The sequence below is a fragment of the Pseudomonas sp. ANT_H4 genome, from assembly GCF_008369295.1.
GTDB lineage: Bacteria > Pseudomonadota > Gammaproteobacteria > Pseudomonadales > Pseudomonadaceae > Aquipseudomonas.
Map to the genome: position 1 here is coordinate 57,672 of NZ_VOBG01000006.1, position 112,825 is coordinate 170,496.

Genomic DNA, 112,825 nt, shown 5'->3' on the forward strand with positions numbered 1-112,825 from the left:
TATGTCGGTTTCTCTGTGGCCTTCGCCTTCGCCATTGCCGCACTCTTGGGCGGGCGTCTCGATGCAGCCTGGGCGCGCTGGTCGCGGCCATGGACCATCGTCGCCTGGGCCTTCCTCGGCATCGGCATTACGCTGGGCTCCTGGTGGGCCTACTACGAACTCGGCTGGGGCGGCTGGTGGTTCTGGGACCCGGTGGAAAACGCGTCCTTCATGCCCTGGCTGGTGGGCACGGCGCTGATTCACTCGTTGGCCGTCACTGAAAAACGTGGCGTATTCAAGAGCTGGACCGTGTTGCTGGCCATTGCCGCGTTCTCCCTGAGCTTGCTGGGGACTTTCCTGGTGCGTTCCGGTGTGCTGACCTCCGTCCACGCTTTCGCATCCGATCCCGAGCGCGGCGTGTTCATCTTGATCTTCCTGCTGTTCGTGGTCGGCGGCTCATTGACCCTGTTTGCCCTGCGCGCGCCGGTGGTCAAGAGCCACGTTGGCTTCAACCTCTGGTCGCGGGAAACCCTATTGCTAGGCAACAACCTGGTGCTGGTGGTAGCAGCATCGATGATCCTGCTGGGCACCCTGTACCCGCTGGTGCTCGACGCCCTGACCGGCGCCAAGCTGTCCGTCGGCCCGCCGTACTTCAACGCGTTGTTCATCCCGTTGATGGGCCTGCTGATGGTGGTGATGGCGGTCGGCATGCTGGTGCGCTGGAAAGACACCCCAGTGAAATGGCTGGTGGGCATGTTGACCCCGGTGCTGCTGGGCAGCGCCGCGCTGGCAGTGGTGGCCGGGATTGCCTACGGCGACTTCAACTGGGCGGTACTGGCGACCTTCATGCTCGCCGCCTGGGTATTGCTGGCCGGCGTACGCGACATTTTCGACAAGACCCGCCACAAAGGCCTGATCAAAGGCTTGCCAAGCTTGACCCGCAGCTACTGGGGCATGCAGGTCGCGCACATTGGCATCGCCGTTTGCGCCCTGGGCGTGGTGTTGTCCAGCCAGAACAGTGCCGAGCGCGACCTGCGCCTGGCGCCGGGCGAATCCATGGACCTGGGCGGTTACCAGTTTGTCTTCGAGGGTGCCAAGCACTTCGAAGGGCCAAACTTCACCTCCGATAAGGGCACCGTGCGCGTCATTCGCAACGGCAAGGAAATTTCGGTACTGCACCCGGAAAAACGCTTGTACACCGTGCAAAATTCGGTGATGACCGAGGCAGGGATCGACGTCGGATTCACCCGTGACCTCTACGTCGCCCTGGGCGAGCCGTTGGGCGATGGCGCCTGGGCCGTGCGGGTCCACGTCAAACCGTTCGTGCGCTGGATCTGGTTCGGCGCCCTGCTCACCGGGATCGGTGGCTTGCTGGCAGCGATGGACCGGCGTTACCGAGTCAAGGTCAAGAGCCAGGTGCGTGAAGCTCTTGGTATGCAGGGAGCAGCAGTATGAAGCGTTGGTTGATGGTGTTGCCGCTGGCAGTGTTCCTGCTGGTGGCGGTGTTCCTGTATCGCGGGCTGTATCTGGACCCGACCGAGTTGCCTTCGGCGATGATCGGCAAGCCGTTCCCGGTGTTCTCGTTGCCTACGGTGCAGGGCGACAAAACCCTGACCCAGGCCGACCTGGTCGGCAAGCCGGCGCTGGTCAATGTCTGGGCCACCTGGTGCATTTCCTGTCGTGTCGAGCACCCGGTGCTGAACAAACTGGCCGAGCAGGGCGTGGTGATCTACGGCGTCAACTACAAGGATGACAACGCGGCGGCCCTGAAGTGGTTGGCAGAGTTCCACAATCCGTACCAGATGGATATACGCGACGAAGATGGCAATCTCGGCTTGAACCTCGGCGTCTACGGTGCCCCGGAAACCTTCTTCATCGACGCCAAGGGCGTGATCCGTGACAAGTTCGTCGGCGTGATCGACGAAGTGGTCTGGCGCGAACAACTGGCCGCCAAATACCAGGCGCTGGTGGATGAGGCTAAGCCATGAAGCGTTGGTTAGCCGCTGCTGTATTGGGCTTGAGCATGGCCGGCGTGGCCCACGCAGCCATCGATACCTACGAATTTGCCAAGGACGGCGACCGCGAGCGCTTTCGCGAACTGACCAAGGAACTGCGCTGCCCCAAGTGCCAGAACCAGGACATCGCCGACTCCAACGCGCCAATCGCTGCCGACCTGCGCAAAGAGATCTTCCGCATGCTCGGCGAGGGCAAGGACAATCAGCAGATCATCGACTTCATGGTCGACCGCTACGGTGAGTTCGTGCGTTACAGGCCGGCCCTCACCGGCAAGACCGCGCTGCTCTGGTTCGGCCCTGCCGGGCTGTTGCTGGGCGGGCTGGTGATCATTGCCGTGATCATCCGCCGCCGTCGCGCCGCCCCGGCCAAAGGGTCGGACACGCTTTCCGTCGATGAGCGTCAACGCCTCGACCAACTGCTGGACAAAAAAACTGATGATTGATTTCTGGCTCGCAGCAGGTCTGTTGCTTTTGGTTGCCTTGAGCTTCCTGTTGATCCCGGTTTTGCGCGGCCGCCGTGCCCAGCGTGAAGAGGACCGTACTGCGCTGAACGTGGCGCTCTATCAGGAACGCGTAGCGGAACTGCAAACTCAGCAGGACGAAGGTGTGCTCAATGCGGCGCAACTGGATACCGGTCGCGCTGAAGCTGCCCGTGAGTTGCTGGCGGATACCGAGGGCGTGGAAAAGCCTCGGGAATCGCGTCTGGGCAAGCCGTTGCCGTTGTTGGCCGCTTTTCTCGTGCCGGTGTTGGGCGTTGCGCTGTACTTGCATTACGGCGCCAGCGACAAGGTGGAACTGACCCGCGAATTTTCCCAGCCACCGGTGTCCATGGAAGACATGATCCAGCGCCTGGAGCGGGCTGCCGAAGCGCAGCCGGATTCGCCGGAAGGCTTGTACTTCCTCGGCCGCGCCTACATGGCCCAGGACCGTTCGGCAGATGCCGCGAAAGTCTTCGAACGTACCGTCGCATTGGCGGGCCGTCAGCCGGAATTGCTGGGGCAATGGGCTCAGGCGCAGTACTTTGCCGACAACAAACAATGGTCGCCCAAGATTCAGGCCTTGACCGATGAAGCGTTGAAGCTGGATCCGAAGGAAGTCACCAGCCTCGGCCTGCTCGGTATCGCCGCCTTTGAAGGCCAGCGTTATCAGGAGGCGATGGATTACTGGAACCGCCTGCTGGCCCAACTGCCACCGCAAGACAACTCCCGTGCGGCGCTGCAAGGTGGGATTGATCGCGCGGCGCAGAAGTTGAAAGAGGGCGGCGGGGCCGTGGCACCGGTCAAGGTTGGCGCGGTGCTCAAGGTTCGCGTCGATCTATCTGCTGATGTGAAGGCCAAGGCCTTGCCGGGCGACAGCGTGTTCATCTTCGCCCGCGCCGTCAAAGGCCCGCCTGCGCCATTGGCCGCCAAGCGTGTCACCGTGGCCGACCTGCCGATCACCGTCGAACTGGGCGACGCCGACGCGATGATGCCGCAGTTGAAACTGTCCAACTTTCCCGAAGTCCAACTGGTTGCGCGCATCTCCCGGGCCGGTCAACCGACTGCCGGCGAGTGGATCGGCCGCAGCCAACCCTTGGCCAGCAGCACCACGGCGACGCAGCAGTTGACCATCGACAGTCCGGATAAGTAATTTCGAGGAAACGCCCATGACCGCCATCGCTCGTATCACCCTGCTCAGCCTGGTTCTGGGGTTGAGCGCTTGCGCGGTTCATCGGCCTCCCGCGCCTACCGGCCCGACCATCCCGCCGTCGGGGCCGTCGACCCAGCCGGGCACTAAATCTGGTACCAAACCTTCCGGGCCAGTAATTGCACCGCCCAAGGCGCCGCCGAGCACGTCCGCGACCTTCGCGCCGCCGCCTGGGGCTGCGAGCCATTGGGACGGGAAGATGCAGGTATATGTGCTGGAAGAGCAGTCAGATACGTTCTACCGCCAGCGCACCTACTACCGCTGGAGCAACGGCTGGAGCCGCTCTATCAGCCCGAACGGGCCTTGGGAAGAGACCGATATCCACGGCGTGCCGCCGGGGTTGAGCAAGCAATACGCACAATGAAAAAAGGCGACCTTCGGGTCGCCTTTTTCATTACTGGCTGGAGTGCAACCTGATGATGGGCAAATCCCTCGCCACACGTTCCTGGCTCCCCATCCCAACCTTTCATCAAACCTTAACCAAACCGTTTCACCCCCGTCATGTGCAAGTCATAGGCCTGACACACCCCGCGCTTACTGTCGTTTGAACTCAAATACAGCCACGGATGGCTGTTCAACCAGACAGAGAAGCCCATGACTACAGCTATCCATGTCGATCATCTGAACAAGACCTTTGCGAAGAAGTCCGCATTGGTCGACCTCGAACTCACCATCGCATCCGGTGAGATGGTCGCGCTGATTGGCGCTTCCGGTTCCGGCAAGTCCACGTTGTTGCGCCACCTCGCGGGCCTGGCCTGTTGCGACAAGAGCAACGGCGGCAGCATCAAGGTGCTGGGCCGGGAAGTGCAGGCCAGCGGGCGATTGAATGGCAAGGTGCGGCGGTTGCGGGCTGATATCGGCTATATCTTCCAGCAGTTCAACCTGGTCAACCGCCTGAGCGTGCTGGACAACGTGCTGCTCGGTTGCCTGGGCCGCATGCCGCGCTGGCGAGGCAACCTCGGCTTGTTCAATGCCGAGGAAAAACAGTTCGCCATGGAATCCCTGGCCCGCGTCGGCCTGGCCGACCTGGCCGCTCAGCGCGCCTCCACCCTGTCCGGCGGCCAGCAGCAGCGTGTGGCGATTGCCCGTGCATTGACCCAGCGTGCCGAAGTGATCCTCGCCGACGAACCCATCGCCTCTCTCGACCCGGAGTCAGCGCGTAAGGTCATGGAGATTCTCGCCGATATCAACCGCCGCGACGGCAAGACCGTAGTGGTGACCCTGCATCAAGTCGATTACGCCATGCGTTATTGCCCGCGAGCCGTGGCGCTCAAGGGCGGGCGGGTTCATTTCGATGGGCAAGCCTCGCAGATGAGCAGCCAGTTCCTCAATGATTTGTACGGTGCCGACGTCGACACCAGCCTGATGTTTTCCGACCAGTCCCGCCGCACCGAGATCACGCCTCGGCTGGCGCTGGCGCGCGCTTGAAAGCCCATCCACGACCCACAGGAATCCCTTCCATGTTGAACCGCATCGGCCACGTGTTTCTGTCCGCCGTCTTGTTGGCAAGTGTCGCGATGGGCAATGCCCAGGCGGCCGACAAAGCCATCAACTTCGGCATCATGTCCACTGAGTCTTCGCAAAACCTCAAGAGCATCTGGCAGCCGTTTCTGGATGACATGCACAAGAAGACCGGCCTGACCATCAACGCCACCTTCGCCTCCGACTACGCCGGCCTGATCCAGGGCATGCGCTTCAACAAGGTCGACGTCGCCTGGCTGGGCAACAAGGCCGCCATGGAAGCGGTGGACCGCTCCAACGGCGAGATCTTCGCCCAGACCGCCGCCGCCGACGGTGCCGCCGGTTACTGGAGTGTGCTGATCGTGCGCAAGGACAGCCCGATCAACTCTGTGGAAGACATGCTCAAGAATGCGAAGAACCTGACCTTCGGCAACGGTGATCCGAACTCCACCTCGGGCTATCTGGTGCCGGGCTACTACGTGTTCGCCAAGAACCACGTCGACGCCGCTACTGCCTTCAAACGCACCCTCAACTCCAGCCATGAGGTCAACGCCTTGAGCGTTGCCAAGGGGCAGTTGGACGTTGCCACCTTCAACACCGAGAGCTGGGGCCGCCTGGAAGCAACCCAGCCGGACAAGGCCGCGCTGCTCAAGGTGATCTGGAAGTCGCCGCTGATCCCTGCCGACCCGCTGGTGTGGAGCAAGGCGTTGACCGACAGCGAGAGAACCAAGATCCGCGACTTCATCTTCAACTACGGCGACACCGATGAAGAGAAGGTCGTGCTGAAGAATATGCAACTGGGCAAGTTTCTTGCCTCCAGCGATGACCAACTGTTGCCGATCCGCCAGCTGGAACTGTTCAAACAACGCACCACCATCACCGCCGATACCAAGCTGGAAGCCGCCGACAAGGCCAAGAAACTCGCCGATATCGACGCCGACCTTGCCAAGTTGCAGCAGCGCATTACCGAGTTGGACAAGAAGACCGCAGCCAACGGCTGATCCCCTGGCGCGGCGCAAAAAAAAACGCCGCGCCTCCTTCTGAGAGAGACCCATGACCACTCTGCACGCTGAAGCTGTCGGCAAGCGCACCTGGCCCCAGTACCTCGGTTGGGGCTTGTTCCTGATCGTGCTGGCCTGGGCCTGGCGCGGCGCCGAAATGAACCCGCTGGCGCTGTACCGCGATTCCGGAAACATGGCGACCTTCGCCTCCGACTTCTTTCCGCCGGACTTCCATGAATGGCGCTCCTACCTCAAGGAGATGATTGTCACCGTGCAAATTGCCCTCTGGGGCACGGTGCTGGCGATTGTCTGCTCGGTGCCGCTGGGCATTCTCTGCGCCGACAACATCACGCCATGGTGGATTCACCAGCCGCTGCGCCGGGTGATGGACGCCTTCCGCTCGATCAATGAAATGGTCTTCGCCATGTTGTTCGTGGTGGCGGTCGGCCTCGGTCCTTTTGCCGGTGTTCTGGCCTTGTGGATCAGCACCACCGGCGTTCTCGCCAAGCTGTTTGCCGAAGCCGTCGAAGCCATCGACCCAGGTCCGGTGGAAGGCGTTCGGGCTACCGGTGCCAGTGCCTTGCAAGAGGTGATCTACGGCGTGATCCCGCAAGTGATGCCGCTGTGGGTGTCCTACGCGCTCTACCGCTTTGAAGCCAACGTGCGCTCGGCGACGGTGGTGGGGATGGTCGGTGCTGGCGGGATCGGCGTGATCCTCTGGGAAAATATCCGCGCCTTCCAGTTCGTGCAGACCTGCGCGGTGCTGCTGGTGATCATCGTGGTGGTGAGCATGATCGACGTCCTTTCCCAACGCCTGCGCAAGCGGTTCATCTGACTCCGGAGGGGTGCCCTTGGGCGCTTTTTTTAACCATGCAGTTGTCTAGACAAGATGAACCGGTGTACCGCGAACTCGCAGACATCCTGCGCCGCGAGCTGAGTGACTACCTGGCCGGCGACTTCCTGCCCGCCGAGGTGCAGTTGGCCGAACGCTTCGGCGTCAACCGTCACACCCTGCGCCGCGCCATTGATGAACTGGTGTTCGAAGGCAGCCTGTTGCGCCGCCAAGGCAAAGGCACCCAGGTGCTGGAGCGGCCGCTGATTTACCCGATGGGCGCCGACACCGCTTACAGCCAGTCACTGTCGGCCCAAGGCTTGGGCGTGGAAGCGGTGCTGCTCAAGCGTCGCTATTGCTTCGCCAGCCGCGAAGAAGCCGAGCATCTGGGCATCGCCGAGATGGCGCCGATGATCGAGTTGCAAACCCTGCGCAAGCTCGATCACCAGCCCGTCAGCCTGATCCGCCATCGCTACTGCGCCAGCCGCGCACCGCTGCTGGCGGACTACGTCGGCGGCTCCCTGCGCCATTACTTGCGTGAACGCGACCTGCCGCTGACCCGCACCCTGAGTCTGATCGGTGCCCGTTTGCCCAGCCGCGACGAAGCCGCGCTGCTGATGATGCCTCGGCATTTACCCGCGCTGAGTGTGTTCACCCTTTCCCGCGATCGCGACGGCCACCCGGTGGAGCTTGCGCAGTCCACCAGCCGTTCGGATCGCTTCCAGTACCAGGTAGTGACCTGATGGAGACCCAGATGAACCCGTCCAAGCGACAATACTGGATCGGCGTGCTCGCCCGCGCGCGCCTCTGTGAACTGCAACCTCACGAAGACGCCTTGCGTGATGTGGACTACCAACTGATCCGCGCTCCCGAAGTCGGCATGACCCTGGTGCGTGGCCGCATGGGTGGCAATGGCGCGCCATTCAACGTCGGCGAAATGAGCGTGACCCGCTGCGTGGTGCGCCTGGCCGATGGCCGTACCGGCTACAGCTATCTGGCGGGGCGCGACAAGCTCCACGCCGAGTTGGCGGCCCTGGCCGACGCGCATTTGCAGGGTGCGCAGCCGAGCCTTTGGCTCAGTGAATTGATCACCTCTTTAGCCAATGCCCAGGCCACACGTCGGGCGCAGAAAGAGGCAGAAACCGCTGCCACCAAGGTGGAGTTCTTCACCCTGGTCCGAGGAGAAAGCTGATGAATGCCCAACTGTTGCAACCGGCGTTTGTTGATCCTGTGTTGGATGCCCAGCAGGGTTTTCGTGGGGCGCTCAAGGCCCTGGCCGAACCGGGCATGATCCAGGCCTTATCCACCGCACCGAGCCTCGACGGCCTGGCGCCCGCTACTTACGCCTTGTGCCTGGCTTTATTGGATGTGGACACGCCGCTGTGGCTGGCGCCGTCCTTCGACACGCCGCTGATTCGCGCCAACCTGGCGTTCCATTGCGGTTGCCCGCTGACTGCGCGCCGGGAAGAAGCATCGTTTGCCTTGCTCGATGCCCAGGAGCTGCTGGACCTGAGCGGTTTTGATCACGGTAATGATCGCTACCCCGACCAGTCCTGCACGCTGCTGGTCCAGTTGCCCGAACTGGAGGCCGGTCGCCCGCTGAATTGGCGCGGTCCGGGGATCAAGAGCCAGCGCCGGGTCAGCCTGCCGCTGCCCCACGGCTTCTGGCTGGAACGCCAGCGTCGCGAGGCCTTCCCCCGTGGCCTGGACGTGCTGTTCGCCGCCGGTCACCACCTGATCGGCCTGCCCCGCAGCACCCGAATCGTAGAGGAGCTTGCCTGATGTACGTAGCCGTCAAAGGTGGCGAACAGGCCATCGACAATGCCCACCGCCTGCTGGCGAAAAAACGCCGGGGCGATACCACTATTACCGAACTTGGCGTCGAGCAGATCCGCCAGCAACTGCCCCTGGCCGTGGCTCGGGTGATGAGCGAAGGCTCACTGTACGACGAAGAACTGGCCGCGCTGGCGATCAAGCAAGCGGCGGGGGATCTGGTGGAAGCGATCTTCCTGCTGCGGGCCTACCGCACCACGTTGCCACGCTTCAGCCCGAGCCTGGCGATTGATACCTCGGCGATGCAACTCAGTCGGCGCTTGTCGGCGACGTTCAAGGATGTGCCCGGCGGTCAATTATTGGGTCCGACGTTTGACTACACCCATCGCCTGCTGGACTTCGCATTGCTGGCCGAAGGTGAGTATCCGGGGCCGCAGACCACTCCTGGCGCGAGCCTGGAACCTTGCCCGCGAGTGCTGGGATTGTTGGTGAAAGAAGGCCTGATCAAAAACGAGTCCGACAACGAAGGCACCGTCGCCGACATCACCCGCGACCCGCTGGAGTACCCGGCCAATCGGGCCCAACGCCTGCAGGCCCTGGCCCGTGGCGACGAAGGTTTTCTGCTGGCCCTGGGTTACTCGACCCAACGCGGTTACGGCCGTAATCACCCGTTTGCCGGGGAAATTCGCATCGGCGACGTGGAGGTGTGGATCGAGCCCGAAGAGCTGGGTTTCGCCATCTGCCTGGGCAGCATCGAAGTGACCGAGTGCGAGATGGTCAATCAGTTCGTTGGCTCGGCCACGGAGCTGGCGCAGTTCACCCGCGGCTACGGTTTGGCTTTCGGTCACGCCGAGCGCAAGGCCATGGGCATGGCGCTGGTGGACCGCTCGTTGCGGGCCGAGGAGTTCAACGAAGAAATCGTCTCACCGGCGCAGCGCGAAGAGTTTGTGCTGGCCCACTGCGACAACGTCGAGGCCGCAGGTTTTGTCTCGCACCTCAAATTGCCTCACTACGTGGACTTCCAGTCCGAGCTGGAGCTGATCCGCAAACTGCGCCAACCGGCCGAGGGCACCCGCCATGAATGACCTGACCCAGACACCCGCGCGTGACCCGGCGTACAACTTCGCCTACCTCGACGAACAGACCAAACGCATGATCCGCCGCGCCTTGCTCAAGGCCGTGGCGATCCCCGGTTACCAGGTGCCATTCGGCGGGCGCGAGATGCCGTTACCTTATGGCTGGGGCACCGGCGGCATGCAATTGACCGCCGCGATTTTGGGTGCTGACGACGTGCTTAAGGTCATCGACCAAGGCGCCGATGACACCACCAACGCGGTCTCCATTCGCCGCTTCTTCGCCCGCACCGCTGGCGTCGCCACCACCGAAAGCACGCCGGACGCGACGGTGATCCAGACCCGCCACCGCATCCCGGAAACCCCGTTGCAGGCCGATCAGATCATGGTTTATCAGGTGCCGATTCCGGAGCCGCTGCGCTTTATCGAACCCTCGGAAACCGAGACCCGCACCATGCACGCCCTCAACGATTACGGGGTGATGCACGTAAAACTCTACGAGGACATCGCCACCTTCGGCCATATCGCCACCAGCTACGCCTACCCGGTGATGGTCGACGAACGCTACGTGATGGACCCGTCTCCGATCCCCAAATTCGACAACCCGAAACTCGACATGAGCCCGGCGCTGATGCTGTTTGGCGCAGGTCGGGAAAAGCGTTTGTACGCGGTGCCGCCGTACACCCAAGTCACCAGCCTCGACTTTGAGGATCACCCGTTTGAGGTGCAGAAGTGGGAGCAGTGCTGCGCCATTTGCGCCAGCCGCGATTCCTTCCTCGATGAGCTGATTCTCGACGACGCCGGTACCCAGAGTTTTGTCTGTTCCGACACCTGGTACTGCGCCCAACGGGTCAAGGAGAGCAACCAATGAATCAACCCATGATGAAACCACAACCTGTCGAACCCCTGTTGCAAGTGCGCGATTTGTCGCTGCTGTATGGCCCGCAAAAGGGCTGCCAGGGCGTGAGCTTCGACCTGTATCCCGGCGAAGTGCTGGGGATTGTCGGCGAGTCCGGCTCGGGGAAATCCACCTTGCTCTCGCTGCTCAGCGGGCGCTTGCCGCCGCAGGCCGGGAGCATTGCCTATCGCTTAAAAGAGAGCCGCGGCAAGGGCGGCGAATGGCTCGACTTGTACAGCGCCAGTGAAGCTGAGCGGCGTACTTTGCTGCGTACCGAATGGGGCTTCGTCGAACAAAATCCACGGGACGGCCTGCGCATGGGCGTCTCGGCTGGCGCCAACATCGGCGAGCGCCTGATGGCACAAGGCGTGCGCAATTACCAGCAACTGCGGGGCGCCGGCCTCGACTGGCTGAGCCAGGTTGAAATCGACCCGCTGCGCATCGACGACTTGCCCCGGACATTCTCCGGCGGTATGCAACAACGCCTGCAAATCGCCCGCAACCTCGTTTCGAGCCCGCGCCTGGTGTTTATGGACGAACCCACCGGCGGCCTCGACGTTTCTGTGCAGGCGCGCTTGCTCGACCTGCTGCGTGGCCTGGTGCGCGAGCTGGACCTGGCGGTGGTGATTGTCACCCACGACCTGGCGGTGGCGCGTCTGCTGGCCGACCGCTTGATGGTGATGCGCCGCTCACGGGTGGTGGAAACCGGGCTGACGGACCAGATCCTTGATGATCCGCAGCACCCTTACTCTCAACTGCTGGTGTCTTCGGTACTGCAGCCATGATGAACGCCTTGATCGAGGTCCGTGACCTCTCGAAAACCTTCACTTTGCACCAGCAAAACGGCGTGGTCCTCAACGTGCTGCGCGGGGTGAATTTCAGCGTAAAGAGTGGCGAATGCCTGGTGCTGCACGGCCAGTCCGGCGCCGGTAAAAGCACCTTGCTGCGCACCTTGTACGGCAACTACCTGCCGGCTGGCGGCAGCATCCGTGTGCAGCATGCCGGTGCGTGGCTGGAGCTGGTGGGCGCCGCACCTCGGGACATTCTCCAGGTGCGCCAGCAGACCCTCGGCTACGTCAGCCAGTTCTTGCGGGTGATCCCTCGGGTGGCGTGCCTGGATGTGGTGATGGAGCCAGCCCTGGCCCGTGGCTGGTCCACGTCGTTGGCGCGCTCGCGTGCCGAGTTATTGCTCACTCGCCTGAACATCCCCGAGCGCCTGTGGCAGCTGGCACCAGGCACCTTCTCCGGTGGCGAGCAGCAGCGGGTCAACATAGCTCGCGGCTTCATGGTGGAGTGGCCAGTGATGCTGCTGGACGAACCCACCGCGTCCCTGGACGACAGCAATCGCCAGGTGGTGCTGGAACTGATGAATGAAGCCAAGGCTGGCGGCGCTGCGCTGATCGGCATCTTCCATGACCGCGCCGCCCGTGAAGCAGTGGCCGACCGTCATTTAGATATGACCCCCACCGCCGTCGCCGAAGAGGAATACGCCCATGCTCGCTGAACAGATCCTCAGCAATGCTCGCTTGGTCAGCGCTGACCGGGTGTTCCTCGGCTCCCTGGTGCTGCGTGACGGGGTGATTGTCGACATCGCCGAAGGCCGCAGCCAGTTGCCTCAGGCCCAGGATTTGAATGGCGATTTCCTGTTGCCGGGGCTGGTGGAATTGCACACCGATAACCTGGAAAAACACATGACCCCGCGTCCCGGCGTGGACTGGCCATCCACCTCGGCGGTGCTCAGCCACGACGCGCAGATCATCGCCGCCGGCATCACCACGGTATTCGACGCGGTGTCCATCGGCGACGTCAATCCCAAGGGCAACCGCATGCAGAAACTGCCGGCGATGCTCGACGCCATTGCCTCGGCTGAAAGCGCCGGCCTGACCCGCGCCGAACACCGGCTGCACCTGCGCTGCGAGCTGTGCCATCCCGATACGTTGAGTGTGTTCCGCGACCTGGTGGAAAACCCGCTGGTGCAACTGGTGTCGGTGATGGACCACTCGCCGGGCCAGCGCCAGTTCGTGCTGCAATCCAAGTACCGTGAGTACTACATGGGCAAGTACCATTTGAACGACGAGACGATGGACGCCTTCATCATCCTGCAAATGGCCAACTCACGGGAGTACAGCGACCGCTACCGCGCCGCCATCGTCGAGCATTGCCTGGCTCGCGGCCTGTCGGTGGCCAGCCATGACGACGCCACGCTGGCCCATGTCGAGGAATCGGCACGCTACGGCATGACCATCGCTGAATTCCCCACCACCCTCGAAGCGGCCCGTGGCTGCCAGCAAGTGGGCATGAAGGTGCTGATGGGCGCACCGAACATTGTGCGCGGCGGTTCCCACTCGGGTAATGTGGCCGCCGCTGGCCTGGCCGCCGAGGGATTGCTGGATATACTTTCCAGTGACTACTACCCGGCCAGTCTGCTGCAAGCGGCCTTTGCACTGGCCGCGCTGGACAACGACTGCGATCTGCCCCAGGCGGTCAAGATGATCAGCCTGGCGCCTGCACGAGCGGCAGGCTTGAGCGATCGCGGCGAAATTGCCATTGGCCTGCGGGCAGACCTGGTGCAAGCCAGGACGCAAGACGGGCTGCCAGTGGTCCAACAAGTCTGGCGACAAGCGAAGAGGGTGTTTTGATGGCAGGCAGGTTGATCTATCTCATCGGACCATCGGGTTCGGGCAAGGACAGCCTGCTGGATGCCGCGCGAACGCGGTTGGCCGAACGCGGCTGCCGCATCGTGCGCCGCGTCATCACCCGCTCGGCAGAAGCCGTGGGTGAAGCCGCCCAAGGCGTCAGCCCTGAACAGTTCACTGCCCTTGAAGCCGAGGGCGCGTTTGCCCTCAGTTGGCACGCCAACGGTTTGTCTTACGGCATCCCACGGGAGATCGACGATTGGCTGACGGCGGGGGAGGACGTGCTGGTCAACGGCTCTCGTGCTCATCTGGCGCAAACCCGGCTACGTTATCCGACGCTGCTGGTGGTGTTGCTGACGGTTGATCAAGCGGTATTGCGCCAGCGTTTGCTGGCGCGGGGGCGCGAATCCCTGGCCGACATTGACGAGCGGCTGGCGCGTAATACCCGATTCAGTGAGGGCTTGATCGCTGCACCGGGGGTGTTCCTGCTCGATAATTCCGGCCAGTTGGACCACACGGTCGAGCGCCTGCTGGGCTGCCTCGACGGACAGCCCGCATGCGCCTGACCCTGCTGGGCACCGGCGACGCCCGCCAAGTCCCGGTTTATGGCTGCGAATGCGCCGCCTGCGGTCTTGCCGGCAGCGATGAAAGCCTGCGTCGCCGGCCGTGCAGCGCGCTGATCGAATGCGGTGACCAGCGTTGGCTGATCGACAGCGGTTTGCCCGACCTCACCGAACGCTTCCCGCCACGCAGCTTCAACGGGATTTTCCAGACGCATTACCATGCCGATCACGCCCAAGGCCTGCTGCATCTGCGCTGGGGCCACGGGCTGGTGATTCCGGTGCATGGGCCGATGGATTCGCAAGGCCTGTCCGATCTCTACAAACACCCCGGCATCCTCGATTTCAGCCAGCCGTTTGCCGAATTTGAAGCCCGCCAGTTTGGTGAGCTGACCGTCACCGCGTTGCCGCTGCAACACTCCAAACCGACCCTTGGTTATCTGCTTGAAGGGGAAGGCCGCCGCATCGCCTATCTGACCGACACTGTTGGCTTGCCACCCGCCACTAGCGCCTGGCTACAGCGTGCGCCCCTGGATGTGCTGGTGCTCGACTGCTCCATGCCGCCGCAACCCCTGGCGCCGCGTAATCACAATGATCTGACGCTGGCGTTGCAGTGCGTTGATGAAGTGGGTGCGCAACTGGGGGTATTGACCCATGTGGGGCATACCCTGGATGCCTGGTTGTTGCAGCATCGAAGTGAGTTGCCGCGCCACGTGACGGTCGGGTGGGATGGACGGGTGGTTTAGCCGCACGCCTCAACTCCAAACCTGCCGGCCAACTCCAGTTTTAAATAAATCGTCCCTCCTTTATCAGCGCCATTTTAACAATCAGTAAAACAGCCGCCAGTCGGTCTGATGATTTCTGTGCTTGAGTAAAGGTAACTCTAGGGTTGCTTTTATTCGGCCGGAAGCAAGGAGGCTGTGGTGCAAAGCAGGCTATTGATAAAGGAGTTGCAAGAGGCAGGCTGGGTGCTGGATCGGGTCACGGGCAGTCATCATGTTTTCACCCGCCGCTATAGCCCGTACACGATACCGGTGCCCCATCCCAAGAAGGATCTTCCCTTGGGTACCGTCAGGAGTATCAGGAAGCACGCCGGGTTGTTTTCGTTTTAGGTCGGTTTTTCAGGAGGTTTTTCATGCAATACCCAATCTGTATCGAATGGGGCGACGATCATATCGCCACCGGTATTCAGATCCCCGATATCCCAGGTGCGGTAACGGCCGGGGACAGTTTTGAAGAGGCTTACAACGCCGCAATTGAAGTGGCGCACATCATGCTGCAAGAGATCGCCGCAGAAGGCCGGGCCATTCCCATGCCGACGTCGGTTGCCGCGCACCACAGCAATGAGCAATACGCGGGGATGGGCTGGGGGATGCTGGAGTTGGATATCACGCCTTATCTGGGCAAGACCGAAAAGGTCAACGTGACCTTGCCCGGTTATGTCATCCAGCGCATTGACCGGTATGTGCGTGAGCATAAGGTCAAAAGCCGCTCGTCATTTCTGGCGGATGCGGCGTTGGAGAAGTTGGTTCGGTTGTAAGGGCTTACGCCGCCGCTACAACCCCTTGCCTGGAGGCACTCAAAAACCGCAACAGCGCTACCAGCGGGAACGCACTGCCCACCAGCACCACCCCCAGCCAGCCGCCATGTTCATACACGCTGCTGGCAATCGCCGAGCCGAAGGCGCCGCCGATGAAGATGCTGGTCATGTACAGCGCATTCAGGCGGCTGCGGCTGTTGGCGTCGAGGGCGTAGATGGCGCGTTGGCCGAGGACCATGTTCATCTGCACGCAGAAGTCCAGGACCACACCCGTCACCGCCAAGCCAATCACGCTGTAGATCGGGTGTACGAAGGCTGGCAGGAAGCTCAACGCGGCAAACACCATCGCCAGCAGCGAGGCCCGGTGGGTGTGGCCGGCATCCGCCAGGCGGCCGCTGATGGGGGCGGCGATGGCGCCCAGGGCACCGACCAGGGCGAACAGGGCGATCTGGCTTTGGGTCAGGCCGTGGTTGCGTGAGAGTTCCAGGGGCACTGCGGTCCAGAACAGGCTGAACGTGGCAAACATGCACCCCTGGTAGAACGCCCGCTGACGTAGCAGCGGTTGCTGGCGCAGCAAGGTGCCCAGGGAGCGCAGCAACTGGCCATAGCTGGCAGAGTGATCCGGTTGGCGCTTGGGCACGGTCAACAGCAGCACGACGCTGATGGCGGCCATCAGTGCGGCGGCCACGATGAACATCGCGCGCCAGCCGAAGTGATCGGCCACCACGCTGGACACCGGCCGTGCCAGCAAAATGCCCAACAGCAGGCCGCCCATAATGCTACCGACTACCCGGCCACGGGACTCGGCCGGCGCCAGGTGTGCGGCCAATGGAATCAGGATTTGCACCGACACGGAGCTGAAGCCGATCAGCAGCGACACCAGCAGGAACAGGTTCGGCTGTTCGGTGAACGCCGCGCCCAGCAGGCTGGCAATGGCCACCACGGTGGTGATGATCATCAGCCGGCGGTTTTCCAGCAGGTCGCCCAGGGGAACCAGAAAGAACAGGCCCAAGGCGTAACCGACTTGGGTCAGGGACACGATCAGGCTGGCCATGGCCGGCGTCAGGCCGATGTCCGGGGCGATCAGCTCGATGATCGGTTGTGCGTAGTAGATGTTGGCGACGATGGCGCCGCAACAGAACGCAAACAGCATCACCATGCCTCGGGTCATGGTGTTTGTACTTTGCGAAGTAGCGTTCATGGCGTTCTCATAAAAGCGAAGGAAAGTGGCGTGCGAGAATAAAGACAAGGATCAGGCGGGAGTAGGCTGTTTACGGTGATAACACTCATGCCGGGTATTAATGACTGAAACGTTAACTTTCGGGCCGAATGTCAATGATACATTTAGTTGCAACTGCAAAAACAGGAAGTCGACGGCCATGAAGGCCGGACGTTGACCGTCAAATACAAGGGCAGTGAGCAGAAGATCGTCGTGCCGGATGATGTGCCGACCGTCAACCTGGAACCGGGTGATCGGAGTTTGTTGAAGGCGGGGGTCAAGGTGGTGTTGTTTGCGTCACAGGGGGTAGACGCAACCATTACCGCGCAGGCTGTTTTGGCAGGCAAGGATGGCGTGACGCCGCCGATGTAACTGCCTGGCGCAGAAGAAGTGTGGGAGCTGGCAAGCCAGCCCCCACACTTGTCTGTATTTCTTCAGTTAGAGCGGATTACTGCCCGGTGTAGATCTGATCAAACACCCCACCATCATTGAAGTGGGTTTTCTGCACATCGCGCCAGTTGCCGAAGGTCTTCTCAACCGACAAAAAGTCGACTTTCGGGAAGCGGTCGGTGTACTTGGCCAGCACTGCCGGGTCACGTGGACGCAGGTAGTTGTTGGCGGCGATTTCCTGGCCTTCTGGCGACCACAGGTACTTCAGGTATTCCTCGGCAGCGGCGCGAGTGCCTTTCTTGTCGACGACTTTGTCGACCACCGACACTGGCGGCTCGGCTTCGGCGGAGACGCTTGGGTAGATCACTTCGAACTGATCACGGCCGAATTCACGGGCGATCATTTCCGCTTCGTTTTCAAAGGTCACCAGCACGTCGCCGATCTGGTTGGTCATGAAGGTGGTGGTGGCTGCACGGCCGCCGGTGTCGAGCACTGGCGCTTGTTTGAACAGCTTGCCGACAAAGGCCTTGGCCTTGTTCTCGTCACCGCCGTTTTTCAGCACGTAACCCCAGGCCGACAGGTAGGTGTAGCGGCCGTTGCCGGAGGTTTTCGGGTTGGGCACGATCACTTGCACGCCATCCTTGAGCAGGTCCGGCCAATCTTTCAGGGCCTTGGGGTTGCCCTTGCGCACGATAAACACGGTGGCGGAGGTGAACGGCGCGCTGTTGTTCGGCAGGCGGGTGACCCAGTTGTCCGGCACCAGTTTGCCGTGGTCTGCGAGGGCGTTGATGTCGGTGGCCATATTCATGGTGATGACGTCAGCCGGCAGGCCGTCGATCACTGAGCGCGCCTGTTTGCTGGAGCCGCCGAAGGACATCTGCAGGGTAATCTTTTCCTTGTGCTCGGCTTCCCAATGTTTCTGGAAGGCGGCGTTGTAGTCCTTGTAGAAATCGCGCATCACGTCGTAGGAGACGTTGAGCAGGGTGGTCGGTGCAGCCTGGACGACGCCAGCCAGTGCGAGGCCGGCGGCCAGAAGGGAGGCGCTAACGAGTTTTTTCACTGCTCATTCCTTGTTGTAGGGTGAAGTCGACTTGTTAAGTAAGGGCAATATGCCAGCGACTATAGCCGGGGCGGCATAGACGCTTAAAGATTAAAAAGAACTTTGCTTATTCCATTTTTTTGAAAAGGCTATTGCCGCAGCGTGAGCAAAACGCCGCGTTGGGTTCATGGCTGCTTTTCTTGCACACCGGGCAGTCCTGTTGCAGCTGTTCGCCGCGCATGGCGTTGGCAAGTTCCGCGGTGAAAATCCCGGTGGGCACGGCGATGATCGAATAACCGGTGATCATTACCAGCGACGAAATCACCTGGCCCAACGGCGTCTTGGGCACGATGTCGCCAAAGCCCACGGTGGTCAGGGTGACGATCGCCCAATAGATGCCCTTGGGGATGCTGGTAAAACCATGCTCTGGCCCTTCGATCACGTACATCAAGGTGCCAAATACTGTCACCAGGGTGCAGACGCTGAGCAGAAACACCACGATTTTCTGCTTGCTGCCGCGCAGCGCCGACATCAGGTAATTGGCTTGCATGAGGTAGGGGCTGAGCTTGAGCACCCGGAAGATGCGCAGCATGCGGATGATGCGGATGATCAGCAGGAACTGGGCGTCGCTGTAATACAGGGCGAGGATGCCGGGGACGATGGCCAGCAAGTCCACCAGCCCGTAGAGGCTGAAGGCATAGCGCAACGGCTTGGGGGAGCAATACAGCCGCAACACATACTCGATGGCGAAGATGATGGTGAAGCCCCATTCAATGTAGGCCAGCACGCTCGCGTAGTTTTGGTGCACCTCGTCGATGCTGTCGAGGATTATGACCACCAGGCTTGCCAGGATGATCAGCAGCAGGATGCTGTCGAAACGGCGCCCGGCTGCGGTGTCGCTTTGGAAAACCATGACGTAGAGCCGCTGACGCCAGTTGTTGTTGCTGTCCATGGAGGTCGCCTGAATCAATATTCAGCGAAGCCTAGGGGGATTCGAACGGGCTGTCCACGCTGGCCCTTTGTATAACCCTGCGACTGGCGTGCACCAGCCAGCAGGCGAGGATAAATGGCGCGGTCAGGGGGGGCAGATTCAGGGCCGCAAAGCCTGGGGTGAGGACGATTGCCAGGAGGATACCCATCAGTGGCAGCCAGGGTTGGCGACGCTGCTGGCTCAATGCTAAAGCCGCTAGCGCCGGGTTATAGCTGTGCAGGCCAAGCAGGGCGCTGGCGGATTCGTCCAGCAACAGGGCGAGTACCACGCCAGCGCTGGCGCCGATCAATGCCCACAGCGCGACGCGACGATTGGCGAGCAATAGACCGAGCAGGATTAACAGACCAGCCAGGGGTTGATCCAGCAGGATAATTTGCGCAAGTCCTGTAAACGGTGCACTGAGCAATGCCCAAGTGTCGGGTTCACTCCATGCAACAGTCGTTGGCGCAGTAGTGCCTAGCAACAGCCAGCCCAGCCCAACAAAGGGTGCGGTGTAGGCCGGCAGGTCATCGGGATTCGCCGCGCGCTTGAGCCATTGCCGGGTGAGGATCGCACTGAGGCCGCCACAGGCCAGAATCAACGGCGGCAACAGGGCTGACCAGACGAAATGCTGGCTGATCAGTAAACCCAGCAGCACGCCGTTATAGCTGTAGAGTCCGGCTTGGCGTTCGGCCTTGGGATAGCCCCGGCGCTGGGCCGTCAGCAGGCCCGCGACACCGCCCAGCAACGCGCCGCCGAGTAGGCTCGGGGCGCCCGACAGGATCGCCAGCAGGCACAGCAAGCCACATAGAGGATGGCGCTGGAGGAAGATTTGGCTGAAGCCGTTGAGCAGGGCTTCGGCCCAGTCGGGGCAGTGTTGAGGATGGTTGGACATCAGTATTAATCTGGAAAAGGGTGCTGAACCTGTGGCGAGCGGGCTTATTGTGGCGAGCGGGCTTGCCCGCGTTGGGTTGCGTAGCAACCCCAAAGAATTCGCTGGGTTCTTTCAGGCAGAACTCAGTGTCAGGTTCTTGGGCCGCTGCGCACCCCAGCGCGGGCAAGCCCGCTCGCCACAGGGAAAGCCTCTCCACAGGGTGATTAGATCAACGTCTCTATACGCAGCGAGTTGGTCGACCCCGGCTGCCCAAACGGCACCCCCGCGGTAATCACCAACGTATCCCCACGCTTCGCCATCCCTTGTGCCTGGGCAATCTCCAGTGCCGTGGAACACACCTCATCCACCTGCCGCAGCCGATCGTTGACCACCGAATGCACGCCCCAGGCCAGGCTCAAGCGCCGCGCCGTTGACAGGTTTGGTGTCAGGTTGAGGATGGGTACCGATGGCCGCTCCCGAGCCGCCCGCAGGCTGGAGGTGCCGGACTCGCTGTAGTTCACCAGCACCGCCACCGGCAGGATGCTGCTGATACGGCGGATCGCGCAGCTGATGGCGTCCGATACCGTGGCGTCGGCCTTGGGCCGGCTGACGTCCAGTTGCGTCTGGTAATCCGGGCCGTTTTCCACCTGGCGGATGATCTTGCTCATCATCTGCACCGCTTCCAGCGGGTATTCACCGGAGGCGGTTTCTGCCGACAACATCACCGCATCAGCGCCCTCGGCCACGGCGTTGGCCACGTCGGTGACTTCGGCGCGGGTCGGCGCTGGTGAGAAACGCATGGATTCGAGCATCTGCGTGGCCACCACCACGGGCTTACCCAGTTGGCGGCAGGTGGTGATGATGTCTTTCTGGATCTGCGGCACACTCTCAGCCGGCACCTCCACCCCCAGATCCCCTCTGGCGACCATGATCGCGTCGCTCAGTTCGGCGATTTCCTGCAAGCGCTGCACTGCCGAGGGCTTCTCGATCTTGGCCATCAGGAAGGCCTTGTCGCCGATCAGTTCACGGGCTTCGCGGATGTCTTCCGGACGCTGCACAAAGGACAGCGCCACCCAGTCCACCCCCAACTCCAGGCCGAAGCTCAAGTCGCGGCGGTCCTTGGCGGTCAGCGGGCTCAGTTCCAGCAAGGCTTGTGGCACGTTCACGCCTTTGCGGTCCGACAGTTCGCCACCGTTGAGCACGGTGGTGTCGATGGCATCGGCGTACTTGGTGATCACCCGTAAACGCAGCTTGCCGTCATCCAGCAACAGGTCCATGCCGGGCTCCAGGGCCGCGATGATTTCCGGGTGGGGCAGGTTGACCCGACGTTGATCGCCGGGAGTACTGTCCAGATCAAGGCGCAGGGCCTGGCCACGAATCAACTGCACCTTGCCCTCGGCAAAACGCCCGACTCGCAGCTTCGGTCCTTGCAGGTCCATGAGGATGCCGAGGGGATAGTTGAGTTGTTTCTCCACCTCGCGAATCCACTGGTAGCGCAGGGCATGATCGGCGTGATCGCCGTGGCTGAAGTTCAGGCGAAAGATGTTGACCCCAGCTTCCACCAACTCGCGGATGTCATCGATGCCGTGGGTAGCCGGCCCCAGGGTGGCGAGGATTTTGACCTTCTTGTCAGGCGTCATGGTCAGGAGACTCTCTGTCAGGGCTTTCAAGGATCACAATGGCGCGAAAATCGTTGACGTTGGTGCGGGTCGGCTCGGTGATGATCAGCCCGTCGAGCGCGGCGAAGTAACCGTAGCCATTGTTGTTGTCCAGCTCATCGCTGGCGCTCAGGCCCAGGGCTTCGGCACGGGCGTAGCTGCAGGGGGTCATGATCGCCCCGGCATTGTCTTCGGAACCGTCGATGCCATCGGTGTCACCGGCCAGGGCGTAGACACCGGGCAGGCCCTTGAGGCTGTCGGTCAGGCTCAGGAGGAATTCGGCGTTGCGCCCGCCACGGCCATTGCCGCGCACGGTGACGGTGGTTTCGCCGCCGGAAAGAATCACGCACGGCGCCGCCAGCGGCTGGCCGTGCTGGACGATTTGCCGGGCGATACCGGCGTGGACTTTGGCCACGTCCCGCGCTTCGCCTTCCAGGTCGCCGAGGATCAGTGGGCTGAACCCGGCCTGGCGTACTTTTACCGCCACCGCCTCCAGGGATTGTTGCGGGCGGGCGATCAGTTGGAAATGGCTGCGGGCCAGACACGGATCGCCGGGTTTGACGGTTTCCGACTCGGGGTTTTGCAGCCAACTGCGCACCGAGACGGGGGCTTCAATCTGGTAGCGCTTGAGGATCGCCAGGGCCTGTTGCGAGGTGCTTGGGTCGCCGACTGTGGGGCCGGAAGCAATGACCGTGGCCTGGTCGCCCGGCACATCGGAAATCGCGTAGGTATAGATCGTCGCCGGCCAGCATGCCTTGGCCAGGCGCCCGCCCTTGATCGCCGAGAGGTGCTTGCGCACGCAATTCATCTCGCCAATGGTGGCGCCGGATTTGAGCAGGGCCTTGTTGATCGATTGCTTGTCGGCCAGGGTGATACCCGCGGCGGGCAGGGCCAGCAAAGCAGAGCCTCCGCCGGACAACAGAAAGATGACGCGGTCGTCTTCCTCCAGGTTGCTGATCAGTTCCAGCACGCGCTTGGCGACGGCTTGGCCGGCGGCGTCCGGCACTGGGTGGGCGGCTTCGACTACTTCGATTTTTTTGCAGGGTGCGCCGTGGCCGTAGCGGGTGACCACCAGGCCTGAGACTTCACCTTGCCAGCAATTTTCGACAACCTGGGCCATGGCGGCGGCAGCCTTGCCCGCGCCGATGACAATGATGCGGCCGGTGCGGTCGGCGGGCAGATGAGGTTCGAGGACTTGCTGGGGGTGGGCAGCGTCGATGGCTGTGGCAAACAGCTCGCGAAGCAGGTGTTGCGGATCGACCGACATAAGCGGGCTCCCGGGAATTTTTGTTATTAGGGGTGCACAAACTTCAGGCGCAAACACGACCACCTGTAGGCGCGAGGGGGACGCCTAGTTCTTGCTCGCGAAAAACCTGAGGACGCCGGGTTTATTCAGGCACCCAGCGTCATCGTTGACGGCCATCGCGAGCAAGCTAGCGCCTACTCACGAATCGAAAAATTCGCCATATGCTCCAGCCCCTTGATCAGCGCCGAATGGTCCCAGTTGCTACCGCCAATGGCCGCGCAGGTGCTGAACACTTGCTGGGTGCCAGCGGTGTTGGGCAGGTTGATCCCCAACTCTTTCGCACCGGCCAGGGCCAGGTTCAGATCCTTCTGGTGCAGGCTGATGCGAAAGCCCGGATCAAAGGTGCCCTTGATCATCCGCTCGCCATGCACTTCCAGAATCTTCGAGGAGGCAAACCCGCCCATCAGCGCTTCACGCACCTTGGCCGGGTCGGCGCCGTTTTTCGAGGCGAACAACAACGCTTCGGCCACCGCCTGGATGTTCAGGGCAACGATGATCTGGTTGGCCACCTTAGCGGTCTGGCCGTCGCCATTGCTGCCTACCAAGGTGATGTTCTTGCCCATGCTCTGGAACAGCGCCAAGGCCCGTTCAAAGGTTTGTGGCTCGCCACCGACCATGATGCTCAAGGTGCCGGCCTTGGCACCGACTTCACCGCCGGACACTGGGGCGTCGAGGTATTGCGCGCCGGTCTCGTTGATTTTTGCGGCGAAGGCCTTGGTGGCCGTTGGCGAAATCGAGCTCATGTCGATGACGACTTTGTTCGGCCCCAAACCTGCGGCCACCCCGTCGGCGCGGAACAACACGTCGTCGACCTGCGGGGTGTCGGGCACCATGACGATGATGAATTCAGCTTCCTGGGCCACTTGCTGCGGGTTGGCCAGGGCCACGGCACCCGCGGCGATCAGTTCTTCTGGCGCTTTGCCGAAGTGCTCGGAAAGGAACAGTTGATGACCTGCCTTTTGCAGGTTTGCGGCCATGGGCTGGCCCATGATGCCGGTGCCGATAAATCCGATTTTAGCCATGAAGAAATCCTCTTTTTATTCGATGTTGATTGTTCCCATGCGGAGGGCGGGAACGATCAGTTAGATGGCATTGTGGCTTTTCAGCCAACCCAAACCCGCTTCGGTAGTGGTCAACGGCTTGTACTCACAGCCCACCCACCCCTGATAACCAATGCGATCCAAATGTTCAAACAGGAACCGGTAGTTGATCTCACCGGTGCCCGGTTCATTGCGCCCAGGGTTGTCTGCCAGCTGGATATGGTTGATTTCGCCCAGGTGCGCGGTCATGGTCCGGGCCAGGTCGCCTTCCATGATTTGCATGTGATAGATGTCGTATTGCAGGAACAGGTTGGCGCTGCCCACCTGCTCGCGAATCGACAAGGCTTGCGCCGTGTTGTTGAGGTAGAAGCCGGGAATATCGCGAGTGTTGATGGCTTCCATCACCAGCTTGATGCCCACCGCTTGCAGCCTGTCGGCGGCGTATTTGAGGTTGGCGACGAAGGTTGTTTCCAGCGAGACCTCATCGACACCTTGTGGACGAATCCCCGCCAGGCAGTTGATCTGGGTGTTGCCCAGCACTTGGGCGTAGGCGATGGCCAGCCTCACACCGGCGCGGAATTCCTCGACCCGACCCGGATCGCAGGCAATGCCCCGATCGCCCTTGGCCCAGTCACCGGCCGGCAGATTGAACAGCACTTGGGTCAGGCCATTGGCATCCAGTTGCGCCTTGATTTCGGCAGAGCTGAATTCGTAGGGGAACAAGTACTCCACGCCACTGAAGCCGGCGTCGGCAGCCGCTTTGAAGCGGGCAAGGAAGTCCTGTTCAGTGAACAGCATGGACAGGTTGGCAGCAAAACGCGGCATGGCGGTTTCCTCAAAAGCGTCATCGTTCCCGCGGATTACGCGGGAACGAACAATCATTAATCGAGCAGCGAAATCGCGGTGGGTGCGTCATTGCCCACCAGCGCCAGGTCTTCGAATTCATTGACGGCGTTGATCTCGGTGCCCATGGAAATATTGGTCACCCGCTCCAGAATAATCTCAACGATCACCGGCACCTTGAATTCTTCGAGCATTTCCTGGGCGCGGCGCAAGGCCGGCTGGATCTGATCTGGCTCGAATACCCGCAGGGCCTTGCAACCCAGACCTTCGGCGACAGCCACGTGGTCGACGCCATAACCGTTGAGTTCCGGTGCGTTGAGGTTGTCGAAGGACAGCTGCACGCAGTAGTCCATTTCGAAACCGCGCTGGGCCTGGCGAATCAGACCCAGGTAGGAGTTGTTCACGACTACGTGGATATACGGCAGCTTGAACTGCGCGCCCACCGCCAGCTCCTCGATCATGAACTGGAAATCATAGTCGCCGGACAGTGCCACGACCTTGCGGGTCGGGTCAGCCTTGACCACGCCGAGCGCTGCCGGAATGGTCCAGCCCAACGGGCCTGCCTGGCCACAGTTGATCCAGTGCCGAGGCTTGTAGACATGCAGGAACTGCGCGCCGGCAATCTGCGACAGGCCGATGGTGCTGACGTAGCAAGTGTCTTTGCCGAACACCTGGTTCATTTCTTCGTACACCCGTTGCGGCTTGACTGGCACGTTGTCGAAGTGAGTCTTGCGGTGCAGGGTGGCTTTGCGCTGCTGGCAATCGTGGAGCCAGGCGCTGCGGTCCTTGAGCTTGCCGGCGGCTTTCCACTCGCGGGCCACTTCAATAAATAGGGTCAGGGCGCAGCCGGCGTCGGAAACGATGCCCAGGTCCGGGGTGAATACACGGCCGATTTGCATGGGCTCGATATCGACGTGAATGAATTTGCGGCTCTCGGTGTACACCTCCACCGAACCGGTGTGGCGGTTGGCCCAGCGGTTGCCGATGCCCAGCACCACGTCCGATTTCAACATCGTTGCGTTGCCGTAGCGGTGGGAAGTTTGCAGCCCGACCATGCCGACCATCAGCGGGTGGTCGTCGGGGATGGTGCCCCAGCCCATCAGGGTTGGGATCACCGGGATGCCGGTCAATTCGGCGAACTCCACCAGCAGGTCGCTGGCGTCGGCGTTGATCACGCCGCCACCGCTGACCAGCAATGGGCGCTCAGCCTGATCCAGCAGGGCCAAGGCTTTTTCCACCTGGATGCGGGTCGCCAATGGCTTGGTCAGGGGCAGCGGTTGATAGGCGTCGATGTCGAATTCGATCTCGGCCATCTGCACGTCGAACGGCAAGTCGATCAACACCGGGCCGGGGCGGCCGGAGCGCATTTCATGGAACGCTTTCTGGAAGGCATAGGGCACCTGGCCAGGTTCCAGGACAGTGGTCGCCCATTTGGTCACCGGCTTGACGATGCTGGTGATGTCCACGGCCTGGAAGTCTTCCTTGTGCATCCGCGCCCGTGGTGCCTGCCCGGTAATGCACAGGATCGGGATCGAATCGGCTGAGGCGCTGTACAACCCAGTGACCATATCAGTACCGGCTGGCCCCGAAGTGCCGATGCACACACCGATGTTGCCCGCCTTGGTGCGGGTGTAACCCTCGGCCATGTGCGAGGCGCCTTCAACGTGGCGAGCAAGGACGTGATCGATGCCGCCGAGCTTCTGCAAGGCCGAATACAGCGGGTTGATCGCGGCGCCCGGGATGCCAAAGGCCGTGTCGACCCCTTCGCGACGCATCACCAGAACGGCGGCTTCGATTGCTCTCATTTTGCTCATGGTTTTGATGCCTCTTGTGTTTTGTAATTGTATACAAGTGGTATTGAGTCAAAGTGTATTCACGGCGAGCGGCGCAGGTCAATCCATTTTATTCGTTGACCTTTACGTTCGTCGGAAGCCTTTTAGACGGGGTTATTTCGACGCGTGGTGCGTATGTTTGTAAATATTGTATACAAAAAACTAATATATTGTGTTCTATTTGTTTTGTCCGGCTTCTGATCATTCAGAGCCCCACGGCTTTCCCAATAACAAGATAAGGACGGCACCCATGAGCGCTTTAACCTTGAAAGTCGCAGTCAACCTGGCCAGCCAGGCCATCGCCGCAGGCCGCACCATTGCCGCTGCACCACTGACCATCGCGGTGCTCGACAGCGGCGGGCACTTGATCACCCTGCAGCGCGAAGACGGTGCGAGCCTGCTGCGCCCACAGATCGCCATCGGCAAGGCCTGGGGGGCGATTGCCCTGGGCAAGGGCTCGCGGTTGTTGGCGTTGGATGCGCAGCAGCGGCCAGCGTTTATTGCAGCGTTGAACAGCCTGGGGCAGGGCAGCGTGGTGCCGGCGCCGGGAGGGGTGTTGATCAAGGATCGGGATGGGGTGGTGCTGGGGGCGATTGGGATCAGCGGGGATACTTCGGACATCGATGAGCAGTGTGCAATCAGTGCGATCGAGGGGGTAGGATTGCTGGCGGATGCGGGGGTGTCAGCCTGACTTGAGGTGACTGGAAGGGCCCCATCGCGAGCAAGTCGCACCGCCGCTCCCACATGTTGAATGTGTTCACAGATCAAAAATGTGGGAGCGGCGGTGCGACGATTCGACTTGCTCGCGACTGGCGCAGGCGCTGCGGTCCATCAGTCGGGCTCACAGCCCTTGAGCACCAACCGAATAATCGTCTGGGCTGCCGCTTCATAGTCGGCTTCGTCCAGCTTTTCTTTTCCGGTCACCACCGAGATTTGCCAGTCGAAGTCGGCATACGTCTGCGTCGCGGCCCAGATGCTGAACATCAGGTGGTTGGGGTCGATGGCGGCGATCTGTCCGCGATCTACCCAGGTCTGGATGCACGCGATGTTGTGTTTGGCCTGGGCGTTGAGCTGTTCCACCAGGTCGGGGCTCAGGTGTGGCGCGCCGTGCATGATTTCGCTGGCGAAGACCTTGGAGGCGAAGGGCAGGTCGCGCGAGATACAGATTTTCGAGCGGATGTACGCCGTCAACACTTCCTTGGGATCGCAGTCGGGATTGAATGGCGTGGAGGCGGCAAGGATCGGCTCGATGATGCTTTCGAGCACCTCGCGGTAGAGGTTGTCCTTGGACTTGAAGTAGTAATAGACGTTGGGTTTGGGCAGCCCGGCTTTGGCGGCTATGTCACTGGTTTTGGTTGCGGCGAACCCCTTGTCGGCAAACTCCTCGCTGGCAGCCCGCAGGATCAGTTCTTTGTTGCGCTCGCGAATGGTGCTCATAGACCAGGAGTTTCCTTGCCAAGACAGGCGGTTGCGCATGGTAGCACCGGCTATCCGCGAGCCTCAAGAATGTGCCCGCAATGCCTTGCGCCGCGCTATGCTCGCCACTATCCCACATTAAGGACGCCTGATTCATGGCAGGAAGCAGCTTACTAGTACTGATAGACGACATCGCCGCCGTTCTCGACGACGTCGCGCTGATGACAAAAATGGCCGCCAAGAAAACTGCTGGCGTATTGGGCGATGACTTGGCCCTTAACGCCCAGCAAGTTTCCGGTGTACGCGCCGAGCGCGAAATTCCGGTGGTATGGGCGGTAGCCAAGGGCTCGTTTGTCAACAAACTGATCCTGGTGCCTACTGCGTTGCTCATCAGCGCCTTCGTGCCTTGGGCCGTCACGCCGCTATTGATGCTCGGTGGCGCTTACCTGTGTTTCGAAGGCTTTGAGAAACTGGCCCACAAGTTCCTCCACAGCAAGGCTGAAGACCACGCCGAACATGCGCAACTGGTGCAGGCCGTCGCCGATCCGGCCACTGATCTGGTGGCCTTTGAGAAGGACAAGATCAAGGGCGCAATCCGCACTGACTTTATCCTCTCGGCAGAAATCATTGCCATCACCCTGGGCACCGTGGCCGATGCGCCGCTGATGCAGCAAGTCATCGTCTTGTCGGGCATCGCCCTCGTCATGACTGTCGGCGTGTATGGGCTGGTAGCCGGCATCGTCAAGCTCGACGACCTAGGCCTGTGGCTCACCCAAAAGCCCGGCCAGGTGGCCCGCAGTATTGGCGGGGCAATTTTGCGCGCCGCGCCCTACATGATGAAAAGCCTGTCGGTGATCGGCACGGCTGCAATGTTCATGGTCGGCGGCGGCATCCTCACCCATGGTGTGCCGGTGGTGCATCACTGGATTGAAACCGTCAGCCAGAGCACCGGCGGTTTGGCCTGGTTGATGCCGACCTTGCTCAATGCGGTGGCGGGGATTATTGCCGGGGCGGTGGTGTTGGGTGTTGTCAGCGTTGTCGGCAAGACCTGGAAAGCAGTGAAAGCCTAGGACTTCGCCGCAATAAAAAAGGCCATTCAATCGAATGGCCTTTTTTGTGCGCGCTTGCCGTTACTCGGCAATCTGCAACTTGCGCGACTCGGTGTACACGTAGCGCACCTTCTCATACTCAAACGGCGAGTTCATCTGACCGTAGCGGAAGCTGGTCTGGTAGCGCTTGTCGACGGCGCGCAGGGCCCAGATTTCCGGATGGTTTTCGCTGACCTTGGACACATTGAGGAAGTTGATCTGGGATTCGGCGCTGTAGTCCACCAGCAGACCGCCGGTGTCCCGCAGGTTCGACGGGCCGAAAATTGGCAGCACCACATAGGCACCGCCCGGCACGCCATAGAAACCCAGGGTCTGGCCGAAGTCTTCGCTCTGGCGCGGCAGGCCCATGGCGGTGGCAGGGTCCCACAGGCCGGCGATGCCGAGGGTGGTGTTGAGCAGCAGGCGCCCGGTGGTCTCCAGGGAGCGATGGCCCTTGAGCTGCAGCAGGCTGTTCATCAGGTTGGGTACGTCACCCAGGTTGTTGAAGAAATTGCTGACGCCAGTACGCAGGAAACTTGGGGTGACATAGCGGTAACCGTCGACCACCGGCAGGAACACCCATTGGTCGAAGCGGTAGTTGAAGTGGTACACCCGACGGTTCCACGACTCCATCGGGTCGTAGACGTTGAGGGCGTTCAGCGTCGAGCGTTCGAATTCACGCTGGTCCAGGCCAGGGTTGAACTTGAGCTTGCTCAGCGGTTCCTTGAAGCCGTCTTCATCGACCATGGTGGGTGTGTGGGCCTTGCTGTTATCGGCATTGGCGGCGCCTGTGCAGAGTAACGCAGCAATAAGCAGGAGATATTTAGCCACGGAAGAACTCCAGCATAGCGTCGGCGTTGACGCGGTAATTGAGGTTGCCGCAGTGGCCGCCCAGTGGGTAGACGGTCAAGCGATCGCCGAAGGTTTTACGCAGGAAGCCGAGGTCGCCAGGGCCGAGGATTACATCATCGGCGTTGTGCATGACCGCAATTTTCGGGCTGTCGCGCAGGTAATCCTTGAGGGCGTAGAGGCTGACCTGGTCGATCAACTGCAACAGGCTGCCGCCATCGGAACGGGCGCGCCACATCGGGATCACTTGTTCGGTCAGGTAGCAGTCGAAGTCGCATTGCAGCGCACGCTTGAGGAACGGCGTGAGGCTGGTGCCTTCGGTGATTGGGTATTTCGGTGGGATGATCAGGCCGCGGCGGTTGATCAGGTCTGAGGTAAAGGCAATGTCGGCCGCCGAAAAGCGGAACGTGGTGCCGATCAGCATCGCCATTTGTTCGTTGGACAGGTGCTGCTTGGAGTTCTGGAAGTCGTAAAGCAGGGCGTCGTTGAGGTCAATGTAGCCCTTTTGCTGGAAGTAGCGGGTCAGCTTGTTCAGCACCAGTTCATAGAACGTGGTGCTGTTGTTGATGCCCTTGACCTCGGTTTGCACCAGCTTGTCGAGGTTGGTGACCGAGGTGTAGAGGTTGACCGGAGGGTTGAGCAGCAGCACTTTCTTGAAATTGAAGCTGCGCCGGGTCTCGTCCAGCTTACTGACGAATGCTGCGTCCAGGGCCCCCAGGCTGTAGCCGGTGAGGTAGTACTCGGTGACCGGCAGGCGCGGGTGTTGCGCGCGCACGGCTTGCATTACCCGGTACATGTCCTCAGCGTCTTCACTGGTGATGCCCGGTGTGGCGAAGCGCGACGCAGCGCTGATGAAGTCGAAGCTGGTGGGCGACGACAACTGGACCACATGGTAACCGGCCTTGTAATAGAGCTTTTTCAGGTATTCGTTGATGGTGCTGTCGTAGCGCGCACCAGTGCCGGAGATCAGGAAAATCAGCGGCGCGGCATGGTCTTGCTTGGCCATGCGGTAGGTGAGTTTCTTTACCGCCCAGAAGTTGTCGGGCAGGCTGAATTCACGTTCCGGGCGCATCGTCAGGCTGTAGTCAGACTGATCGATCTCGTCATCGGTCGGCAGTTCAGGTCGAAGATGAGGGGGCGTGGTGGCGATGGTCGCTTCGAACGGGTTGGTCAAAGGGTAGCCATAGCTGGCGGGGTCGACATCGACCGCCAGTGCTGACGCACTTAAAAAAAGGCCGCCCAACAGGGCCGCACAGCGTAAGGAACGGAGCATGACTTAATCCCTAAGAGGAAACGTGCTGAATGAAGTTCGCAGGCTATGACCACGGCGTTGCCACCGAAGTGCCAGCCGTCGGCACAAAAAGTCGGTAAAAACAGCGAGAGTCAGAATAATAGTAGCTAGACGATACACTTTGGCACGTTTTGTTGAACACTTATCTGCGTACAAGCCTTGCCAACCGCTACCGGGCGATTAAGCTGGGCGCCGTTTTCGCCTATCGGAGTGCCCCATGTCCCGCCGCTTGCCGCTGATTCTGCTGCTTATTGCCCTACCGTTATGGCTGGCCGCCTGTTATGGGGCTCGTTACGGCTTTATGGAGGACGGGCAGTGGGTCGGCATTTGCGCTGATGAGGCCAGCCGCTGGGAATGCCAGGTGCGCTCGAACCTGGGCCTGATGATTCACTTCAAAGTGATGGGCTGGGCGGCGCTGGTAACGTCGGTGCTGGCGTTTTTTGTGCCGGGGCGTGCCGGGTGGGGCTTGGCGGTGCTGGGATTGGTGTTCGGGTTTGCGGCGTTGGCGTTGTACAACACCACGTTTGCAGTGTTCGCCGTAGTTATTGCCGGATTGCGCTTGGTCAGGGCGCCGCGGGCCGCCGAGTAACCTGTGGCGAGGGGGCAAGCCCCCTCGCCACAGAAGCTTTATTTGCGAACCCGCAAGCAACGCCACAACGCCGCGACCATCAATACACTCACCAGCGCCCAACCCAGGGCCTGCTGGTTCATCAAGCCTTCGCGATACAGCTGAGGCGCAATGCCGGCACCGATGATGAACGCGAGCAAGGCAATCTCCCGACGCGGCCCAGTGACCGGACGCACCAGATACACCAGTGCCGGCAGCAGCAATGCCGCGCTCGGGAAGCTGCGATAGCGCGGGTCAAACACCAGCGCCAGCATCATTACCGCACCGGCAAAGCCAGCCAGCGCCACCAGCCAGCCGGCGCGCTGTTCCAGCCAGTTGAAACTGCGTGCGCGCCAACCTTCACGTGTGCTCAGGGCCAGGGCTGCATGGGCCAGCACCAGCAGGTTCAAGGCCACCAGCAACGCAGCCCAGATCCATTCATCAGTAAAACGCGCGGTGACACGGGTCAACTCGCTCCAGCTACCCATCGAGCAAGCCGCCACCGCGCCCAGCAACGGCAACAGCAGGGCGGCGCGTGTGCTGCGAACGCGCCCGCCCAACACCAGTGTGCCCAACAGGATTATCCCGCCAACGCCCAGCCACATCGGCCAGTACGGCACATTGGTGACCGGCCCGGCCAGCACGCCCTTGTCCTGGCGATCGGCATCAAACAAACCCCAGTAACCGCCCACCGCACCTTCGCTGGCGCGCTTCCATGGCTGGTCAAAGGCTTCGATCAGGTTGTAGTGCCAGCCATTCGATTCGGCCATGGCAACAAAGCCGCGGATGAACTTGGCTTCGTTGACTCGGCTAGGCACGGCGGTTTCGCGCTGGCGGCCTTCGCTCGGCCAACCGGTCTCGCCGATCATCACGTCCTTGGGGGCGAAGCGGTTGCCGAAGGTCTGGCGGATATCGCCGACATGCCGGAGTGCCTGGTCGATCCCCGCCGGGTCATCTTCCCAGTACGGCAGCAAGTGAATGGTCAGGAAATCTACCGCTGGAGCGATTTGCGGGTGTTGTAGCCAGAACTCCCACACATCGGCGTAGGTGACGGGCTGCTTGATCTGGCTCTTGACCCGCTGGATCAGCTTCACCAGCTGGGTGGCGGTGATTTCCTTACGCAGCAGGGTTTCGTTACCGACGATCACCGACGTGACGACGTCGGCGTTGGCATTGGCGGAGGCAATCAGCAGGTCGACTTCCTTGGCGGTATCCACCGGGTTGCTGTTGACCCAGGCGCCGATCATCAGCTTCAAGCCGTGCTTGCGCGCCAGATCCGGCAGGGCTTCAAGGCCGGTCATCGAGTAGGTGCGAATGCATTCAAAGCGGGTGGACAGCAGCGCGAGGTCGGCGTCCATGCGCTCAGGACGCAGTTTGAACGGCTGGTCGAAGGGTGATTGGTCTTTGTCGAACGGTGTATAGGACGCACATTGTAACTTGTGACTGGCGCTGGCGACATCCGGCAGCAGCACCGGTTGGCCGAGGCCGTACCAATAGCCACCGAGGGCAAAGAGGCCCAGCAGCAAGGCGAATAAATAGGGCTGGGCAGGGAAGCGGGCGGTCGCGGGCATGGTCTGGCCGTCTGGGGGCAAAGCCGCGCATCTTACCCGTATTTGGTCGGCGCCAGTGGGGCTGCATAATTTTGACATGCAAAGTTCGGGCGGGATTGTTACCAGGTGTCCTATAACTCGACCTGCTGGCGATGTGATGTCGTTTCCTGCTTACCTGAGGTCGCAGTCAGAGCAGGTCGCTCGTGGCAGCAGGTTGATGATCGAAGTGTCAGCACTCCACTGATGTCGCGACAGCATGATCGATGCGCGTGAAGGGGGCGCGGTGCACCACATAACAATAGGTTGACGTCGCTCGGCATCCGTCGGGCGCAGCACTTTCGGGGAAGTAACGATGAAGATGCGACGACTCTTGGGCGCAGGTGCCGCACTGGTGCTTGCGATGAACTCCACACTGGCCAGCGCCGACAGCAAAACCCTGAGCATCGGCTATGTGGATGGCTGGTCGGACAGTGTCGCTACCACCCACGTGGCGGCAGAAGTGATCAAGCAAAAGCTCGGTTATGACGTGAAACTGCAAGCGGTCGCCACCGGGATCATGTGGCAAGGCGTGGCCACCGGCAAACTCGACGCCATGCTCTCGGCCTGGCTGCCGGTGACCCACGGTGAATACTGGGCTAAAAACAAGGACAAAGTGGTCGACTACGGCCCCAACTTCAAGGACGCCAAGATTGGCTTGATCGTGCCGGAGTATGTCAAGGCCAAGTCCATTGCCGACCTCAAGGATGACACTACCTTCAAGAACAAGATCGTCGGCATCGATGCCGGTTCAGGCGTGATGCTCAAGACCGACGAAGCCATCAAGGCCTATGGCCTGGACTACAAGCTGCAAGCCAGCTCCGGCGCCGCCATGATCGCCGAACTGACCCGTGCCGAAGACAAGCAGGAGTCCATTGCGGTCACCGGCTGGGTGCCACACTGGATGTTCGCCAAGTGGAAACTGCGTTTTCTTGACGATCCAAAAGGGATTTATGGTGCTGCCGAAACTGTGAACAGCATCGGCAGCAAGGGCCTGGAGAAGAAAGCGCCTGAAGTCGTGGCCTTCCTGAAAAAATTCCAGTGGGCCTCCAAGGATGAAATCGGCGAAGTGATGCTGGCCATCCAAGAGGGCGCCAAGCCTGATGCAGCGGCCAAGGATTGGGTCGCCAAGCACCCTGAGCGTGTTGCTGAGTGGACCGCTCCGTAATCAAGCAAGGCGTCTAGTTCGCACTCTGCAAGCCCGTCTGGCGTTTTCGTCAGGCGGGTTTTGTTGTTTCTGGCTTTGCAGCCCGATATTTAATGGTGGCAAAGTTGGCGACAAAGCCCAAGTCGTTCTAATACTAAGGTCGTCTGGAACCTGTCCCGCAGCTGCATAAAGTAGATACGTTCCAACAATAATCTGTGCTGCGAGGATAAAAACAATGAACGACAGCATTTACCTCTCGATTCAAAACAGCCCGCGCTTCAAGGAGCTGGTTAGTAAAAGGGAAAAGTTCGCCTGGATTCTCTCGGCGATCATGCTTGGGCTGTACTCTGGATTCATCCTGTTGATTGCCTATGGGCCACAAATACTGGGGGGCAAGATCAGCCCCGGTTCGTCCATTACCTGGGGAATCCCGATCGGGGTCGGGCTGATTGTTTCAGCTTTCGTCCTCACCGCCATCTATGTACGACGCGCCAACGGCGAATTCGACGAGCTGAACAATGCGATTCTCAAGGAGGCTGCGCAATGATCCGTCGTCTATTGGCTGTATTCGGCGCTTCGGTCTTTGCTCCTGCTGTTTGGGCGGCGGAAGCGTTGACTGGTGAAGTGCATAAACAACCGCTGAACGTTGCAGCGATCCTGATGTTCGTAGCCTTTGTTGGCGCGACGTTGTGCATTACTTACTGGGCGTCCAAGCGTAACAAGTCGGCGGCTGACTACTATGCGGCTGGCGGCAAGATCACCGGGTTCCAGAACGGTTTGGCGATTGCCGGCGACTACATGTCGGCGGCGTCTTTCCTGGGGATTTCCGCGCTGGTGTTCACCTCCGGCTACGACGGCCTGATCTACTCGATCGGCTTCCTGGTGGGCTGGCCGATCATTCTGTTCCTGATCGCCGAGCGCCTGCGTAACCTGGGTAAATACACCTTTGCCGACGTGGCGTCCTATCGCCTCGGGCAAGCCCAGATCCGCAGCCTGTCGGCTTGCGGCTCCCTGGTAGTGGTGGCGTTCTACCTGATCGCGCAGATGGTTGGCGCCGGCAAGCTGATTCAGCTGCTGTTCGGCCTTGATTACCATGTGGCGGTGATCCTGGTGGGTATCCTGATGTGCATGTACGTGCTGTTCGGCGGCATGTTGGCGACCACTTGGGTGCAGATCATCAAGGCGGTGTTGCTGCTGTCCGGTGCCTCGTTCATGGCGCTGATGGTAATGAAACACGTCAACTTCGACTTCAACATGCTGTTTGCTGAGGCGATCAAGGTTCACCCTAAAGGTGAAGCGATCATGAGCCCGGGCGGCCTGGTGAAAGATCCGATTTCGGCATTCTCCCTCGGTCTGGCACTGATGTTCGGTACCGCTGGCCTGCCTCACATTCTGATGCGCTTCTTCACCGTGAGCGATGCCAAGGAAGCTCGCAAGAGCGTGCTGTATGCCACTGGCTTTATCGGCTACTTCTACATCCTGACCTTTATCATCGGCTTCGGCGCGATTCTGCTGGTCAGCACCAACCCGGCCTTCAAGGATGCGGCAGGTGCCTTGTTGGGCGGCAACAACATGGCGGCGGTGCATCTGGCCAACGCGGTGGGTGGCAGCATCTTCCTGGGCTTTATCTCAGCCGTGGCCTTCGCCACTATTCTCGCGGTGGTTGCCGGTTTGACCCTGGCCGGTGCTTCGGCGGTGTCCCATGACCTGTATGCCAGCGTGATCAAGAAAGGCAAGGCCAACGAGAAGGATGAAATTCGCGTCTCGAAGATCACCACCATCGCCCTGGCGGTGCTGGCTATTGGCCTGGGCATCCTGTTCGAAAGCCAGAACATCGCGTTCATGGTCGGTCTGGCGTTCTCCATTGCTGCCAGCTGTAACTTCCCGGTGTTGCTGCTTTCCATGTACTGGAAAAATCTCACCACTCGCGGTGCGATGATTGGTGGCTGGTTGGGTCTGATCAGTGCCGTTGGCCTGATGGTCCTTGGTCCAACCATCTGGGTCTCGATCCTGCACCATGAAAAAGCCATCTTCCCTTACGAGTATCCAGCACTGTTCTCTATGATCATTGCGTTCGTCGGGATCTGGTTCTTCTCCATCACCGACAAGTCGGCGGCAGCGGAAAAAGAGCGGGCGCTGTTCTACCCGCAGTTCGTGCGTTCGCAGACCGGTCTGGGGGCGAGTGGGGCGGTTTCTCACTAAGGGTTGTCGAAAGACAGCTACATAAGCTGCACCCATAAAAATGCCCCGGTCGAGAGATCGGGGCATTTTTTATGGGTGGTTAATTTGTGGTAGCCGGGCTTTTTGTGGCGAGGGGGCTTGCCCCGCAGGACTGCGAAGCAGCCCCAGAAGGAAGGTTGCGGTTTTCAGGGATAACACAGCGCCTGTTTTGGGGTTGCTGCACAGCCCCGCGGGGGCAAGCTCCGTCGCCACAATTGTCCCCCAACACAAATCCTGCACAAAAAAATACGGCCTCCAAGAGGAGGCCGTATTCGGTGCAGCTAAGCGGTTATCGCAAGACACTGCTTATTTGCGGTCTTCCAGCTTGGAGATATCACGCTGCTCGTAGCCGGTGTACAGCTGGCGCGGACGGCCAATCTTGTACGGGCTGGAGAGCATTTCTTTCCAGTGGGAGATCCAGCCCACGGTCCGCGCCAGGGCGAAGATCACGGTGAACATGCTGGTTGGAATGCCGATGGCCTTGAGGATGATCCCGGAGTAGAAGTCGACGTTCGGGTACAGCGAGCGTTCGATGAAGTACGGGTCGGTCAGGGCGATCTCTTCCAGGCGCATGGCCAGTTGGAGTTGCGGATCGTTGTTGATCCCCAGTTCCTTCAGTACTTCGTCGCAGGTCTTCTTCATCACAGTGGCGCGCGGGTCGCGGTTCTTGTAGACCCGGTGACCGAAGCCCATCAACTTGAACGGATCGTTCTTGTCCTTGGCCTTGGCGATGAACTTGTCGATGTTCGACACATCGCCGATTTCATCGAGCATGCTCAATACGGCTTCGTTCGCGCCGCCGTGGGCAGGGCCCCACAGTGCGGCGATACCGGCAGCGATACAGGCGAACGGGTTGGCACCCGAAGAGCCCGCCAGGCGCACGGTAGAAGTCGAGGCGTTCTGTTCGTGGTCGGCGTGGAGGATAAAGATTCGGTCCATTGCCTTGGCCAGCACCGGGCTGATCGGTTTGATCTCGCACGGGGTATTGAACATCATGTGCAGGAAGTTTTCCGCGTACGTCAGGTCGTTGCGCGGGTACATCATGGGTTGGCCCATGGAGTACTTGTAAACCATCGCTGCGAGGGTCGGCATCTTGGCAACCAGGCGGATCGCGGAAATTTCGCGATGCTGCGGGTTATTGATGTCCAGGGAGTCGTGGTAGAAGGCCGACAGGGCGCCAACCACGCCGCACATGACGGCCATCGGGTGGGCGTCGCGGCGAAAGCCATTGAAGAATGTCTTCAACTGCTCATGCACCATGGTGTGATTCTTCACGGTGCTGACGAACTGGGCTTTCTGCTCGGCTGTTGGCAATTCGCCATTTAGCAGCAGGTAGCAGGTTTCCAGGTAGTCCGACTTCTCGGCCAACTGTTCGATCGGGTAGCCCCGATGTAGCAGGATGCCATTATCACCATCAATATAGGTGATCTTCGACTCGCAAGAAGCGGTCGACATGAAGCCTGGGTCGAATGTAAAACGGCCCGTGGCCGTCAGGCCCCGTACGTCGATAACATCAGGACCAACGGTGCCGGTTAAAATGGGCAGCTCGACGGGGGCTGCGCCCTCGATGATCAACTGCGCTTTTTTGTCAGCCATGTGGCCTCCTATTTATGCTTCAAATCATCAGACAGACCCCCCACGCAGGGCCCGCACCACTATAGTGAGATAAATTCGAATGTCAATTTGCCTAAAGTCTTGCTCCAGAAGGCTTTAACCGTACTTTTTCCTCGAAATTACCTGCCGTTTACGCCTTTTATCCCAACAGCGCAATCAGCTATTAGGGTGAGGTGCGCGCGTTGTCATTAGTTGCCTAACTGTCTATACTCGACCACCGACCGCCAAGGGCTTTTGGGCTTGTTTTCATTGGGGGTCGCACTCCCTGGGTGGTGCTTACCTGACCAGTGCTCCCCCCAACAACTTTGCCCTGATTGTTAGGGGCTCTTCAGTGTGAAAAAAAGCCGTGAATAGCCAACGACCTGTAAACCTAGACCTAAGGACCATCAAACTCCCCATCACCGGCGTGACGTCATTCCTGCACCGTGTTTCCGGCATCATCCTGTTTCTCGGCCTGGGCATCATGCTTTATGCATTGAGCAAATCCCTGGGTTCGGAAGAGGGATACGCCGAGGTGAAGGCATGTATGACCAGTCCGCTGGCCAAGTTCGTGGCGTGGGGCCTCCTGTCCGCTTTGCTGTATCACCTGGTGGCCGGTGTTCGCCACTTGATCATGGACATGGGTATCGGTGAGACGCTGGAAGGCGGCAAGCTGGGCTCGAAAATCGTTATCGCCATTTCCTTGGTGATGATCGTTCTGGCGGGAGTTTGGATATGGTAACCAGCGTTACGAACCTGTCGCGTTCGGGCCTCTATGACTGGATGGCGCAGCGTGTGTCTGCGGTCGTTCTCGCGGCTTATTTCATCTTCCTGATCGGATATCTCGTTGCCAATCCGGGTATCGACTATGCCCAATGGCACGGCCTGTTCTCCCACAGCGGGATGCGTATCTTCAGTCTGCTGGCCCTTGTGGCCCTGGGCGCTCACGCCTGGGTCGGCATGTGGACCATCGCGACCGACTACCTGACGCCGATGGCGCTGGGCAAGTCCGCGACTGCAGTACGTTTCCTCTTCCAGGCAGTATGCGGCGTCGCGATGTTCGCTTACTTCGTCTGGGGTGTGCAGATTCTTTGGGGTATCTGATTCATGGCTAACACAGTTAATACACTTTCATTCGATGCCATCATCATTGGTGGCGGCGGTGCCGGCATGCGTGCTGCGCTGCAACTGGCCCAGGGCGGTCACAAGACTGCCGTGATCACCAAGGTGTTCCCGACCCGTTCCCATACCGTTTCGGCCCAGGGTGGCATCACCTGCGCCATCGCCTCCGCCGATCCAAACGATGACTGGCGCTGGCACATGTACGATACCGTCAAGGGTTCCGACTATATCGGTGACCAGGACGCTATCGAATACATGTGTTCCGTAGGCCCGGAAGCGGTCTTCGAACTGGAGCACATGGGTCTGCCGTTCTCCCGTACCGAACAGGGCCGCATCTACCAGCGTCCGTTCGGCGGTCAGTCGAAAGATTTCGGTAAAGGTGGCCAGGCCGCCCGTACCTGCGCTGCAGCCGACCGTACCGGTCACGCGCTGTTGCACACCCTGTATCAAGCCAACCTGAAGGCAGGCACCGTATTCCTCAACGAATACTACGGCGTCGACCTGGTGAAGAACGAAGATGGTGCCTTTGTCGGCATGATCGTCATCTGCATCGAAACCGGCGAAACCTCCTATGTACGCGCCAACGCCACCGTATTGGCGACCGGCGGTGCAGGCCGGATCTACTCGTCCACCACCAACGCCCTGATCAACACCGGTGACGGTATCGGCATGGCCCTGCGTGCAGGCGTTCCGGTACAAGACATCGAAATGTGGCAGTTCCACCCGACTGGCATCGCCGGCGCCGGTGTACTGGTGACCGAAGGTTGCCGTGGTGAAGGTGGTTACCTGATCAACAAGAACGGCGAGCGCTTCATGGAGCGTTATGCTCCTAACGCCAAGGACCTTGCCGGTCGTGACGTTGTAGCCCGTTCCATGGTTAAAGAGATCATCGCCGGCAACGGCTGTGGTCCTGATGGCGACCACGTGATGTTGAAACTCGATCACCTCGGTGAAGAAGTACTGCACAGCCGTCTGCCGGGCATCATGGAGCTGTCCAAAACCTTCGCCCACGTCGATCCGGCTGTTGCGCCGATCCCGGTTGTTCCAACCTGCCACTATATGATGGGCGGTGTTGCCACCAACATTCACGGCCAGGCGATCACCCAGGACGCCGATGGCGTTGATCAGATCATTCCTGGTCTGTTCGCCGTAGGTGAAGTGGCGTGCGTATCGGTTCACGGCGCCAACCGTCTGGGTGGCAACTCGCTGCTCGACCTGGTGGTGTTCGGTCGTGCTGCCGGCCTGTTCCTGGAGCAGACTCTCAAGGAAGGCGTCGATTACACACGTGCTCGCCAGTCCGACATCGACGCTGCCCTGGCACGTCTCGATGGCCTGAACTCGCGCACTGACGGTGAAGACGTTGCTACCCTGCGTAAAGAGCTGCAAAGCTGCATGCAGAACTACTTCGGTGTGTTCCGTACCGGCGAATACATGCAGAAGGGTATCGCCCAGCTCGCTGATCTGCGTGGCCGTATCGCCAACGTCAAGATCAACGACAAGAGTCAGGCGTTCAACACCGCTCGTATCGAAGCCCTTGAATTGCAGAACCTGCTGGAAGTGGCTGAAGCAACTGCCATCGCCGCAGAAGTTCGCAAAGAGTCCCGCGGCGCTCACGCCCGTGAAGACTTCGAAGAGCGCGACGACGTTAACTGGCTATGCCACACCCTGTACTTCCCGGGTGACAAGCGCGTAACCAAGCGTGCCGTGAACTTCTCGCCAAAAACAGTCCCTACGTTTGAACCAATGATTCGGACTTATTAAGGGTGGCCGCCATGTTGAAAGTCAGTGTTTATCGCTACAACCCTGATCAGGACGCTGCGCCGTTCATGCAGGAATTCCAGGTCAATACCGATGGTAAAGACCTGATGGTGCTGGACGTGCTGGCGCTGGTCAAAGAGCAGGACGAAGGTTTCTCCTATCGTCGCTCTTGCCGTGAAGGTGTCTGCGGTTCCGACGGCATGAACATCAACGGCAAAAACGGCCTGGCGTGCATCACGCCGCTGTCCGCTGTCGTCAAAGGCAACAAGCTGATCGTTCGTCCACTGCCAGGTTTGCCGGTAATCCGTGACCTGGTCGTCGATATGAGCATCTTCTACAAGCAATACGAGAAGGTTAAGCCATTCCTGCAGAACGACACGCCGGCTCCGGCCATCGAGCGTCTGCAGACCCCGCAAGAACGCGAGAAGCTGGACGGTCTGTACGAGTGCATCCTGTGCGCTTGCTGCTCGACTTCCTGCCCGTCCTTCTGGTGGAACCCGGACAAGTTCCTGGGTCCGGCTGCACTGCTGCAAGCGTATCGCTTCCTGGCAGATAGCCGTGACACCCAAACGTCCGAGCGTCTGGCTTCACTGGATGACCCGTTCAGCGTATTCCGCTGCCGCGGGATCATGAACTGCGTCAACGTATGTCCTAAAGGCCTGAACCCGACTAAGGCCATTGGTCACGTACGTAGCATGTTGCTGCAAAGCGGCGTGTAACTGACGTTGTAGTAAAAGCAGAACCGTTGTGCCCGTAGATGCTACGGCGCAGGCTTCAACCGGCGCCGTAGTCTTAACCTGAGCAGCGACTTACAAAGCGCGGCTCTTATTTTGAAGAAATGAGACAAGCAGGGGCATCCGGGTTGGTACCCGGACTATCAGCGTGATCCTAAGTGGCTTGTTTTGGTCGCTGCACTCGGACTTTGCAAGCAGGCTCGGTGTCTTCGCCGGTGGTGTCCCCTAACCGAGGGTGACCAAGCATGCAAGAAAGCGTGATGCAGCGCATGTGGAACAGCGGCTATCTTTCAGGTGGTAACGCTGCCTATGTGGAAGAGCTTTATGAGCTCTACCTGCACGACCCTAACGCTGTGCCAGAAGAATGGCGCACCAAATTTCAGACGTTGCCCGCTGACGGCAACGCTGCCACCGATGTATCGCACTCGACGATTCGCGATCATTTCGTGCTGCTGGCAAAGAACCAGCGCCGCGCCCAGCCGGTTTCCGCCGCAAGCGTGAGCAGTGAGCATGAAAAGAAGCAAGTTGAAGTACTGCGACTGATCCAGGCCTACCGTATGCGTGGCCACCAAGCAGCCCAGCTTGACCCGCTGGGGCTGTGGCAGCGTCCTGCACCTGCAGACCTGTCGATCAATCATTACGGCTTGACCAATGCCGATCTTGATACGACCTTCCGTGCCGGCGACCTGTTCCTCGGCAAGGAGGAAGCGAGCCTACGCGAAATTCACGAAGCGTTGCAGCAGACATATTGCCGCACCATTGGCGCTGAGTTTACGCATATCGTCGATACCGAACAGCGCCACTGGTTCCAGCAGCGTCTGGAAAGCGTGCGCAGCCGTCCGGTGATCTCCTCCGACCTCAAGAGCCACCTGCTTGAGCGCGTCACTGCAGCTGAAGGTCTGGAAAAATACCTGGGTACCAAATACCCGGGTACCAAGCGTTTCGGTTTGGAAGGCGGCGAGAGCCTGATTCCGATGCTCGACGAGTTGATCCAGCGTTCCGGTTCCTACGGCACCAAGGAAATCGTCATCGGCATGGCCCACCGTGGTCGTCTGAACGTGTTGGTTAACACTTTCGGCAAGAATCCGCGCGATCTGTTCGATGAGTTCGAAGGCAAGAAGAAGGTCGAGCTGGGTTCCGGTGACGTTAAATACCACCAGGGCTTCTCGTCCAACGTGATGACCACAGGCGGCGAAGTCCACCTGGCCATGGCGTTCAACCCCTCCCACCTGGAAATTGTTTCGCCAGTGGTCGAGGGTTCTGTGCGTGCCCGTCAGGATCGTCGTAACGATCCGACCGGTGAAAAGGTTCTGCCTATTTCCATCCACGGTGATGCGGCATTCGCCGGTCAAGGCGTGGTCATGGAAACCTTCCAGATGTCGCAGACCCGCGGCTTCAAGACTGGCGGTACCGTTCACATCGTCATCAACAACCAGGTTGGCTTCACCATCAGCAACCCGGAAGACTCGCGTTCCACCGAGTACGCCACTGATGTTGCGAAAATGATCCAGGCGCCGATCCTCCATGTAAATGGTGATGATCCGGAAGCCGTATTGTTCGTGACCCAGTTGGCCATCGACTACCGCATGCAGTTCAAGCGTGACGTGGTAATCGACCTGGTTTGCTACCGCCGTCGCGGTCACAACGAAGCAGATGAGCCGAGCGGCACCCAGCCGTTGATGTACCAGCAAATCGCCAAACAACGCACCACCCGTGAGCTGTACGCCGAGCGCCTGACCCTGGCCGGTGTGGTAGATGATGCGCGTGTTCAAGGCAAAATCGACGAGTACCGCAACGCGCTGGACAACGGTCTGCATGTTGTAAAAAGCCTGGTCAAGGAACCGAACAAAGAGCTGTTCGTTGACTGGCGTCCGTACCTGGGTCACGCCTGGACTGCGCGTCACGACACCACGTTTGATCTGAAGACCTTGCAGGAATTGTCCGCCAAGCTGCTGGAAATCCCGGATGGCTTTGTAGTTCAGCGTCAAGTATCGAAGATCTACGAAGACCGTCAGAAAATGCAAGCCGGTGGCCTGCCGATCAACTGGGGTTATGCCGAAACCATGGCATACGCGACCCTGGCGTTTGAAGGTCACCCGATTCGCATGACCGGCCAGGACATCGGCCGTGGTACGTTCTCGCACCGTCACGCGGTGTTGCACAACCAGAAAGACGCGGGCACCTACATCCCGTTGCAAAACCTGTACAAGGGCCAACCACGTTTCGACCTGTACGATTCGTTCCTGTCCGAAGAAGCGGTACTGGCGTTCGAATATGGTTACTCGACCACCACGCCTGAGGCGCTGGTGATCTGGGAAGCCCAGTTCGGCGATTTCGCCAACGGTGCCCAGGTGGTTATCGACCAGTTCATCACCAGCGGCGAGCACAAATGGGGCCGTCTCTGCGGTCTGACCATGCTGCTGCCGCACGGTTATGAGGGTCAGGGTCCGGAGCACTCTTCGGCTCGCCTGGAGCGTTACCTGCAGATGTGCGCCGAGCACAACATTCAGGTGTGTGTACCGACTACGCCGGCTCAGATCTACCACTTGCTGCGACGCCAGGTGATTCGTCCCCTGCGTAAACCACTGGTAGTCCTGACTCCAAAGTCGCTGTTGCGTCATAAATTGGCCATCTCGACCCTGGAAGATCTGGCCGAAGGTTCGTTCCAGACCGTTATTCCGGAAATCGATGCCCATGACCCGAAAAAGGTCACGCGTATCGTACTGGCGAGCGGCAAGGTCTACTACGACCTGCTGGAAAAACGCCGTGCCGAAGGTCGTGACGACATCGCCATCGTGCGTCTTGAGCAGCTGTACCCATTCCCTGAGGACGACTTGATTGAAGTCCTGGCTCGTTACTCCAACCTCAAACATATCGTTTGGTGTCAGGAAGAGCCGATGAACCAGGGTGCTTGGTACTGCAGCCAGCATCACATGCGCCGCATCATTGGCGGTCACGACAAGTCGCTCGTACTTGAGTACGCGGGCCGTGACGCTTCTGCTGCACCTGCTTGTGGTTATGCATCGATGCACGCCGAGCAGCAGGCAAAACTGCTGCAAGATGCTTTCACTGTTTAACGCCTTCGCGCTGACTGAAACCGAATTTTAAGGACCCACAGATAATGGCTATCGAAATCAAAGCCCCGTCATTCCCGGAATCGGTTGCCGATGGCACCGTTGCCACCTGGCACAAGAAACCAGGTGACGCTGTCAAGCGTGACGACTTGATCGTTGACATCGAAACCGACAAGGTTGTGCTGGAAGTGTTGGCCGAAGCCGACGGCGTCCTGGGCGCTATCGTTGCCAATGAAGGCGACACCGTTCTGTCCAACCAGGTACTGGGCTCGATCGAAGAGGGTAGCGCTGCTGCCGCTCCAGCCGCTGCTGCTCCGGCTGCCGCACAAGCTGCTGCTCCAGCCGACGCTGGCGAAGACGATCCTGTTGCTGCACCGGCTGCTCGCAAGCTGGCTGAAGAAAACGGCATCAATATCGCTTCCGTTGCCGGTACTGGCAAAGGCGGTCGTGTGACCAAGGAAGACGTAGTCGCTGCTGTTGCTGCCAAGAAAGCCGCACCGGCTACCGCGCCTGCCAAGGCTGCAGCACCTGCTGCTGCCGCTCCTGTGTTCGCCGCAGGCGATCGCACCGAGAAGCGCGTGCCGATGACCCGCGTACGTGCCACCGTGGCCAAGCGTCTGGTTGAAGCCCAGTCGAATATGGCGATGCTGACTACCTTCAACGAAGTCGACATGACCGAAGTCATGGCATTGCGTTCGAAGTACAAGGATCTCTTTGAGAAGAGCCATAACGGTGTGCGCCTGGGCTTCATGTCGTTCTTCGTAAAAGCGGCTACCGAAGCGCTGAAACGCTTCCCGGCAGTCAACGCTTCCATCGACGGCGCCGACATCGTTTACCACGGCTACGCTGACGTCGGTGTTGCCGTCTCCAGCGAGCGTGGCCTGGTGGTGCCGGTTCTGCGTAACGCCGAACTGATGAGCCTGGCTGAAATCGAAGGCGGCATCGCCACCTTCGGCAAGAAGGCTCGTGACGGCAAGCTGACCATCGATGAGATGACCGGTGGTACCTTCACCATCACCAACGGTGGTACTTTCGGTTCGATGATGTCGACCCCGATCGTCAACCCGCCACAAGCTGCAATCCTGGGCATGCACAACATTCTGCAGCGTCCTATGGCGATCAACGGTCAAGTGGTCATCCGTCCGATGATGTACTTGGCGCTGTCCTACGATCACCGCCTGATCGATGGTAAAGAAGCCGTGACTTTCTTGGTGACCATCAAGAACCTGCTGGAAGACCCGGCTCGTCTGCTCCTGGATATTTGATAGAAGCAGCGTCAAGTTGCAAGTTGCAAGCTGTAAGCTGCAAGAAAAAGCAGCTTGGCTTGCAGCTTATCGCTTGAAGCTTGAAGCTAAATAGAGGATCTATTTTCATGTCTCAGAAATTTGACGTTGTAGTGATTGGTGCAGGCCCTGGCGGCTATGTTGCCGCCATCAAGGCCGCGCAACTGGGCCTCTCGACTGCTTGCATCGAAAAATACACCGACAAGGAAGGCAAACTGGCCCTGGGCGGTACTTGCCTGAACGTCGGTTGCATTCCTTCCAAGGCGCTGCTGGACAGCTCCTGGAAATTCCATGAAGCCCAAGTCGGTTTTGCCATCCACGGCATCAACCACGCTGGCGTGACCATGGACGTACCCGCAATGGTCGGCCGCAAGGCCAACATTGTTAAAGGCCTGACTTCCGGCGTTGCAACCTTGTTCAAGGCCAATGGCGTCACTTCCCTGCAAGGTCACGGCAAACTGCTGGCCGGCAAGAAAGTTGAAATCACCAAGCCTGACGGTTCGGTCGAAATCATCGAAGCCGAGAACGTGATCCTGGCTCCAGGTTCGCGTCCAATCGACATTCCACCCGCTCCAGTTGACCAGAACGTGATCGTTGATTCGACCGGCGCCCTGGAATTCCAATCGGTTCCAAAACGTCTGGGCGTGATCGGCGCTGGCGTGATCGGTCTGGAACTGGGTTCGGTCTGGTCGCGTCTGGGCTCGCAAGTGACCGTCCTGGAAGCCCTGGACACGTTCCTGCTGGCTGCCGACAGCGCAGTGTCCAAAGAAGCCTTGAAGACCCTGACCAAACAAGGTCTGGACATCAAGCTGGGCGCACGCGTGACCGGTTCCAAGGTCAATGGCGAAGAAGTCGTTGTGACCTACACCGACAAGAATGGCGAACAGACCATCACTTTCGACAAGCTGATCGTAGCCGTTGGTCGCCGTCCGGTGACCACTGATCTGCTGGCTGCCGACAGCGGCGTGAACCTCGACGAGCGCGGTTTTGTGCACGTTGACGATCACTGCGCCACCACCGTACCGGGCGTTTTCGCCATTGGCGACGTGGTTCGCGGCATGATGCTGGCGCACAAGGCTTCCGAAGAGGGCATCATGGTTGTCGAGCGCATCAAGGGTCACAAGACCCAGATGAACTACGACCTGATCCCGTCGGTTATCTACACCCATCCAGAAATTGCATGGGTCGGCAAGAACGAACAGCAGTTGAAAGCTGAAGGCGTTGAAGTTAACGTCGGCACTTTCCCGTTTGCCGCTTCTGGCCGTGCCATGGCAGCCAACGACACCGGTGGTTTCGTCAAAGTCATCGCTGATGCCAAGACTGACCGCGTATTGGGCGTCCACGTGATTGGTCCAGGCGCAGCAGAACTGGTTCAGCAGGGCGCAATCGGTATGGAATTCGGCACCAGCGCCGAGGATATCGGTATGATGGTCTTCTCCCATCCGACCCTGTCCGAAGCGCTGCACGAAGCTGCGTTGGCAGTGAATGGCCATGCCATCCACATCGCCAACAAGAAGAAGCGCTAAGCAAGATAATAAGAAACCACGGCGGTTGCCCGTCGTGAGCCTTGTGCGCAAGACTCACCGCGGAATATCCGCTGGACGCAGTCTTGCGCAGCTTTGCAAGCCTAAGGGCTGCGAAGTTGTGCAAGCAGCAGTCACAGGTGGTGCGGCACTAACACTAGTGCAGCACCGAATGCGCAGTACCTAACGAAGACGGTAATAAGCATGAATCTTCATGAGTATCAGGGTAAGCAGCTGTTCGCTGAGTACGGCCTGCCAGTATCCAAGGGTTACGCAGTAGACACCCCGGAAGCAGCAGCAGAAGCTTGCGACAAAATCGGCGGCACCGAGTGGGTTGTCAAAGCCCAGGTCCACGCTGGTGGTCGCGGTAAAGCGGGCGGCGTGAAGCTGGTTCGCAGCAAAGAAGACGCCAAGGCCTTCGCTCAACAGTGGTTGGGCAAGCGTCTGGTGACTTACCAGACTGATGCCAATGGCCAGCCAGTCACCAAGATCCTGGTTGAATCGTGCACTGATATCGCTAAAGAGCTGTACCTGGGCGCTGTCGTTGACCGTTCGAGCCGTCGCATCGTGTTCATGGCTTCCACCGAAGGTGGCGTGGACATCGAGAAGATCGCTCACGAAACCCCAGAAAAAATTCTGAAGGCCACTATCGATCCACTGGTTGGCGCTCAGCCATTCCAGGGTCGCGAGCTGGCATTCCAGTTGGGTCTGGAAGGTAAGCAAGTTGCTCAGTTCGCCAAGATCTTCGTAGGTCTGGCCAAGCTGTTCAAGGATCACGACCTGGCCCTGCTGGAAGTGAACCCGCTGGTGATCAAGGCTGACGGCGATCTGCATTGCCTCGATGCCAAGATCAACATCGACGCCAACGCCATGTACCGTCAGCCTAAGCTGAAGACTTTCCACGATCCGTCGCAAGACGATCCGCGTGAAGCGCACGCTGCCAAGTTCGAACTGAACTACGTAGCCCTGGAAGGTAACATCGGTTGCATGGTCAACGGTGCTGGCCTGGCCATGGGTACCATGGACATCGTCAATCTGCATGGCGGCAAACCAGCCAACTTCCTCGACGTGGGCGGCGGTGCTACCAAGGAACGCGTTACCGAAGCGTTCAAGATCATCCTGTCCGACTCCAACGTCGCTGCAGTATTGGTCAACATCTTCGGCGGCATCGTTCGTTGCGACATGATTGCCGAAGGCATCATTGGTGCAGTGAAAGAAGTCGGCGTTAAAATCCCGGTTGTTGTTCGCCTTGAAGGCAACAACGCTGAACTGGGCGCTAAAGTACTGGCAGAAAGCGGTTTGAACATCATCGCTGCTACCAGCCTGACCGACGCTGCTCAACAAGTTGTCAAAGCTGCGGAGGGCAAATAATGAGCGTCCTGATCAATAAAGACACCAAAGTTATCTGCCAGGGTATTACCGGTTCGCAAGGTAGTTTCCACACCCAGCAAGCCATCGAGTACGGCACCAAGATGGTTGGCGGCGTAACTCCAGGCAAAGGCGGCACCACTCACCTGGACCTGCCTGTTTTCAACACTGTGAAAGAAGCCGTAGAAGTCACTGGCGCCACCGCTAGCGTCATCTACGTTCCAGCTCCTTTCTGCAAGGATTCCATCCTTGAAGCAGCGTTCGGCGGCATCAAGCTGATCGTTTGCATCACTGAAGGCATTCCTACCCTGGACATGCTCGACGCTAAAGTTAAGTGCGACGAACTGGGCGTGGTCCTGATCGGCCCTAACTGCCCTGGCGTGATCACTCCAGGCGAATGCAAGATCGGCATCATGCCCGGTCACATTCACTTGCCAGGCAAAGTCGGTATCGTTTCCCGTTCCGGCACCCTGACCTACGAAGCTGTTAAGCAGACCACTGACGCCGGTTTCGGTCAGTCGACTTGCGTCGGCATCGGCGGTGACCCGATCCCGGGCTCCAACTTCATCGACATCCTGAAGTTGTTCCAGGAAGACCCGCAGACCGAAGCGATCGTCATGATCGGTGAGATCGGCGGTTCGGCTGAAGAAGAAGCGGCGGCCTACATCAAGGCACACGTGACCAAGCCGGTTGTTTCCTACATTGCTGGTGTGACTGCCCCTGCAGGCAAGCGCATGGGCCATGCTGGCGCAATCATCTCTGGCGGCAAGGGCACAGCAGACGAGAAGTTTGCTGCCCTGGAAGACGCAGGCGTGAAAACCGTGCGTTCGCTGGCAGACATCGGCAAGGCTTTGTCCGAGCTGACCGGTTGGGCTGTCAAGTAAGCCTCGCGCTTAACTGACGCTTCACCACGCAAAGGCCACCTTCGGGTGGCCTTTGTGCATTTCAATATTTAGATATACGGATGCGACATATAAATGTCGCTTATCGGACAGTTCGCCCTGCAATAGTGCGTTTGTCAGACAAATTCGTTAGGCTAGCTGCCTCTTTATGCGTCCGCTCCCCACAAGGAAGTTCCGCGCTAGACCGGTCGGTCCCCATCCGGGCTGATAGCATTTCCCTCATCCATAGGGAAGCCCCTCTCTAAATTCCGATTCAGTAGTGTGGTATTTCCTCAAATGAAAGTGTTGAAAAGCCAGGACATCCTGGCGTTGGGCTTTATGACTTTTGCCTTGTTCGTGGGCGCCGGTAACATCATCTTTCCGCCTATCGTTGGTTTGCAGTCCGGGCCTCATGTCTGGATGGCGGCGCTGGGCTTCCTGATTACCGCAGTAGGACTGCCAGTGGTTACCGTCATCGCCCTGGCCAAGGTCGGTGGTGCTATGGACGCGTTGAGCAGCCCCATCGGCAAGGTCGCCGGTGGCATCCTGGCCGCGGCGTGCTACCTGGCAGTGGGTCCTTTGTTCGCCACGCCACGTACCGCGACGGTGTCCTTCGAAGTCGGCCTGGCGCCACTGACCGGTGAAAGCCCGCTGGCGTTGTTCCTCTATAGCTCGGTGTATTTCCTGCTGGTGTTCTTCATCTCCCTGTATCCAGGGCGTCTGCTGGACACCGTTGGCCGTTTCCTGGCGCCGCTGAAGATCATCGCCCTCGCGGCACTGGGCATCGCAGCCTTTGCCTTGCCCGCCGGAGATGTCGGTATCGCCACGCCTGAGTACGCCGCCGCGCCGTTCTCCCAGGGCTTTATCAATGGTTACCTGACCATGGATACCCTGGGCGCCCTGGTGTTTGGCATCGTTATCGTCAACGCCATTCGTTCCCGTGGCGTCGAGTCGCCACAGTTGATTACCCGTTACGCGATCATTGCCGGGCTGATTGCCGGCGTGGGCCTGGCGTTGGTGTACATCAGCCTGTTCCGCCTCGGTTCGGGCAGCCATGAAGTGGCTGCTGGTGCCGCCAACGGTGCCGCGGTGTTGCACGCCTACGTTCAACATACCTTCGGTTCCCTGGGCAGCGGCTTCCTTGCGGTGCTGATTTCCCTGGCGTGCCTGGTGACTGCAGTAGGCCTGACCTGTGCCTGCGCGGAGTATTTCAGCCGTGTACTGCCGCTGTCCTACAAAACCCTGGTGGTCATCCTTGCCGCGTTTTCGCTGCTGGTGTCGAACCTGGGCCTGACTAATCTGATTGCCTTCTCGATTCCGGTCCTGACCGCGATCTACCCGCCGTGCATCGTCTTGGTCGCGCTGAGCTTCTGCAAGGGCTTCTGGCAGGAGCAGGGCCGGATTGTCGGCCCAGTGATGCTGGTATCGTTCATCTTCGGCACCATCGACGCTTTGAAAGGTGCCGGGCTGGCGAACTGGCTGCCGTCGCAACTTGCCAATCTGCCGCTGAGTGAGCAGGGCCTGGCGTGGCTGGTGCCGTCGGTGATGACCCTGGTGGTAGCGGTGGTGATTGACCGTCTGCTGGGCAAGCGCAGCGAAGCCATCGCCTAAAACGCTTTGTTACACGCTGAAATCGAAATGCCCCGTATCAAACGATCCGGGGCATTTTTTATGGGCGTCAGGCAGTGTCTTTTTCCGTGAGCTAACGTCGAACAGGCACAAGGCACTTTTCGCCAATGCCTTACAAGGACCCGCATGTCGTTTGTCGAAGCCAACTTGATCCATCTGCTTGCCGCGCTCTGGTTTGCCATTTGCTGGGGTGGTTATACTCGTTACGCCAGTTGGAAAGCCCGTGATACGGCGTGTCTGGCCAGTGTCCTGCACCTGTATCGCGAAGACTGGATGCGCCGCATGCTGTTGCGGGACAATCGTATCGCCGACGCCAGCGTGATCGGCAACCTTGAGCGCAACGCCTCGTTTTTTGCTTCCAGCACCCTGATTATCCTCGCCGGTATCCTGACCGTGCTTGGCGCATCGGAGCGAGCGGTCTCGTTGCTGGCGGATATTCCCATCATCCAGCAAGCGTCCCAGGGCATGTCGGAGATCAAACTGTTGTGCCTGGCCCTGGTGTTTGTCTACGCCTTCTTCACCTTTAGTTGGTGCATGCGCCAGTACAACTTTGCGGCGATCCTGATCGGTTCGGCCCCCATGGTCGGCGAGCGGTATGTCTCCGAGCAGGAGCGCAAGGCGTTTGCCTTGAGGGCTGCTCGGGTGATTTCGATGGCGGCTAACCAGTTCAACTTTGGCCTGCGCTCCTATTACTTCGGCATGACCATGCTGGCGTGGTTCGTCAGTCCGTGGCTGTTCATGCTGATGAGCACTGGAGTGGTGTTGGTGCTGTACCGCCGGGAATTTCATTCCGACGTATTGGAAGTCATGGTCTATACCCCTACAGAGGCTCCCTTGCCTGAATCTTCCAAGGAGGCGACGTTGTGAGTATTCCGTTCTGGTGTGTTTTTATCAGCGCGCTGCTGATCTTCGTGGCGCGCGTGCCCGTGGCCAGGGCCATGAAAGAGCAGGGCGGTTACGACAATCGCGAACCGCGTCGTCAGCAGGCGCAATTGACCGGGTTTGGTGCACGGGCAGTGGCCGCTCATCAAAACAGCTTTGAAGCGTTCATGTTGTTTGCGATGGGGGTGTTGATGGCCCATACCACTCAGACCCAGGGCTACCTGATTGACTGGCTAGCGATCATCTTTGTGGTCGCGCGAGTGGTTTATTTACTGTGCTATTGGGCCGATCTGGCGTGGCAGCGCAGCCTGGTCTGGTTCGTCGGTTTACTCTGTTCGCTATTACTGATGCTTAGTCCGACCTTTCGTACTTTTCTCCTCTGAGAAAAAAGCACCAGGCAAAGTAAAGCCCGCTCTAAGGCGGGCTTTCTTTTGCAACATGGCTTTTCAAACCACGGCATTCAAGTCGTCAGACTCAAGAACCGGTTGCAGGCGTAGCAGGAGCACTTTCTTTGGCCGCTGCTGCGTCAGATTCAGCTTTGGCTTTGGCGGCTTCAGCGTTTTCTTTTGCAGCGTCGTTCACTTTATTCTGAGCTTCGCTCATTTTTTCTTGAGCTTGTTCAGCATGTTGGTTGGCATCCTGAGCTTTGTCCTCGGATTTTTTATCGCAGGCAGCGAGGCCAAGGGCAGCGGCCAACATCAAGGAAACAGCTAAAGTCTTGCGCATGGGTGTTTCTCCTTAGTGAAGATATCTACTGGCCTTTCGAGCCTAAGGTGTACGTATTAGTTCCTTTAATCCCACAGATATATAAGCCGCGTCGCAAAGGAACTTTCTTCGGGGAGAAAAACTCCGCCGGATCAACACTAATAAGAGTCTCTATCGAATGACCGACAACCCTATTTTAGAGCGTGCGGTACGCTTTGTTTCAGCCTTGCGCCATTGTCAGGTGCTGGGTATCGAGGTTCATGACGCCAGCGCGGACGGCATGACCCTGCTCCTGCCGTACAGCGCGCACATTGTCGGGGACCCACAAACCGGTGTGATCCATGGTGGTGCCCTCACATCCTTGATGGACACGGCCTGTGGCATGGCCACTTTGTGCGTTCTTGCGGAGTTCGAGGTGTGTCCGACCCTGGACTTGCGCATCGACTACATGCACCCGGCTGAGCCCCACCAACCGGTTTTCGGCTTTGCCCAATGTTACCGGGTGACCACCGACGTGATCTTCACCCGTGGCTTTGCCTATCAGGGTGACCCGCAGCAACCGATTGCCCATGTGGTGGGCACCTATATGCGCATGGGCAAGCGGCTCAAGGGCACTCAAGGCCTTGGTAGCACCATCAAGGGAGAACAGGCATGACCTACCAATTCAGGACTCGGATGGAACAGGCCTACAAGCGCGGCGACTACGAGGCGCTGCTCAACCTGATTCCCTACGCCAAACTGATCGGCATCGAATGCACCCGCTTGGGGGACGAGTTGTTGTTCCGCATGCCCGCCAACAAGGACAACATTGGTAACCCGATATTGCCGGCGATCCATGGCGGCGTGATCGCAGGCTTTATGGAGCTGTCGGCGGCGCTGCATTTACTGGTGTTTACCGGTGCGCCCTGCCTTGAAAAAAACATACCGAAAATCATCGATTTTTCTCTCGATTACCTGCGTGCCGGGCAGTTTCGCGACACCTACGCCAAATGCCAGGTGTGGCGCCAGGGTCGACGGGTGGCCAATGTGGCGATTACCGCTTGGCAAAGTACCCAAGCCGAACCCATCGCCACCGCCCGGGCCCATTTCAAGATCCAGGAGCATGACTGCCCTTGAAATCCTGCTCTTAGCCCCCAACTTTGATGACAACCCGCCGCCAACCCTCAAGGGCGCGGCCACTGCCATCCAAGTTGGAGTTTGATGACCATGAGTGTGGAAACTCAAAAGGAAACCCTGGGCTTCCAGACCGAGGTGAAGCAACTGCTGCACCTCATGATCCATTCGCTGTATTCCAACAAGGAAATTTTCCTTCGCGAATTGATCTCGAACGCCTCTGACGCTGTCGACAAATTACGTTTCGAAGCCCTGTCCAAGCCAGAGTTGCTGGAAGGCGGCGCGGAACTGAAAATCCGTGTGAGCTACGACAAGGACGCGAAAACCGTCACCCTCGAAGACAACGGTATTGGCATGAGCCGCGACGATGCGATCACCCATCTGGGGACCATCGCCAAATCCGGCACCGCTGATTTCATGAAGAACCTGTCGGGCGACCAGAAGAAAGACTCGCACCTGATTGGCCAGTTCGGCGTGGGCTTCTACTCGGCCTTCATCGTTGCTGACCAGGTCGAAGTGTTCAGCCGCCGTGCTGGCCTTGCGGCGAGCGAAGGCGTGCACTGGTCTTCCAAGGGCGAGGGCGAGTTTGAAATCGCCACCGTCGACAAGGCTGACCGTGGGACCCGCATCGTCCTGCACCTGAAGTCCGCTGAAGACGAGTTCGCCGATGGCTGGCGTCTGCGCAACATCATCAAGAAGTACTCCGACCACATCGCCCTGCCGATCGAGTTGCCGAAAGAACAAGCAGCGGCCGAAGGTGACGACGCTCCTGCCCAGGAGTGGGAGGTCGTTAACCGCGCCAGTGCCCTGTGGACCCGTTCTCGTACCGAAGTCAAAGACGAGGAATACCAGGAGTTCTACAAGCACATCGCTCATGACTACGAGAACCCGCTGAGCTGGAGCCACAACAAGGTCGAAGGCAAGCTGGAATACAGCTCGTTGCTCTACGTACCGGCCCGAGCTCCGTTTGACCTGTACCAACGCGAAGCGCCCAAAGGCCTGAAGCTGTACGTGCAGCGCGTGTTCGTCATGGATCAGGCGGAATCCTTCCTGCCGCTGTACCTGCGCTTTATCAAAGGCGTGGTCGACTCCAACGATCTGTCGCTGAACGTGTCGCGGGAAATCCTGCAGAAAGACCCGATCATCGACTCCATGAAGTCGGCGCTGACCAAGCGCGTACTCGACATGCTGGAAAAACTGGCGAAGAACGAGCCTGAGCAATACCAGGGCTTCTGGAAAAACTTCGGCCAGGTCATGAAAGAAGGCCCGGCAGAGGATTTTGCCAACAAGGAAAAAATTGCCGGCCTGCTGCGTTTTGCTTCCACCCAGGGCGATGACGGCGAGCAGAATGTTTCCTTGACCGAGTACTTGGCACGCGCCAAGGAAGGTCAGGACAAGATTTACTACCTGAGCGGTGAAACCTACGCCCAGGTCAAGAACAGCCCGCATCTGGAAGTCTTCCGCAAGAAAGGCATCGAAGTGCTGCTGCTCACCGACCGTATCGACGAGTGGCTGATGAGCTACCTCAGCGATTTCGACGGCAAGAGCTTTGTCGACGTGGCCCGTGGCGACCTGGACTTGGGCAACCTGGATTCGGAAGAAGACAAGAAGGCCGCCGAGGAAGTTGCCAAGACCAAAGAAGGTCTGGTTGAGCGGATCAAGACCGCCCTGGGCGATGCTGTCAGCGAAGTGCGGGTTTCCCACCGGTTGACCGATTCCCCGGCGATCCTGGCCATTGGCGAGCAGGACCTGGGCATGCAGATGCGTCAGATCCTGGAAGCCAGCGGTCAGAAGGTTCCGGATTCCAAGCCGATCTTCGAATTTAACCCGGCGCACCCGCTGATCGAGAAGCTCGATGCCGAGCAGAGCGAAGAACGTTTTGGCGACCTGTCGCACATCCTCTTCGACCAGGCAGCCCTGGCTGCTGGGGACGGCTTGAAAGATCCGGCCGCCTATGTGCGCCGACTGAACAAGCTGTTGGTTGAACTGTCGGTTTAACACCGTTGTTAGAAAACCCCGCTTCGGCGGGGTTTTTCGTTCTAGTGCCTACCAACCGGAGTAAATGATGAGCCAAGTCACCGTGCGTTCCGTGGTCTATCAGATTGATGGCCAGTCTTATGAAAGCCGTCTGGCCTTTGATGCCAGCCACAAGGGGCCGCTGCCGGGCCTGTTGATGGCACCGAACTGGATGGGTGTCAGTGCGGGTGCCGAGGAGATCGCCAAGACCGTGGCCGGCAAGGGCTATGTGGTGCTGATCGCAGACCTGTACGGGCAAAGCGTTCGCCCTTCAAACGGCGATGAAGCCGGTGCAGCGATGATGCCGTTGAAAAATGACCGGGCATTGCTGAACAAGCGTATGCAGGCGGCCCTTGAGCAGTTGCAAGGGCAGGCGCAAGTGGCGGTAGATACCTCAAGGCTGGCGACGTTTGGTTTCTGCTTTGGTGGGTGTTGCTCCCTGGAGCTGGCCCGTACCGGCGCGTCGTTGAAGGCCGCCGTTTCGTTCCACGGCACCCTCGACACGCCGAATCCAGCCGATGCGAAGAACATCAAGGGCTCGGTACTGGTAATGCATGGTGCATCCGATCCTTTGGTGCCCAAAGAGCAACTGCCGGCGTTTGAAGATGAAATGAACGCTGCGGGTGTGGATTGGCAACTGCTGAGCTACGGTGGGGCGGTGCATTCCTTTACCGATCCCGATGCGAATGTGCCGGGCAAGATGATGTATGACGCCAAGACGGCTGGCCGCGCGTTTTTGTCGATGCATAACTTGCTGGATGAAGTGTTCAAGGGCTGATCGTTGGCCTTATCGCGGTACAGGTATCTACACATCTGTTGAGGTTGCTGATAGCTGGAGGGCAGGTTTTAGGGGGCGATTGAGTACATGTCCGTTACCGAAATAACGGATATGTACCCAGCCCACCAGCAGCCACAAATTTTTCAAGCCTTGTTCCCAGGCAACTCAATCCGCTCACTTTCCCCCGGCACCGTCGGCCAATCCCCGGCCGCCCAGCGCTGCCGAGCCTGTTCGATCAGCGCCGGATCACTGGCGACAAAATTCCAATTGATTCGCCTCGGCCCATCCAGCGGCGCGCCACCGAATACCACGAGATGGCAAGCAGTTTCGGCAAACAGCGCCATTGTTTCGCCTGCCGGTAAAATCACCAGGCTATGGACCTCCAAGGCCTCGCCATCAAGCTGCGCCTCACCCTCCAGCACATACACCGCCCGCTCCTCATGCTCGTGGGGGATCAGCAAGGTCGTGGCCGTCTGCATCTGCACCTCAGCGTACAGGGTTGGCGACAACACCGGCACCGGCGACTCCAGGCAGAAGCCGCTGCCAGCAATCAGGCGGATCTTTACCCCAAGGTTGTCACTCATGGGCAGGCTGGCGGCCGAGTGATGGCTGTAATGCCCCGGCCCTTGTTCGTGTTCCTTGGGAGAGGCCAGCCACACTTGTAGCCCATGCAGGCTGAAACCTCTGGCCTTGAGGGCTTCTGGCGTGCGCTCAACGTGGGCAATGGCGCTGCCGGCAGTCATCCAGCTGACATCTCCGGCCTTGACCACTTGATCGGAACCCAGGCTGTCCTTGTGCAGGAGTTCGCCTTCAAACAGGTAGGTGAGGGTGGAGAGACCAATATGGGGATGCTGCCGAATATTCATGCCGCTGCCCGGTGCGTAGCGGGTTTCCAGCATATGGTCAAAGAACACGAAAGGACCGACGCTACGGCATTGCCTTGAAGGCAGCGGGCGCAGGATCGGTTGGCCCTCGACATCCTCGGCGCGAGGGCGAATCACGGTCACAGTGGTCATGGTACATCCCAATCTGAGCGGGGTTGATGAGGCTGAGCATAACCCGCTCGATGGGATGTTGGCTCTATTGGCTGAAGGCACCTTCCGAGAGCTTGGTCTCGATGATGACGTCGGTAGTGGTCATCAGCTTGTGTACCGGGCAGCGATCGGCTACGCGATGCAGTTCGTCGCGTTGGTCGTCGGTCAGCACGCCCTTGAGGGTCAGCTTGACGTTGAGTTTGTATTTGCCCTTTTGCTCTTCGCTGCTGTCATGGGTGACTTCGACGGTGACGCCGGTCAGCGGGATGTCCTTTTTCTGCGCATAGAGCTTGAGGGTCAAGGCCTTGCAGGCGCCGAGGGCCGCGTCGAAGTAGTCATGAGGGGAGGGCGCGGAGTCTTCGCCGCCCAGGCTCTTGGGCAGGTCGGTAAACAACTCATGCTTTTCATTGCCATCAGCAATCTCGATGCTGTGGCGAAAGCCTTTGTCGGATTCGGTATTCACGGTAACAGGCATGGCGAACCTCATTAGGTGGCAGGATGAAGGTCATGCAGTTATAGAGCATGCTGGCACCCGGGTGTTCCCTGCTTTTTTGTCGCTGAACCCGGACGGGCGGCCAGGGGTCTACCTGTATTCGTCCTTATCGAGGTTTTCCCGTGCCCTGGACCCGCTTGAGTATTGCCCTGTTGCTGGCCACCATCAGCGTTGCCACCCAAGCGCGCGACTACAGCTACAGCGACGCGCACCTGCATTACGTCGACTTCTTCCAGGAGACGGCAGGCATGGACAAGTTGCTCAAGGCCATGGCTGAGAATCGTATTGAGCATGTGATGATTTCCGGCGTCCCAGTGGCAAAGAAATGGCACGAAGACGAGCCCAAACGTCCGCGCTACTACGCTGGTGACGACGCCGATGCCTACTGGTACAGCGCCACGGATGTAATCGTCGCGGCGGCAGTGAATAAACTGACACCCGAACAACGCCAGTATTTCCACCCGTTCCTTACAGGGTTCAACCCCAACGACAAGAATTCCGCCTCCCATATCCAGCGCATGCTCGACCTCAATCCCGGCCTGTGGCAGGGCATTGGGGAAGTCTTCACTCGCCACGATGACCTGACCGCCCTGACATCGGGCGATACCCCACGGGCCAACAACGAAGCCATGACTCGGATTTATCATTTGGCCGCCGAAAATGATCTGCCAGTGATGCTGCATTCCAATATCACTTCCAAACGTGAGCGCAATCCGCTGTACCTGGCGGAAATGGAAGAACCGCTGCGCAATCACCCCCATACACGGTTTATCTGGGCCCACGCTGGCACCAGCATGGAGATCCATCGCCACCAGACGCAGTTGGAGTTCCTCCTGCCGACCCTGACTCGGATGCTGGAGGCGTATCCCAATCTGTACATTGACCTATCCTGGAGCGTGCTCACGCCTTACTTGCTGGATGGCGCGGGAAAGCCACGTCCAGAGTGGGTAAAGCTGGTGGAGCGCTTCCCGGAGCGCTTCATGCTGGGTTCCGACGTGGTAGGGCGCTTCAGCAAACTGGGTAAGAAGATGCGCAGCTTTGATCCGTTTCTTGATGCACTGCCTGAAGACGTTGCGAGAAAGGTCGCCCGAGATAACTTCCTGGCGATTTTGCCCAATGTGGGAGCTGTCGAGCCTTAGCGAGGCTGACAGCTCCTTGGTCATCTTCCCGTCACACCCGTGTCATAAGCTCCCGCCATCTTAATCAAGGAGCGCACCATGCATTTCACCCGTACAAGCGCCCTGGCGGCGCTGATGATGATCAGCAGCCTGGCCAGTGCCGAAGTCCGTATCGAAGGCCCGGTGGAATACGGCGTGTTTGACGGCCCAAAAGCCGCGCTGCAATCGGGGGAGCGCGTGTTGCGCCGCAGCAACGAACAGATCCAATCCAGCGAAGTGGTCCCCGCCAAGCTGGGCACCAAGTTCGGCCTGCGCTATCAGTTGGTCGGCAAAGTGGCTGAAGACACGCCGCTGACCCTGCTCTACTTCACCCCCGGCATCCGTACGCCCGACGGTGTTCTCCATGACAAGTTTGAAGTCACGCAGAAACTGGTGCCCGGTGCACCTCAGGATGTGATGGCCTACGAGTTCACCGAGAGCCACGAAGTGGTGCCGGGAGAATGGCGTTTCATGGTGTTCCAGGGTGACCGCCTGCTGACGCAAAAGAGCTTTACCGTCCGCTGAGTCGCCACAGCATTGGCCGCGAGCGGCTAATGCGTTTTGATATCGCGTTTTCGTCTTACGCAAAGTTCACAAGGCGCCGATACCTTTCAAGAGCAACCCGCTGCAGGTAGATGCAGCGCTTTTGGAAGGAGCCAATGATGAGTATCAGAAGTCTGAATATCGCCCCCCGGGCAGGTCTGAGGTTTGGTTTGCTGGCGTTGATGGTGTTTGCCCTGGGCGGACTCGCCTTGCAGCAGATGGCCAATATGCGTGAACAGTCGAGTCAGGTGGAAACCAACTGGCTGCCCAGTGTGATGGCTGTCGGGGACATGAGTCAGGACCTGCTGCGGGTGCGGGCCTTGACCTTGCGCTTGCTGATCAATCGCGACCCCCTGGTGCTGGCGCAAAATGAACAGAAAATCATCGACATTAAAAACGGCCTGCACGCCGCTCAGTCGCTGTATCAAGGGTTGATTGTTCTGCCCGAAGAGACGGTGCTGTTCGACCGCTTTAAAACCGAGCAGCAGCAATACCTGCAACGCCAAGAGCAAGTCATGGCGTTTTCCCGACAAAACCAGTTGGAAGATGCGATCAAGGTCGCCAATGGTGAGATGAATCACGTGGCCGATGAAATGGCCGGCACCCTGCGCGAACTGGTCAATCTCAACAAGGTTAACGCCAATCAGGCGGCGACTTTGGCCCAGCACATGTTCAGCCAATCCTGAGGCTGGGTGATCGGCATGATTGCCGCGACGACCCTGATCACGATCGGCCTGGCGTTGTTGTTGACTCGCAGTATTGTGCTGCCACTCTCCCAGTCGTTGAAAGTCGCCCAGGGCGTAGCCAGTGGCGATCTCACAGCTGAGATTACCGTCAGCGGCAAGGGCGAGCCGGCGCGCTTGCAACAGGCGCTCAAGAGCATGCAGGAGAACCTGCGGGAAACCATCCGGCGCATCTTGGACTCATCCAATCAGTTGGCGTGCGCCTCCGAAGAGCTCAGTTGTGTCCCTGAAGACGCAACCCGTGGCCTGCATCAGCAAAGCCAGGAAATCGAACAGGCGGCCACTGCGGTCAACCAGATGACGGCGGCGGTGGAGGAGGTGGCGAGCAATGCGGTGGCGACTTCCCAAGCGTCCCGCGAGTCTGATCGCATTGCCCAGCAGGGGCGCGAACAGGTGCATCAGACCGTGCTGTCCATTGAGTCCCTGGCTGACGACGTAGCCGCCAACGCCACGCAGGTCGAGGATCTGGCGCAAAAGGTCTATGGCATCAGCAAGGTGTTGGACGTGATCCGTTCGATTGCCGAACAGACCAACCTGCTGGCGCTCAACGCCGCCATCGAAGCGGCGCGGGCCGGGGATGCCGGGCGCGGGTTTGCCGTGGTGGCCGATGAAGTGCGGGCGCTGGCCCATCGCACCCAGCAGTCGACCCAGGAAATCGAGCAGATGATCAGCGGGATTCAACAGGGCACCGATCAGGCCGTCAGCTCCATGCAGCAGAGCAACAGCCGGGCACGTTCAACCCTGGATATTGCCAAGTCGGCGGGCATGGCACTGGAGGAGATTGCCTCGGTGTTTACCCTGATCAACGAGCGCAATCTGGTAATCGCCAGTGCCTCGGAGCAGCAGGCGGCGGTGGCGCGGGAGGTGGATCGCAATTTGATGAACATCCGCGACTTGGCGCAGCAGACGTCGGCGGGGGCCAATCAGACCAGCGAGGCGAGTCAGGAGTTGTCGAGGTTGGCGGTGGATCTTAATACGATGGTGGCGCGGTTTTCGGTGTGATTCATTTACCACAATAAAAAACGCCCCGAATCAGTCGGGGCGTTTTCATATGATCAAGCTGCGGGGCTTACTTGCCCTGCCAGCGTTTCAGCACCAGTGTGGCGTTGGTGCCACCGAAGCCGAAGCTGTTGCTCATCACGGTGTTGATGGTTGCATTTTCACGGGTCTTGGTCAGGATCGGCATGTCAGCCACTTCCGGGTCCAGTTCCTCGATGTTGGCAGAACCTGCCATGAAGTTGCCTTCCATCATCAGCAGGCAGTAGATCGCTTCGTGAACGCCGGCGGCGCCCAGGGAGTGACCCGACAAGCTCTTGGTAGAGCTGATGGCGGGAGCCTTGTCGCCGAACACTGCACGTACGCCTTCCATTTCCTTGGCGTCGCCGACTGGAGTCGAGGTGCCGTGGGTGTTCAGGTAGTCGATCGGGCCGTCAACGGTAGCCATGGCCATCTGCATGCAGCGGATGGCGCCTTCGCCGCTTGGCGCAACCATGTCGTAGCCATCGGAAGTAGCGCCGTAACCGACGATTTCCGCGTAGATCTTCGCGCCACGGGCCAGAGCGTGTTCCAGCTCCTCGACCACCACCATGCCGCCGCCGCCGGCGATGACGAAACCGTCACGCTTGGCGTCATAGGCACGGGAGGCCTTTTGCGGGGTATCGTTGTACTGGGTGGACAGGGCGCCCATGGCGTCGAACAGGAACGACTGGCTCCAATGTTCTTCTTCACCGCCGCCGGCGAACACGATGTCCTGCTTGCCCAACTGGATCTGCTCGACCGCGTTACCAATGCAGTGAGCACTGGTGGCACAAGCGGAGGAGATCGAGTAGTTCACGCCCTTGATCTTGAACGGCGTGGCCAGACAGGCGGAAACGGTGCTGCCCATGGTCCGCGTGACGCGGTACGGGCCAACGCGCTTGACGCCTTTCTCGCGCAGGATGTCCAGCGCTTCCATCTGGTTCAAGGTCGATGCGCCACCGGAACCTGCGATCAGACCGGTGCGCGGGTTGGAAACCTGCTCGTCGGTCAGACCGGAGTCGGTGATCGCATCCCTCATGGCCAGATAGGCATAGGCGGCGGCGTGGCCGACGAAGCGATAGATCTTGCGATCGATCAGCTCTTCGAGGGGCAGGTCGATGGAGCCGGAAACCTGGCTACGCAGACCCATTTCGGCATATTCCGGGTTGAAACGGATGCCAGGGCGACTTGCACGCAGGTTAGCGGAGACGGTCTCTTTGTCATTGCCCAGGCACGAAACGATGCCCAGACCAGTGATAACGACGCGGCGCATGCGGATAACCCTTAAAAGTTGTCAGTGGAAGTAAATACGCCGACCCGAAGGCCTTCGGCAGTATAAATCTCGCGACCGTCGACAGTCACCGAACCATCGGCAATAGCCAGGTTCAGCTTGCCCTTGAGGACGCGCTTGATGTGAATGTTGTATGTGACCTTCTTGGCGGTCGGCAAGACCTGACCAAAGAACTTCACTTCGCCCGAACCCAAGGCGCGACCACGGCCCGGCAGACCTTGCCAGCCGAGGTAAAACCCGACCAACTGCCACATGGCGTCGAGGCCCAGGCAACCTGGCATGACCGGATCGCCTTCGAAATGGCAGGCGAAAAACCACAGGTCAGGGGTGATATCCAGCTCGGCGACCAATTCACCTTTGCCGTACTTGCCACCTTCTTCGCTGATATGGGTGATGCGATCCACCATCAACATGTTCGGGGCGGGCAGTTGCGCGTTACCTGGGCCGAATAGCTCACCGCGACCGCAGCGCAGCAGGTCTTCCCGAGTAAAGGCGTTTTGTTTGGTCATGCGAGCTCCTCAATAGTCCCATGCGGCAGGGTAGGGCAAATCTTCCCGACCGACTGAAGCGTTCATGCCTCACATCGGCAGCCTACACATAGACTATTGCGTTGTAGTGAAAGTCACAGCGTCAAGGTCATGAATGTACACTTGTGCACTGAAATTTTAAACCGGGCCGGTTTACGGGCCCGTTCGGGTGCCTAAGACTGCCGCACTTTCGCCTTTCACGCCAGTCGCAGTTGGCTGACGATGCCGATCTAATGAACCCACCGTTGTAAGATTTGCTGTAAATCCGTGCGTTTGAACGGCTTGGACAGGTAATCGTTCATTCCCGCGGCCAAACAGGCTTCCCGATCACCCTGCAAGGCGTTGGCGGTCAGGGCGATGATGGGCAGGTCGGCGCATCCGGGCAATTGGCGAATCTGCCGGGTGGCCTCGTAACCGTCGATCACCGGCAGCCGGCAGTCCATCAGGATCGCAGTAAAAATCAGGCTCTCGGCACTGCGAATCGCCTCGGCGCCATCAGTGGCGATACTGACCTCAAACCCCAGGCTGCGCAGCATGGCTTCGACCACCGTGCGGTTGACGGGGTTATCCTCCACCAGCAGGACATTGCGCCCGCCGCCCGCACTGGCTTTGCCTTCGGCATTCGGCGCGATGACCGGCAGGCTCTGTTGGTAGATCGCCAAGGGGATTTCAAGGGTGAACACCGAACCTTGGCCTTCTTCGCTTTGGGCCCGCAAGGTGCCGCCCATCCGTTCGGCGAGGGTGCGGGCAATAGGCAGGCCCAGGCCGGTACCGCCGTAACGTCTTGAAATGGAACTGTCCGCTTGCTGAAAGGCGTCGAACATCAGCTCCAGGCGCTCCGCCGAGATGCCAATCCCGCTGTCGCGCACGGTGCAGGTGAACCACAGCAGTTCATGGTCCAGGTTTTGCCAGTGGGGCTCGACGGTGACGGTGCCGTGCTCGGTGAACTTCAGCGCATTACCGATCAGGTTTACCAGAATCTGCCGGATGCGCGTCGGGTCGCCCTGCACGCGCAATGCATCCATGCCAGGCGCAATTCGTAACTCCAGCAACAGGCCGCGCTGCACGGCGTTGTGCTGGAAGGCCTGGGCGCAGCTGTTGATCAACTCCACCAGATTGAACGGAATGTGCTCCAGCTCCAGGGCTGCGCGCTCGATGCGCGAGAAGTCGAGGATGTCATTGATGACTTTAAGCAGGTGCTCTGTGGACTCGCAAGCCAGGGCGGCGTACTCGGTCTGCTCTTCGGTCATGGTGGTGGTTTCGAGCAGTTGCAGCATGCCCAGCACACCGTTCATCGGCGTGCGCAGTTCGTGGCTCATCATTGCCAGGAAATCGGATTTGGCATTGTTGGCCCGCTCGGCCTCTTCGCGCGTCTGGATCAACTGGGCCATGGCCTGCTGCTGTTCACGGCTGGCCTGGTGCAGGCCTTCGGCAAGGTTGTTGATGTGGCGCGACAGGTCGCCCAGCTCGGAGTCATCGACAATGGGCAGCGGGGTTTTGTAGTCCCCTTGCTGGATGGCCTTGACCGCGTTGCCCATGGCACTGATCGGTTGCGACAGGCTGGCAGCCAGGCGCCGCGCCAGCAGGAAGGTGAAGAGCAAAGCGAACAACGCGAGAATCCCTGCCTTGAAGAGGATTTCCTGTTGACGCTGGCTGAAGGCATCGTTGGACATGCCGACGATCACGCGGCCCAGATAGTCAGCGCGTGGTGCCTTGGGCTGCGCGGTGCTGTCCTGGAAAAAATCATTGCCCAGTTGGATATGTTGCAGCCGTATTGGCGCCTGGAACACTTTCACCGTCAGCGAACGGTCGTGTTTTTCCGAGGGTTGTTCGACGTAGATCAGGATGTTTTCTGTGCTGTCCTGGATTTCCAGGAAGCGCACATGAGGTGTGGCCAGGGTCGCCCGCAACAGGCTTTCCAGTACGTCGTTGTTGCCGGAGATCACCCCGTACTCGGTGGCCGGAGCCAGTTGGTTGGCGATCAGTTGGCCGGTGTGATCCAGTTCCTGGCGCAGGTCCTGAATCCGCACGAAGGTGAAGAAGCTGATCAACAGCAACGTCAGCAACAGGGCCGGGCCCAGGGTGATGAGCTGGGTGCGGGTGTTGATGTCCCAACGTCGACGCAACGTCATGGGCGTTTTTCTCCTTCGGCCAATCGGGTCGCAACGTTGGTTTCGTTCACCTGTTCGATCCCCAGCGAGCGCGCCACCTGCGCGTTGCCCACGACTTTGAAGTGTTCCGGGTACAGCGATCGCGGCCAACGGGACGGTGCATGGTCCAGCAAGCGGTCGAGGACGTTTAGCCAGTCGTTCTGGTCGCTGTAGGTGCTGGCCAGGCTGCCGGCCCTAACGAAGCCGGCGTTGGGCCCGATCAGCGGCAACTGCCTGGCGTAGCTGCTCAAGAGCAGGTTTTTCACGGTTTTTGGGTTGTACAGCTGCGGATCGTCCAGCCCCAGCAACACATCGCTGTTTTTGAACAAGGCTTGCAGCGGCCGGCTGTCGTTAATGTCGTCCCAGTGCTGGGGGACGATTTCCAGGCCCAGCGGGCTGGCGTACTGGCGCAGTTCACGCAGCAGGAACTCGCTGTCGTTGCCATACAGCACACCAATGCGCCGGGCCTGGGGCAGGATGTTGGCGATCAAGTGCAATTGCCGGTCCAGCGGTGGATCGCTCCACAGCAGGCTGATCTTGTTTGGCAGGACATTGCCCAGGCGTTGTCGGGCTTGCAGGCGGCTGATGCGCAGCACCAGAGTCGGCGGTCCCTGGGCGTCCTGCAAACGCCAGTCCAGGCTTTGCAAGTCCAGCAGGATAAGGCGGGTGCTGGCGGGCAACTGGCCGGGAGCTGGCAGGTCTTTCAGTGGCTTGAAGTCGACCTTGTCCTCGGGGCGCTGCTGGCTGAGTGCCTGGGCGAATGCCTGTACGCCGGGCCCATCTTCGGCGGCGATCAGCAGGATCTCGGCGGTCCAGGCGGGGGCAGCAAACATCAGACTGACAAGCAGCAGGCAACGCCTCCAGAAACTTGAGGAAAAGGGGGCGGTCATCCGTGACTGAGCATGGTTCATGCTACAACTCTAACTCCGCACTGAAGTAGAGCACGTGGCGCTGGTCGTAGTTATTGTTGGGCCAGGTGGTGGGCTGGTTATCGAGCCGTTGTTGCAACATGCCGGCCAGCTCCAGGTTGGCTTTGCCCAGGGCAATGCGTTTGGCCACCCGCATGTCGACCCGTTGGAAGCGATATTGGTTGAGTGCATCGTCGCCATAATAGAACAACGCACTGGACCAGCCGGCGCCCCACTCACGCATCCAGCCGGCCGAGCCGCTGTTGCGGGCTGTTTGTTGCTGGTCGAGCGGGTTGCTGGCGCTGGCGTCGACGTAAGCATAGGTCAGCCGTAGGCGGTCGGCAGTGCTTACGTGCCAGTCGAGCTGAGTTTCAGTACCGATAAAACGCGAGCTGTTGGTGTTGCTGGCAATGTACTGATTGTTGCGCAACGGTTCGCTGATCATGCCGGTGATTTCGTCATAGAACAGCTTCACATCGAGGTTTAGCCCGATGTCGGCGAAAAAGCCGTTGTAGCCCAGCTCACGGGAGCGCATCAACTCCTTGTCGAGATTACCCGGGCCGCGTGTCTTGACGAAGTACTGGCCTGAGGTCTGCCCATAGGCAGGGGAACTGAGGTTGGTGACTCGGTAGCTCCAGTTGACGTTGTTCTCGAACATGTCCGGCGAGCGGATGGCTTCGGAGTACACGGCGCGCAAGCCGTGGCGCGGGTTGATCAGGTAGTTGACCGCGACCCTTGGCGTCAGTGAGTTGCCGCTCAGGTGGGTGTTTTCGTACATCGCGCCGCCCTGCAGCAACCAGTGCTCGCTGGCGCGCCACTCCAGGTGGCCGAACAGGCGCCAGGTGGTGTCGTCGAGGGTGCCGTTAAAGTAGGTGTCGGAGTCGGCGCGGTCATAGCGGTAATTCAGGCCACTGACCAGGCGCAGGCTGTCGGACAGGCTCAGGGTGTCTTGCAGCTCCAGGTCGTAGCGGCTTTCCTTGGTGCTTTGGTCGATGTTGCCGCAGACGCTGTCTTTGCCGCCGTTTTCCCATTGACCCAGGACTTGGTTGCCCAGGGCCTGTTCGGCCGCACTGCCCGGTGGCGCGCCATTCTGGCTGAATGCGTCCATATGCCGCGCCAACTTCTCGGCATAGTTGGGATTGAGCTGCCACAGTTGCGTCAGTTCGGGGCTGAACGAGACTTTGGCATCGCAGGCTTTCCAGATTTGCCGGCGATCCCATTGCTGGGCCGAGCCCTGGATATACAGGCTGTGGTCGGGATTGAAATCGAAATTCCAGCGCAACGAGCCGGCATAGTCCTTGGCAGTGACGTCGGAATTGGTGCCGTTTTCGGTAATCCCGTCAAACACGGGTGTGTAGGTGTAGGGGCGCTGGTTGGTCCCTTCCTTGGCGCTCAATTGCCAATCGATGCTTTGTTGCTGGTTCAAGGTCTGGCTGACAGCCAGGCTGAAGCGACTCAGGCGCCTGCTGTCGCGGCGGTCGGCGCCGACACGGTCGCTGTCAAAACCATCGTCCTGTTGTCCGGACAGTGAAAGTCGCAGGTCGCCGGTTTCCCAGCCCATGCCCTGGCTGGCGTACCAGTCGTTGATCCCGCGCTCGCCCCGGATGACTTTCATCCGCGTGCCCTGGCTGTTGGCCGGTGAGCGGGTGAGGATGTTGACCACTGCCATCAGCGCGTTGGCGCCGTAGCTGACTGTGTTGGGCCCACGGAACACTTCGATGCGTTCGATATCCTCCATGGCCACCGGGATGTCGCTCCAGTCCACGGTGGCCAGGCCAGCGCGGTACACCGAGCGGCCGTCGATGAGCACCTGCATGCGCCGCGCTTCACTGGCATTGGTGCCGTGATAGTTGACGGCGGCCTGGTTGCCCGTGGTGTAGCCGACCATCATTCCCGGTACCAGCCGCAGCAGCTCGGCGATGTCCCGCGCGCCGCTGGCCTTGATCAGTTCGCTGTCGAGCACCGTCATGCTGCCAGGTACGGCAGCAGCCGACTGCTTGAGCCGGGTGGCGGTCAGGACTTGCGGCAGCGGTTGGCTGTCGAGGAAAAGATCGTCGGCAAGCAGCGGGGTGCTGAACAACAGCGCCAGAAAGAAGGATGAGCGAGGAGGAGGGCCCAAATACACGGCACGGCCTTGATAATTACGAATAGCCGCCCATGTTAACTGAGGCGGGGGCTTTTGCCAGTCGCTGCCATCGCAATTACAGTGCCTCACTCGGTCTTTTTCCGACAAGCGCGGGAAATCACACGGGGGCTGGCCGCCAGCAGGTCGGCCCGTATAATGCCGTCATCGCCACTGGTATGGATTAACGGATTGCATATGACTGAACAGCGCCCTATTGCGGTCCTGGGAGGCGGAAGTTTTGGTACCGCCGTGGCTAATCTGCTGGCTGAAAACGGTCATCAGGTACGTCAGTGGATGCGCGATCCCGAGCAGGCCGAGGCCATTCGAGTTAACCGGGAAAACCCTCGTTACCTCAAAGGCATCAAGATTCATCCCGCTGTCACGCCGGTCACCGACCTGCTGGCGACTCTGGACGCGTGCGACTTATGCTTCATCGCCCTGCCGTCCAGCGCCTTGCGTTCGGTGCTGGCGCCCCACGCCGAGCGCCTGGCCGGCAAGCTGCTGGTCAGCCTGACCAAAGGCATTGAGGCCCACACCTTCAAGCTGATGAGCGAAATCCTCGAAGAGATCGCCCCTCAAGCGCGTATCGGTGTGCTGTCCGGGCCGAATCTGGCGCGGGAAGTAGCCGAGCACGCGCTGACCGCAACGGTGGTCGCCAGCGAGGACGAGGAACTGTGTGAGCGGGTCCAGAAAGTGCTGCATGGCCGCACCTTTCGCGTCTACGCCAGTGCCGATCGTTTTGGCGTGGAGTTGGGCGGGGCGCTGAAAAACGTCTACGCGATTATTGCCGGTATGGCCGTGGCGCTGGGCATGGGGGAAAACACCAAGAGCATGCTGATTACCCGTGCTCTGGCGGAAATGACCCGTTTTGCGGTCAATCAGGGTGCCAACCCGATGACATTCCTGGGGTTGGCCGGCGTGGGTGACCTGATCGTCACCTGCTCGTCGCCGAAAAGCCGCAACTATCAGGTCGGCTTCGCCCTGGGCCAGGGTTTGAGCCTGGAAGACGCGGTAACGCGCCTGGGTGAAGTGGCCGAAGGGGTCAACACCCTGAAAGTGCTGAAAGCCAAGGCCCAGGAAGTTGGTGTCTATATGCCGTTGGTCGCCGGTTTGCATGCGATTCTGTTCGAAGGGCGCACCTTGAACCAGGTCATCGAGCTGCTGATGCGCGCCGAGCCGAAAACCGATGTCGATTTTATTTCCACCAGTGGTTTCAACTGAGGAACGCGCGATGAACGATCCGAAAACAGCACCCAAATATGAATCCATTGTCCTGCGCATCCTGTGGATGCTGGTGTTTGCCCTGGTGTGGCAAGTAGCGCAGTTCCTCCTGGGCGCGCTGGTGGTGGTGCAACTGATCTACCGCCTGGTCTATGGCGCCCCGAACCTGAGCCTGATGAACGTTGGCGACAGCCTCAGCCAGTTTCTGGCGCAGATCGGCCGTTTCGGCAGCTTCCACAGCGAGCAGAAGCCTTGGCCGTTCGCCGATTGGCCAACCCCCCGTGCTCCGGAAGGCGAAGCTGCCCACAGCGTGCCGCCGGCACCGCATCCAGTGCGTGATGAGGAACCGAAGCTATGAAAGTGTGGGTATTGCGTCACGGTGAAGCCGAGAGTCATGCCCGCAGTGATGCCGAGCGCAACCTGACCGTCCATGGCCGCGAAGAAGTATTGCGCAGTGCGGGCCATCTGATCGGCCAACCGATCAAAGCCATCATTGCCAGCCCTTATGTACGGGCGCAGCAGACGGCGCAATTGGTGCGTGAGGCGTTGGGATTTGAGCCGGGAGTACGCACGGAGCCCTGGTTGACCCCCGATTGCAGTCCGCTTCAGGTGCTGGATAAGCTCGACACCGATGACAATGTGCTGTTGGTCAGTCACCAGCCGTTGGTGGGGAGTTTGATCAGCTTCTTGCAACATGGGCACCTGCGCCAGCCGCATCCCATGAGCACTGCGAGTCTGGCGGAGCTGGAAGGGGATTTCCCGTTGGCGGGGTTGATGAGCCTCAATAGCGTCAAGAATCCCTGACCCATCGCGCTCCATTTGTGTGTGATATATAGTCAACCAAGCAAGTGCTTGGTTGGCTATCGTCGGAACACACAGGAGCGCGTCCCATGTCTGTCGCTTTTCGTTTGCCGCTGCAGGTCTTCTTCGAACGTGAAGCGCGCCATCCGCGCCAACGGTTTCTGGTCCAGCCCATCGGCGGCGGTCAAGTGCAGACCCTCACCTGGGGCGAGGTCGGCCATCAGGCCCGCTGCGCCGCGCACTGGTTGCGTTCGCGTGAACTGCCCCAGGGTTCGCATATTGCCCTGATCTCGAAAAACTGCGCCCACTGGATCATCGCCGACCTGGCGATCTGGATGGCCGGGCATGTTTCGGTGCCGCTGTATCCCAACCTCACTGCTGATTCCGTCGCCCATGTCCTGGAGCATTCCGAGGCGGCCCTGGCGTTTATCGGCAAACTGGACGACTGGCCGGCCATGGCCTGCGGCTTCAAGGCTGGCTTGCCCACCATCAGTCTGCCGCTGTGCCCCGAGGGTGACTTTGATTACACCTGGGCCGACCTGCAGGGCTGTTCACCGATCCAGGACGACCCGGCGCCTGCGGCGTCTGATTTGGCCACCATTATCTACACCTCCGGCACCACTGGGCTGCCCAAGGGCGTGATGCACAGTTTTGCCGCGCTGGGATTTGCCGCCGTGCGCGGTACCCAATTGTTCGGCCTGGGGGAGGGCGATCGCCTGCTGTCCTACTTGCCGCTGTGCCATGTGGCAGAGCGAATGTTTGTCGAGATGGCCTCGATCTACACCGGGCAGACGGTATTTTTCGCCGAAAGCCTCGACACTTTTCTTACGGATCTGCAGCGGGCCCGGCCGACGGCTTTATTCGGTGTGCCACGGATCTGGACCAAATTCCAGATGGGCGTCTACAGCAAAATCCCGGAAAAGCGCCTGGAGCGGTTGTTGAGCCTACCGTTTATCGGCAAGCACGTGGGCCACAAGGTGCTCGTCGGGCTGGGGCTGGACGCGGTGCGTGTCGCGCTTTGCGGGGCAGCACCGGTGCCCGAGGCGTTGCTGCGCTGGTACCGGCGCCTGGGCCTGGATGTACTGGAGGTCTACGGCATGACCGAAGGCTGCGGCTACTCCCATGTCTGTCGTCCCGGCCAACAGAAAATCGGCTGGATTGGCCTGCCGTGTCCGCAGGTTGAGGTGCGCATTGATCCCGCCGGGGAAGTCCAGGTGCGCAGCGGTGCGACCATGCTCGGTTACTTCAAGGACCCGGTCAAAACGGCCGAGACGATTACCGAGGACGGTTTCCTGCGTACTGGCGACAAGGGCGAGCAGGATGGTGAAGGCCGTTTGCGGCTCACCGGGCGCCTCAAGGAAATATTCAAGACCAGCAAGGGCAAATACGTGGCGCCAGCGCCCATTGAAAACCGCCTGGCGGAGCATGGGCGGATCGAGCAGGTGTGCGTCGTGGGTGATGGTATGGCTGCCCCGATGGGTCTGTGTGTGTTATCGGCGGTGGGCGTGCAAGAGGCGGCCGGTGCTGCACGTCATGCCTTGCAAGGCAGCCTGGAGCGCCTGCTGGAGGAGGTCAACCAAGTCCTGGATAAACATGAGCGCTTGCATCGACTGGTGGTGGTGAAAGACAGTTGGGCAGTGGAAAACGGTTTTCTGACCCCCACCCTGAAGATCAAGCGCAATGTGATCGAATCAAAGTACGGGTCACAGTTCCAGGCCTGGAGCGAGCGTTCCGAGGCGGTGCTGTGGCAGGATTGAGCACTCATAAAATCAATAAGGACACGTTAATGAGCCTGTGGCGCACCCTTCCCAATATCGAGCAATTGAATGGCATCCAGAAAAACACCATCGGTGAAGTGCTGGATATTCGCTTCGAAGCGTTTGACGATCAATCCCTGACCGCCAGCATGGTGATCGATCACCGCACCCATCAGCCTTATGGCCTGCTGCACGGCGGTGCCTCGGTGGTGCTGGCGGAAACCGTGGGCTCCATGGCCAGCTACCTGTGCATCGACGCCAGCAAGTTCTATTGCGTGGGCCTGGAAATCAACGCCAACCACCTGCGGGGCCTGCGTTCCGGGCGTGTCACGGCGGTGGCCAAGGCTATCCATATCGGTCGCACTACCCATGTCTGGGACATTCGCCTGACCAGCGATGAAGGCAAGACCAGTTGTGTATCGCGCCTGACGATGGCGGTGGTGCCTTTGGGCGAGAGTCCGCCGGCTCGATAGGCGTAGCATGAGTGTCATCATTCCTGGCAGTTACAGTCATTGCTGTCGGTGCCGCGCATGGTGACAATCAACCTCTGTTTTTAGTGATGGAACCGGTATGTCGCAGCACGTGTTTTTTGCTCACGCCAATGGCTTTCCTTCGGCGACCTACGGCAAGTTGTTTGCCGCCCTGGCCCCGGAGTACGTCGTCGCACATTTGCCGCAGCACGGTCATGACCCCAGGTTTCCGGTGGACGACAACTGGCAGAACCTGGTGGACGAGTTGATCCACCACCTCGAACAGCAACCGGAGCCTGTGTGGGGCGTGGGCCACTCCCTGGGTGGCGTGCTGCACCTGCACGCCGCCATGCGCTGCCCGCAGCTGTATCGCGGGGTGGTGATGCTGGACTCGCCGGTGCTGACCCTGGCCGACCGCTGGGTAATTCGCGCGGCCAAGCGTTTTGGCTTTATCGACCGCTTGACTCCGGCCGGTCGTACCCTGGGTCGGCGCGAAGAGTTCGCCGACCTCGACGCCGCCCGCAGTTACTTTTCCGGCAAGACCCTGTTTCGCGGCTTTGACCCTGAATGCCTGGAAGCCTATCTGCAACATGGTTTGCACCAGGTGGGCGACCGCCTGCGCCTGTGTTTTGACCCCGCTACCGAGATCAGCATCTACCGCGGAGTGCCCCACACCAGTCCCGGGCAGACCCGGCAATTAAAAGTGCCGCTGGCGGTGGTGCGCGGCCGGCAGAGCCGGGTAGTCATGCGCCACCATGCCAGTGGTGTGGCACGTCTGCCCATGGGCGAGATGCTGACCATGCCCGGCGGCCACATGTTTCCCCTTGAGCGCCCCCAGGACACCGCGACCTTGATCAAGAACCTGTTTGCCCGCTGGGAAACCCGCCAACGCGAGCGCAGTTGCGCATGACCACACCCGTCGAAGAGGTTCGCCTCAGCCTGCCGCATATTGAGCTGGCCGCGCATTTGTTCGGGCCTGAAGACGGTCTGCCGGTTATCGCCCTGCATGGCTGGCTGGACAACGCCAACAGCTTCGCCCGCCTGGCCCCCCAACTCAGTGGCTTGCGCATCATTGCCCTGGACATGGCCGGCCACGGTCACTCGGCCCATCGGCCGGCGGGGGCCGGTTATGCCTTGTGGGACTATGTCCACGATGTGCTGCAAGTGGCCGAACAACTGGGCTGGAAACGTTTTGCATTACTTGGCCACTCCCTTGGCGCCATCGTTTCCCTGGTGTTGGCCGGCGCCTTGCCCGAGCGTGTGACGCACCTGGGGTTGATCGACGGCGTGATCCCGCCGACCGCCACCGGCGAGAATGCCGCCGAGCGCCTGGGAATGGCGTTGCAGGCGCAGTTGAACCTGCAAGACAAGCGCAAACCGGTGTACAGCACCCTTGATCGTGCCATCGAAGCGCGGATGAAAGGCGTGGTGGCGGTCAGCCGTGAAGCCGCAGAACTCCTGGCCCAGCGGGGGCTGATGCCGGTGCCGGGTGGTTATACCTGGCGCAGCGACAGCCGCTTGACCCTGGCTTCGCCGATGCGCCTGACGGAAGAACAGGCCATGGCGTTCGTGCGCAGAGTCGCCTGTCCTACACAGTTGGTGGTCGCCGAAGACGGCATGCTGGCGAAACATCCCGAACTGTTTTCCCAGCTTCCGTTCAATGTGGCGCGGTTGCCCGGAGGCCATCATTTGCACTTGAACGACGCATCCGGAGCTGCCCTTGTTGCAGACTGTTTCAATCGGTTCTTCACCATGCCTTGACTTGGCGGGGGCAACTGCCGAGGCTGGGCGGATTGAAAGGGAGTCAACCATGAACGATTTCAACACCGCAGCGACCCCGAATGGCCAGGGCTTGCTGAGCCGATGAGTATGCCGAAAGGATTTATCCGTATTTTGGGTCTGTGCTGTTTCAGCCCGCTGGTGTTCGCTGCCGACTTGCCAGGAAGCCAGGATTTGCCAGCCGTGGCCCGTCAGGCCGATGCACAGATCGTCGATTACCGCCCGGCGCAAGAGAAGGAACGCATCTACCCGATGGGTTCGATCCGCAAGATCAGCGGCCAGTTGCGCTACGAAGGCCAGGCCACTGCTCGCGGCCAGGCCACCGCCATCACTTATGAGTTGCCCGCCGAACACACCTCCAGTGCCGCCTTCACCGCGACGCGCGAAGCGTTGCAGGAGCAGGGCGCGCAGTTGCTGTTTTGGTGCCAGGCACGTGATTGCGGGGAAAGCAGCCTGTGGGCCAATGAGGTCTTCGGCAATGCGAAGCTGGTCGGCGCCGACAGCCAGCAGGAATATCTGCTGCTACGCCTGGCGGCCCCCCAGGACAACTCCCTGGTGGCGCTGTATGGCATCACCCGTGGCAATCGTCGGGCCTATCTGCATGTCGAGCAACTCGACGCCAGTGCGCCATTGGGAGATTTGCTGCCGACCTCGGCAACCTTGTTGCGCGAGCTTAAAAGTACGGGCGAGCTGGACTTTCCCGCTCTGGGGGCCGATCTTGACGCCACGTGGCTGACCTTGATTTCCCGTGGATTGAACCTGGACGCCACCTTGCGGGTCAGTCTGACAGGCCCCAATGCCGAAGCCTGGCGTCAGGGCTTGATCGACAAGGGCGTGCGTGCCGCGCGGATGGAAACCGGGACCGCCGAGGCCAAGGGCCTGCACCTGCAATTGCTGCGCTGACCGTTTCAGGGCGAACGGACCCGCGCCGTTCGCCTAAGCTCTCCTCTTACAGACTTCTTTTCGAGAAACCACATGCTCAACAACGATCGCCTGCTGGTGCAGATCCTGCTCCTGGTGCTGTTTGGTGCCAGCTTCTGGGTGATGGCGCCGTTCTGGTCGGCGCTGTTCTGGGGCGCGGTGCTGGCCTTTGCCAGTTGGCCGTTGATGCGCCTGCTGACCCGCTGGCTGAAGGGCCGAGAATCCCTGGCTGCCGGGGTCCTGACGCTGGGCTGGATGCTGCTGGTCGCTGTGCCTCTGGTTTGGCTGGGATTCAACCTGGCCGACCATGTGCGTGATGCCGTGGTGCTTATCAAGGACATCCAGGTCGACGGCTTGCCCGAAGCGCCAACCTGGCTGGGCTCACTTCCCTTTGTCGGCGAGCGGCTGGTGGGCCTGTGGGACAGCATCGACCAGCAGGGCGCTGCCTTGATGGTGACCCTCAAACCGTACCTGGGGCAGGTCGGCAACTGGCTGCTGGCCCGCAGTGCGCAGATTGGCGGCGGGATACTGGAGCTGACCCTGAGCCTGGTGTTCGTGTTCTTTTTCTACCGCGATGGGCCACGGCTGGCAATGTTCATCCATCGCTTGCTGGAGCGCCTGATCGGCGACCGCGCCGGTTACTACATCGAATTGGTGGCGGGTACGGTGCAGCGGGTGGTCAACGGCGTGATCGGCACCGCTGCGGCTCAGGCGGTGCTGGCACTGATCGGCTTCATGATCGCAGGTGTACCCGGGGCGCTGGTGCTGGGGGTCGTCACCTTCCTGCTCAGCCTGATCCCCATGGGCCCGCCGCTGGTGTGGATTCCGGCCACGGCCTGGCTGGCCTGGAAGGGCGATTACACCTACGCGGTATTCCTCGGTGTTTGGGGCACTTTTATCATCAGCGGCGTCGACAACGTGCTTAAGCCGTACCTGATCAGCCGCGGCGGCAACCTGCCATTGGTGATCGTGCTGCTGGGGGTGTTCGGCGGGTTGATTGCGTTCGGCTTTATCGGTTTGTTTATCGGGCCGACGTTGTTGGCGGTGGCTTATAGCCTATTGACCGATTGGAGTACGACGCAGGCTCAGGCGCGGCGGGAAGACAAGCTTGGTCAGCCTGATGGTGAATGATCAGGCGCGGGGCAACCACATCACCGCCGTCAGCCCACCGCCTGGCGTCTCTTCCAGGCCCAGCTTTCCACCGAGCCGCTCCACCGCTTCCTTGGCGATGGTCATCCCCAGCCCTACGCCGCCGGAGTTGCGGTTGCGCGAGCCTTCCAGGCGATAAAACGGTTCAAACACTGCTTCGCGCTTGTCAGTGGCAATTCCCGGCCCATGGTCGATCACTCTGATCACCAGCGCCTGGGGACTGTCCGTCAGCTCGATGCGGGCAGTGCCGGCATAGCGCAGCGCGTTATCCAGCAGATTATTCAGGCATGAGCGCAGGGCCATCGGCTGCACCTGCAACGGCACGGATTCACCGCTGCATTGAACGTCCGAGCCCTGGTCCTGGGCGTTTTCGCTGAGCGACTGCACCAGCGCCTGGACGTCCAGCCACTGTCGGCTTTCGCCGGTGCGTTGTTCGTGCAGGTAGCTGAGGGTGGCGTCGAGCATGCCGATCATGTCGTTCAGGTCCTGGCGCATCTGGCCCTGCAACTTTGTGTCCTCGACCTGTTCCAGGCGCAGCTTGAGCCGTGATAGCGGGGTGCGCAGGTCGTGGGAGACGGCGCCAAGCATGCGTGCCCGTTGGCTGACCTGCTCGCGGATACGTTTTTGCATCATGTTAAACGTCGACGCCGCTTGTCGGGCTTCCCGAGGGCCGGATTCGCTCAGTGGCGGGCTGTTCAGATCAAGGCTCAAGCGCTCGGCCGCCGCGCTCAAGCGCTGGATCGGCCGGCTGAGCAGCTTGGCGCCGTACCAGGCCGCGATGATCAGAGAGATAAACTGAAAGGTCAGCGGCACCAGCGGGCCGCCGAACCAGGGACGCGTAGGGTGCTTGCGCAGCAGGGTTGGCGTCGTGCCGTCTGCTTGTTCCAGCGTCACCTCGGCTGACTCTGGCGGCGGCGGAGGCTGGCCATAGTGGTGAAACCAGAAGATGGCGAGCACATGGGCCAGTACGATGGCCACCAGCAACACACCGAACAACCGGCCGAACAGGGTGTTGAAGGCGTTGCGCATCAGCCGATATCCCGGGCGTCGAACAGGTAGCCTTCGCCGCGCACGGTCTTGATCAATTGCGGGGCTTTGGGGTCATCGCCCAGTTTTTGCCGCAAGCGCGAGACTAGCAGGTCGATGCTGCGATCAAAGGCTTCGATGGAGCGACCACGGGCCGCATCCAGCAGTTGCTCGCGGCTCAATACCCGGCGCGGGCGTTCGATGAATACCCACAGCAAGCGAAACTCGGCGTTGGACAGCGGCACCACCAGGCCGTCATCGGCCACCAGTTGGCGCAGCACGCTGTTGAGTCGCCAGTTGTCGAAACGGATATTGGCCCGCTGTTCAGTGCGGTCATCGCGTACCCGGCGCAGGATGGTCTGGATGCGCGCCACCAGCTCCCGGGGTTCGAAGGGCTTGGACATGTAATCGTCGGCCCCCAGTTCCAGGCCGATGATGCGGTCGGTGGGTTCACAACGGGCGGTGAGCATTAGGATCGGGATGTCTGACTCGGCCCGCAGCCAGCGGCACAGCGACAAGCCGTCTTCGCCGGGCAGCATCAGGTCGAGTACCACCACGTCGAAGGTTTCGGCTTGCATGGCCTGGCGCATGGCAGTGCCGTCGGTCACGCCGCTGGCGAGAATATTGAAGCGCGCCAGGTAATCGATCAGCAGTTCGCGGATCGGCACATCGTCGTCGACGATCAGCGCGCGGGTGTTCCAGCGTTTTTCATCAGCGGGAACCGCGCCTTTTTGCTCGTTATTCAGCAGAACGGAAGGGGTATGCATGGTGCGATCATCTGCCTGGTTGGCCGCCACGCGCAGAGACGGCGGCTAGGTTGTTGCGTTCAGCATAGGCGCCCAGCCCGATGGCTGGAAGTGCTGGACTTTCGGGTCTTGCGAGGGAGGCTAAGCTGCGGGGGTGTTGCAGGCATGTCATGAATGTATCAGCTTTGAAATATATTCCCGACGACCGATAATATTGCCCATCAATGCGCGCAACCTGAGGATTTACCGATCATCGGATCCCGCAAAGGCGCTGCTTGCGCTACAATCCGCGCCGATTTCGACTTGCCTGAGAGCCCATTCCAATGTCCGTCTGCCAGACTCCTATCATCGTCGCCCTGGATTACCCCACCCGTGACGCCGCACTGAAGCTGGCTGACCAGTTGGACCCCAAGCTTTGCCGGGTCAAGGTCGGCAAGGAACTGTTCACCAGTTGCGCCGCGGAAATCGTCGGTACTCTGCGTGACAAAGGTTTTGAGGTGTTCCTGGACCTTAAATTCCACGACATCCCCAACACCACCGCCATGGCGGTCAAGGCCGCCGCCGAAATGGGTGTGTGGATGGTCAATGTGCACTGCTCCGGCGGCCTGCGCATGATGGCCGCCTGCCGTGAAGTGCTGGATCAGCGCAGCGGTCCCAAGCCGCTGTTGATCGGCGTGACCGTACTGACCAGCATGGAGCGTGAAGACCTGGCCGGGATCGGCCTGGATATCGAGCCACAGGAGCAAGTGCTGCGCCTGGCTGCATTGGCACAAAAAGCGGGTCTGGACGGTCTGGTTTGCTCGGCACTGGAAGCCCAGGCGTTGAAAGCCGCCCACCCATCGCTGCAATTGGTCACTCCAGGGATTCGCCCAGCGGGCAGCGCCCAGGACGACCAGCGCCGTATCCTGACCCCACGTCAGGCGCTGGATGCCGGCTCCGATTACCTGGTGATCGGTCGCCCAATCAGCCAGGCGGCCGACCCAGCCAAGGCCCTGGCGGCGGTGGTGGCCGAGATCGCCTGATTCACTCGATCTCAAGGAGGGCTCGGTCAATGTGGGAGCCGGGCTTGCCCGCGATGCAGGCGACCCGGTCTTTCAGTAACACCTAGGCGATGCTATCGCCGCGATGCGGCGATCCGACAAGTCAAGCTCCCACACTGACCATGCCCACAGGGTTGGGGCGGTGTATCAGTTGACCTTCAGCACCAACTTCCCAAAGTTCTCCCCGTTGAACAATTTCATCAACGTTTCAGGGAACGTCTCCAGCCCTTCGACGATATCTTCCTTGCTCTTGAGCTTGCCCTGCGCCATCCAGCCGGCCATCTCCTGCCCAGCGGCGGCAAAGTTCGCCGCATGATCCATCACCACAAAACCTTCCATACGCGCCCGATTGACTAGCAATGACAGGTAGTTGGCTGGCCCTTTCACGGCCTCTTTATTGTTGTACTGGCTGATGGCGCCACAGATCACCACCCGTGCTTTCAACGCCAGGCGGCTCAGTACTGCGTCGAGAATGTCGCCGCCGACGTTGTCGAAGTACACGTCCACACCTTTCGGGCATTCGCGTTTGAGTCCGGCGTGGACGTCTTCGTTTTTGTAGTCGATGGCGGCGTCGAAGCCCAGTTCATCCACCAGGAATTTGCACTTGTCTGCACCGCCGGCAATCCCCACCACGCGGCAACCTTTGATCTTGGCGATTTGCCCGGCAATGCTGCCGACCGCACCGGCCGCACCGGAAATGACCACGGTCTCCCCGGCCTTGGGCGCACCGGTGTCGAGCAGGGCGAAGTAGGCGGTCATGCCGGTCATGCCCAACGCTGACAGATAACGTGGCAGCGGTGCCAGTTTTGGGTCGACCTTGTAGAAACCACGGGGCTCTCCCAGGAAGTAATCCTGTACACCCAAGGCGCCGTTGACGTAGTCCCCGACGGCGAATTTCGGATTGTTCGAGGCGATGACCTTGCCGACGCCCAGTGCCCGCATTACTTCGCCGATGCCTACCGGTGGAATGTAGGATTTGCCTTCGTTCATCCAGCCGCGCATGGCCGGGTCGAGGGACAGGTATTCATTGCGCACCAGAACCTGGCCGTCCACAGGAGTACCCACCGGCACTTCCTGGTAAGTAAAGGTTTCCCGGGTGGCCGCGCCGACCGGACGTTTGGCGAGCAGAAATTGGCGGTTGGTCTGGGCAGTCATGGCAGGGACTCTCAATAAATGAACCTTGATTGATAGACCCTCTCGGCCTGAGGGGCAAGCGGTGCCGAGGGTGCGAATGGCCGTAGATACACTGCGCTGATAGTGATCCATGCTGGCTTATCACTACCACTCATGAGTACATAACCGGCCTTCTGATAGTGCTGACGCGCGGTTGCTGCCACTGACTAGACTGGGCCAACAGGTATTCATCTAAGGACATCACCATGAGCATGATATTTTCCGGCCAGGTCGCCCTTGTGACCGGTGCGGCTGCGGGTATAGGCCGCGCTACGGCCCTGGCTTTTGCCGCAGAAGGCTTGAAAGTGGTGGTCGCCGATCTGGACGCGGCGGGCGGCGAGGGCACGGTCGCGCTGATCCACCAGGCCGGAGGCGAAGCGGTCTTCGTGCGTTGCAACGTCACCCTGGAAGCTGACGTGCAGCAGCTTATGCAGCAGGCTATGGCTACCTATGGTCGGTTGGATTACGCCTTCAACAACGCCGGTATCGAGATTGAAAAAGGCAAGCTGGCCGACGGCAGCCTGGATGAGTTCGATGCCATCATGAACGTCAACGTCAAGGGCGTGTGGTTGTGCATGAAATACCAGTTACCTCTGCTCTTGGCCCAGGGCGGCGGGGCGATCGTCAACACGGCCTCGGTTGCCGGGTTGGGTGCGGCGCCAAAGATGAGTATCTATGCAGCTTCCAAGCACGCGGTGATTGGGCTGACCAAATCGGCAGCGATTGAGTATGCGAAGAAGAAAATTCGCGTCAATGCCGTGTGCCCGGCAGTGATTGACACTGACATGTTTCGCCGCGCCTATGAAGCCGACCCGAGAAAAGCCGAGTTTGCGGCGGCCATGCATCCGGTCGGGCGTATCGGTACGGTCGAGGAAATCGCCAGTGCGGTCCTCTATTTGTGCAGCGACGGTGCTGCGTTCACCACAGGTCAGGCGCTCGCAGTCGACGGTGGTGCGACTGCCATTTAGGAATCAGATGGCGCTTGCTGCTCAGAACGTCATTTAGGGTGCTGTGAGACTTTTCCGTAGATGGCAAGATGCCTCGTCAAGATGTGTTTCGATAGATAAATAATTCAATAAAATCAAAGTGTTAATGAGTCGCTGGATGGGGCGCTCGCAAGCTTCTGTGCTTAACTGTTTTGGGTTGAATGACAAACAGTGAAGTGAGTGGCTCATGGATTTAGGGATCGATCGACAAGCCCTTGTACCAGTAGTGCAGCAAATCGTCAGTGCGGTGGCCGTGTGGATTCGCGAGAGCGCAGTGAGCCCCGGGACACGCTTGCCCTCCATACGGAAGCTGGCTCATGACAACCTGCTCAGCCAATCCAGCGTGGTCGAGGCATTCGAACGAATGGTGGCCGAAGGGTTGCTGGCCTCAAGGCACGGTTCGGGTTTTTCGTCGCCCAGCAACCTGCCGCCGGCAGCCTCAGGGGCGAGAGCCAATGGTATGAGGGGGCGGAGCTGGGTTGGGGGCGCTTTACCGATAACCAACTGGGTGAGCTGAAACTGGGATGCGGCTGGCTGCCCGACACCTGGCGCGAGAGCGATGACATCAGTTATGCGATTCGTGAAGTCGCTCGCACCGACACCGCCGGGGTGTTCAACTACAGCACGCCCCTCGGCTTGCCGGCGTTGCGTGAACAACTGCTCAAGCGTCTGGCTCACATTCAGGTGGTCACCAGCGCCGACCGCATCCTGACCACCCACGGCGCCAGCCATGCCCAGGATCTGTTGATACGCACGCTGCTCAAGGCTGGCGACACCGTGGTGATTGAAAAACCGGGACACGGCAACCTGTATCGCATGCTGGCGTTCCATGGCGTCAAACTGCTGGAGGTCCCCAGGACCCGCAGCGGCCCGGATATCCCGGCACTGGAAGCGTTGTTGCTTGATCATCGTCCCAAGTGCCTGTTCATCACCAGCCTTTATCACAACCCGACCGGTACCAGCCTTTCCCAGGCAGTAGCTGAGCGCTTGCTGCATCTGGCCCATGTTCGGGACTTCTTCATCATTGAGGAGGATGTCTACGGCGATCTGCAACATGCCAGCTGCACCCGGCTCTCGGCGTTGCCTCATGAGGGCCGGGTCATCTATGTCTCAAGTTTTTCCAAGACCCTGAGCAGCGCCCTGCGGGTGGGGTATCTCACCGCCAGCGCGGCGATCATTGTTCAACTGCTCAAGGTCAAAACCCTGACCGGCATCGGCACCTCGCGGTTCGCCGAGGCGGTGGTGGCCAGCCTTCTGGCCAATGGTACCTACCGCAAGTGGCTACAGCGCCTGCGTCGACGATTGGGCACGGGAATGGCGATGACCTTGCAGGTGCTGGAGGATGAGGAGTGGGAGGTCTTTGCCGTGCCGGCGGGAGGGATGTTCCTCTGGGCCAGGCCGGGCACAAGCGACAGGTCCATGCTGGAGGCGCGGGCCCGCAAATTAAGGGTGTTGCTTTCACCAGGGACGTTGTTCAGCCCGACGGGAGAAAACAGCGACTGGCTGCGCATCAATGTGGCCTATGCTTCTGATCAATGTGCCCTGGCGCTGTTCAAGGCCATGGGCCCTGCAGGATCGACCTCCACCATTCTGAAAACGACGGGAATGTAGCTTTTTGCCATTATTCCGGCGCCAACGTCTTGTGCACCGGGGCCTCTCGTTGCGAATCTCGCTGTATGGACAGTGGGCTTGATGGCATTCGCCACTCCAAGAGGATTCAGTGCAATGATTTCGGCCGTGCAACGACGTTTTGCCAACCTCGGTATGGCAAGGAAACTGGGCCTGGGGTTTGCCTTGGTGCTGCTGCTGACGGCCTTGGTGGCTGCCATTGGGGTGTGGTCCCTGCAAACCATCGGGCAGCGGTTCGAAGGCCTTAAGGCCATGTCCTCGCTCAACAGTGGCCTGTTGAAGGTGCGCCTGATCGAGCAGGACTACGCACTGCACGCCGACCCCAAGTCCGTTGACGCCTTGCATGAAAGCGTCGATGCGTTGTTGGCCCAGGCGCAGATTCTCAAGGAGCAGTCTGCCGCCAATGTGCCGGTAATGACTGACGTGGAGCAGGCTCTGGGTGCCTATCGCAAGGCGTTTGACGAGTTTGTCGAACTGACCCAGGCCAAGGACCTGGCGCTGGAAATGGCCAGTTGGTCCGTCTCCAGCGTCTCCAATAACCTCGATGTGCTGCAGGCCGGGCTGGCCGATGATGGCGCTTATGGCCTAAAGGAAAGCCAGGGCAAGGAGGGCGCCGATTTTATCGAGCAGGCGGGTCAAGTCGGCCAGGTCTCGCGCTTGATGTTGCAAGCCATGAACGAAGCGCATGTGCGCCTGGATCAAAGCCGCAAGGGCGATGAGGAGAATGCCGGGCAAGGTAAGATCGAGCAGGCCGACCAGGCCTTGGCCCAGGCCGAGCAACTGAAAACCACGGTCAAGGACCCCGGTTATCAAACGGTGCTCAATGAAGTGGCTGGGCATATCGCCGCCTTCAGCGAAAAACTCGGGGAATACACCGTCCTGCTGACCCAGGAAAAAGTGGTGTACCAGCAACTGCATGAGCGCGCCGACCAGGTGGTATCACGGGTCAACCAGGCCTACGACGCCGAAGATCAATCGATGCAGGGGCAACTAAAGAAAAGCGCGTTGCTGATCATCGGTTCTTCGGCCCTGGCCTTGCTGGTGGGGCTGATTGCCGCGTGGGTGATCACCCGGTTGATCGTCGCGCCGTTGCGCAGCGTGATCGCCGTCGCCCAGCAAATTGCCGCAGGGGATCTCAGCGGTCGCATGGAAGTGAGCCGCCGCGATGAGATCGGCCAGCTCATGCTAGCGATGCAGCAGATGGGCAATGGTTTGAGCAGCATGGTCAGCGGCTTGCAGGCCGGTATCGAGCAATTGGCCAGTTCTGCCCATTCGCTGTCCAGCGTGACCGAGCAGACCAATATCGAAGTCAGCAGCCAGAAAGAAGAAACCGAACAAGTCGCCACGGCGATGAACCAAATGACTGCCACGGTGCACGACGTCGCGCGCAACGCCGAGGAGGCGGCCCAGGCGGCGCAGACAGCCGACGATAAGGTTGACAGTGGTCAGCGAGTGGTGCGCCAGAGTCTGCAGCGCATCGAGCTGCTGGCCAATTCTGCGACGTCCGCAAGTACCAGCATCGAGAGCTTGAGTGCAGAAATCCAGAACATCGGCACTGTGCTGGGTGTGATCAAAAGCGTGGCCGAACAAACTAATTTGCTGGCGCTCAATGCGGCCATCGAAGCTGCACGGGCAGGCGAGCAAGGGCGCGGATTTGCAGTAGTGGCCGATGAGGTTCGGGCGTTGGCCAAGCGGACCCAGCAATCGACCGAAGAAATCGAGCGGCTGGTAAGTACATTACGCAGCGCGGCGCAGTCTTCGGTGCAGCAAATCAAGCAGAGCGGTGAGTTGGTCAAGCTGGCCGTGAGCGACGCCCTCGAAACGGAAAGTGCCCTGGGCAGTATTGCGGCAGCGGTGTCGTTGATTCAGCAGATGAACCAACAGATCGCGGCGGCGGCTGAGGAGCAAAGCTCGGTGGCCGAAGAGATCAATCGCAGCGTCACCAGCATTCGTGCCAGTGCCGATCAATCGGCATTGAGCATGCAGGGCAATGCCGCGTCGAGCATTGAGCTGGCGCACTTGGGGGCAGAACTCAAGGGGATGGTCGGGCACTTCCGCCTTTGATCGCTGCGCGGGCACAGCGATCAGGGAGGGTGTCAGTCGTAAATCGCCTTCTTCTTCCAGTCTGCATCGGCATCCACGACTTTCAAGCCTTCGGTCAACTCATTGACCTCATCTTCGGCGGGCTGGATGTTGGTCAGCACCATAGAGTTGGCGCGGGCCAGTTGCTTTTCCAGGGACTGCAGTTGTTGGCTGTAGATGGCAGGCTCAGGCTGCTTGCGCAGATACTGGACTCCGCGTTCAAACGCCAAGCGCGCCTGACCCGGTTGGGCCTGTTGCAAGGCCTGCTGGCCGAGGTTGTTGAAGAACTCAATGTGCAGCAGCACCAGGATGTGGCGAATTTCCTTGATCCAGTGCTTGGCCTCATTGGTCGGCAAAAAGCCGTCCTGGGCTGCGCGCGTGACTTGGCCGTGCAGAGCTTCCAGCAGGAAGCGCACGTCCTTGGCCTTGGCCTCGGTCTGAATCGGCCCTGGCGGGTTATTCACCGGAATCGATTCGCCCTGAGCCACCAGCGCGTTCAGTTCCGCAATGCGTGCCTTGAGGGCGGCGCTGGATTTACTCAGGTGCAGCAGGCGTTGATTGGCGTTCAGTTCCAGGCGGGTCAGTAACAGCTTGAGCGCCGGGGTCATCAATTGGCCAGGAAAGGTCTCGGTGATTTCGCCACAGCGCCGCAGACGGTCATTGAGCTCGATCTGGGTCCGGGCCTTTTCCAGCTTGTTGTTTTCCACCACGTGGTTCATGTAGCCAATGGCGATCAGTATTACGATCCCGGCTATTACCAGCAGGGTGATCATGAGTGGTGTCACCGGTGTGACCTCTTTATTGGATGTGTGTTGAAGTGTAGTGATTGGTGCATGTGGCGGATAGGAGTGATCGACGAGCTGAGTCAGTCCTTTCCTCTATATAAGTAAGTGGTGCCTGTATGGATGCACATTGCCATCATTTGTTGGTGCGAACTATAGCGTCTTGTCGGGCGCCAGAATATAGGCGCCAAACCCTGGGCGGCAAAAATGCCCGACAGGGCCGGTATAGGGCCGCGAAGTCATTGATTTAAATAAATTTATCCTTGGGGGTTGACGACATCCAAGTCCATCCATACAATGCGCGCCACTTACAGCGTAAAGCACACAGCAAAGCGCAGTTGAGTAGTGAATGTTGTACGCGTGTCCCCTTCGTCTAGTGGCCTAGGACACCGCCCTTTCACGGCGGTAACAGGGGTTCGAGTCCCCTAGGGGACGCCATTGCGGGAATAGCTCAGTTGGTAGAGCACGACCTTGCCAAGGTCGGGGTCGCGAGTTCGAGTCTCGTTTCCCGCTCCATATTTAACAAAAACGCCGCTCAGTAATGAGCGGCGTTTTTGTTTGTGCGTTTTTTATAGGTAAGGGTTCATGGTGCGCCTGGATGTACCGCAGCCCTCCGTCGGTCCTCGGCGCTGTTGCCTGTCGTTGACAGGAAGCGGTTCAGTCAATGCTGTAGCGCACCGACAGCACGCCTTTTTTCTCGGCCAGGGCGAGGATTGTCACCTTGCCCACTTCTCTCAGGGCCTGCACGTGAGTACCGCCGCAGGCGTAAGCCGGCAGGTCGCCGAAGCCGACTTCACGGGTGCCGTCTTCGAGCCCCATATGGCGTGGCAAGTCGGCGGCGATCCACTGATTGGCCTGGTTTTCAATGGTGTCGGCATCCATGGCTTGCGCTGATTCTCCCCGTATAAACGTGATCTTCCCTTCGCCCGGCCAGTGATGGGCCTTGATCGGCATCCAGCCCAAGGTCTCACCGACATTGCCGATCAAATGCCCGGCCGAGTGCAGGTGCGTGTGCAGGCGCGCCGCTCTTCATTGACGCGCGCCTGTAAGGGGCCGAGGGCGACCGGCTGATCGACGTAATGCACGATGCGATCCGCCTCTTGTGCCACCTTCAGCACGGTACTGTTACCCAGCCAACCGGTGTCGAAGGGTTGGCCGCCACCCAGGGGATGGAAGATCGTCGACTGCAGGACCACGGCAAACTGCTCTTCGTGAGGCGTGCACGCCAGCACTTCAACGTCAGCAATCAGGTGGTCATGGGTGAAAAACAGGCGCTGGGTCATTGTCTACATCCGCATCAAGGTTCTGCTCGGTAGTATAGGTAGTGCGTTGATAGGTGATAATCCATTCAGATTTCAATGGATCTGTGCGTCATGAGCATCAATCTTCCTTTGCCGTTGTTGGGTGAAATGGCGACTTTCGTAAAAGTGGTGGAAACCGGCAGCTTCTCCGAGGCGGCCCGGCAGATGGCGGTTTCACCGTCGGCGGTGAGTCGCAGCATCTCGCGTCTGGAAAAGGCCCTGGCTACTCGCCTGCTGCAACGCACCACTCGCAAGCTGCGCCTGAGCGAGGGCGGTGAGGAGGTGTTCAAGCGTTGCCGGGAAATGCTCAACGCGGCGCGCTCGGTGATGCAAATCAGCGGCCAGTACACCCATGAAGCCGAAGGGCTGGTGCGGGTCGGCGTGCCCAAGGCAGTGAGCGGTTTGTGGTGCATCCGCATATGCCGGAGTTTCTACGGCGTTATCCCAAGGTGGATGTACAGTTGATCCTGGAAGATCGGCATGTGGACTTGATCGACGATAACGTCGACCTGAGCATCCGCATCACCGATAGCCCGCCGCCGGGGTTGGTGGGGCGGCAGTTGTTGCCTATCGAGCATCTGCTTTGCGCTACGCCGCAGTACCTGGCGCAACACGGCATACCAAGGCATCCCCATGATTTGCTGGAGCACAGCTGCATCTATCTGGGCGAAACGCCGGGGGATGCACGCTGGAAATTCCGCCAGGGTGGCAAGGCAGTGACGATCGGCGTGCGCGGGCGTTATGCGGCCAATCACACGGGGGTGCGGCTGGATGCGGTGTTGCAGCATGTGGGGATTGGCAGCTTGCCGTATTTCACGGCGCGCCATGTCTTAGACGAGGGGGCGCTGGTGCAGGTATTACCGGACTGGGATTTTATTGCGTCGTACCACGGCGATGCGTGGTTGCTGCATTCACCCACGCGGTATCTACCGCCGAAGTTGCGGGTGTTTATTGATTATCTGGTGGAGTGCATGGCGAGGGAGCCGACGTTACGTTAATTGTGGAGCGAGCGTGCTCGCTCCTACAGTTGATCGCTAATCAGTGCTTGGGCTGGTCATTGGACATGGCCAACAACTGCTTTTCCTGGTTCCAGTCAAACGGTTCGTCATTCTGCTCGGCTTCGAAGCGACGCTCTTCCAGGGCCTGGTACAGGTCCAGTTCGTCGTCCGGCATGAAGTGCAGGCAATCACCGCCGAAGAACCACAGCAGGTCACGCGGTACCAGATGGGCAATTTGCGGGTAGCGCAGGATGACCTGGCTCATCATGTCCTGGCCCAGGTATTGGCTTTCGATCGGGTCGATGGGCAGCAGGGCGCGCAGTTCGTCGAAACGCTCCAGGAACAGCGCGTGGCTTTCCTCGGGAACCTGTTCGGCTTCACCGACGGCAACCAGGATGCTGCGCAGGTGGTCGAGCAAGGCGAGATGATCGGCAACGACGTTGGACACGAGATAAGTCCTCAAGAGCAAAACGGGCGCGAGAGTATATAGCTCTAGCGCCCGCTTTTATATGACCGTTGGACTCAGCGGACTTTTCCTTCCGTCTGGGCCAGCTCTTCCTTGCTGAAGTCATCCACGTCGATCACCTTGCGTCGTGCCGCTTCGGCGTCACGCAGGGTCTGCGCTTCGGCCGGTTGCAGCACGCCGGCTTGCAGCGCGGCGTCGATGGCATGTTCCCCGGCGGCTGGCTTGAGCTGGCCGCTCTTGAGGGCTAAGTGGAGTTTTTTCTGCAATGGATGGCTGACGGCCAGCAGGTCGTAGGCATGTTGCAGCGCGCCCACCGGGTCCTCGGCCGATTGCGGGCGATAGCAGCCAGCCAGCAATTCTTCCAGGGTTGGATCGCCCTTGGCACGGCCAATCACAGCGGCGACTTCGGCATCCAGAGCGTCGGACGGACCCTTGTGGCGACGACCGAACGGGAACACGATCACCCGCAGCAGGCAACCCAGCACCTTGTTCGGGAAGTTGGTCAGCAGTTCATCCAGTGCCCGCTCCGAATGGCCGAGGCTTTCTTCCATGGCCCAGGCGAACAACGGACGCAGATGATCGGGTGAGTCGAGGTCGTGGTAACGCTTGAGCGCCGCCGATGCCAGGTACATATGACTGAGCACATCCCCAAGGCGCGCCGACAGGCGTTCGCGGCGTTTAAGTTCGCCGCCCAGCAGCATCATGCTCAGGTCCGCCAGCAGGGCAAACGCAGCTGCCTGACGATTGAGGGCGCGGAAATAGCCTTGGCTCAAACGGTTGCCAGGCGCTTTTTCGAAATGCCCGAAGCCCAGGTTCAGCACCAGGGTACTGGCAGCGTTACTCACGGCAAAACCGATGTGTTGCAGCAACAGGCCATCGAACTCTTTCAGCGCCTGGTCATGGTCTTCTCGACCGGCCAAGGCCATCTCCTTGAGCACGAATGGATGGCAACGAATGGCCCCCTGGCCAAAGATCATCAGGTTACGTGACAGAATATTTGCGCCTTCCACGGTGATGAAGATCGGCGCGCCTTGCCAGCTGCGGCCCAGGTAGTTGTTGGGGCCCATGATGATGCCCTTGCCACCGTGTACGTCCATGGCGTGGCTGATGCACTCGCGACCGCGTTCGGTCAGGTGGTACTTGAGGATTGCCGACAGCACCGAGGGTTTTTCGCCCAGGTCTACCGCGTTGGCGGTGAGCATGCGCGCACTGTCCATCAGCCAGGCGTTGCCGCCGATACGGGCCAGGGCTTCCTGGATACCTTCAAAGGCCGACAGTGGTACGTTGAACTGTTCCCGCACTTGGGCGTATTGGCCAGTCACCAGGCTGGTGAACTTGGCTGCGCCAGTGCCGACAGCCGGCAGGGAAATCGAACGGCCCACCGACAGGCAATTCATCAGCATCATCCAGCCCTTGCCGAGCATTTCCTGGCCGCCGATAAGAAATTCCAGCGGGATGAATACATCCTTGCCGGAGTTAGGCCCGTTCATGAATGCCGCACCCAGCGGCAGATGACGGCGGCCAATCTCTACGCCGGGAGTTTCGGTGGGGATCAGCGCGAGGCTGATGCCCAGGTCTTCTTCATCGCCCAGCAGGTGATCCGGGTCGTAGGCCTTGAAGGCCAGGCCCAGCAAGGTGGCGACCGGGCCGAGGGTAATGTAGCGTTTTTCCCAATTTAGGCGCAGGCCCAGTGTTTCCTGGCCTTCCCATTCACCTTTGCAGATGACGCCGGTGTCGGGCATGGCGCCGGCATCGGAGCCGGCCAGCGGGCCGGTAAGGGCGAAGCACGGAATATCATCGCCACGGGCCAGGCGCGGCAGGTAGTGGTTGCGTTGTTCATCGGTGCCGTAATGCAGCAGCAGTTCGGCCGGGCCCAGTGAGTTGGGGACCATCACGGTGGAGGCGAGGTCGCCGCTACGGGTCGCCAGCTTCATGGCGACCTGGGAGTGGGCGTAGGCCGAGAAGCCCTTGCCGCCAAATTCCTTGGGGATGATCAGGGCAAAAAAGCCGTGCTGCTTGATGTGCTCCCAGGCGGCGGGCGGCAAGTCCATGGCCTGGCCGATTTCCCAGTCGCTGACCATGGCGCAAAGTTCTTCGGTAGGGCCGTCGATAAAGGCCTGCTCTTCTTCGGTCAACTGCACCTTGGGGTAGGCCAGCAGTTTGTCCCAGTCGGGGCGACCGCTGAACAGTTCGCCATCCCACCACACAGTGCCGGCGTCGATGGCGTCGCGCTCGGTCTCGGACATTGGCGGCAGAACTTTCTGAAACCAGTTGAACAGCGGCGCGGTGAAGTACTTGCGGCGCAGGTCCGGCAGCAGCAGGGGAGCGGCCACGACGGCGATCAGCACCCAGAAGACCAGCAGCAACCAGCCCGGCGCATGGCTGAAGGCGCCCATGGCCAACAGGTAGACGGCGACCACACCCAGGGCGGGCAGGGGCGCGGTGCGGCGGTGTGCCAGGTAGGCAATGCCGACCACCAGAACCAGTATCCACAACAACAGCATATTCAATCCTCCGTGAAACCAGGGGCGAAATCACCTCAGAGCTTAGTCGGCATCCGAACAAACGGGTGATCAGGGTGTTACGTGGTGTGCCGGGCCATGTTGTTAATGCATGGGTATCAGGCGCCGACATTTGGCCGAATCGTCGTTATCCCAGGGCCGGACCTGTGGTTAGACTCCAGGCTTGCCTCGGAGATTAACCCCATGAATGCGTACTTGAGTCCCAGCCGCTTCATCGATAGTGACCACCCAGCGGTGGTGGAGTTCGCCGAAAAACACCGCGGTTCGAGTGCTGACCCCTGTGACCAGGCAGTCAGTCTTTATTACGCCGTCCGCGAGGCGGTGCGCTACAACCCTTACACCTTCAGCCGCGATCCGCAAACCCTGAGTGGCAGTTACGCCTTGGCTGCCGGCCAAAGCTATTGCGTGCCCAAGGCCACCCTGCTTGCTGCCTGCGCCAGGCATTGCGGCATACCGTCGCGCATCGGCCTGGCCGACGTGCGCAATCACCTGTCGACGCCGCGTTTGATCGAATTGCTCAGAAGCGACGTGTTCGCCATGCACGGCTACACCGAGTTGTATTTGCAGGGGCGCTGGGTCAAGGCCACGCCGGCGTTCAACCAGCAACTGTGTGAATTGTTCGACGTGCCGCCGCTGGATTTCGACGGTATCAACGACAGTGTTTTCCACCCGTTCAACCGTAAGGGCCAACGCTCCATGGAGTACGTGGTGGACCACGGGCAATTTGCCGATGTGCCCGAGAAATTTTTCTTCGCTCATCTGGAGAAGTGTTACCCACACCTGTTTGGCGAGCAAATGCCGATGCTGCTGGGGGATATGCAGAGCGATTTGAGCAAGGCGTGAACCGGCGTATGCTGCCTCGGCATTCATCCACCATGTTCATCAAGTCAGGGGCGGTCATGCTGAAAATCTGGGGTCGTAAAAATTCGTCAAATGTCAGGAAGGCACTGTGGTGCGCCGAGGAACTCGGCCTGGACTATGAGGCAATTGATGCGGGCGGGGCTTTTGGTGTGGTCGATACGCCGCAATACCGGGCGTTGAATCCGAATGGCCGGGTGCCGATGATCGAAGATGGCGATTTTGTGTTGTGGGAATCCAACACCATCGTGCGTTATCTGGCCGCGCGCCATGCTGCGGATTCGAACTGGTACCCCGGCGATCTGCAAGCGCGAGCCAACGCCGAAAAATGGATGGACTGGACCACGTCCACCTTCGCTGAACCGTTCAAGATCGTATTCTGGGGCGTGTTGCGTACCCCAGCCGGAAAGCAAAACTGGGACAGCATCCACGCCGGGCGCCAAGCCTGCATCGACGTATTGCAGGCGGTGGACCAGGCCCTGGCCACGCAACCCTACCTGTCGGGTGCCGAGATCGGCATGGGCGATATCCCCTTGGGCAGCTTTATTTACGCCTGGTTCGAGATGCCTATCGAGCGGCCCGCAATGCCCAATCTAGAGGCCTGGTACCAGCGTCTTTGCCAGCGTCCGGCCTATCAAAAAGCGGTTATGACCGCGTTGACTTAATACTGACTATTAATACAGGTGACTGTACTTGTGCGGCGCAGGCACGCACCATGGCTGTCATGCGCCGCCGTTGTATTGTCGGCCGCCCGTCCTTATTTAATAAGTAACTTCCTTCTTCTTGGTGCGTAATCCGATATGAGTTCCGCTCTGTCCATCCGGCAGCTAACCAAAACCTACGGCAACGGTTTCCAGGCCCTGAGTGGTATCGATCTGGATGTCGCCGAAGGTGACTTCTTCGCCTTGCTCGGCCCCAACGGCGCCGGCAAATCCACCACCATCGGCATTCTCTCGACACTGGTGAACAAGACCAGTGGCACGGTGAATATCTTTGGCCACGACCTGGATAAATCCCCGGCCGCGCTCAAGCGCTGCATTGGCGTGGTGCCCCAGGAGTTCAACTTCAACCAGTTTGAAAAGACCTTCGATATCGTCGTGACCCAGGCTGGCTACTACGGTATCCCACCGAAAATTGCCAAGGAGCGCGCCGAGCAGTACCTGACGCAACTGGGCCTGTGGGACAAGCGCGACGTACCTTCACGCTCTTTGTCCGGCGGCATGAAGCGCCGCCTGATGATCGCCCGCGCCCTGGTCCACGAACCGCGCCTGCTGATCCTCGACGAACCGACGGCGGGGGTAGACATCGAGCTGCGTCGCTCGATGTGGACCTTCCTCACCGAGCTGAACGAGAAAGGTATCACCATCATCCTCACCACCCATTACCTGGAAGAGGCTGAGCAGTTGTGCCGCAACATCGGCATCATCGACCACGGCACCATTGTCGAAAATACCAGCATGCGTCAGTTGCTCGGCCAACTGCATGTCGAGACCTTTCTGCTGGACCTGAAGCACGACATGGTGGTGCCACCGCAGTTGATCGGCTACCCGAATCGCCTGGTGGACAGCCACACCCTGGAAGTCCAGGTGGATAAAGCCGTGGGCATCACCGCGTTGTTCGGCCAACTGGCTACCCAGAACATCGAAGTGCTGAGCCTGCGCAATAAAACCAATCGCCTTGAGGAGTTGTTTGTGTCCCTGGTGGAGAAAAATCTGGCGAAGGTGGCGGTATGAACTCCGAACTGCAACCCAACCTTGTTGCCCTCAATACCATCGTCTACCGCGAAGTGAAGCGCTTTACCCGGATCTGGCCGCAAACCCTGCTGCCGCCGGCGATCACCATGGTTTTGTACTTCGTGATCTTCGGTAACCTGATCGGCCGGCAGATCGGTGATATGGGTGGTTTCACCTACATGGAATACATCGTGCCGGGGCTGATCATGATGTCGGTGATCACCAACTCCTACGGCAATGTGGTCTCCAGTTTCTTCGGCAGCAAGTTCCAGCGCTCCATCGAGGAATTGATGGTCTCGCCGGTCTCGCCCCACACCATTCTGATTGGCTACACCGTGGGCGGCGTGCTACGCGGTTTGATGGTCGGGGTGATCGTGACCCTGCTGTCGCTGTTCTTTACCGATCTGCAGGTGCATCACCTGGGCGTTACCATTTTGGTGGTGGTACTGACGGCGACGATCTTCTCGCTGCTGGGCTTCATCAATGCGGTATTTGCGCGCAACTTTGATGACATCTCCATTATCCCGACCTTTGTGCTAACGCCACTGACTTACCTAGGCGGCGTGTTTTACTCGATTACCCTGCTGCCGCCGTTCTGGCAGACGGTGTCGTTGGCCAACCCGGTGTTGCATATGGTCAACGCGTTTCGCTACGGGATTCTTGGGGTTTCGGATATCAAGATCGGTGTGGCGATCACCTTCATGCTCGTAGCGACCGTGGTGCTGTATCTGGGCTGTGCGCGGTTGCTGGTGAGTGGGCGTGGGATGCGCACGTGACAGTGATGTGGGATAGCAAAACGGCCTCTAGATGAGGCCGTTTTTTATGGGGTTACCCTCGCAACACGATCTCGATCAACTCGTGCAACTCCTCAAGCTGCAACGGCACGGAGGAGAACAAAATCCGAAATACCGTCGGTGCCGCCAGCAGGTTAATCAGCCGGTCCACGCTGGGCAATACGTCACTGCTGCCCTGATAACGATCAAGGATAGCCTGCAACTGCCCACCCAGAATGCTCACGCAATACCCCGGCGTCTGGCTGCACTGCACATCACGCATCATGTTGCGCCCCGGCTGCGAATTCATCTCGTCCAGGTATTGCTCGGCCCACGCTCGTAAATCGCCACGCAGGCTGCCGGTGTTGGCAGGTGTGCTGTCTGGGCGCATGCGGGCCAGGGCGACGTCGGCGAGGAGGGCGGACAGGTCGCCCCAGCGTCGGTAAATCGTCGACGGCGTCACTCCCGCACGAGTAGCGATTTGCGGTACGGTCACGCTGGCGCGATCCTGCTCTTGCAGCAATTGACGCACCGCCGAATGAACCGACTCTTGTACCCGGGCACTGCGGCCCCCCGGGCGGAGGCCTTCTTTTATAGCCATGCTTAAAACCTTAACACAAAGAATTTGCTTTAAGGGCGACGGAGTAGCACACTCCACAAAAGCAAAATATTAGCTTTAGCGGGGCGTGCTCATGGCAATTGTCACTTCTCATCGTTGCAGCCTGGTGTTCCTGGCAATCACCTTGCTGACATTTCTCGCCGCCTCCAGCGCGCCGACGCCGTTGTATCACCTCTACCAGGAAGACCTGCATTTTTCCGCTGGCGTGCTCACCCTGATCTTCGGCGTGTATGCCCTGAGCTTGCTGGCGGCTCTGTTGACCGTCGGTTCGCTGTCGGATCACCTGGGGCGCAAGCCAGTGATCTTTGTCGCGCTGGTCCTGGATATGCTGGCGATGTTGCTGTTTATCAATGCCGACAGTGTTGCCTGGCTGATTGCCGCCCGCACGCTGCAAGGTTTCGCCACCGGCATGGCCACGGCGGTGTTGGGTGCAGCGTTGCTCGACACTGACCGTCAGCGGGGCCCGCTGGTCAACAGCGTTGCGCCGCTATTGGGCATGGCGTGTGGCGCCATGGGCAGCAGTTTGTTGGTGGAGTTCGCGCCGCTGCCCACACAGTTGATCTATTGGACGCTGTTCGCCCTGTTGGCGTTGCAGTGCCTGTATGTCTGGCGCCTGCCGGAAACAGTGAGTCGCATACCCGGTGCGCTGGCATCCCTGTGGCCGACCTTGCATGTACCGCCCCAGGCGCGACGAGCCTTGTGGCTCTCGCTGCCGGTGGATATCGCGGTGTGGGCTATGAGTGGCTTTTATCTGTCCCTGGCGCCTTCGCTGGTGCGGGCGGCGACTGGTTCGACCTCCAATCTGATCGGCGGCGGCCTGGTGGCAGTGTTGACGTTGAGCGGCGCGGTGATGATTTTCAGCTTGCGCAATCGCCCGGCGGACAAAGTCCTGCGGCTGGGAGCGAGCTTGCTCGCCGTGGGCGTGGCGCTGATTCTCGCGGCGGTCCACAGCGCCAGCCTGCCGCTGTTTTTCTTCGCCACTCTGGTCGCCGGCAGCGGGTTTGGCGCGGGCTTCCTCGGCGCATTGCGCAGCGTCGTACCGTTGGCATTGCCTCACGAGCGTGCCGGCTTGATATCGGCGTTCTACGTGCTGAGCTACCTGGCGTTCTGCTTGCCGTCGCTGTTGGCGGGCCACCTCACTCGCACCTTTGGCCTGATAGCCACCACTGATGGTTATGGGCTCGTGCTGATCGTGTTGGCGCTCAGTGCCTTGGTCGGTTTGATGATGCAGGACTCTGCCAAGGCCAGGGCGACGTCGGGCGGTTGATCGGTAATAATCCGCGCTCCGTGCAACCCAGAATCGAGATTCAAGCATGAAGATCATCCGCAGCAAGGACTTCACCGGTAGCCGTGCCTGGGAGGCACTGGACATCGCCAGGATGAACGGCATCACTACCCGCTTGCACTGGACCGATCAGCCTTATCGCTGGCACATCAACGATGGCGAGGAGGTGTTTGTGGTGCTGGATGGTCAGGTGCAGATGCACTATCGCGAAAACGGTACAGAAAAAAGGGTGTCACTTGAAGTCGGCGACATCTTCTACGCCAGCATCGGCACCGAGCATGTGGCCCATCCGCAGGGGGCGGCGCGAATTCTAGTGATCGAATCCGAGGGCAGCGAATAGCCTTGTATTGGTAAAACAGATAACAGTTAGAGATATTACCCGTTTTATAGATATTCGATCGGCTTCTACCATGGCCTCAACCTGATACGAGGAAGAGGATTACCCATGACCTGCCCCAACAGCATCACCACCGGTTACAAACCGTTCAGCCACCTGGCCCGTCCTCGGGAAGTCATTCGCCAGTTCACCCCCAACTGGTTTGCCGCCACCATGGGCACCGGGGTGTTGGCGCTGGCCTTGGCGCAAGTGCCGGTCAACCTGCCTGGGTTGCATGCCATCGCCGAGGCGCTGTGGCTGCTCACGATCTTTCTGTTTGTTTTGTTCAGTGGCCTGTACGCCGCACGCTGGGTGATGTTTTTCCATGAGGCGCGGCGGATTTTCGGCCATTCCACGGTCTCGATGTTCTTCGGCACCATTCCCATGGGCCTGGCGACCATCATCAACGGTTTTCTGCTGTTTGGCCTGCCACGCTGGGGCGAGGGCGTGGTGCAATTGGCCGAAGTGCTGTGGTGGCTGGACGTGGCAATGTCCCTGGCGTGCGGGGTGCTGATTCCCTACATGATGTTCACTCGCCAGGAACACAGCATCGACCAGATGACTGCGGTCTGGCTGTTGCCGGTGGTTGCCGCCGAAGTCGCCGCCGCCAGCGGTGGCCTGCTGGCACCGCACTTGGTCGACGCCCATTCGCAACTGGTTATGCTGGTGACCAGCTACGTGCTGTGGGCGTTTTCCCTACCGGTGGCGTTCAGCATTCTGACCATCCTGATGTTGCGCATGGCCTTGCATAAACTGCCTCACGCCAACATGGCTGCGTCGAGCTGGCTGGCCCTCGGTCCCATCGGCACCGGTGCCCTTGGCATGTTGCTGCTGGGCAACGACGCCCCGGCAATCTTTGCCGCCAACGGCTTCCCAGGTATCGGCGAGATTGCTGAAGGCCTGGGCCTGATCGCTGGTATTACCCTGTGGGGCCTGGGGTTGTGGTGGATGCTGATCGCGGTGCTGATCACCTTGCGCTACCTGCGGGCCGGTATCCCGTTCAACCTGGGCTGGTGGGGTTTCACCTTTCCGCTGGGGGTCTATGCCCTAACCACCTTGAAGCTGGCAGGCACCTTGCACCTGGGTTTTTTCAGCGTCTTCGGTTGTGTGTTGGTGGCTGCCCTGGCCCTGATGTGGCTGATCGTCGCCAAGCGCACGGTGCAGGGGGCCTGGAAAGGTGAGCTTTTTGTTTCACCGTGCATTGCGGGACGAGGGAATAAGTAATCAGGATTAGGTAAAGTCGTGGCCTGGCGCTCAAGTGCAAAGTCCCAAGCGTCAGATCAACAACAGCCTTCAGGCCACGCAGGAACATGGACGATGAGTCACCCCTCGCAATTTACCTTGCTGCGCAAACGGCGTTTTTTGCCATTTTTCATTACCCAGTCCCTGGGTGCATTCAACGACAACATCTTCAAGCAATCGTTGATCCTGGCGATTCTCTACAAGCTGACCATCGAGGGCGACCGCTCGATCTGGGTCAACCTCTGCGCCTTGCTGTTTATCCTGCCGTTCTTCCTGTTCTCGGCCCTGGCCGGGCAATTTGGCGAGAAGTTCAACAAGGACGCGCTGATCCGCATGATCAAGCTCGGCGAGATCGTGATTATGGCCGTGGGCGCCGTCGGCTTTATGTTCAACCACCTTGAACTGATGCTGTTGGCGCTGTTTGCCATGGGCACTCATTCGGCGCTGTTCGGCCCGGTGAAGTACTCGATCATGCCCCAGGCGTTGCATGAAGATGAGTTGGTGGGTGGCAATGGCCTGGTGGAGATGGGCACATTCCTGGCGATTCTGGCGGGGACCATCGGCGCAGGGATCATGATGTCCTCCAGCCATTACGCGCCGGTAGTGTCTACCGCCATCGTCGGCGTTGCGGTGTTGGGCTACCTGGCCAGCCGTAGCATTCCTCGCGCAGCCGCCGCCAGCCCTGAGATGCGCCTGAACTGGAATATCTTCAGCCAATCCTGGGCCACCTTGCGCCTGGGCCTGGGGCAAACGCCGGCTGTGTCCCGTTCGATTGTCGGCAACTCGTGGTTCTGGTTTGTCGGTGCGATCTATCTGACGCAGATCCCGGCCTATGCCAAGGAGTGGCTGTACGGCGATGAGACCGTGGTCACGCTGATCCTGACCGTATTCTCGGTAGGTATCGCGCTAGGTTCGATGCTCTGCGAGAAACTCTCCGGGCGTAAAGTGGAAATCGGCCTGGTGCCCTTTGGCTCCTTTGGTCTTACGGTGTTTGGCCTGCTGCTGTGGTGGCATTCCGGCGGTTTCCCGCAGAACGTCCAGGCCAACGACTGGATCGCTATGCTCAGCTACGGTCAAGCCTGGTGGGTGTTGATCGATATCCTCGGCCTTGGCGTGTTTGGCGGGTTCTACATCGTGCCGCTGTATGCGCTGATCCAGTCGCGCACCGCCGAAAAAGAGCGGGCGCGGGTAATCGCGGCCAACAACATTCTCAATGCGCTGTTCATGGTGGTCTCGGCAATTGTCTCGATCCTGCTGCTGAGCGTGGCCAAGCTGTCGATCCCCGAGTTGTTCCTGGTGGTGTCGCTGCTCAACATCGCGGTCAACACTTACATCTTCAAGATCGTTCCCGAGTTCTCCATGCGTTTCATGATCTGGCTGCTCAGCCATTCCATGTACCGCGTTGAACATCGCAACCTGGAACTGATTCCCGACGAAGGTGCGGCGCTACTGGTGTGCAACCATGTGTCGTTTGTCGATGCATTGTTGATTGGCGGCGCGGTGCGTCGGCCGATTCGCTTTGTCACGTACTACAAGATCTACCGTTTGCCGGTGCTGAACTTTATCTTCCGCACTGCCGGGGCGATTCCGATTGCCGCGCGGCATGAGGATATCCAGATCTACGACAAGGCGTTCCAGCGTATTGCCCAGTACCTCAAGGATGGCGAACTGGTGTGCATCTTCCCGGAAGGCAAGTTGACGGGCGATGGCCAGATCAATGAGTTCAAGGGCGGGTTGACGCGGATTCTTGAGGATACGCCGGTGCCGGTGATTCCGTTGGCTTTGCAGGGGTTGTGGGGAAGCTTCTTCAGCCGTGACCCGGCCAAGGGGATGTTCCGTCGGTTGTGGTCGCGAGTGACGCTGGTGGCAGGGCCGCCAGTGACGCTGGAGACGGCGACGCCGCAAGCATTGCAGGAGTTGGTGGGGCAGTTGCGGGGGAGTGTCAGGTAGGTTGATCGCTCCCGCTTTCGCGGGAACGATCCGGGGTTCAAGCGCTGATCTTGAGCCCCACTAGCCCGGCAATAATCAATGCCACACTGGCCAGCCTGAACAGCGCCATGGATTCCCCAAACAGGATAATCCCGGCAATCACCGTGCCCACTGCACCGACTCCGGTCCAGATGGCATAGGCGGTGCCCAGCGGCAGTTCTTTCATGGCCAATCCCAACAAGCCCAGGCTGACAGCCATGGCGGCAATCGTCAGGGCTGTTGGCATGGGTTTGCTGAAGCCGTCGGTGTATTTCAGGCCAACGGCCCAGCCGACTTCAAAGAGACCTGCAAAAAACAGAATGATCCAGGACATGAAAACCTCCATCGATAGAAGGGGTCGTCCCCAGTGAGTACCTTGATCGAGCCGCGAGGTCGTCCCCGCGAAGCTCGATAGAGTGCCGAAACTTGATCGTGTGATCAAGTTTCAACCGTCAGTCGGTCTGCTGTTGCGCCAACAGTTCGCGATCTTCCTTCTCGCTCATCCGGCGGAAATACGTCGACAGCAACGCCCCGGAAATGTTGTGCCAGACGCTGAACAGCGCGCTTGGCACCGCCGCCAACGGCGAAAAGTGCGCACTCGCCAAGGCGGCGCCCAGCCCTGAATTCTGCATGCCTACTTCCAGCGCCAACGACTTGCGTTGTGCCAGCGGTAGCTTGAACACGCGGCCGGTGAAATAACCCAGCAGGTAACCGAAGCTGTTGTGCAGCATCACCACGGCCATGATCAGCAGGCCTGACTCGGCAATCTTCGCCTGGCTTGCGGCCACCACGGCGGCGACGATGATCACGATGCTGACTACCGACACCAGCGGCAACACGTCCACGGCATGGCGCACCCGATCGCCCAGCAACCGTTGCGCCAGCACACCGAGCACGATGGGCAGCAACACCACCTGCAGGATAGACCAGAACAACTCCATGAACGACACCGGCAGCCAGGCCGAGGCCAGCAGCCAGATCAGCGCCGGGGTGAGCAGCGGGGCGAGGAGGGTGGTGACGGCGGCGATGGCCACTGACAGCGCCAGGTCGCCACGGGCCAGCCAGGTCATGACATTGGACGAGGTGCCGCTGGGGCAGCAACCCACCAGGATCACGCCGACGGCAATTTCCGGCGGTAGCTGGAAGGCCTGGCACAGCAACCACGCCACGCCGGGCATGATCACAAAATGCGCGACCACGCCAAGCGCTACACGCCACGGGTGACGGGCGACCTCGGCGAAGTCTTCAAGTTTGAGGGTCAGCCCCATGCCGAACATCACCAGCCCCAGCAGTGGGACGATGGCGCTCTTCAGGTCGATAAACCAGCTTGGTTGCAGGAACGCGACCACGGCAAAAATCAGCACCCAGTAGGCGAAGGTGTTGCCGACGAAGCGGCTTAAAGCGGTGAGTGCGCGCATGGGGTGGTCCTTGTTATTGGAGAGCGGTTTGTCGAGTGACAGAAAATCCGAGGCGGTAATCCGATCGAATGTGTGTGGCTTGCTTGCGATAGCTATAGGTATCTATATGTTTTGGGGTGGGTTGGGTATGGGTACATATCCGTTATTTTGGTTGGGGCGGATTAGGGTTACGCCCTTACGGCGTGTCACTTTTGGAAAAGAGCCCGGAATGCCGGCCCAGCCAAAAGTAACCAAAAGGGCTCTTGCCCCACCACTTGGTGCCTCGCTGGGGCTCGGCATGCCTTCACTCCGGCATTGCTCCGTGGGCCGCGGCGCTGGGCCAGGGATGGCCCATCGCGGCGACCCACGGAGCAATGCCTTCGTTCGGGCACGCCGAGCCCCAGCGAGGCGCCGATAGGTAGGGCAGGAGCGCTTTGGTTACTTTGCCGCTTTTGCAAAGTGACACGCCGTAAGGGCGTAACCCTAAGCCGCCGTTACCGCAGCAACGGATATGTACTCAACCGAACCTGCCCCCTAGCTATCAGCATTTTTAGATCCCCTGCGGGGTTTCTTCGCCGCCCAAAGCCTCAACCAACGCCGGCAGGAAGACGCCAAACGTCAGCATCATCAAGGCAAAGCTTGCGTCCTGCTGGCCCAGGGCTTCGTCGCCGCCGTCCTGTTCTGCCTGGTCTTGCAGCAGGTCTTCGAACTTCAGGCGCTTGACCACCATCTTGTCATCCAGCATGAAGGACAGCTTGTCCTGCCAGGCCAGGGACAGTTGCGTCACCACCTTGCCGGTGCTCAGGTGCAGCTGGATTTCTTCGCCGGTCAGGTCCTGGCGCTTGCAGCGCACGATGCCGCCGTCTTCGTGGGTGTCGCGCAACTCGCATTCGTCGAGGACGAAGAAGTCATCGGCTGGCTTTTGCGTGGTGACCCAGTCGGTCATGGTGGCGGTCGGGGCCATTTTCACGGTCAGCGGACGTACCGGCAGGGTGCCGATCACTTCACGCAGGGTGGACAGCAGGTCTTCGGCACGCTTTGGGCTGGCCGAGTTGACCAGGATCAGGCCCTGTTTCGGCGCGATGGCGGCGAAGGTCGACGAACGACGGATAAAGGCGCGGGGCAGGAAGGCCTGGATGATTTCATCCTTGATCTGGTCGCGTTCTTTTTTATAGACCTTGCGCATTTGCTCGGCTTCGATCTCTTCGACCTTTTCCTTCAGCGCATCACGCACCACGCTACCCGGCAGGATACGTTCTTCCTTGCGCGCAGCGATCAGCAGGAAGTCACCGCTGACGTGTACCAATGGCGCGTCTTCGCCTTTGCCGAACGGGGCGACGAAGCCGTAAGTGGTCAACTCCTGGCTTGCACAGGAACGCGCCAGTTTGGTGGCCAGTGCAGTTTCCAACGCCTCGGCATCAACAGGCAGATCTTGGGTCAGGCGATAGATAAGCAGGTTTTTGAACCACATGGGGTGAGTCTCTCCTTTATACAAAGGGGGGCATTATTCCCCGCGTAGCGCCGTAGGCCAACCCCGCCTAAGCCATTGGAAGGCCTGAAAAAAATATTTAAGAAAGTGCTTGCCAGAGTTTGGGTCGCTCCGTAGAATGCGCGCCACACCGAAAGTGAAGGGTGATTAGCTCAGCTGGGAGAGCATCTGCCTTACAAGCAGAGGGTCGGCGGTTCGATCCCGTCATCACCCACCATTCGCTTACAGTGTTACGCGCAGCGGTAGTTCAGTCGGTTAGAATACCGGCCTGTCACGCCGGGGGTCGCGGGTTCGAGTCCCGTCCGCTGCGCCATATTAAGGTTTCCTGGACCGCTGAACGCCAGGTCACCGCGAGAAGCCCGCTCAAGTAGCGGGCTTTTTGTTGTCTACGATTTCAAAAAATGAAGTATTTTAAATAAATTGCATTTAAATCAACACATTAGAATTTTTTGTGAGAGAATGCGCCTCGCAACGAAGGTGAAGGGTGATTAGCTCAGCTGGGAGAGCATCTGCCTTACAAGCAGAGGGTCGGCGGTTCGATCCCGTCATCACCCACCATTACTTTCAACGCTACGCGCAGCGGTAGTTCAGTCGGTTAGAATACCGGCCTGTCACGCCGGGGGTCGCGGGTTCGAGTCCCGTCCGCTGCGCCATATTAAGGTTTCCTGGACCGCTGAACGCCAGGTCACCACGAAAAGCCCGCTTATAAAGCGGGCTTTTTTGTGCCTGGAATTTAGAGCCCTACCAGTCGATACCCCACCTGCAACTCGGTAATGAAGTACTGCGGTTGTGCGGGGTTCGCCTCCAGCTTCTGGCGCAGATGGGCCATATGTACGCGTAGATAATGGGCGCGTTCCACGTAATCCAGGCCCCAGACTTCCAGCAGTAACTGCCTGTGGGTCAGCACTCGGCTCTGCCCGCGAATCATCGCGCACAACAGGCGGTACTCGATGGGCGTCAGGTGTACCGGCTGGCCCTGGCGCCATACCTCATGGGTGGCCAGGTCGACTTCAATCTCGCCAAACGCCACTTTGCTGGTGGCTGTCACGGTGCCGGTTTGCCCATGTCGACGCAGTTGTGCGCGGATACGTGCCAGCAGCTCGGGCACGCCGAAGGGTTTGGTCAGGTAGTCATCGGCACCAGCGTCCAGGGCGGCGACTTTTTCCTCTTCGCGATCCCGCGCCGACAACACCAGGATCGGCACCGCCAGCCAGCCCCGCAATTCGCTGATCAACTGTTTGCCGTCGCCATCCGGCAAGCCGAGATCGACGATCACCAGGTCCGGCTGGCGGCTGGCGGCATGGATCAAGGCGCGCTTGACGCTGTCGGCCTCGAAGACCTGGAAGCCTTCATCTTGCAGGGCGATACCGACAAAACGGCGGATATTGGCCTCGTCTTCAACAATCAGAATGCGCGCAGTGCTCATAGGGTTTCCATGGATGGCGGGGTGCCCGCTGGTAAAGTGATGACGAAATGCATGCCGCACTCGGTGCCGGGGTTGGCTTCAATGCACCCGCCATGGGCTTCGATGATGCGCTTGACCAGTGCCAGCCCCAGGCCGATGCCAGCGACGGCGGACTCCTGCTGGCCGCGAGTGAAGGGTTCGAACAGGTTGTGAGCAGCACAGCCCGGCCCGGCGTCGTTGACTTCCAGCAGGATCTTGTCCCCAGCCTGGCGGGCGCCAACAGTAATGCAGGTGCCGTCGGGGGTGTACTTGGCGGCGTTGTCCAGCAGGTTGACCAGCACCCGTTCGATCAATAGTCCATCGACCTCCACCAGTGGCAACTGCGCGTCAATGGCGGTGTGTACGACGTGCCGGGCCAGCGGTTCGCGCAGCTGGCGCAGGGCGCTGCCGACGATTTCTTCCAGGGAGTGCCATTGCCGATTGAGCCGCACTCCGTGTTCTTGCATGCGGGCCATGTCCAGCAGGTTTTCAATCAGCCGTTGCATGGAAGTGGCTTGTTCGTGGATGTCGTGTAGCAAATCAGTCAGGGGCCCGGGTGGGGCGTGGGGCAGTGCGGTGTCGGCGGCGCCGATCAGCGTGGTCAAGGGCGTGCGCAAGTCGTGGGAAATGGCGGCGAGCAGGGTGTTGCGCATTTTCTCGCCTTCCATCTGCACCAGTGTGCTTTGCGCCACTTCGACGAAATGCACCCGCTCCAGGGCGATCGCCAGCTGGCTCATGCAGGCTTCCAGCAACCGGCGCTCTTGCGGTTCGCTCAGGCGTTCGCGCTGGGCCAGTTCCAGCACCAGCACACCGCGTACGCGCATCGGTGCCTTCAATGGCAGGTAGCAACCTTTGGCGGCCGCCAGGGTGTCGGTGCCCTGGCCCGCCGGGCGGCCATGGTCGTAGCTCCATTGGGCGATGCCTTCATCGATGGGCAGCACGCCCGCACCAACGCTATGGAGACGGTCTTGCGCATCTGGCAACGCCAGGCCCACCCGCGCCTCGAACACGCCGCTGAAGGTACGTAGTGCCACTTCGCTGATCTGCTCCACGGTCAACGCCGCCGACAGGTCGCGGGCCAGTCGCGCCAACGACGTTGCACGCCGCTCCCGGGCCGCGGCGGTGCGTGCTTCATGGCGTAGACGGGCGGTGAGTTGCCCGGTGATCAAGGCGATGCCGAGCATCAAGGCAAAGGTGAAGAAATACTGGGTGTCATTGACGGTGAAGGAATAGCGCGGCTGCACGAAAAAGAAGTCAAAACACAGCACCGCGAGCATCGCCGCCCAGACGCCGGGACCGCGCCCATAGCGCAGGGCCACCAGCACCACGGTGAGCAAAAACACCATGACCACGTTGGCCAGGTCGAACACCTGAAGCAGCAGCGCGGCGATGGCGCTGGCGGTGAAGCAGGCCAGGCTAGCCCAGACATAGGCCAAGGTGCGACCCGGCGCAGGTGCTGGCTTTTCAAGATTTTTGACGGGGGCGCTGGCGGGTAATACACCGTGGGCAATGACGATCTGATCAATCTGCGGATGGTGACGGCTGATTCGATCACTGACCGACTGGTGCCAGAACCGCCAGGCCTGGCGGGGATGATGGCCCAGCACCAGCCGGTTGGCGTTGTGCTCACGGGCACAGGCTGCCAGCGCCTCGGCGACGTCCATGCCTGGCAGCGTTGCGGTATCGGCTCCAAACTCAGTGGCCAGGGCCAGGGTTTTCATGGCCGTCAGATAACGTTTGGCACCGCGACCTTGGGCCGAAGCCACATGCACGACGATCCAGTCTGCCTCAAGCTTCTGCGCCAGCCGCGCCGCTTCACGCACCAGGCGTTCATCACCGGCGTCGCCCGCCACGCCGACCAGCAGCCGCTCGCGGGCTGGCCACAAGGCTTTGATTGAGCGTTCGCGGCGATACACCCGCATCTGCGTGTCGACACGGTCGGCTGTGCGGCGCAGTGCCAGCTCGCGCAGGGCCAGCAGGTTGCCCTTGCGGAAAAAATGCCGTGACGCACGCTCGGCCTGAGGCCCCAGGTAGACTTTGCCGTCCTTCAGACGCTGCAACAGGTCATCGGGCGGCAGGTCGACCACCACCACTTCGTGGGCATTGTCGAACACGTGGTCGGGTACGGTTTCCCGCACGCGGATACCAATGATCCCACTGACAAGATCGTTAAGACTTTCCAGGTGCTGGACGTTGAGGGTGGTCCACACGTCGATGCCGGCGCTGAGCAGTTCTTCCACATCTTGCCAGCGTTTGGGGTGGCGCGAGCCAGGGGCGTTGCTGTGGGCCAGTTCGTCGACCAGCAGCACTGACGGATGCCTGAGCAGGGCAGCGTCGAGGTCGAATTCGGTAAGGGCGACTTCGCGGTGTAACAGGGCGGTGCGGGGCAGTTGTTCCAGACCATGGAGCAGGTCGGTGGTTTCCTGGCGACCGTGGGTTTCCACGACGCCCGCGAGCAGGTCGCGGCCCAGGGCGACTTCTCGTTGCGCTGCCGCGAGCATGGCGCAGGTCTTGCCCACGCCGGCATTGGAGCCGAAGTAGATACGCAATTTGCCGCGCAAGGCGGCTTGTTCTTCCTGATGGAGTCGGGCCAGCAAGGCGTCGGGGTCGGGGCGATCTTCGTTTAATGCGGGCATGTCATTCCTCAAGAGAGTCTGTAGGAGCGAGGGGGACGCCTAGTTCTTGCTCGCGAAAAACCTGAGAGCGCCGTTGGGTGTCAGGTTTCCCGCGTAATCGTTAACGACCTTCGTCGGAACGCCGCCCGGAGCAAGCTTGCTCCTACAGGGGAGTTGGTCCGTTACACCAGACCTAGTCCAGTCAACACCATGTCAATTACCTTGATCCCGGCAAACGGCACCAGCACCCCACCCACGCCATAGATCAGCAGGTTGCGGTTAAGCAACGCCGCCGCACCAATGGCCCGATAGGTCACGCCGCGCAGCGCCAGTGGAATCAACGCGACAATGATCAGCGCGTTGAAAATCACCGCACTGAGAATCGCCGAGTTGGGACTGGTCAGGTGCATTACGTTTAAGGCGCCGAGCTGCGGATAGGTCGCCACGAATGCCGCCGGGATGATCGCGAAATACTTCGCCACGTCGTTGGCGACGCTGAAGGTGGTCAGGGCGCCACGGGTCATCAGCATCTGTTTGCCGACCTCGACCACTTCGATCAGCTTGGTCGGGTTGCTGTCCAGGTCGACCATGTTGCCGGCCTCTTTCGCTGCCTGGGTGCCGCTGTTCATTGCTACCGCCACGTCGGCCTGGGCCAGTGCCGGGGCGTCGTTGGTGCCGTCGCCGGTCATGGCAACGAGCTTGCCCTGGGCCTGGTAGTCGCGGATCAGTTGCAGCTTGTCCTCCGGGCGAGCCTCGGCGAGGAAGTCGTCGACACCAGCCTCCACGGCAATCGCCGCGGCGGTCAGGCGGTTGTCGCCGGTGATCATCACCGTCTTGATGCCCATGCGCCGCAATTCGGCGAAGCGCTCCTTGATGCCGCCCTTGACCACGTCCTTGAGCTCTACCACGCCCAATGCCTTGGAACCGTCGGACACCACCAGCGGGGTGCTGCCGCGCCGTGAGACTTCATCGACCTTGGCCTGCAACGCCGCCGGAAAGCTCCCACCCAAGGCTTCGATATGACTGCGAATAGCATCCGCCGCACCCTTGCGAATGGTCCGGCCCTCGGGCAGGTCGACGCCGCTCATGCGGGTTTGTGCGGTGAAGTGGACAAAGCTGGCGCCCAGGGCGTTGATGTCTCGCGCCCGCAGGTCAAACTTCTGTTTGGCCAGCACCACAATGCTGCGACCTTCAGGGGTTTCATCGGCCAGGGACGCCAGTTGCGCGGCGTCCGCCAACTCGGCTTCCTTGATACCCGGTGCAGGCAGGAAACTGCTGGCCTGGCGATTACCCAGGGTGATGGTGCCGGTCTTGTCCAGCAACAACACGTCGACATCGCCAGCCGCCTCGACGGCCCGGCCTGAAGTGGCGATTACATTGGCCGACATCATCCGGCTCATCCCCGCCACGCCAATGGCCGAGAGCAGGCCGCCGATGGTGGTGGGGATCAGGCACACCAGCAACGCCACCAGCACTGTGGCACTGATCACGCTGCCGGTGCCGCTCATGGCTACGGCAAAAATCGAGTAGGGGCTCAGGGTGGCGATCACCAGCAGAAACAATAGGGTCAGCCCCACCAGCAAAATGTTCAGGGCTACCTCGTTGGGCGTCTTCTGGCGCTTGGCGGACTCGACCATGGAGATCATGCGGTCGAGAAACGACTCACCGGGGTTGACGCTGATGCGCACCACCAGCCAGTCCGACAGCACCCGCGTGCCGCCGGTGACCGAGGAAAAGTCGCCACCCGCTTCGCGAATCACCGGAGCCGATTCGCCGGTGATCGCGCTTTCATCCACCGAGGCCACGCCTTCGATCACCACACCGTCCAGGGGCACCAGGTCGCCGGCTTCGATCAGCACCACGCTGTCCTTGCGCAACAGACTGGCTTCAGTGGGCAACCAGGCCGCACCGTGCCGGGGTTGTTGCAGCAATTTGGCCAGGGTCTGGCGCTTCATGCTGCGCAGGCTTGCTGCCTGGGCGCGGCTGCGTCCCTCGGCCAGGGCCTCGGCGAAGTTGGCGAACAGTACGGTGAACCACAGCCACAGGGTGATGCTTAAAATAAAGCCGCTGGGGGCTTCACCCGCTCCGCCCAGGGACTGGAACCACAGTAGCGTGGTGAGAATGCTGCCCAGGTACACCACGAACATCACCGGGTTTTTCCACTGGGCCTGGGGCAGCAGTTTCTTAAAGGCGTCGACGCAGGCGGTGAGCACAATGCGCCGATCAAACAGAGGTAAACGAGCATTCTTGATCATGAGGGGAATCTCTTACTCACTGGCCGCAATAGGGGGCTGACGCAGGGGCAGACGAGCGTCCAGCGCGAGGTTGAGTTGCAGCACATTGACCCGTGGCTCGCCGAGCAGGGCGAGGGTGCGGGCAGCGGTGTGGTCGTTCACCAGTTGCAGCAGTTCGGCTTCGGGCACCTGCCGCAGAAGGGCCACCCGTGCCAGTTGGATCCGTGCGTTGGCCACTGAGATATGTGGGTCCAGGCCGGAGGCAGAGGCGGTGACGGCATCCACCGGCACTTGCGCATCGGCGGCGAGGGCGTTCTCCTGGCGATACGCCAAAACCCGCGCACTGACCTGGTCGATCAGTTTCTGGTTGGTCGGCCCCAGGTTGCTGGCGCCGCTGGAACCGGCGTTGTAGGGCTGCGACACGCTTTTGCTCGGGTCTTGCGGGTCGGCGCCGAGGGTCATGCTTGGGCGGCCGTGGAAATACTCCGGGCGGGTGAAGTGCTGGCCGATCAGGGCCGAGCCGATCACCAGGCCGTCGCGCTCGATCAGCGACCCCTGGGCCTGGAATGGGAACAACAGTTGTGCGGCAAAGGTGGTGAATATCGGGTATGCCAGGCCCGTAAGGGCCATGAAAAACACCGCCGAGACCAGCACCGGGCGCAACAGCCCTTTGAATATCGATTGAGTCGTCATCAACGTGTCCTTATTTATACGTCTGGCCGGACAGCAACTGCAGTTGCTCCACCAGCGGGCCAAGCGCGAGCGCCGGCAGGAAGGTCAGGCCGCCGACCACCAGCACCACGAACACCACCAGCAACATAAACAGCGGGGTGGCGGTGGGGATGGTGCCAGCACCGGCAGGTACGGTTTTCTTCATCGCCAGGGAACCGGCCACTGCCAGCATGGGCAGCATGGTGAAGAAACGTCCGATCAGCATCGCCAGGCCAATGGTGGTGTTGAAAAATGGTGTATTGGCGTTTAAGCCGGCAAAGGCCGAACCGTTGTTGGCGGTACCCGAGGTGTAGGCGTACAGCACCTCGCTGAAACCGTGGGGGCCGAGGTTGTTGAGGCTGGCCATGGTGTCGGGCCACACGGAGGCGAGGGCGGTGAAACCAAGGATGCTGATGGGGTGCGCGAGTACCGAGAGCATCACCAGTTTCATCTCCCGGGCCTCGATCTTCTTGCCGAGGAATTCGGGGCTGCGGCCGATCATCATGCCCACCAGGAACACCGTCAGCAGTGCGTACTGGATCAGGTTGATAAAGCCCACGCCGTCGCCGCCAAACACGCAGTTGAGCATCATCTGCGCCAGTGGCACGAAGCCGCCCATGGGTGTCAACGAGTCATGCATGGCGTTGACAGAACCGGTGGTCGCGGCCGTGGTAGTCGCAATGAACAAGCTGCTGTCGGCGATGCCGAAGCGCAGTTCCTTGCCTTCCATATTGCCGCCGCTCTGCTCTATCGACAGCGTCTGATTGGCGCCGGCCTGGGTCAGCAACGGGTTGGCGTTCTGCTCCGAACCGTAGACCAGGGCCAAAAAGCCGATGAACATCACCAGGAATGTGCCGAAAAACACCCAGCCCTGACGGCGACGCACCAGCATGCTGCCGAAGGTGTAGGTCAGTGCCGATGGGATCAGCAACATGCTGAGGATGTGCAGGATGTTGGTCAGCGGCGTCGGGTTTTCGAACGGGTGCGCGGCGTTCATGCTGAAAAAGCCACCGCCATTGGTGCCGATGTGCTTGATCGATTCAAAGCTGGCCACTGCGCCGACGATCAACTGTTGTTGCGCGCCTTCCAGCGTCGTTGCCAGGGCTTGGGACGCGAAGGTCTGCGGCATGCCTTGCCAGACATACACCAGCGCCATGCCCACGCACAGCGGCAGCATCACCCGGTAGAGGGTGCGGGTGAAGTCGACCCAGAAGTTGCCGATGTCCGCCGAATTGGCGCGGCTCAATCCGCGAATAAACGCGGCCGCCGCGACCACGCCGGAGGTGGCGCCGACAAACATCAGAAAGGTAATGACCGCCATCTGGCTGAAGTTCGATAGGCTGGTTTCGCCCGAGTACGCCTGCCAGTTGGTGTTGGTAATAAAGGACGCGGCGGTGTTGAACGCCAGGTCCGGTGCCTGCGCTGCCAACCCCAGGGGGTTGATCGGCATGACTGCTTGCAGGCGCAGGATGAAATAACCCAGCAGCATCATCGCCGCGTTCGACAACACCAGCGCCGAGCCATAACGGGCCCAGCCCATGGTCTCCAGGGGATCAATGCCCAGCAGGCGAAACGTCGCACGTTCCGGCAGGGCGTGGCGGGTCCCGGTAAATACCCGGGCCAGCCACCTGCCCATCAGCACGGCGAGCCCGGTCATCAACCCCAGGACCAGCGCAAATTCCAGCAAAGTGCTTAACATATCGAGGCTCCGTTCAAATCTTGCCCATGGCGACAATGGCCATGGCAGTCGCAGCAAAAAACACCAGGGAGATGCCTACAAAGATCAAGTCGTACATGGCGAACTCCCTAGAACTTTTCGGCGCGAATAAGGGCATAACCCAGATAAGCGAACAGGCCCACGGCACATGAGCCGCTGGCGATATAAATGAACGTGAGTGTCAACACGGTAAAGCTCCCCTTATTAATAAGCCGCAATAGCGGACGCGGGGAGGTTAA

104 protein-coding genes, 6 tRNA genes and 5 pseudogenes (1 of these 115 running past the window's edge) are annotated in these 112,825 nt (G+C 59.9%); 76 read left to right on the top strand and 39 right to left on the bottom strand.

Annotation, left to right across the window (positions count from 1 at the left end; translation table 11 throughout):
• The 20 genes from FQ182_RS09535 to FQ182_RS09630 form a co-directional block, all read left to right on the top strand.
• A protein-coding gene (locus FQ182_RS09535) for a heme lyase CcmF/NrfE family subunit (RefSeq protein ID WP_149411410.1) crosses the window boundary here: on the top strand, positions 1-1,434 show its 3' portion. The gene continues 555 nt to the left of window position 1, outside the view; 1,434 of the gene's 1,989 nt are visible here — the last part of the coding sequence; its start codon lies beyond the left edge, outside the window; it ends in the stop codon at positions 1,432-1,434.
• Positions 1,431-1,967: a DsbE family thiol:disulfide interchange protein gene (locus tag FQ182_RS09540; RefSeq protein WP_149411411.1), complete on the top strand. Its 537-nt coding sequence runs from the start codon at positions 1,431-1,433 to the stop codon at positions 1,965-1,967. Before FQ182_RS09535 ends, FQ182_RS09540 begins: the two co-directional genes overlap by 4 nt.
• On the top strand, positions 1,964-2,437 hold the full coding sequence (locus tag FQ182_RS09545; protein ID WP_149411412.1) for a cytochrome c-type biogenesis protein: 474 nt from the start codon (positions 1,964-1,966) through the stop codon (positions 2,435-2,437). The genes FQ182_RS09540 and FQ182_RS09545 overlap by 4 nt, the downstream gene beginning before the upstream one ends.
• Positions 2,430-3,623 carry a c-type cytochrome biogenesis protein CcmI gene (gene ccmI, locus FQ182_RS09550; RefSeq protein WP_149411413.1) on the top strand — a complete coding sequence of 398 codons (1,194 nt, stop codon included), beginning with the start codon at positions 2,430-2,432 and terminating at the stop codon, positions 3,621-3,623. Before FQ182_RS09545 ends, ccmI begins: the two co-directional genes overlap by 8 nt.
• Before the next feature lie 16 nt (positions 3,624-3,639).
• Entirely contained in the window at positions 3,640-4,044 is a 405-nt protein-coding gene (locus FQ182_RS09555; protein ID WP_149411414.1) for a hypothetical protein, read from the top strand.
• 230 nt (positions 4,045-4,274) lie between these two features.
• Positions 4,275-5,108, top strand: a complete 834-nt coding sequence (gene phnC, locus FQ182_RS09560; protein ID WP_149411415.1) for a phosphonate ABC transporter ATP-binding protein — start codon at positions 4,275-4,277, stop codon at positions 5,106-5,108.
• A gap of 32 nt (positions 5,109-5,140) precedes the next feature.
• On the top strand, positions 5,141-6,142 hold the full coding sequence (gene phnD / locus FQ182_RS09565; RefSeq protein WP_149411416.1) for a phosphonate ABC transporter substrate-binding protein: 1,002 nt from the start codon (positions 5,141-5,143) through the stop codon (positions 6,140-6,142).
• 52 nt (positions 6,143-6,194) lie between these two features.
• Complete coding sequence (gene phnE, locus FQ182_RS09570; protein ID WP_149411417.1) at positions 6,195-6,977, top strand: phosphonate ABC transporter, permease protein PhnE; 783 nt, start codon at positions 6,195-6,197, stop codon at positions 6,975-6,977.
• 35 nt (positions 6,978-7,012) lie between these two features.
• On the top strand, positions 7,013-7,717 hold the full coding sequence (gene phnF, locus FQ182_RS09575) for a phosphonate metabolism transcriptional regulator PhnF (protein WP_178114422.1): 705 nt from the start codon (positions 7,013-7,015) through the stop codon (positions 7,715-7,717).
• 11 nt (positions 7,718-7,728) lie between these two features.
• Positions 7,729-8,166 carry a phosphonate C-P lyase system protein PhnG gene (gene phnG, locus FQ182_RS09580; RefSeq protein WP_149411419.1) on the top strand — a complete coding sequence of 146 codons (438 nt, stop codon included), beginning with the start codon at positions 7,729-7,731 and terminating at the stop codon, positions 8,164-8,166.
• A complete protein-coding gene (gene phnH, locus FQ182_RS09585; protein ID WP_149411420.1) occupies positions 8,166-8,756 on the top strand; it encodes a phosphonate C-P lyase system protein PhnH in 591 nt (196 codons plus the stop codon). Before phnG ends, phnH begins: the two co-directional genes overlap by 1 nt.
• Positions 8,756-9,832: a carbon-phosphorus lyase complex subunit PhnI gene (locus FQ182_RS09590; protein ID WP_149411421.1), complete on the top strand. Its 1,077-nt coding sequence runs from the start codon at positions 8,756-8,758 to the stop codon at positions 9,830-9,832. The genes phnH and FQ182_RS09590 overlap by 1 nt, the downstream gene beginning before the upstream one ends.
• Positions 9,825-10,691, top strand: a complete 867-nt coding sequence (locus FQ182_RS09595; RefSeq protein ID WP_149411422.1) for an alpha-D-ribose 1-methylphosphonate 5-phosphate C-P-lyase PhnJ — start codon at positions 9,825-9,827, stop codon at positions 10,689-10,691. The genes FQ182_RS09590 and FQ182_RS09595 overlap by 8 nt, the downstream gene beginning before the upstream one ends.
• Complete coding sequence (phnK, locus tag FQ182_RS09600; RefSeq protein ID WP_149411423.1) at positions 10,688-11,503, top strand: phosphonate C-P lyase system protein PhnK; 816 nt, start codon at positions 10,688-10,690, stop codon at positions 11,501-11,503. The genes FQ182_RS09595 and phnK overlap by 4 nt, the downstream gene beginning before the upstream one ends.
• Positions 11,503-12,222 carry a phosphonate C-P lyase system protein PhnL gene (gene phnL / locus FQ182_RS09605; protein WP_149411600.1) on the top strand — a complete coding sequence of 240 codons (720 nt, stop codon included), beginning with the start codon at positions 11,503-11,505 and terminating at the stop codon, positions 12,220-12,222. Before phnK ends, phnL begins: the two co-directional genes overlap by 1 nt.
• Positions 12,212-13,357, top strand: a complete 1,146-nt coding sequence (locus FQ182_RS09610; RefSeq protein WP_149411424.1) for an alpha-D-ribose 1-methylphosphonate 5-triphosphate diphosphatase — start codon at positions 12,212-12,214, stop codon at positions 13,355-13,357. Before phnL ends, FQ182_RS09610 begins: the two co-directional genes overlap by 11 nt.
• The gene (gene phnN, locus FQ182_RS09615) at positions 13,357-13,920 is read left to right on the top strand and encodes a phosphonate metabolism protein/1,5-bisphosphokinase (PRPP-forming) PhnN (RefSeq protein WP_149411425.1); all 564 of its coding nucleotides are present in this window, start codon (positions 13,357-13,359) and stop codon (positions 13,918-13,920) included. The genes FQ182_RS09610 and phnN overlap by 1 nt, the downstream gene beginning before the upstream one ends.
• The gene (gene phnP / locus FQ182_RS09620; protein ID WP_149411426.1) at positions 13,911-14,660 is read left to right on the top strand and encodes a phosphonate metabolism protein PhnP; all 750 of its coding nucleotides are present in this window, start codon (positions 13,911-13,913) and stop codon (positions 14,658-14,660) included. The genes phnN and phnP overlap by 10 nt, the downstream gene beginning before the upstream one ends.
• 177 nt (positions 14,661-14,837) lie before the next feature.
• Complete coding sequence (locus FQ182_RS09625) at positions 14,838-15,026, top strand: type II toxin-antitoxin system HicA family toxin (protein ID WP_149411427.1); 189 nt, start codon at positions 14,838-14,840, stop codon at positions 15,024-15,026.
• A 23-nt stretch (positions 15,027-15,049) separates the two neighbouring features.
• A complete protein-coding gene (locus FQ182_RS09630) occupies positions 15,050-15,454 on the top strand; it encodes a type II toxin-antitoxin system HicB family antitoxin (protein ID WP_149411428.1) in 405 nt (134 codons plus the stop codon).
• Positions 15,455-15,458: 4 nt separating this feature from the next.
• On the opposite strand, the gene FQ182_RS09635 is transcribed toward FQ182_RS09630, so the two are convergent.
• Positions 15,459-16,655 (bottom strand): MFS transporter, encoded by a 1,197-nt coding sequence (locus FQ182_RS09635; protein WP_149411429.1) that lies wholly within the window; start codon positions 16,653-16,655, stop codon positions 15,459-15,461.
• A 183-nt stretch (positions 16,656-16,838) separates the two neighbouring features.
• Between FQ182_RS09635 and FQ182_RS09640 the strand changes: the two are divergent.
• Positions 16,839-17,045: pseudogene (locus FQ182_RS09640) on the top strand (hypothetical protein); the annotation flags it as partial.
• 76 nt (positions 17,046-17,121) lie between these two features.
• Here the strand turns inward: FQ182_RS09640 and FQ182_RS09645 are convergent.
• The 8 genes from FQ182_RS09645 to gcl all read right to left on the bottom strand — a co-directional run bounded on the left by FQ182_RS09645 (position 17,122) and on the right by gcl (position 26,607).
• Positions 17,122-18,123, bottom strand: coding sequence for a sulfate ABC transporter substrate-binding protein (locus FQ182_RS09645; RefSeq protein ID WP_149411430.1), 1,002 nt, complete (start codon positions 18,121-18,123; stop codon positions 17,122-17,124).
• Between the two features lie 106 nt (positions 18,124-18,229).
• Complete coding sequence (locus FQ182_RS09650; RefSeq protein ID WP_149411431.1) at positions 18,230-19,054, bottom strand: ion transporter; 825 nt, start codon at positions 19,052-19,054, stop codon at positions 18,230-18,232.
• Between the two features lie 31 nt (positions 19,055-19,085).
• A complete protein-coding gene (locus tag FQ182_RS09655; RefSeq protein ID WP_149411432.1) occupies positions 19,086-19,967 on the bottom strand; it encodes an urea transporter in 882 nt (293 codons plus the stop codon).
• A 203-nt stretch (positions 19,968-20,170) separates the two neighbouring features.
• The gene (gene pyk, locus FQ182_RS09660; RefSeq protein ID WP_149411433.1) at positions 20,171-21,586 is read right to left on the bottom strand and encodes a pyruvate kinase; all 1,416 of its coding nucleotides are present in this window, start codon (positions 21,584-21,586) and stop codon (positions 20,171-20,173) included.
• Positions 21,576-22,871, bottom strand: a complete 1,296-nt coding sequence (locus tag FQ182_RS09665) for a glycerate kinase (protein WP_149411434.1) — start codon at positions 22,869-22,871, stop codon at positions 21,576-21,578. Before FQ182_RS09665 ends, pyk begins: the two co-directional genes overlap by 11 nt.
• Before the next feature lie 173 nt (positions 22,872-23,044).
• The gene (locus tag FQ182_RS09670; RefSeq protein WP_149411435.1) at positions 23,045-23,932 is read right to left on the bottom strand and encodes a 2-hydroxy-3-oxopropionate reductase; all 888 of its coding nucleotides are present in this window, start codon (positions 23,930-23,932) and stop codon (positions 23,045-23,047) included.
• Positions 23,933-23,992: 60 nt separating this feature from the next.
• Positions 23,993-24,775 carry a hydroxypyruvate isomerase gene (gene hyi / locus FQ182_RS09675; protein WP_149411436.1) on the bottom strand — a complete coding sequence of 261 codons (783 nt, stop codon included), beginning with the start codon at positions 24,773-24,775 and terminating at the stop codon, positions 23,993-23,995.
• Between the two features lie 56 nt (positions 24,776-24,831).
• Positions 24,832-26,607 carry a glyoxylate carboligase gene (gene gcl, locus FQ182_RS09680; protein ID WP_149411437.1) on the bottom strand — a complete coding sequence of 592 codons (1,776 nt, stop codon included), beginning with the start codon at positions 26,605-26,607 and terminating at the stop codon, positions 24,832-24,834.
• Positions 26,608-26,875: 268 nt separating this feature from the next.
• Here gcl and FQ182_RS09685 point away from each other — a divergent pair, with 268 nt between their 5' ends.
• The gene (locus FQ182_RS09685; protein ID WP_149411438.1) at positions 26,876-27,316 is read left to right on the top strand and encodes a heme-binding protein; all 441 of its coding nucleotides are present in this window, start codon (positions 26,876-26,878) and stop codon (positions 27,314-27,316) included.
• A 140-nt stretch (positions 27,317-27,456) separates the two neighbouring features.
• Here FQ182_RS09685 and FQ182_RS09690 read toward each other — a convergent pair whose 3' ends face one another.
• A complete protein-coding gene (locus tag FQ182_RS09690) occupies positions 27,457-28,062 on the bottom strand; it encodes a TetR/AcrR family transcriptional regulator (RefSeq protein ID WP_133099083.1) in 606 nt (201 codons plus the stop codon).
• Between the two features lie 134 nt (positions 28,063-28,196).
• On the opposite strand from FQ182_RS09690, the gene FQ182_RS09695 reads away from it, so the two are divergent.
• Complete coding sequence (locus FQ182_RS09695; RefSeq protein ID WP_149411439.1) at positions 28,197-29,111, top strand: DUF808 domain-containing protein; 915 nt, start codon at positions 28,197-28,199, stop codon at positions 29,109-29,111.
• Between the two features lie 60 nt (positions 29,112-29,171).
• On the opposite strand, the gene FQ182_RS09700 is transcribed toward FQ182_RS09695, so the two are convergent.
• Together FQ182_RS09700 and FQ182_RS09705 are read right to left on the bottom strand one after the other, a co-directional pair.
• Positions 29,172-29,960, bottom strand: coding sequence for a VacJ family lipoprotein (locus FQ182_RS09700; RefSeq protein WP_149411440.1), 789 nt, complete (start codon positions 29,958-29,960; stop codon positions 29,172-29,174).
• Complete coding sequence (locus FQ182_RS09705) at positions 29,953-31,251, bottom strand: serine/threonine protein kinase (protein ID WP_149411441.1); 1,299 nt, start codon at positions 31,249-31,251, stop codon at positions 29,953-29,955. Before FQ182_RS09705 ends, FQ182_RS09700 begins: the two co-directional genes overlap by 8 nt.
• Positions 31,252-31,486: 235 nt before the next feature.
• Between FQ182_RS09705 and FQ182_RS09710 the strand changes: the two genes are divergently transcribed.
• Positions 31,487-31,858 (top strand): hypothetical protein, encoded by a 372-nt coding sequence (locus FQ182_RS09710; protein ID WP_149411442.1) that lies wholly within the window; start codon positions 31,487-31,489, stop codon positions 31,856-31,858.
• Between the two features lie 38 nt (positions 31,859-31,896).
• On the opposite strand, the gene FQ182_RS09715 is transcribed toward FQ182_RS09710, so the two are convergent.
• Positions 31,897-33,447 (bottom strand): beta (1-6) glucans synthase, encoded by a 1,551-nt coding sequence (locus tag FQ182_RS09715; RefSeq protein WP_149411443.1) that lies wholly within the window; start codon positions 33,445-33,447, stop codon positions 31,897-31,899.
• Between the two features lie 331 nt (positions 33,448-33,778).
• Between FQ182_RS09715 and FQ182_RS09725 the strand changes: the two genes are divergently transcribed.
• The 3 genes from FQ182_RS09725 to FQ182_RS09735 all read left to right on the top strand — a co-directional run bounded on the left by FQ182_RS09725 (position 33,779) and on the right by FQ182_RS09735 (position 36,811).
• A complete protein-coding gene (locus FQ182_RS09725; RefSeq protein WP_149411445.1) occupies positions 33,779-34,630 on the top strand; it encodes a glycine betaine ABC transporter substrate-binding protein in 852 nt (283 codons plus the stop codon).
• A gap of 214 nt (positions 34,631-34,844) precedes the next feature.
• Positions 34,845-35,156, top strand: coding sequence for a DUF485 domain-containing protein (locus FQ182_RS09730; protein WP_149411446.1), 312 nt, complete (start codon positions 34,845-34,847; stop codon positions 35,154-35,156).
• Entirely contained in the window at positions 35,153-36,811 is a 1,659-nt protein-coding gene (locus FQ182_RS09735) for a cation acetate symporter (protein ID WP_149411447.1), read from the top strand. Before FQ182_RS09730 ends, FQ182_RS09735 begins: the two co-directional genes overlap by 4 nt.
• A 324-nt stretch (positions 36,812-37,135) precedes the next feature.
• On the opposite strand, the gene gltA is transcribed toward FQ182_RS09735, so the two are convergent.
• Complete coding sequence (gene gltA, locus FQ182_RS09740) at positions 37,136-38,425, bottom strand: citrate synthase (protein WP_133099072.1); 1,290 nt, start codon at positions 38,423-38,425, stop codon at positions 37,136-37,138.
• A 364-nt stretch (positions 38,426-38,789) separates the two neighbouring features.
• On the opposite strand from gltA, the gene sdhC reads away from it, so the two are divergent.
• From sdhC to FQ182_RS09800, 12 genes are all read left to right on the top strand, one after another.
• Positions 38,790-39,164 (top strand): succinate dehydrogenase, cytochrome b556 subunit, encoded by a 375-nt coding sequence (gene sdhC / locus FQ182_RS09745; protein WP_133099071.1) that lies wholly within the window; start codon positions 38,790-38,792, stop codon positions 39,162-39,164.
• Complete coding sequence (sdhD, locus tag FQ182_RS09750; protein ID WP_133099070.1) at positions 39,158-39,526, top strand: succinate dehydrogenase, hydrophobic membrane anchor protein; 369 nt, start codon at positions 39,158-39,160, stop codon at positions 39,524-39,526. Before sdhC ends, sdhD begins: the two co-directional genes overlap by 7 nt.
• Positions 39,527-39,529: 3 nt before the next feature.
• The gene (gene sdhA, locus FQ182_RS09755; RefSeq protein WP_133099069.1) at positions 39,530-41,305 is read left to right on the top strand and encodes a succinate dehydrogenase flavoprotein subunit; all 1,776 of its coding nucleotides are present in this window, start codon (positions 39,530-39,532) and stop codon (positions 41,303-41,305) included.
• 11 nt (positions 41,306-41,316) lie between these two features.
• Positions 41,317-42,021, top strand: a complete 705-nt coding sequence (locus FQ182_RS09760) for a succinate dehydrogenase iron-sulfur subunit (protein ID WP_149411448.1) — start codon at positions 41,317-41,319, stop codon at positions 42,019-42,021.
• 260 nt (positions 42,022-42,281) lie between these two features.
• On the top strand, positions 42,282-45,113 hold the full coding sequence (locus FQ182_RS09765; protein WP_149411449.1) for a 2-oxoglutarate dehydrogenase E1 component: 2,832 nt from the start codon (positions 42,282-42,284) through the stop codon (positions 45,111-45,113).
• A 44-nt stretch (positions 45,114-45,157) separates the two neighbouring features.
• A complete protein-coding gene (odhB, locus tag FQ182_RS09770) occupies positions 45,158-46,375 on the top strand; it encodes a 2-oxoglutarate dehydrogenase complex dihydrolipoyllysine-residue succinyltransferase (protein WP_149411450.1) in 1,218 nt (405 codons plus the stop codon).
• Between the two features lie 107 nt (positions 46,376-46,482).
• Positions 46,483-47,919: a dihydrolipoyl dehydrogenase gene (lpdA, locus tag FQ182_RS09775; RefSeq protein ID WP_149411451.1), complete on the top strand. Its 1,437-nt coding sequence runs from the start codon at positions 46,483-46,485 to the stop codon at positions 47,917-47,919.
• A 201-nt stretch (positions 47,920-48,120) separates the two neighbouring features.
• Positions 48,121-49,287, top strand: coding sequence for an ADP-forming succinate--CoA ligase subunit beta (gene sucC / locus FQ182_RS09780; protein ID WP_133099064.1), 1,167 nt, complete (start codon positions 48,121-48,123; stop codon positions 49,285-49,287).
• On the top strand, positions 49,287-50,168 hold the full coding sequence (gene sucD / locus FQ182_RS09785) for a succinate--CoA ligase subunit alpha (protein ID WP_149411452.1): 882 nt from the start codon (positions 49,287-49,289) through the stop codon (positions 50,166-50,168). The genes sucC and sucD overlap by 1 nt, the downstream gene beginning before the upstream one ends.
• 294 nt (positions 50,169-50,462) lie before the next feature.
• Positions 50,463-51,776, top strand: coding sequence for a branched-chain amino acid transport system II carrier protein (gene brnQ, locus FQ182_RS09790; protein ID WP_149411453.1), 1,314 nt, complete (start codon positions 50,463-50,465; stop codon positions 51,774-51,776).
• Positions 51,777-51,920: 144 nt separating this feature from the next.
• Positions 51,921-52,661: a DUF599 domain-containing protein gene (locus FQ182_RS09795; RefSeq protein WP_149411454.1), complete on the top strand. Its 741-nt coding sequence runs from the start codon at positions 51,921-51,923 to the stop codon at positions 52,659-52,661.
• Positions 52,658-53,059 (top strand): MAPEG family protein, encoded by a 402-nt coding sequence (locus tag FQ182_RS09800; RefSeq protein ID WP_149411455.1) that lies wholly within the window; start codon positions 52,658-52,660, stop codon positions 53,057-53,059. Before FQ182_RS09795 ends, FQ182_RS09800 begins: the two co-directional genes overlap by 4 nt.
• Before the next feature lie 91 nt (positions 53,060-53,150).
• Here FQ182_RS09800 and FQ182_RS09805 read toward each other — a convergent pair whose 3' ends face one another.
• Complete coding sequence (locus tag FQ182_RS09805) at positions 53,151-53,402, bottom strand: hypothetical protein (protein ID WP_149411456.1); 252 nt, start codon at positions 53,400-53,402, stop codon at positions 53,151-53,153.
• Between the two features lie 157 nt (positions 53,403-53,559).
• Between FQ182_RS09805 and FQ182_RS09810 the strand changes: the two genes are divergently transcribed.
• The 4 genes from FQ182_RS09810 (at position 53,560) to FQ182_RS09825 (ending at position 57,288) form a co-directional block, all read left to right on the top strand.
• Positions 53,560-54,036 (top strand): PaaI family thioesterase, encoded by a 477-nt coding sequence (locus tag FQ182_RS09810; protein WP_149411457.1) that lies wholly within the window; start codon positions 53,560-53,562, stop codon positions 54,034-54,036.
• Positions 54,033-54,497, top strand: a complete 465-nt coding sequence (locus FQ182_RS09815) for a PaaI family thioesterase (protein WP_149411458.1) — start codon at positions 54,033-54,035, stop codon at positions 54,495-54,497. Before FQ182_RS09810 ends, FQ182_RS09815 begins: the two co-directional genes overlap by 4 nt.
• A 90-nt stretch (positions 54,498-54,587) precedes the next feature.
• The gene (htpG, locus tag FQ182_RS09820; protein WP_149411459.1) at positions 54,588-56,492 is read left to right on the top strand and encodes a molecular chaperone HtpG; all 1,905 of its coding nucleotides are present in this window, start codon (positions 54,588-54,590) and stop codon (positions 56,490-56,492) included.
• A gap of 67 nt (positions 56,493-56,559) precedes the next feature.
• Positions 56,560-57,288, top strand: a complete 729-nt coding sequence (locus FQ182_RS09825; RefSeq protein ID WP_149411460.1) for a dienelactone hydrolase family protein — start codon at positions 56,560-56,562, stop codon at positions 57,286-57,288.
• Between the two features lie 143 nt (positions 57,289-57,431).
• Here FQ182_RS09825 and FQ182_RS09830 read toward each other — a convergent pair whose 3' ends face one another.
• Both FQ182_RS09830 and FQ182_RS09835 read right to left on the bottom strand, forming a co-directional pair.
• On the bottom strand, positions 57,432-58,304 hold the full coding sequence (locus FQ182_RS09830; RefSeq protein ID WP_149411461.1) for a pirin family protein: 873 nt from the start codon (positions 58,302-58,304) through the stop codon (positions 57,432-57,434).
• 64 nt (positions 58,305-58,368) lie between these two features.
• Positions 58,369-58,797, bottom strand: coding sequence for an OsmC family protein (locus FQ182_RS09835; RefSeq protein ID WP_149411462.1), 429 nt, complete (start codon positions 58,795-58,797; stop codon positions 58,369-58,371).
• Positions 58,798-58,913: 116 nt separating this feature from the next.
• On the opposite strand from FQ182_RS09835, the gene FQ182_RS09840 reads away from it, so the two are divergent.
• From FQ182_RS09840 to FQ182_RS30880, 4 genes are all read left to right on the top strand, one after another.
• Positions 58,914-59,954: an amidohydrolase family protein gene (locus FQ182_RS09840; RefSeq protein ID WP_371923869.1), complete on the top strand. Its 1,041-nt coding sequence runs from the start codon at positions 58,914-58,916 to the stop codon at positions 59,952-59,954.
• A gap of 78 nt (positions 59,955-60,032) precedes the next feature.
• Entirely contained in the window at positions 60,033-60,497 is a 465-nt protein-coding gene (locus FQ182_RS09845) for a DUF3859 domain-containing protein (RefSeq protein WP_149411464.1), read from the top strand.
• Between the two features lie 137 nt (positions 60,498-60,634).
• On the top strand, positions 60,635-61,201 hold the full coding sequence (locus FQ182_RS30875) for an MCP four helix bundle domain-containing protein (protein WP_371923865.1): 567 nt from the start codon (positions 60,635-60,637) through the stop codon (positions 61,199-61,201).
• A 15-nt stretch (positions 61,202-61,216) separates the two neighbouring features.
• A complete protein-coding gene (locus FQ182_RS30880) occupies positions 61,217-62,260 on the top strand; it encodes a methyl-accepting chemotaxis protein (RefSeq protein WP_371923866.1) in 1,044 nt (347 codons plus the stop codon).
• 67 nt (positions 62,261-62,327) lie between these two features.
• Here the strand turns inward: FQ182_RS30880 and fabB are convergent, their stop codons facing one another.
• The 5 genes from fabB to FQ182_RS09875 form a co-directional block, all read right to left on the bottom strand.
• Positions 62,328-63,548, bottom strand: coding sequence for a beta-ketoacyl-ACP synthase I (gene fabB, locus FQ182_RS09855; RefSeq protein WP_149411465.1), 1,221 nt, complete (start codon positions 63,546-63,548; stop codon positions 62,328-62,330).
• 11 nt (positions 63,549-63,559) lie between these two features.
• Positions 63,560-64,075 carry a 3-hydroxyacyl-[acyl-carrier-protein] dehydratase FabA gene (gene fabA / locus FQ182_RS09860; RefSeq protein WP_133099048.1) on the bottom strand — a complete coding sequence of 172 codons (516 nt, stop codon included), beginning with the start codon at positions 64,073-64,075 and terminating at the stop codon, positions 63,560-63,562.
• Positions 64,076-64,323: 248 nt separating this feature from the next.
• Positions 64,324-66,225 carry an ATP-binding protein gene (locus tag FQ182_RS09865; RefSeq protein WP_149411466.1) on the bottom strand — a complete coding sequence of 634 codons (1,902 nt, stop codon included), beginning with the start codon at positions 66,223-66,225 and terminating at the stop codon, positions 64,324-64,326.
• Complete coding sequence (locus FQ182_RS09870) at positions 66,222-67,154, bottom strand: ABC transporter substrate-binding protein (protein ID WP_371923867.1); 933 nt, start codon at positions 67,152-67,154, stop codon at positions 66,222-66,224. Before FQ182_RS09870 ends, FQ182_RS09865 begins: the two co-directional genes overlap by 4 nt.
• Before the next feature lies 1 nt (position 67,155).
• On the bottom strand, positions 67,156-69,276 hold the full coding sequence (locus FQ182_RS09875; RefSeq protein ID WP_149411467.1) for a TonB-dependent siderophore receptor: 2,121 nt from the start codon (positions 69,274-69,276) through the stop codon (positions 67,156-67,158).
• A gap of 195 nt (positions 69,277-69,471) precedes the next feature.
• Here FQ182_RS09875 and FQ182_RS09880 point away from each other — a divergent pair, with 195 nt between their 5' ends.
• The 9 genes from FQ182_RS09880 (at position 69,472) to FQ182_RS09920 (ending at position 77,356) form a co-directional block, all read left to right on the top strand.
• A complete protein-coding gene (locus FQ182_RS09880; protein ID WP_149411468.1) occupies positions 69,472-70,497 on the top strand; it encodes an NAD(P)H-dependent glycerol-3-phosphate dehydrogenase in 1,026 nt (341 codons plus the stop codon).
• A gap of 10 nt (positions 70,498-70,507) precedes the next feature.
• Entirely contained in the window at positions 70,508-70,855 is a 348-nt protein-coding gene (locus tag FQ182_RS09885) for a DUF4389 domain-containing protein (protein WP_149411469.1), read from the top strand.
• Positions 70,852-71,301: a phosphohistidine phosphatase SixA gene (gene sixA / locus FQ182_RS09890; protein ID WP_149411470.1), complete on the top strand. Its 450-nt coding sequence runs from the start codon at positions 70,852-70,854 to the stop codon at positions 71,299-71,301. The genes FQ182_RS09885 and sixA overlap by 4 nt, the downstream gene beginning before the upstream one ends.
• An 86-nt stretch (positions 71,302-71,387) precedes the next feature.
• The gene (locus FQ182_RS09895) at positions 71,388-73,055 is read left to right on the top strand and encodes an AMP-binding protein (protein ID WP_149411471.1); all 1,668 of its coding nucleotides are present in this window, start codon (positions 71,388-71,390) and stop codon (positions 73,053-73,055) included.
• Positions 73,056-73,084: 29 nt separating this feature from the next.
• Positions 73,085-73,528 carry a hotdog fold thioesterase gene (locus FQ182_RS09900; RefSeq protein WP_149411472.1) on the top strand — a complete coding sequence of 148 codons (444 nt, stop codon included), beginning with the start codon at positions 73,085-73,087 and terminating at the stop codon, positions 73,526-73,528.
• A gap of 97 nt (positions 73,529-73,625) precedes the next feature.
• Positions 73,626-74,435 (top strand): alpha/beta fold hydrolase, encoded by an 810-nt coding sequence (locus tag FQ182_RS09905; RefSeq protein WP_149411473.1) that lies wholly within the window; start codon positions 73,626-73,628, stop codon positions 74,433-74,435.
• Complete coding sequence (locus FQ182_RS09910; protein ID WP_149411474.1) at positions 74,432-75,286, top strand: alpha/beta hydrolase; 855 nt, start codon at positions 74,432-74,434, stop codon at positions 75,284-75,286. The genes FQ182_RS09905 and FQ182_RS09910 overlap by 4 nt, the downstream gene beginning before the upstream one ends.
• Positions 75,287-75,388: 102 nt before the next feature.
• Positions 75,389-76,207 (top strand): DUF4892 domain-containing protein, encoded by an 819-nt coding sequence (locus FQ182_RS09915; protein ID WP_149411475.1) that lies wholly within the window; start codon positions 75,389-75,391, stop codon positions 76,205-76,207.
• 72 nt (positions 76,208-76,279) lie between these two features.
• Positions 76,280-77,356 carry an AI-2E family transporter gene (locus FQ182_RS09920; RefSeq protein WP_149411476.1) on the top strand — a complete coding sequence of 359 codons (1,077 nt, stop codon included), beginning with the start codon at positions 76,280-76,282 and terminating at the stop codon, positions 77,354-77,356.
• Here FQ182_RS09920 and FQ182_RS09925 read toward each other — a convergent pair whose 3' ends face one another.
• Complete coding sequence (locus FQ182_RS09925; protein ID WP_149411477.1) at positions 77,357-78,403, bottom strand: cell wall metabolism sensor histidine kinase WalK; 1,047 nt, start codon at positions 78,401-78,403, stop codon at positions 77,357-77,359. It abuts the gene before it with no gap.
• Positions 78,403-79,167 carry a response regulator gene (locus FQ182_RS09930; protein ID WP_149411478.1) on the bottom strand — a complete coding sequence of 255 codons (765 nt, stop codon included), beginning with the start codon at positions 79,165-79,167 and terminating at the stop codon, positions 78,403-78,405. Before FQ182_RS09930 ends, FQ182_RS09925 begins: the two co-directional genes overlap by 1 nt.
• A gap of 302 nt (positions 79,168-79,469) precedes the next feature.
• Between FQ182_RS09930 and pyrF the strand changes: the two genes are divergently transcribed.
• Positions 79,470-80,168, top strand: coding sequence for an orotidine-5'-phosphate decarboxylase (pyrF, locus tag FQ182_RS09935; protein WP_149411479.1), 699 nt, complete (start codon positions 79,470-79,472; stop codon positions 80,166-80,168).
• A 165-nt stretch (positions 80,169-80,333) separates the two neighbouring features.
• Here the strand turns inward: pyrF and FQ182_RS09940 are convergent, their stop codons facing one another.
• Positions 80,334-81,341, bottom strand: a complete 1,008-nt coding sequence (locus FQ182_RS09940) for an NADP-dependent oxidoreductase (RefSeq protein ID WP_133099032.1) — start codon at positions 81,339-81,341, stop codon at positions 80,334-80,336.
• Positions 81,342-81,565: 224 nt separating this feature from the next.
• Here FQ182_RS09940 and FQ182_RS09945 point away from each other — a divergent pair, with 224 nt between their 5' ends.
• From FQ182_RS09945 to FQ182_RS30890, 4 genes and pseudogenes are all read left to right on the top strand, one after another.
• Positions 81,566-82,327, top strand: coding sequence for an SDR family oxidoreductase (locus FQ182_RS09945; protein WP_149411480.1), 762 nt, complete (start codon positions 81,566-81,568; stop codon positions 82,325-82,327).
• A 205-nt stretch (positions 82,328-82,532) separates the two neighbouring features.
• Positions 82,533-83,956 (top strand): annotated as a pseudogene (locus FQ182_RS09950) (PLP-dependent aminotransferase family protein).
• A 996-nt stretch (positions 83,957-84,952) separates the two neighbouring features.
• Positions 84,953-85,177 (top strand): annotated as a pseudogene (locus tag FQ182_RS30885) (HAMP domain-containing protein); the annotation flags it as partial.
• An 18-nt stretch (positions 85,178-85,195) separates the two neighbouring features.
• The gene (locus tag FQ182_RS30890; protein WP_371923870.1) at positions 85,196-86,038 is read left to right on the top strand and encodes a methyl-accepting chemotaxis protein; all 843 of its coding nucleotides are present in this window, start codon (positions 85,196-85,198) and stop codon (positions 86,036-86,038) included.
• A 32-nt stretch (positions 86,039-86,070) separates the two neighbouring features.
• Here the strand turns inward: FQ182_RS30890 and FQ182_RS09960 are convergent, their stop codons facing one another.
• Positions 86,071-86,841 (bottom strand): hypothetical protein, encoded by a 771-nt coding sequence (locus FQ182_RS09960; RefSeq protein ID WP_149411482.1) that lies wholly within the window; start codon positions 86,839-86,841, stop codon positions 86,071-86,073.
• A gap of 359 nt (positions 86,842-87,200) precedes the next feature.
• Between FQ182_RS09960 and FQ182_RS09965 the strand changes: the two genes are divergently transcribed.
• Positions 87,201-87,276, top strand: a tRNA-Glu gene (locus tag FQ182_RS09965).
• Positions 87,277-87,278: 2 nt separating this feature from the next.
• A tRNA-Gly gene (locus tag FQ182_RS09970) sits at positions 87,279-87,354 on the top strand.
• A gap of 141 nt (positions 87,355-87,495) precedes the next feature.
• Here FQ182_RS09970 and FQ182_RS09975 read toward each other — a convergent pair.
• Positions 87,496-88,121, bottom strand: a pseudogene (locus tag FQ182_RS09975) (alanyl-tRNA editing protein).
• Between the two features lie 90 nt (positions 88,122-88,211).
• Here FQ182_RS09975 and FQ182_RS09980 point away from each other — a divergent pair.
• A pseudogene (locus FQ182_RS09980) lies at positions 88,212-89,137 on the top strand (LysR substrate-binding domain-containing protein).
• Positions 89,138-89,177: 40 nt separating this feature from the next.
• On the opposite strand, the gene FQ182_RS09985 reads toward FQ182_RS09980, so the two are convergent.
• Entirely contained in the window at positions 89,178-89,585 is a 408-nt protein-coding gene (locus FQ182_RS09985) for a PA2817 family protein (protein WP_149411483.1), read from the bottom strand.
• A gap of 74 nt (positions 89,586-89,659) precedes the next feature.
• The gene (locus FQ182_RS09990) at positions 89,660-92,107 is read right to left on the bottom strand and encodes an acyl-CoA dehydrogenase (RefSeq protein WP_149411484.1); all 2,448 of its coding nucleotides are present in this window, start codon (positions 92,105-92,107) and stop codon (positions 89,660-89,662) included.
• A 201-nt stretch (positions 92,108-92,308) separates the two neighbouring features.
• Here FQ182_RS09990 and FQ182_RS09995 point away from each other — a divergent pair, with 201 nt between their 5' ends.
• From FQ182_RS09995 to FQ182_RS10010, 4 genes are all read left to right on the top strand, one after another.
• On the top strand, positions 92,309-92,968 hold the full coding sequence (locus FQ182_RS09995; RefSeq protein ID WP_149411485.1) for a transglutaminase family protein: 660 nt from the start codon (positions 92,309-92,311) through the stop codon (positions 92,966-92,968).
• A 56-nt stretch (positions 92,969-93,024) separates the two neighbouring features.
• Positions 93,025-93,648, top strand: coding sequence for a glutathione S-transferase family protein (locus tag FQ182_RS10000; RefSeq protein WP_149411486.1), 624 nt, complete (start codon positions 93,025-93,027; stop codon positions 93,646-93,648).
• Between the two features lie 135 nt (positions 93,649-93,783).
• Positions 93,784-94,716, top strand: a complete 933-nt coding sequence (locus tag FQ182_RS10005; protein ID WP_149411487.1) for an ABC transporter ATP-binding protein — start codon at positions 93,784-93,786, stop codon at positions 94,714-94,716.
• Positions 94,713-95,492 (top strand): ABC transporter permease, encoded by a 780-nt coding sequence (locus FQ182_RS10010; protein ID WP_149411488.1) that lies wholly within the window; start codon positions 94,713-94,715, stop codon positions 95,490-95,492. The genes FQ182_RS10005 and FQ182_RS10010 overlap by 4 nt, the downstream gene beginning before the upstream one ends.
• A gap of 52 nt (positions 95,493-95,544) precedes the next feature.
• Here the strand turns inward: FQ182_RS10010 and FQ182_RS10015 are convergent, their stop codons facing one another.
• Positions 95,545-96,090 carry a TetR/AcrR family transcriptional regulator gene (locus FQ182_RS10015; protein ID WP_149411489.1) on the bottom strand — a complete coding sequence of 182 codons (546 nt, stop codon included), beginning with the start codon at positions 96,088-96,090 and terminating at the stop codon, positions 95,545-95,547.
• A gap of 91 nt (positions 96,091-96,181) precedes the next feature.
• Between FQ182_RS10015 and FQ182_RS10020 the strand changes: the two genes are divergently transcribed.
• The 4 genes from FQ182_RS10020 to FQ182_RS10035 all read left to right on the top strand — a co-directional run bounded on the left by FQ182_RS10020 (position 96,182) and on the right by FQ182_RS10035 (position 100,961).
• Positions 96,182-97,375, top strand: a complete 1,194-nt coding sequence (locus tag FQ182_RS10020) for an MFS transporter (protein ID WP_149411490.1) — start codon at positions 96,182-96,184, stop codon at positions 97,373-97,375.
• 46 nt (positions 97,376-97,421) lie between these two features.
• Entirely contained in the window at positions 97,422-97,733 is a 312-nt protein-coding gene (locus tag FQ182_RS10025) for a cupin domain-containing protein (RefSeq protein ID WP_149411491.1), read from the top strand.
• A 105-nt stretch (positions 97,734-97,838) separates the two neighbouring features.
• Positions 97,839-98,993: a TDT family transporter gene (locus FQ182_RS10030; RefSeq protein WP_149411492.1), complete on the top strand. Its 1,155-nt coding sequence runs from the start codon at positions 97,839-97,841 to the stop codon at positions 98,991-98,993.
• A 93-nt stretch (positions 98,994-99,086) separates the two neighbouring features.
• The gene (locus FQ182_RS10035; RefSeq protein ID WP_149411493.1) at positions 99,087-100,961 is read left to right on the top strand and encodes an MFS transporter; all 1,875 of its coding nucleotides are present in this window, start codon (positions 99,087-99,089) and stop codon (positions 100,959-100,961) included.
• Positions 100,962-100,998: 37 nt separating this feature from the next.
• Here FQ182_RS10035 and sugE read toward each other — a convergent pair whose 3' ends face one another.
• The 3 genes from sugE to rdgC all read right to left on the bottom strand — a co-directional run bounded on the left by sugE (position 100,999) and on the right by rdgC (position 103,847).
• The gene (gene sugE, locus FQ182_RS10040) at positions 100,999-101,313 is read right to left on the bottom strand and encodes a quaternary ammonium compound efflux SMR transporter SugE (RefSeq protein ID WP_133099016.1); all 315 of its coding nucleotides are present in this window, start codon (positions 101,311-101,313) and stop codon (positions 100,999-101,001) included.
• A 118-nt stretch (positions 101,314-101,431) separates the two neighbouring features.
• Entirely contained in the window at positions 101,432-102,397 is a 966-nt protein-coding gene (locus FQ182_RS10045) for a bile acid:sodium symporter family protein (RefSeq protein WP_149411494.1), read from the bottom strand.
• 529 nt (positions 102,398-102,926) lie between these two features.
• Positions 102,927-103,847 (bottom strand): recombination-associated protein RdgC, encoded by a 921-nt coding sequence (rdgC, locus tag FQ182_RS10050; RefSeq protein ID WP_149411495.1) that lies wholly within the window; start codon positions 103,845-103,847, stop codon positions 102,927-102,929.
• Positions 103,848-104,006: 159 nt separating this feature from the next.
• Here rdgC and FQ182_RS10055 point away from each other — a divergent pair.
• From FQ182_RS10055 to FQ182_RS10070, 4 genes are all read left to right on the top strand, one after another.
• Positions 104,007-104,082: transfer RNA gene (locus FQ182_RS10055), tRNA-Val, on the top strand.
• A gap of 19 nt (positions 104,083-104,101) precedes the next feature.
• Positions 104,102-104,178 (top strand) — tRNA-Asp (locus FQ182_RS10060).
• 169 nt (positions 104,179-104,347) lie between these two features.
• Positions 104,348-104,423, top strand: a tRNA-Val gene (locus FQ182_RS10065).
• 18 nt (positions 104,424-104,441) lie between these two features.
• Positions 104,442-104,518: transfer RNA gene (locus FQ182_RS10070), tRNA-Asp, on the top strand.
• Between the two features lie 80 nt (positions 104,519-104,598).
• Here FQ182_RS10070 and FQ182_RS10075 read toward each other — a convergent pair.
• The 6 genes from FQ182_RS10075 to kdpF form a co-directional block, all read right to left on the bottom strand.
• A complete protein-coding gene (locus FQ182_RS10075) occupies positions 104,599-105,291 on the bottom strand; it encodes a response regulator (protein WP_149411496.1) in 693 nt (230 codons plus the stop codon).
• On the bottom strand, positions 105,288-107,945 hold the full coding sequence (locus tag FQ182_RS10080; RefSeq protein WP_149411497.1) for a sensor histidine kinase KdpD: 2,658 nt from the start codon (positions 107,943-107,945) through the stop codon (positions 105,288-105,290). The genes FQ182_RS10075 and FQ182_RS10080 overlap by 4 nt, the downstream gene beginning before the upstream one ends.
• Positions 107,946-108,106: 161 nt before the next feature.
• On the bottom strand, positions 108,107-110,179 hold the full coding sequence (gene kdpB / locus FQ182_RS10090) for a potassium-transporting ATPase subunit KdpB (RefSeq protein WP_149411498.1): 2,073 nt from the start codon (positions 110,177-110,179) through the stop codon (positions 108,107-108,109).
• A 12-nt stretch (positions 110,180-110,191) separates the two neighbouring features.
• On the bottom strand, positions 110,192-110,851 hold the full coding sequence (gene kdpC, locus FQ182_RS10095; protein ID WP_149411499.1) for a K(+)-transporting ATPase subunit C: 660 nt from the start codon (positions 110,849-110,851) through the stop codon (positions 110,192-110,194).
• A gap of 10 nt (positions 110,852-110,861) precedes the next feature.
• Positions 110,862-112,568, bottom strand: a complete 1,707-nt coding sequence (kdpA, locus tag FQ182_RS10100) for a potassium-transporting ATPase subunit KdpA (protein ID WP_149411500.1) — start codon at positions 112,566-112,568, stop codon at positions 110,862-110,864.
• Positions 112,569-112,675: 107 nt separating this feature from the next.
• Complete coding sequence (gene kdpF / locus FQ182_RS10105; RefSeq protein ID WP_149411501.1) at positions 112,676-112,774, bottom strand: K(+)-transporting ATPase subunit F; 99 nt, start codon at positions 112,772-112,774, stop codon at positions 112,676-112,678.
• Positions 112,775-112,825 lie beyond the last annotated feature (51 nt).

Excerpts from the sequence above, each read along its gene's own strand:
- phnD (WP_149411416.1), top strand. The coding sequence starts at position 5,141 with ATGTTGAACCGCATCGGCCACGTGTTTCTGTCCGCCGTCTTGTTGGCA.
- pyrF (WP_149411479.1), top strand. The coding sequence starts at position 79,470 with ATGTCCGTCTGCCAGACTCCTATCATCGTCGCCCTGGATTACCCCACC.
- phnN (WP_149411425.1), top strand. The coding sequence starts at position 13,357 with ATGGCAGGCAGGTTGATCTATCTCATCGGACCATCGGGTTCGGGCAAG.
- FQ182_RS09990 (WP_149411484.1), bottom strand. The coding sequence starts at position 92,107 with ATGCTGTTGTTGTGGATACTGGTTCTGGTGGTCGGCATTGCCTACCTG.
- sixA (WP_149411470.1), top strand. The coding sequence starts at position 70,852 with ATGAAAGTGTGGGTATTGCGTCACGGTGAAGCCGAGAGTCATGCCCGC.
- phnP (WP_149411426.1), top strand. The coding sequence starts at position 13,911 with ATGCGCCTGACCCTGCTGGGCACCGGCGACGCCCGCCAAGTCCCGGTT.
- FQ182_RS10020 (WP_149411490.1), top strand. The coding sequence starts at position 96,182 with ATGGCAATTGTCACTTCTCATCGTTGCAGCCTGGTGTTCCTGGCAATC.
- FQ182_RS09915 (WP_149411475.1), top strand. The coding sequence starts at position 75,389 with ATGAGTATGCCGAAAGGATTTATCCGTATTTTGGGTCTGTGCTGTTTC.
- FQ182_RS09545 (WP_149411412.1), top strand. The coding sequence starts at position 1,964 with ATGAAGCGTTGGTTAGCCGCTGCTGTATTGGGCTTGAGCATGGCCGGC.
- FQ182_RS09685 (WP_149411438.1), top strand. The coding sequence starts at position 26,876 with ATGAGCGCTTTAACCTTGAAAGTCGCAGTCAACCTGGCCAGCCAGGCC.
- hyi (WP_149411436.1), bottom strand. The coding sequence starts at position 24,775 with ATGCCGCGTTTTGCTGCCAACCTGTCCATGCTGTTCACTGAACAGGAC.
- FQ182_RS09905 (WP_149411473.1), top strand. The coding sequence starts at position 73,626 with ATGTCGCAGCACGTGTTTTTTGCTCACGCCAATGGCTTTCCTTCGGCG.
- phnC (WP_149411415.1), top strand. The coding sequence starts at position 4,275 with ATGACTACAGCTATCCATGTCGATCATCTGAACAAGACCTTTGCGAAG.
- fabA (WP_133099048.1), bottom strand. The coding sequence starts at position 64,075 with ATGACCAAACAAAACGCCTTTACTCGGGAAGACCTGCTGCGCTGCGGT.
- FQ182_RS09765 (WP_149411449.1), top strand. The coding sequence starts at position 42,282 with ATGCAAGAAAGCGTGATGCAGCGCATGTGGAACAGCGGCTATCTTTCA.
- FQ182_RS10010 (WP_149411488.1), top strand. The coding sequence starts at position 94,713 with ATGAACTCCGAACTGCAACCCAACCTTGTTGCCCTCAATACCATCGTC.
- FQ182_RS09610 (WP_149411424.1), top strand. The coding sequence starts at position 12,212 with ATGCTCGCTGAACAGATCCTCAGCAATGCTCGCTTGGTCAGCGCTGAC.
- phnL (WP_149411600.1), top strand. The coding sequence starts at position 11,503 with ATGAACGCCTTGATCGAGGTCCGTGACCTCTCGAAAACCTTCACTTTG.
- FQ182_RS09835 (WP_149411462.1), bottom strand. The coding sequence starts at position 58,797 with ATGCCTGTTACCGTGAATACCGAATCCGACAAAGGCTTTCGCCACAGC.
- sucD (WP_149411452.1), top strand. The coding sequence starts at position 49,287 with ATGAGCGTCCTGATCAATAAAGACACCAAAGTTATCTGCCAGGGTATT.
- FQ182_RS09730 (WP_149411446.1), top strand. The coding sequence starts at position 34,845 with ATGAACGACAGCATTTACCTCTCGATTCAAAACAGCCCGCGCTTCAAG.
- FQ182_RS09760 (WP_149411448.1), top strand. The coding sequence starts at position 41,317 with ATGTTGAAAGTCAGTGTTTATCGCTACAACCCTGATCAGGACGCTGCG.
- FQ182_RS09705 (WP_149411441.1), bottom strand. The coding sequence starts at position 31,251 with ATGCTCCGTTCCTTACGCTGTGCGGCCCTGTTGGGCGGCCTTTTTTTA.
- FQ182_RS10025 (WP_149411491.1), top strand. The coding sequence starts at position 97,422 with ATGAAGATCATCCGCAGCAAGGACTTCACCGGTAGCCGTGCCTGGGAG.
- FQ182_RS30880 (WP_371923866.1), top strand. The coding sequence starts at position 61,217 with ATGATTGCCGCGACGACCCTGATCACGATCGGCCTGGCGTTGTTGTTG.
- FQ182_RS10080 (WP_149411497.1), bottom strand. The coding sequence starts at position 107,945 with ATGCCCGCATTAAACGAAGATCGCCCCGACCCCGACGCCTTGCTGGCC.
- FQ182_RS10030 (WP_149411492.1), top strand. The coding sequence starts at position 97,839 with ATGACCTGCCCCAACAGCATCACCACCGGTTACAAACCGTTCAGCCAC.
- phnE (WP_149411417.1), top strand. The coding sequence starts at position 6,195 with ATGACCACTCTGCACGCTGAAGCTGTCGGCAAGCGCACCTGGCCCCAG.
- kdpA (WP_149411500.1), bottom strand. The coding sequence starts at position 112,568 with ATGTTAAGCACTTTGCTGGAATTTGCGCTGGTCCTGGGGTTGATGACC.
- FQ182_RS09650 (WP_149411431.1), bottom strand. The coding sequence starts at position 19,054 with ATGGACAGCAACAACAACTGGCGTCAGCGGCTCTACGTCATGGTTTTC.
- FQ182_RS10015 (WP_149411489.1), bottom strand. The coding sequence starts at position 96,090 with ATGGCTATAAAAGAAGGCCTCCGCCCGGGGGGCCGCAGTGCCCGGGTA.
- lpdA (WP_149411451.1), top strand. The coding sequence starts at position 46,483 with ATGTCTCAGAAATTTGACGTTGTAGTGATTGGTGCAGGCCCTGGCGGC.
- FQ182_RS09885 (WP_149411469.1), top strand. The coding sequence starts at position 70,508 with ATGAACGATCCGAAAACAGCACCCAAATATGAATCCATTGTCCTGCGC.
- FQ182_RS09900 (WP_149411472.1), top strand. The coding sequence starts at position 73,085 with ATGAGCCTGTGGCGCACCCTTCCCAATATCGAGCAATTGAATGGCATC.
- htpG (WP_149411459.1), top strand. The coding sequence starts at position 54,588 with ATGAGTGTGGAAACTCAAAAGGAAACCCTGGGCTTCCAGACCGAGGTG.
- FQ182_RS09725 (WP_149411445.1), top strand. The coding sequence starts at position 33,779 with ATGAAGATGCGACGACTCTTGGGCGCAGGTGCCGCACTGGTGCTTGCG.
- phnF (WP_178114422.1), top strand. The coding sequence starts at position 7,013 with ATGCAGTTGTCTAGACAAGATGAACCGGTGTACCGCGAACTCGCAGAC.
- FQ182_RS09940 (WP_133099032.1), bottom strand. The coding sequence starts at position 81,341 with ATGACTGCCCAGACCAACCGCCAATTTCTGCTCGCCAAACGTCCGGTC.
- FQ182_RS09670 (WP_149411435.1), bottom strand. The coding sequence starts at position 23,932 with ATGGCTAAAATCGGATTTATCGGCACCGGCATCATGGGCCAGCCCATG.
- FQ182_RS10005 (WP_149411487.1), top strand. The coding sequence starts at position 93,784 with ATGAGTTCCGCTCTGTCCATCCGGCAGCTAACCAAAACCTACGGCAAC.
- FQ182_RS09865 (WP_149411466.1), bottom strand. The coding sequence starts at position 66,225 with ATGACGTTGCGTCGACGTTGGGACATCAACACCCGCACCCAGCTCATC.
- FQ182_RS09665 (WP_149411434.1), bottom strand. The coding sequence starts at position 22,871 with ATGTCGGTCGATCCGCAACACCTGCTTCGCGAGCTGTTTGCCACAGCC.
- FQ182_RS09715 (WP_149411443.1), bottom strand. The coding sequence starts at position 33,447 with ATGCCCGCGACCGCCCGCTTCCCTGCCCAGCCCTATTTATTCGCCTTG.
- FQ182_RS09805 (WP_149411456.1), bottom strand. The coding sequence starts at position 53,402 with ATGCGCAAGACTTTAGCTGTTTCCTTGATGTTGGCCGCTGCCCTTGGC.
- FQ182_RS09845 (WP_149411464.1), top strand. The coding sequence starts at position 60,033 with ATGCATTTCACCCGTACAAGCGCCCTGGCGGCGCTGATGATGATCAGC.
- sdhD (WP_133099070.1), top strand. The coding sequence starts at position 39,158 with ATGGTAACCAGCGTTACGAACCTGTCGCGTTCGGGCCTCTATGACTGG.
- rdgC (WP_149411495.1), bottom strand. The coding sequence starts at position 103,847 with ATGTGGTTCAAAAACCTGCTTATCTATCGCCTGACCCAAGATCTGCCT.
- FQ182_RS09870 (WP_371923867.1), bottom strand. The coding sequence starts at position 67,154 with ATGAACCATGCTCAGTCACGGATGACCGCCCCCTTTTCCTCAAGTTTC.
- kdpC (WP_149411499.1), bottom strand. The coding sequence starts at position 110,851 with ATGACGACTCAATCGATATTCAAAGGGCTGTTGCGCCCGGTGCTGGTC.
- FQ182_RS09540 (WP_149411411.1), top strand. The coding sequence starts at position 1,431 with ATGAAGCGTTGGTTGATGGTGTTGCCGCTGGCAGTGTTCCTGCTGGTG.
- FQ182_RS30890 (WP_371923870.1), top strand. The coding sequence starts at position 85,196 with ATGGTCAGCGGCTTGCAGGCCGGTATCGAGCAATTGGCCAGTTCTGCC.
- odhB (WP_149411450.1), top strand. The coding sequence starts at position 45,158 with ATGGCTATCGAAATCAAAGCCCCGTCATTCCCGGAATCGGTTGCCGAT.
- FQ182_RS09925 (WP_149411477.1), bottom strand. The coding sequence starts at position 78,403 with ATGCGCAACGCCTTCAACACCCTGTTCGGCCGGTTGTTCGGTGTGTTG.
- FQ182_RS09635 (WP_149411429.1), bottom strand. The coding sequence starts at position 16,655 with ATGAACGCTACTTCGCAAAGTACAAACACCATGACCCGAGGCATGGTG.
- gltA (WP_133099072.1), bottom strand. The coding sequence starts at position 38,425 with ATGGCTGACAAAAAAGCGCAGTTGATCATCGAGGGCGCAGCCCCCGTC.
- FQ182_RS10075 (WP_149411496.1), bottom strand. The coding sequence starts at position 105,291 with ATGAGCACTGCGCGCATTCTGATTGTTGAAGACGAGGCCAATATCCGC.
- phnH (WP_149411420.1), top strand. The coding sequence starts at position 8,166 with ATGAATGCCCAACTGTTGCAACCGGCGTTTGTTGATCCTGTGTTGGAT.
- ccmI (WP_149411413.1), top strand. The coding sequence starts at position 2,430 with ATGATTGATTTCTGGCTCGCAGCAGGTCTGTTGCTTTTGGTTGCCTTG.
- FQ182_RS09590 (WP_149411421.1), top strand. The coding sequence starts at position 8,756 with ATGTACGTAGCCGTCAAAGGTGGCGAACAGGCCATCGACAATGCCCAC.
- FQ182_RS09830 (WP_149411461.1), bottom strand. The coding sequence starts at position 58,304 with ATGACCACTGTGACCGTGATTCGCCCTCGCGCCGAGGATGTCGAGGGC.
- FQ182_RS09910 (WP_149411474.1), top strand. The coding sequence starts at position 74,432 with ATGACCACACCCGTCGAAGAGGTTCGCCTCAGCCTGCCGCATATTGAG.
- FQ182_RS09690 (WP_133099083.1), bottom strand. The coding sequence starts at position 28,062 with ATGAGCACCATTCGCGAGCGCAACAAAGAACTGATCCTGCGGGCTGCC.
- FQ182_RS09995 (WP_149411485.1), top strand. The coding sequence starts at position 92,309 with ATGAATGCGTACTTGAGTCCCAGCCGCTTCATCGATAGTGACCACCCA.
- FQ182_RS09655 (WP_149411432.1), bottom strand. The coding sequence starts at position 19,967 with ATGTCCAACCATCCTCAACACTGCCCCGACTGGGCCGAAGCCCTGCTC.
- phnG (WP_149411419.1), top strand. The coding sequence starts at position 7,729 with ATGAACCCGTCCAAGCGACAATACTGGATCGGCGTGCTCGCCCGCGCG.
- FQ182_RS09930 (WP_149411478.1), bottom strand. The coding sequence starts at position 79,167 with ATGCATACCCCTTCCGTTCTGCTGAATAACGAGCAAAAAGGCGCGGTT.
- fabB (WP_149411465.1), bottom strand. The coding sequence starts at position 63,548 with ATGCGCCGCGTCGTTATCACTGGTCTGGGCATCGTTTCGTGCCTGGGC.
- sucC (WP_133099064.1), top strand. The coding sequence starts at position 48,121 with ATGAATCTTCATGAGTATCAGGGTAAGCAGCTGTTCGCTGAGTACGGC.
- FQ182_RS09880 (WP_149411468.1), top strand. The coding sequence starts at position 69,472 with ATGACTGAACAGCGCCCTATTGCGGTCCTGGGAGGCGGAAGTTTTGGT.
- pyk (WP_149411433.1), bottom strand. The coding sequence starts at position 21,586 with ATGACGCCTGACAAGAAGGTCAAAATCCTCGCCACCCTGGGGCCGGCT.
- FQ182_RS09695 (WP_149411439.1), top strand. The coding sequence starts at position 28,197 with ATGGCAGGAAGCAGCTTACTAGTACTGATAGACGACATCGCCGCCGTT.
- FQ182_RS09920 (WP_149411476.1), top strand. The coding sequence starts at position 76,280 with ATGCTCAACAACGATCGCCTGCTGGTGCAGATCCTGCTCCTGGTGCTG.
- FQ182_RS09895 (WP_149411471.1), top strand. The coding sequence starts at position 71,388 with ATGTCTGTCGCTTTTCGTTTGCCGCTGCAGGTCTTCTTCGAACGTGAA.
- FQ182_RS09710 (WP_149411442.1), top strand. The coding sequence starts at position 31,487 with ATGTCCCGCCGCTTGCCGCTGATTCTGCTGCTTATTGCCCTACCGTTA.
- FQ182_RS09815 (WP_149411458.1), top strand. The coding sequence starts at position 54,033 with ATGACCTACCAATTCAGGACTCGGATGGAACAGGCCTACAAGCGCGGC.
- sugE (WP_133099016.1), bottom strand. The coding sequence starts at position 101,313 with ATGTCCTGGATCATTCTGTTTTTTGCAGGTCTCTTTGAAGTCGGCTGG.
- FQ182_RS09735 (WP_149411447.1), top strand. The coding sequence starts at position 35,153 with ATGATCCGTCGTCTATTGGCTGTATTCGGCGCTTCGGTCTTTGCTCCT.
- sdhA (WP_133099069.1), top strand. The coding sequence starts at position 39,530 with ATGGCTAACACAGTTAATACACTTTCATTCGATGCCATCATCATTGGT.
- FQ182_RS09795 (WP_149411454.1), top strand. The coding sequence starts at position 51,921 with ATGTCGTTTGTCGAAGCCAACTTGATCCATCTGCTTGCCGCGCTCTGG.
- FQ182_RS10045 (WP_149411494.1), bottom strand. The coding sequence starts at position 102,397 with ATGCGCGCACTCACCGCTTTAAGCCGCTTCGTCGGCAACACCTTCGCC.
- FQ182_RS09555 (WP_149411414.1), top strand. The coding sequence starts at position 3,640 with ATGACCGCCATCGCTCGTATCACCCTGCTCAGCCTGGTTCTGGGGTTG.
- FQ182_RS09825 (WP_149411460.1), top strand. The coding sequence starts at position 56,560 with ATGAGCCAAGTCACCGTGCGTTCCGTGGTCTATCAGATTGATGGCCAG.
- phnK (WP_149411423.1), top strand. The coding sequence starts at position 10,688 with ATGAATCAACCCATGATGAAACCACAACCTGTCGAACCCCTGTTGCAA.
- FQ182_RS09630 (WP_149411428.1), top strand. The coding sequence starts at position 15,050 with ATGCAATACCCAATCTGTATCGAATGGGGCGACGATCATATCGCCACC.
- FQ182_RS09595 (WP_149411422.1), top strand. The coding sequence starts at position 9,825 with ATGAATGACCTGACCCAGACACCCGCGCGTGACCCGGCGTACAACTTC.
- brnQ (WP_149411453.1), top strand. The coding sequence starts at position 50,463 with ATGAAAGTGTTGAAAAGCCAGGACATCCTGGCGTTGGGCTTTATGACT.
- gcl (WP_149411437.1), bottom strand. The coding sequence starts at position 26,607 with ATGAGCAAAATGAGAGCAATCGAAGCCGCCGTTCTGGTGATGCGTCGC.
- FQ182_RS09810 (WP_149411457.1), top strand. The coding sequence starts at position 53,560 with ATGACCGACAACCCTATTTTAGAGCGTGCGGTACGCTTTGTTTCAGCC.
- FQ182_RS10035 (WP_149411493.1), top strand. The coding sequence starts at position 99,087 with ATGAGTCACCCCTCGCAATTTACCTTGCTGCGCAAACGGCGTTTTTTG.
- FQ182_RS30875 (WP_371923865.1), top strand. The coding sequence starts at position 60,635 with ATGAGTATCAGAAGTCTGAATATCGCCCCCCGGGCAGGTCTGAGGTTT.
- FQ182_RS10000 (WP_149411486.1), top strand. The coding sequence starts at position 93,025 with ATGCTGAAAATCTGGGGTCGTAAAAATTCGTCAAATGTCAGGAAGGCA.
- kdpB (WP_149411498.1), bottom strand. The coding sequence starts at position 110,179 with ATGATCAAGAATGCTCGTTTACCTCTGTTTGATCGGCGCATTGTGCTC.
- FQ182_RS09945 (WP_149411480.1), top strand. The coding sequence starts at position 81,566 with ATGAGCATGATATTTTCCGGCCAGGTCGCCCTTGTGACCGGTGCGGCT.